The organism is Pantoea nemavictus, assembly GCF_037479095.1.
GTDB lineage: Bacteria > Pseudomonadota > Gammaproteobacteria > Enterobacterales > Enterobacteriaceae > Pantoea > Pantoea nemavictus.
The window spans coordinates 1,897,332-2,012,674 of sequence record NZ_JBBGZW010000001.1; the positions used below are offsets into that span (position 1 = coordinate 1,897,332).

The following is a 115,343-nucleotide window of genomic DNA, read 5'->3' on the forward strand; positions in this document are numbered from 1 at the left end:
TGAATCGACACGTCGAGCGCCGAGACCGCTTCATCGGCGATGATCACTTTGGGTTTCAACGCCATGGCGCGTGCGATGGCGATGCGTTGACGCTGGCCACCGGAAAACTCGTGCGGATAGCGCTGCGCATGTTCCGGCAGCAGTCCCACGCTTTTTAGCAGCGCATCGACCTGCGGCGAAGCTTCTTCCAGCGACTTCACCATGCCGTGCAGCAGCAGCGGTTCAGCAATGGTGAAACCAACCGTCAAACGTGGATTGAGCGAGGCGTAGGGATCCTGGAACACCATCTGGATTTCACGGCGCAGCGGCTGGAACTGCGCCTCTTTAAGATTGGCAATTTCATTACCCTGGAAATGGATGCTGTCGGCGTCGCTGTTGATCAGCCGCATCAGCGCACGACCGGTGGTGGATTTACCGCAGCCGCTTTCGCCGACAATCGCCAGGGTTTCGCCCGGCCACAGGCTGAAATCAATCTGCTCCACCGCGTGCACCTGGTGGGTCAGCGCCGAGAAAATCCCGCTGCGAATCGGGTAGTACACTTTCAGACCGCGCACATCCAGCAGCGGCGTTTCGTCGTAGCGCGCGGTGCGCTGCTCGCTGCGATCGTTGGCCTCGCTGCCCAACAGCGGAAAACGCTGCGGCCACGCGTGTTCGCGCATATCGCCCAGCTTCGGCACCGCGGCGAGTAGCGCTTTGGTATAAGGATGCTGCGGCGCATTGAAGATGTCGCTGACCGTGCCCTGCTCAACCACTTCGCCTCGCAGCATCACCACCACGCGATCGGCGATTTCGGCCACCACGCCCATGTCGTGGGTGATAAACAGCACCGCCATCTGCTTCTCGCGTTGCAGGTCGCGCAGGATGTGCAGAATGCGCGCCTGCACCGTAACGTCCAGCGCGGTGGTCGGCTCATCGGCAATCAACAGCTGCGGATCGCAGGCCAGCGCCTGGGCAATCATCACGCGTTGGCGCATGCCGCCCGACAGCGAATGCGGATAGCTTTTCATAACGCGATCCACATCGGCGATGCGCACCTGACGCAGTAATTCGCGCGCGCGCGCCTCGGCCTGGCTTTTGTCACAAATCTGGTGGTCACGCAGCGCTTCGGTCAGCTGATCGCCAACGCGTAATACCGGATTGAGCGAGGTCATCGGCTCCTGAAAAATCATCGCCATCTCACGGCCACGCAGGGCGCGACGTTGAGGTTCATTCAGGCTGGCCAGTTGATGGGCTTTGCCCTGACGATCGCGAAACTGCATGCTGCCGCGATCGATACGGCCAGAGGCGGCGAGTAAGCCCATCACCGCCAGCGAGGTGACCGATTTACCCGAACCACTTTCGCCCACCACGGCGACGATTTCGCCCTGATGAATATTAAAACTGATGCCCTTTAGCGCCTGATTTTCGCCGCTGCGGCCGCGAAAGCTGACGCTGAGGTCCTGAATCGCGAGCACCGGTGGTGAACCGGCAACGCTGGCGGCGTTGGGGGTAAGTAAAGTGTCCGTCATCGTTGCTCCGCGTGCGGGTTACAGCCAGATTTGGCCTTGAGCGTAAGTAAGGAACGGCGAGCTGTCAGCGGCCAACCAGATCGGGCCATCGAGGTCGACGTGTTCCGCGGCAATCGCCACCGGCAACGCCGCCTCCATCGCCAGTGATGAGCCGAGCATGCAGCCCACCATCAGCCGCATATCCAGCTTCTGCGCCTCTTCCACCATCGCCAGCGCTTCGGTTAAACCGCCGCACTTATCCAGCTTGATGTTGATCATTTCGTAGCGATTGCGCAGCGGCGCGATGTCTTCTCGCGTGTGGCAGCTCTCATCGGCACAGATTGGAATCGGGTGCGCAAAACGCTGCAGCGCCTGATCCTGACCCGCCGGCAGCGGCTGCTCGACCATCGCAATGTTAAAGCTGACCAGCGCGTTGAGCAGGCTGGGCAAATCCACGCCTGACCAGGCTTCGTTAGCATCAATGATTAACGTGGCGCGCGGCGCGGCCTGACGAATCGCGGCGACTTTCTCCAGAATTTCGTCGCGATTGAGTTTGATTTTCAGCAGGATGGCACCGCGTGATACCGCATCGGCAGCAGCGGCGGCCATGTTCGCGATGGAATCGAGGCTGAGGGTTTCGGCGGTGATCACCGAGGGCGGCTGAAGGCGTTCGCACTGTTGCCACAGCGTGTGTTTCGCCAATGCAGCATCCAGGCGCCACAGCGCACAGTCCAGCGCATTACGCGCTGAACCCGCAGACAAACGGCTTTGCAGATCGAGGCGGCTCAAACCCGCTTCAATGTCGGCGCGCAGCGCGTCCAGCTCGGCGTTGACGCTTTCCGGCGTTTCATCGTAGCGCGGCGTTGGCGTACATTCGCCACGGCCAATAAAGCCGTTTTGCTCCAGCGTTACGCGAATTACCGTAACCGCCGTACGCGTGCCACGCGAGATGGCAAACGGACGCGCCAGCGGCAGCTCCAGCACTTCAATCTGCATGCGCCGCATGTTAGCCGCGCTCCTGCAGCAGCGCGGCGATATCCGCAATGCCGAAGCGCACCGGATCGGTGGCAGGCACGCCGAATTCAGCGCTGACCTCTGCACAATAGGCGCGCGCTTCCTCTTCGCTGTAGTTCGAGGTGTTGATGGCGAAACCGGCCAGCTGCACGGCATCACTGGTGACATGCGCCGCGCGCAGGTTGGCTTCGACACAATCTTTCAGGCTGACCATCGGCTGATGCGGCAGATGGCGCATATGCGGACGGCCCATTTCGTGGCACATCACCAGCCAGTGCGGCTGCGCACCGTGAATCAGGCCCATGCTGACGCCAGCATAGGAAGGATGGAACAGCGAACCCTGACCTTCGACGATATCCCAGTGATCGGCGTCATTGGCGGGCGACAGCGCTTCAACGGCACCGGCGATGAAGTCGGCAATCACCGCATCAATCGCAATCCCTTCGCCTGCCACTAAAATGCCGGTCTGACCGGTAGCGCGGAAATCGGCTTTCATGCCGCGTTCGCGCATCGCCGCTTCCAGCGCCAGCGAGGTGTACATTTTGCCCACTGAGCAGTCAGTGCCAACAGTAAGCACTCGCTTACCTGTACGCTTTTTACCGCTGCCGACGTTCAGTTTTGGACGCATATGGCGCAGGTCGAACAGCTCCACGCCGAACTCTTTGGCCAATGCCACCAGCTCAGGCTCATCCACCAAACGATGATGTAAACCGCTGGCAACATTCATACCAGCGGAAATGGCGCTTTTTACCGTGTCGAGCCAGTGTGTTGGCAGGTAACCACCCGCATTGGCGGTACCGAGCACCAGCGTTTTGGCACCGCGCGCTTTAGCAGCGTTAATATCGAGTTCGTCGAGGCCAAGGCTGACGGCGCAGCCCGGCAATTTGATTTCGCCAACGCACTGCTCCGGTCGCCAGACCTGAATGCCGCGTGCCGTTTTAGCGGCCAGTGGATCGGTTACGTCGCCGAGGAAGAGTAAATAAGGTTGTGGGATCAGCATGATGTTTCTCGTTTCAGACGGTTTATAGGGCCTGAGCTGACTATTTCATGCAGAAGAAAGGGTGACGAATGCTTGTTTAGTAGCGGGGTATAACCTGCGGCTATAGCCAGATCGAAATGTGATGGCTGAAGGAATAAATCAACCTATTAGCGGGGAAATGGCAGGGAAAGCGGTTGGAGAGATAAGAAAACAGTTGATAACCACAGGTCGATCCCTGACCGCGATTATCGAGGGTATTCTGGGGAGATCTTAATTAAGAGCACCCGGCGGTACGTGTTTGAAGGTTTCTACATAAGAACGGAACACGTAGCGGAAAAAGCGTTTCATAAAGCACCTGATTCAAAAATTGTTGAAGAAATACGCAAAAAGTATAACGTCTGAGCGTTTTTACCGCAATTATTTTTGAAGTAGATCACAGAATAGGGATTTATTGCGGGTTTGCGGTGGTCGCCATGAAGGTACGACCAGGCACAGTGGAAGTTGTAGGGTGCGCATTTATGCACACCAGGCAGCAGTATCGTTAGTTAAACCAACCCATGTGCTGGCTTAAAATGGTGCAGCCAATACTGATCAGTACCACGCCGCCAAGCACTTCAGCCCATTTGCCCATTACCGGGCCGATAAAACGTCCAACCAGCACGCCGGTGGTCGCCATCACGGTGGTGGCGGCGCCGATGGTGACGGCGGTCATGATGATATTGACCTGCAGAAATGCCAAACCCACACCCACCGCCAGCGCATCCAGACTGGTGGCGACAGCGGTTAATGCCAGCACCATAAAACCGTGACGCTGCGGCGCTTCGCAGGGCTCATCAGCCGTTTGACGGAAGCCTTCCATGATCATACGGCCGCCCAGCACGCTTAACAGACCGAAAGCGACCCAGTGATCCCATGCCATAACATAGCGACTGGCCGCCAGGCCAATTGCCCAGCCAATCAGCGGCGTCAGCATTTCGATGACGCCAAAGATCAAGCCCGTACGCAGCGCTTCTCTGAAATTCGGGCGATGCAATGATGCGCCTTTGCCCAGTGCTGCAGCGAAAGCGTCCATCGACATACCAAAGGCCAGAATCAGGGTTGCGATAAATGTCATGGGTTTTCAATCAATGCCGCGGAACAGGCCCTGAAGCCGCTACTTCTCCGCATTTATTGTTCAGTAATGAAAAAGTGCGCGCAGTCTAACACGCAAAAACACCAAAAAAAAGACAGTAAAATCAGGGCTTTAAGTATAGCAAAGGCTATAACTCTTAACTTTCGCTATTTTTGACGCTAAGTGAATGGAATAGAAGAAATTTCTTAGCGCGATCCGGCACGGGGATTGCACCCCAGCGCCATTTTATGCGCTAATGCCCGCGCTAACTGATTTGGAAAAATGACCATGAATAACCCGTTCGAAACGCTGATTATCCCGGGTGGCATTCTGCTGCTGGGCTTTCTCTCTGCACTGCTGCTGCCCGCGCCCTCGTTTGGCATTGAGCTGGCAAAACAGCTGCAAGAAAGTTTGCACCTGATGGATGTTAATCAGCTGTATACGATTGTCTTTAGCCTGTGGTTTTTGCTGCTGGGCGCGATTGAGTTCTTCGTGATTCGCTTCCTGTGGCGACGTCGCTCGCGCTGATCGCTTTTCCTGCAAGGTGATGCATTTTTCTTCTGCATGGCATGCCTGCTCACGCCTAAATTCATCACCACAAAAATGTAACATTACTTTTACACGGCGTGGCGAAATATCACGCAACATAAATTCCGCATAAATAGTCAATTTACGTAAACCACTTAAAATTCATACAATTAAATTGTGACACACCTCACTACCTATTAACGCACCCGCCAATAACACTCACAAACCCATAACATTCACATTACTATAAGCGTCTGATTAAGAGATAAAAATCCCTTATGGCAGCGGGGTTGAGCTGATTAATTCTTATGCTGAATCATTTCCGCCTTTAAAAAATAAACAAACGTTTAATTCCGATACGAGAATGTTATATTCGAATGCATATGCATAACGTGCAGTTAACCGTTATCGTCCCCATGACTTATACCTGAGTCTTAACCTTTGAGAAGTAGCGCCACGCGCTCGAAAGAAGCGCGGCTATTTCGCCTGCGAACCTGTTGAGCTTCAGGTCAACAGAAAGAGGAGATGTCGCCTCATGAGTACTACTGCGGTAAATCTGGCGCTCGCCGCCGCTGGCAAGGAAAGCGCAAACCTTCAGGAACGAAAAGACGTCGACGTACTGCTGATTGGCGCAGGCGTGATGAGTGCGACCCTCGGCACATGGCTGCAGGATCTCGAGCCTGACTGGTCGATTGAGATGGTTGAACGCCTTGATGACGTGGCGGTTGAATCCTCGAATGGCTGGAACAACGCTGGCACCGGCCACGCCGCGCTGGCCGAGCTGAACTATACGCCGCAGAAGGCGGATGGCAGCATCGACATCGCTAAAGCGGTGGCGATTAACGAATCGTTCCAGATTTCGCGCCAGTTCTGGGCTTATCACGTTCAGAAAGGCAACCTGCGCAATCCCAAAAGCTTTATCCACAGTACGCCGCACATGAGTTTCGTCTGGGGCGACGATAACGTTGAATTCCTGCGTAAGCGCTTCAATGCGTTGCAGAAAAGTACGCTGTTCCGCGGCATGAGCTATTCAGAAGACCGCGATCAAATCACCCAGTGGATTCCGCTGGTGATGAACGGGCGTGACAGCAAGCAGAAAGTCGCCGCCACCTGGACCGAGATGGGTACCGACGTGAACTTCGGTGAAGTGACGCGTCAGCTGATTGCTGCTTTAGAGAAGAAAGCCAATTTCCGTCTGCGTCTACGCCAGGAAGTGCGTGATATCAAGCGCCTGAGCGATGGCCGCTGGCAGGTAAGCCTGCATAATCTGGTCAGCGGCGAAGATCGCGTGCTGACCACGCGCCAGCTGTTTATTGGTGCCGGCGGCGCGGCGTTGCCGCTGCTGCAGAAATCGGGCATTCCGGAAGTGAAAGGCTACGCCGGTTTCCCGGTGGGCGGCTCTTTCCTGGTGACGGAAAATCCGGAGGTGGTGAAACAGCACATGGCGAAGGTGTATGGCAAAGCCAGCGTCGGCGCCCCGCCGATGTCGGTGCCGCATGTCGATACGCGCGTGCTGGATGGCAAACAAGTGCTGCTGTTTGGCCCGTTCGCCACCTTCTCCACCAAATTCCTCAAGCAAGGTTCGCTGCTGGATATGTTCGGTGCGATGAATGGCAGCAACCTGAAACCGATGGTGCAGGTTGGCCTGAAGAGTTTCGATCTGGTGAAATATCTGGTTGATCAGGTGCTGCAAAGCGACAGCGATCGTATGGAAGCCTTACGTGCTTACGTACCGCAGGCACAGCAGGAAGATTGGCGTTTGGTGACGGCAGGCCAGCGCGTGCAGATCATCAAAAATGATGCCAAAGAGGGCGGCGTGCTGCGTCTGGGCACCGAAGTGGTGACCTCGGAAGACGGTACAATTTCGGCGCTGCTCGGCGCATCGCCTGGTGCATCAACCGCGGCACCGATTATGCTCGAGCTGATGGCGAAAGCCTTCCCAGAGCAGATGCGTTCACCGGAATGGCAGACCAAAATCCGCATGGTGATCCCATCGTGGGGCCGCAAGTTGAACGGCGATGTGGCGCTGACCGAGAAAGTGCTGGCCGATACCAGCCGCGTGCTGCAGCTCGATTACGAGCCCGTTGTTACACCTGATGCCGCCAACGATGAAGCGCGCGAAACGGCGCATGTGGTGGGGAAGTAACAAGGTAGCGTTGTTTGCTGCAAAGATGAGAGGCCGCGCAAGCAGCCTCTTTTTTTATGCCTAACGCAAGAAATGTCCCAAATTGGGATTCAGGTTTGTTATAGTCCCAAAACGGGATTAAGATGCGCTGCATGAGAATTATATCGGTAAGGTCATTAAGGGAGTTTATGACGGCGAACCCCGACTCTTCGCAGCCGTTGAGAGCCTGGATTGATGAAGCACAAAAGGCCGACTGGTCAAGCCCGGCAGACATCAAGGAACAATACCGCCACGCCAGCATTCTTAAAGGTAGCCGAGTGGTATTCAACATCAAAGGAAACGATTATCGACTGATAGCGGCCATCGCGTATCCACAGAAGCTGATATTTATAAAGTTTATCGGCACACATCGGGAATATGACGCGATTGACGCTAATACGGTGGAGCAACGCTAATGACATTAACCATTAAACCCATTCATTCCGAACAGGATTACGAAGCCGCTCTTGAGGCTATCTCGCCGCTCTTTGAAGATGTGCCTGAGCTCGGCACGCCAGAGAGCGATTATATGATCGTGATGAGCATGCTCATTGAGGCATGGGAAAAAAAGCATTATCCCATAGAGGCGGCAGATCCGATTGAAGCCATTAAATTCCGCATGGAGCAACAAGGGCTGACAGCCAAAGATTTGGAGCCTGCCATCGGTCGTCGCAATCGCGTTTATGAAGTGCTCAATGGGAAACGTTCTTTATCACTGGAAATGATCCGTAATCTGCATAAGCAGTTTGGTATTCCATTGGAGAGTTTGGTTGGGTTGTGAATGGTTGCGGTCGCCATGAATGGCGACCCTATCATTACGGTGCACCGCCATGCGCATCGTAATGGTTAACTCAACAACACTGCGTCGTACAGCATCCAACCGGTGGTGGCCACCAGCGACAATGCCATCAAACTGTTAAACGCCTGACGTTTCCACGCTACCTGCAGATGGCTGCGTAGGCGGTCGCCCAGTGCAGCCCAAATCAAGATGCACGGCAGATTCAGCGCCGCGAATCCCAGTAACACGGTTAGCACGCCGTTGCTGTTGGCGTATATCAGCGCCACATTCGTCACCATCAACCACGCTTTTGGGTTCACCGCCTGGAAACAGATGCCGCCAATTAACGTCATGGGGCGCGGGCGTTCGCGTAGCTGCGGTGCGCCGGCGCGGAATATCTTCCACGAAAGCCACAGCAGATAACTGCATCCGACCACTGTCAGCGGCAGGCGAATCGCGCCCATCCAGTGCAGCAACACATCGAGCGCCATACTCGCCAGCAGCATCTGAATCGCACAACCCAGTAGAATGCCAAATAGCATCGGCAGCGTGCGTTTGAAGCCAAAGTTGACGCCGGAAGTCGCCAGCAGCAGGTTGTTCGGGCCGGGAGTGATCGACATAACGGTGACATAGCTGAAAAACGAGGGATCGAGCATGGCGTACTTCCTTAACAATCAATGAGGCCTTCATGCTAATGCGTACGCTGCAATGGAAACAGAGACACAAAATGACTATTGTAATGGATACAGTTGTCTCAAAAATGAATTGTACCCATCGCGCGCGGAGGCTTTTGTGTCCCTTCCCCTTTCATCCGGCCAAACGCTGTATCAGCAGTTGGTCGATAGCTTTGCCGAGTCGATTCATCAGGGCACCCTGAAGCCGGGCAAGCGGCTGCCGGCGATTCGCCGCGTGGCGCAATCGCATCAGGTTAGTATCAATACGGTGCTTAATGCGTGGCAAGTGCTTGAAGATCGTGGCCTGATCGAATCACGTCCGCAATCCGGCTATTACGTGCGTGGCGTGCTGCCCGCCGTGACGCGCGCGGTAAAACCGTTACCTCCTAAAATTAACGATCCCAGTGCGCAAAAGCTGGAACTGATTGAGCAGGTGTTCGCCGCGCAAAATAATCCGGAGTACACCAATATCTCGCTGGCCTGTCCGCAGGATGGCACCTTCTATCCTGCGGCGCGTATCGGGCGCATTACCGCGTCGATTTTACGACAGAATCCCGACATTATCGGACGCTATGCGCTTCCGCCTGGTAGTGAGCGCTTACGGGAGGAGATTGCACGGCGCGCGCTGCATAATGGCATCAACCTGCCGCCACAAGCGATCACCCTTACCCACGGCTGCATGGAAGCGTTGCAGCTGGCGCTGCGTGCGGTGACCAAACCTGGCGACTGCATCGGTCTGGAATCGCCGACCTATTTTTTCCTGTTCCCGCTGCTGGCCTCGTTGGGACTGAAGGCGCTGGAAATCCCCACCGATCCGCAGCAAGGGTTGTCGCTCGATGCGCTGGAGATGCTGCTGCAGGAGAAACGTATTCAGGCAGTGATCGCCATGCCGGGCGCACAGAACCCGCTGGGCTATGTGATGCCGCTGGAGAACAAAAAGCGCCTGGCGAAGTTAGTGAACACTTACCACGTTCCGCTGCTGGAAGATGGTTTGTATGACGAATTGCAGTTTGAGTGGCCGCTGTCACCGCCGGTGAAGGCCTTTGATAGTGACGGCTGGGTGATTTACTGCACCAGCTTTACCAAAACCGTGGCGCCCGATTTTCGCGTCGGCTGGACCGCCGCCGGACGTTTTCATCACGCCATCGCTCACCTCAAAGCGGTTTCATCGATGGCGGAGTCACGTTTGCTGAGCGAAACGCTGGCCGAATTCCTGGCAAGCGGCGGTTACGATCATCATCTGCGTACGCTGCGTCGCCGCTATGCGGCGAATCTGGATGCGGCACGCGGCATTCTGGCGCGCCACTTTCCGCAGGGCACGCGCGCTACCCTGCCGCGCGGCGGGTTTGTTTTCTGGGTAGAACTGCCGGGCAAAGTCGATACCGTGGAGATGTTTCACCGTCTGCTGCAGGAGCACATTTGTGTGACGCCGGGCGCGCTCTACTCGCTGAGCGATCGCTATACGCACGCGTTGCGCCTCTCCTGCTGCTATCCGTTTGATGAGCGTTATACCTGGGCACTGCAGCGCACCGGCGCGCTGGCCTGTGAGATGACAGGCCTCGCGCCGGGACAGGATCAGGGTTTGCCGTTGCGGCCCCAGGTGGTGTAAGGCTCGCGCTCGGTCAGGCGCTCGTAATAGGTTTGCACCGCCGGGAAGTGAGGATGCTCCAGCGGTGTTTCGAACCAGCGATTCACCGCCAGCCCAACCGGAATATCCGCCAGCGAGAAATTACGGCCTGCGACGTAGCGCCCGGTTTTTTCCAAATGCTGGTTAAGAATGTTCATGGTGTGCGACCAGCCTTTGACGGCAGCGGCCAGCAAGCGCGGATCCTGGTGCGCTGGCGAGTTGCGTACCAGCGACATAAACGCGTAGCGCCAGGACGTGTTCAGTTCGGTGGCTTGCCAATCCATCCACTGATCAACCGGTGCCCGCGCGCGCGGATTTTCGGGATAGAGCCAGTCGCCGCCGTTGCTGTTCGCCAGATAGCGCAAAATGGTGTTGGATTCCCACAACACGAAATCGTCCTCGATCATCACCGGGACCATCGCGTTGGGATTGAGCGCCATAAATTCTGCTGAGTGCAGCGATTGCGGATCGTCGCCCCAGGGTTCAGATTCATACGCGATATCCAGTTCTGCGCACAGCCACAGAACTTTTCGCACGTTAATTGAAGAAGTACGGCCAAGAACTTTTAACATTGCAGACTCCGATTGCAGAATTCTTAATCTATTCATAGCCCTGATGCTGATCTTTCGCAATCGGCAGGATGTAAATCCGGATTTCAGACAACCTCAACGAGGAAGGAGTGACAATGAAGGTCGCATTTAAACAAGTGGATGTGTTTACCTCATCGGCGTTTAAAGGTAATCCGCTGGCGGTGATCATGGATGCACAGGGATTGAGTGATGCGCAGCTGGCAGCGATTGCGCGCTGGACCAACCTATCGGAAACCACCTTTGTGCTGCCGCCACAGGATCAGGCGGCGGATTACCGCGTGCGTATTTTTACCGTTGAAGGCGAACTGCCGTTTGCCGGTCATCCTACGCTCGGCACCGCGCATGCGCTGCTGGAAGCCGGTTGGCCGCTGAAAACGCCGGGCAAAATCGTGCAGGAGTGCGGCGTTGGTCTGGTGGAGGTGAAAATCAGCGATGATGGCGCGCTGGCTTTTGCTGCGCCCGCGGCCACCTTAACGCCCTTTAGCGATGCGTTGATGAGCAGTGCGTTAAATAGCGAAGCTTTCGATCTCAGCCAGGCACCGACCATCGTCGATATGGGCATTCGCTGGCTGCTGATTCCGCTGAGCAGCGCGCAGGCGGTGCTGGATGTGGTGCCGTCAGCCTCTGATTTACACCGTTTACATCAACATGCCGACGTTAACGGCACAGCGATTTTTGGCGCGCTGCCCTCGGGTGAGAATGAGCAGTATGAAGTGCGCGCGTTGCTGGTTGAGAACGGCAGTTTGACCGAAGATCCGGTAACCGGTAGCGCCAATGCCTGTCTGGCGCGCTACCTGGCGGCACAGGGCCAAACGCAAGATTACCGGGCGCGTCAGGGCAGCGCGATTCAGCGTGAAGGTCGAATTCAGGTGAGTTTTACGCATGAAGCGATTTGGATTGGTGGCCAAACCGTGACGGTGATTGACGGGACGATTACGTTGTAAGGTTGCCATTTATGGCAACCTGCTGGCGTCGCTGTTTAATGAGGTCGCCATAAATGGCGTAATGCCGATCTGTTAAGCGCTGAGCGACTTTCGTTCGCCATCGGCTGAGGCAGTTTCAGCTATGCCGTGCGGCGACCGAGCAGAGGACGCCTGGCCGCGCCCTCTGCACTCCCGGGCCCTGCGCCAGCCCATCCCGCCGCTGCGCGGTGCCTTCACTCCCTCACGATTCCTGACGGACCGGCGGCGATTCGCTCCTGCTCAGCGCCGCCTCTCGCCGCATCCCTGCGGCTCGCCCTGGAATCCCTCACTCGCTCAGCGGGCTGGGATGTCGCCTCAACACCCGCGCTGCAGCATCAATGCCTATTCCTGAATCATCATCGCTGTAGCGCCTGTCGGGTCGCCATTCATGGCGACCACATGACCCAAAATCTTCAGCCTGCAAAATTTCAAATCAGATGCGGTAATGGCAGGCGATGGTGTTGGGCGCTATCCGCAGCGCCGAGCGCAGAGTGACGGCCAGGATGAGCCGACACGACGTCGGCGAAAGCGCGGCATGAGCCAGGGATGGCGAATCCGCGCGGTCCGTCAGGCCGGAGCGATAAGCGAGGGAACAGCGAGGACGGCGCAGGCGCGGATTGCTAAGGTCCGCGCCTTCGGACCTTAGCCCGGCCGCCGGCTTCACACATTCTGAAACTGCCATATGCTTAGCGGGCGGAACCCCCGCGGAGCCAGTACGCTGCTTAACTGGCGAGCATTACGCCATGAATGGCGACCCTACCGATTACAGTGCCTGGCCGCCTGAGGCTTCAATGCGTTGTGCGGTGATCCAGCCGGTTTCATCGCTGAGAATCGCGCTAATCGCATCACCGATATCATCCGGCAAGCCGACGCGGCCCAACGCGGTAACCGAGGCGATATGATCGTTGAGATCTTTGGTATCACGCACGCGACCACCGCCAAAGTCAGTTTCAATCGCGCCAGGTGCCAGAATGTTGACGCGAATATGGCGCTCGCCCAGCTCCTTCGCCTGATAACGGGTTAACACCTCCATCGCCCCTTTGATTGCGGCGTAAGTGCCCGAACCTGGCAGCGTCAATCGGGTTAAGCCGCTGGAGATATTCAGGATGCGTCCACCATCGATGATTAGCGGCAACAGTTTTTGCGTCAGGAAGAACGGCCCTTTGAAGTGCACATTCACCAGCGCATCAAACTCATCCTCTGTGGTCTCGGCAAAGAGCTTATAGTGACCGTGGCCGGCGTTGTTCACTAAATAATCAAAATTGTCGCGTTGCCAGGTTTTTTGCAGCGCCTCTTTCACCTGCGCCACGAAGTCATCGAACTGACCGGTGTCGCCAACATCCAACTGCAGCGCCACCGCACGCGCGCCCAGCGCTTCAATCTCTTGCACCACCGCCTGTGCTTCATCCGCATGACCGCGATAGGTAAACAGGATATCGGTGCCTTTGGCGGCCAGTTTCAGCGCCCCATTCTTACCTAAACCGCGATTTCCGCCGGTAATCAATGCAATTTTATGACTCATGTTTCGCTCCAGTTGGAAAATTGAACACCGGATAAGGATATTCGCGAATAATTGATCTATAAACGCAGAGGAATACGCAGCACTGTTTCACTAACAACAACAATCGGTGCACAACATGGATAAAATTCACGCAATGCAGGTGTTTGTGCGGGTGGCCGAAATGGGCAGTTTTACCCGCGCGGCAGAAAGTCTGGGTTTACCGAAAGGCAGCGTATCGCGCCAGCTTCAGGCGCTGGAAAATCAAATGGGTACGCGCTTGCTGCATCGCACCACGCGCCGCGTGCATCTGACGCAGGATGGTTTGGTCTATTACGATCGCTGCCTCGATTTGTTGTCGATGCTCGACGACATGGACAGCCTGTTCCAGCACGATCCCGGCACCTTAAGCGGCAAGCTGCGGGTGGATATGTCGGTGGCGATGGCGACCGGCTTTGTGTTGCCGCGTCTGCCGGAGTTTTTGCAGCACTATCCTGGGCTCGAAATTGAGCTGAGCAGCAGCGACCGCCAGGTGGATGTGATTCGTGAAGGCTTTGACTGCGTGGTACGCGTGGGTGAGCTGAAAGATTCCGGCCTGATTGCGCGAAAAATTGGCTCGCACGCCTTGATTAACTGCGCCAGTGCCGACTACCTTTCCCGTTTCGGCATGCCGGTGCGGCTGGAAGATCTGTCGCAACACGCGATGGTGCATTACAGCCAGCAGCTTGGGCAGCCTTCGCAAGGTTTTGAGTATTTCGATGGCAAACAATGCCATTACATTCAAACCGGTGGCGTGGTGACGGTAAACAGTACTGAAACCTATCGCGCCGCGTGTATGGCCGGACTCGGCATTATTCAGGTGCCGGCGATTGGCGTACAGCCGCTGCTGGAATCAGGAAAGCTGGTTGAAGTGCTGCATCACTTCCCGGCTAAACCGATGCCGATCTCGCTGCTTTATCCGCATCGCCGTAACGTGGCGCGCCGCGTGCGGGTGTTTATGGAGTGGCTAAGCCATGTCTTGCAGGAGTACGTCACATAGCACGTATACCCGTCATACTTCGAGTTGCAGGTGCGTTAGCTGCGTGCGTTCACCCCAGTCACTTACCTAAGTAAGCTCCTGTGGATTCACACACTTGCCGCCTTCCTGCGTCTCGAATTATTTAGGGTATATAATTGAATTTTCGCAGTGAACAGGATGACTATCGTCTATGACGGACAAAACCCCTAAAGAGACAGCGGCTGAGGCAGAAACCAAGCCGCTGATTGATATTAAAACCGGCAATAAAACCGTGGATGGCTCAATCCAAAATGTGTCGCGCTTCGCCGCCTGGTTTCAGGCGATTCCAGCGGTGGCGCACTTTATGCGCGCGCTGGAACGCTTTAACGATCGCCTCGGCAGCCAGTTTGGTGCAGCCATCACCTACTTTTCCTTTCTCTCCCTGATACCGATTTTGATGGTCTCCTTTGCGGCGGTCGGCTTTGTGCTGGCGTCGAATCAGGATTTGCTCACCGAGTTGATCAACAAAATCGTTAACAGCATCAGCGATCCGACGCTGGCAACTACGCTGAAGAACACGGTGAATACCGCGATTCAGCAGCGTGCCACGGTGGGAATAACCGGTTTGCTGCTGGCGCTTTACTCCGGCATTAACTGGATGGGCAATCTGCGTGAAGCGGTGCGTGCCCAGTCGCGCGACGTCTGGGAACGTAAGCCAGACGATCAGGAGAAGTTTTGGAAGAAGTACGCGCGCGATCTGCTGTCGCTGCTCGGTTTGATGTTTGCGCTGGTGATTACGCTGTCGCTGACCTCGATTGCCGGTGCGGCGCAGGCGGCCATCGTTAATGCGCTGGGGCTGGAGGATATTGAGTGGCTGCGTCCGGCGATGACGGTGATTGCGCTGTCGATCTCCATCTTCGCTAACTATCTGCTGTTCCTGTGGATCTTCTGGATTTTGCCGCGCCACAAGCCACGTAAAAAAGCGCTGTTCCGCGGCACGCTGCTGGCGGCGATTGGCTTTGAGGTGATCAAGTTTGTTATGACGCTGACGCTGCCGAAGCTGGCAACCTCGCCGTCTGGCGCGGCTTTTGGTTCGGTGCTTGGCTTGATGGCGTTTTTCTACTTCTTTGCGCGTTTGACGCTGTTCTGCGCGGCGTGGATCGCTACTGCGAAATACAAAGATGATAAAGAGATGCCGCAGCCGCATCAGGTAAAATAAGCTGACGGGATTGTTACAAATGCCGTACTAGCTAAAAATGTTTCCTGCTGGCTATTTTTTCCGCAAAAACCAGCAGGAAACGCTGAAGGGTCACTTTAATTTGGCCCTTTTGCAGAGATTCCCGCCAAAAAAGTGACACTTCCCGTTCCCATCCGCCATTGATCGCGGCAACTCAGAAATTATCCACTTATTCGACGAAAAAGCCCGGTCTGACGCGGTTTTTCGCCATTGAATGCCGCAAACCAGGTGCGTAAGATTCTCTGTCTACATTTACAATTAAGAAACACTTATGCAAGCCTCCATCACAGAAACACTCGACAAAAAACACGACGAAACGCCGGTTAATTCACGTGGCAAAGTGGTTGTGGCATCGCTGGTCGGCACTGCCATTGAGTTCTTCGATTTCTATATCTATGCCACCGCCGCGGTGATTATTTTCCCGCACATCTTCTTCCCGCAGGGCGATCCTACCGTCGCCACGCTACAGTCGCTGGCGACCTTCGCTATCGCCTTTGTTGCGCGTCCAATTGGTTCTGCCGTATTTGGCCACTTTGGCGACCGCGTCGGTCGTAAAGCCACACTGGTCGCATCGCTGCTGACCATGGGCGTTTCGACGGTGCTGATTGGTTTGCTGCCGAGCTATCAAACGATTGGTGTGGCTGCTCCGCTGCTGCTGGCGCTGGCACGTTTTGGTCAGGGTCTTGGCCTGGGCGGAGAATGGGGCGGTGCAGCCCTGCTGGCTACCGAGAATGCGCCGGCGAAGAAACGCGCGCTTTATGGTTCGTTCCCACAGCTTGGCGCGCCGATTGGCTTCTTCTTCGCTAACGGTACTTTCCTACTGCTTTCATGGCTGCTGACCGATGAGCAGTTCATGAACTGGGGCTGGCGCGTGCCGTTTATTCTCTCTGCGGTGCTGGTGTTGATTGGCCTGTATGTACGCGTTTCGCTGCATGAAAGCCCCGTGTTCGCCAAAGTGCAGAAAGAGAATAAGCAGGTAAAAATGCCGATTGGCACGCTGCTGAGCAAGCATATGACGGCGACGATTCTCGGCACCTTCATCATGCTGGCCACCTATACGCTGTTCTATATTATGACTGTCTACTCAATGAGCTACGGTACCGCGCCCGCGCCGGCCGGCCTTGGCTATTCGCGTAACAGCTTCCTGTGGATGCTGATGGTGGCGGTGATTGGTTTCGGTGTGATGGTACCAATTGCCGGTCTGCTGGCCGATCGCTTTGGCCGTCGTAAAACCATGATCACCATTACGCTGATGATTATCGCCTTCGCACTGATGTTCCCAATGCTGCTGGGTTCCGGTTCTCAGGTGCTGGTGATGGGCTTCCTGATCCTGGGCTTAAGCATTATGGGGCTGACCTTTGGTCCAATGGGCGCGCTGCTGCCGGAGTTGTTCCCGACCGAAGTGCGCTATACCGGCGCGTCTTTCTCTTACAACTTGTCGTCGATTCTTGGTGCATCCGTGGCGCCGTATATCGCCACCTGGCTGAATGCGAACTACGGTTTGCAGGCGGTGGGTTTCTATTTGGCTTCAATGGCGGTGCTGACGCTGATCGCGCTGATTGCCTGTAAAGAGACGCGCAATCAGACGCTGTATGAAGCGGTATGATTGAGCGGTGCTGTACTCTGGTTCGTATGTGCTTGCTGTCCCCCTCCTCGGTCCTCCCCCATAAATGGGGGAGGAAGATGCTGCCATATGTTAGTTCTGAAGCTGCATGTGGCAGCGTCTCCTTCCCCCGCTTGCGGGGGAAGGCCGGGATGGGGGACAGCGAGTACATACATAGAGCAACAGCGAGCACTAATTAAAAAAAACCCCGGCAAGCCGGGGTTTCTTCTTTCTGCTGAAAACTGTGTCGCGCGTGGCTTAGCCAGCGACAGCGATACGTTTCATGTCGGTCATGTAGCCACGCAGTTTGCGGCCTACTGATTCGATTGGATGCTGGCGTACCGCTTCGTTGACGTCGCGCAGCTGTGCGTTATCAACCTGCGTGCCTTCAATCGCTTTGCCCAGATCGCCCGGCTGCAGCGTGGTCATGAACTCTTTCAGCAGTGGAACCGCGGCGAAGGAGAACAGGTAGTTACCGTATTCTGCGGTATCAGAGATAACCACGTTCATTTCATACAGACGCTTACGGGCGATGGTGTTGGCAATCAGCGGCAGCTCGTGCAGTGATTCGTAGTAAGCCGACTCTTCAATGATGCCCGCATCAACCATGGTTTCGAACGCCAGCTCAACGCCTGCTTTCACCATCGCAACCATCACAACACCTTTGTCGTAGTACTCTTGCTCTTCGATTTTGCCCTCAAACTGCGGCGCGTTTTCGAATGCCGTTGCGCCGGTCTCTTCACGCCAGGTCAGCAGGTTTTTGTCGTCGTTAGCCCAGTCAGCCATCATGCCTGAGGAGAATTCGCCAGAGATGATGTCATCCATGTGCTTCTGGAACAGCGGCGCCATGATGGTTTTCAGCTGCTCAGACAGCGAATAAGCACGGATTTTCGCCGGGTTAGACAGGCGATCCATCATCAGCGTGATGCCGCCGAACTTCAGTGATTCGGTGATGGTTTCCCAGCCGAACTGAATCAGTTTTTCGGTATAAGCCGCGTCGTGACCTTCAGCCACCAGCTTGTCGAAGCACAGCAGAGAACCGGCCTGCAGCATACCGCACAGGATAGTTTGCTCACCCATCAGGTCAGATTTCACTTCTGCAACGAAAGAAGATTCCAGCACGCCAGCACGGTCGCCGCCGGTGGCTGCAGCCCAGGCTTTCGCAATCGCCATGCCTTCGCCTTTTGGATCGTTCTCCGGGTGAACCGCGATTAGCGTCGGCACACCGAAACCGCGCTTGTACTCTTCACGCACTTCCGTACCTGGGCACTTCGGCGCCACCATCACTACGGTGATGTCTTTACGAATGGTTTCGCCTACTTCAACGATGTTGAAACCGTGCGAGTAACCCAGCGCAGCGCCATCTTTCATCAACGGCTGAACGGCCTGAACTACCGCTGAGTGCTGTTTGTCTGGCGTCAGGTTTACTACCAGATCGGCCTGCGGGATCAGATCTTCGTAAGTGCCGACTTTGAAACCGTTATCGGTCGCTTTGCGGAAAGAGGCACGCTTCTCAGCAATCGCTTCAGCACGCAGGGCATAGGCCACGTCGAGGCCAGAATCACGCATGTTCAGGCCCTGGTTCAGACCCTGAGCACCACAGCCAACAATGACCACTTTCTTGCCTTTCAGGAAGCTAGCGCCATCAGCGAATTCGTCGCGTGACATGAAACGACATTTGCCCAGCTGCGCTAACTGGTTGCGCAGATTCAATGTGTTGAAGTAATTAGCCATGGGTACTCCGGTTAGATGTTGTGTTTGTTTTTGTTCAGTAACGGCGATGTGAACTACGCCGCGAATGACCCCATCATATGACAGGAAATCCGTTGCTTAAATTGATATATTAGCAAGGTCACATTGCAAAATTTGCAACACAACGTTGAGGCGATACGCGCATGGATTTACGAGACCTGAAGCTCTTCCTTCATCTGGCTGAAAGCTGCCACTTTGGCCGCACCGCACGCGCCATGCACGTCAGCCCATCGACCCTTTCACGCCAGATTCAGCGCCTGGAAGAGGATGTCGGTCACGCGCTGTTCCTGCGTGATAACCGCACCGTCACGCTGACCGAAGCCGGTGAGCGCCTGCGCCAGTTTGCGCAGCAGACGTTGCTGCAATATCAGCAGCTGCGCCATGTGATGGATCTAAACGGCCCGTCACTGAGCGGCGAGCTGCGCCTGTTCTGCTCGGTGACGGCCGCATACAGCCATCTGCCGCCGATTCTCGACCGCTTCCGCGCCGAACATCCGCAGGTAGAGATCAAACTCACCACCGGTGACGCCGCCGATGCGATTGAGATGGTGCAGTCCGGTGATGCCGATCTCGCCATTGCCGGTCGTCCCGAATCGCTGCCCGCCAGCATAGATTTTACGCCACTGGGGTTGATCCCGCTGGTGCTGATTGCCCCGGCGCTGCCTTGTCCGGTGCGCAGCCAGGCAACGCAGGACGAGCCTGATTGGGCGCAAATCCCGTTTATCCTGCCGGAACAAGGCCCTGCGCGCCGCGGTATCGATTTGTGGTTCCGCCGCCAGCGCATCCCCAATCCGCAGATTTACGCCACGGTTTCGGGACACGAGGCGATTGTCTCGATGGTGGCGCTGGGTTGTGGCATTGCGCTGCTGCCGGATGTGGTGCTGGAGAACAGTCCGGAACCGGTGCGCAATCGCGTGTTAACGCTGGAGAATGTGGAATCTGTCGCGCCGCTGGAGCTTGGCGTGTGCGTACAAAAAAAGCGGCTCGGGGAGCCGCTTATCAATGCGTTCTGGCACCAGCTATGATTATTGCCCGGCGAGGAAGAAACGAAACGCCGGGTTGTTCGCTTCGTCGTGCCATTCGTAACCCAACGCGGTGAGATGGGTTTCGAAATCCGGCTCTTGCTCGTTAGCTTCAAAGGCCGCCAGTACCCGGCCGTAATCGGTGCCGTGACTGCGATAGTGGAACAGCGAGATATTCCAGTGTGCGCCGAGCGTCTGCAGGAACTTCAGCAGCGCGCCCGGTGCTTCCGGGAATTCAAAGCTAAACAGGCGTTCGTGCAGCGGCTTCGATGGACGTCCGCCCACCATGTAGCGCACGTGCAGCTTGGCCATCTCATCATCCGAGAGATCCACCACACGATAACCGGCTTCGTTCAGCTGGCTGATGATCTCACTGCGCTCCTCCAGCCCGCGCGTTAAGCGGACGCCGACGAAAATGCAGGCGTTATCCGCATCCGCGTAGCGATAGTTGAACTCGGTGATCGAACGTCCGCCGATGGTTTGGCAAAACTTGAGGAAACTGCCCTGCTGCTCTGGAATCGTCACCGCCAGCAGCGCTTCACGCTGCTCACCCAGTTCGCAACGCTCAGAGACATAGCGCAAGCCGTGGAAGTTGACGTTGGCACCTGACAACACGTGCGCCAGGCGCTCGCCTTTGATTTCATGCTGCTGGATATACTTCTTCATGCCCGCCAGCGCCAGCGCACCCGAAGGTTCCGCTACCGCGCGCACATCTTCGAACAGGTCTTTTACTGCCGCACAAATCGCATCGCTATCCACCGTGATGATGTCGTCGAGATATTCACGACACAGGCGGAAGGTTTCATCACCAATGCGTTTGACCGCCACGCCCTCGGCAAACAAGCCGACGCGCGGCAAATCTACCGGCTCACCGGCCTCCAGCGCCGCCTTTAGGCAGGCTGAATCTTCCGACTCCACGGCGATCACTTTGATTTGTGGCATCAGCTGCTTGATCAACACGGCAACGCCCGCCGCTAGACCGCCGCCGCCAACCGGCACGAAGACGCGATCGAGATGCGCATCCTGTTGCAGCAGTTCCATCGCCAACGTGCCCTGTCCAGCGATGACCGCCGGATGGTCAAACGGCGGTACGAAGGTGTAACCCTGCTGTTCAGACAGCTCGATCGCCTTGGCTTTTGCCTCGTCGAAATTGGCCCCAAACAGATAAGCCTCACCGCCAAATGCGCGTACTGCATCAACCTTGATGTCTGCCGTGGCCAACGGCATCACAATCAGTGATTTGATGCCAAGCGTGCTGGCTGAGAGCGCCACGCCCTGCGCATGGTTACCGGCCGAAGCCGTCACCACGCCGCGCGCTTTTTGCTCTTCATTCAGCCCGGCTATCATCGCGTACGCCCCGCGCAGCTTGAAGCTGTGCACCGGCTGACGATCTTCACGCTTCACCAGAATGGTGTTGCCAAGACGCGATGATATTTTTTCCATTTTCTGCAGCGGCGTCACCTGGGCAATTTCATACACCGGTGAGCGCAGCACGGCGCGCAAATATTCCGCGCCGTTTGGCGACGCGGGTAGCGGTTGAGACTCAGCCATCGGTTAGCCTCCCAGCTTGGACTTATCGCGCACCGCGCCTTTGTCAGCGCTGGTCGCCAGTGATGCATAGGCGCGCAGGGCAAAGGAGACTTCACGCACACGGCCGTGCGGCGTATAGGCCGCTTCGCCACGCGCCTGCTCTTCTTCACGACGGGCATGCAGTTCGTTATCCGCCACCGCCAGCTTGATGCCACGGTTCGGGATATCGATTTCAATCATGTCGCCATCTTTCACCAGCGCAATGGTGCCGCCGCTCGCCGCTTCCGGAGAGGCGTGACCAATCGACAAACCGGAGGTGCCACCAGAGAAACGACCATCGGTGATCAATGCACAGCTTTTGCCGAGGCCCATCGATTTGAGATAGGTGGTTGGATAGAGCATTTCCTGCATGCCCGGCCCGCCTTTCGGCCCTTCGTAGCGGATAACCACCACGTCACCGGCCACCACTTTGCCGCCAAGAATCGCTTCAACCGCATCGTCCTGGCTTTCGTACACTTTGGCCGGGCCTGTGAAGGTGAGGATCTCTTTGTCTACGCCGGCGGTTTTTACGATACAGCCATCTTCTGCAATATTGCCGTAAAGGACTGCCAGGCCGCCATCTTGTGAGTAAGCGTGCTCGCGCGTACGAATACAACCTTCGCTGCGATCGTCATCCAGCGTGTCCCAACGGCAATTCTGCGAAAATGCCTTGGTGGTACGAATACCGGCAGGACCGGCGCGGAACATATCCTTCACGGCCTGATCTTTGGTCAGCATGATGTCGTACTGATCGAGGGTTTCACGCATGCTCTGCTGCAGAATGTTGCGCGCGCTGGTGTCGATCAGACCGGCACGATCCAGCTCACCGAGAATGGCGATAACGCCACCCGCGCGGTGCACATCTTCCATATGATATTTCGGCGTACTTGGCGCCACTTTACACAGCTGAGGCACTTTACGAGACAAGCGATCGATATCAGAGATATTGAAGTCGATTTCGCCTTCCAGCGCTGCTGCCAGCAGGTGCAGAACGGTATTGGTGGAACCGCCCATGGCGATATCCAGCGTCATCGCATTCTCGAACGCCGCCTTGGTGGCGATGTTACGCGGCAGCATGTTGTCGTCATCCTGCTCGTAATAGCGTTTGGTCAGGCTAACAATGCGCTTACCGGCATTAATGAACAGCTCTTTACGATCGGCGTGGGTTGCCAACAGTGAACCGTTACCCGGCTGCGACAAGCCCAGCGCTTCAGTCAGACAGTTCATGGAGTTAGCGGTGAACATCCCGGAACAGGAACCGCAGGTTGGGCAAGCGGAACGTTCGATCTGATCGCTGTCGGCATCGCTGACGTTCGGGTTGGCACCCTGAATCATTGCGTCCACCAGATCCAGCTTGATGATTTGATCGGACAGTTTGGTTTTACCGGCTTCCATCGGGCCGCCAGAGACAAAGATCACCGGAATGTTGAGGCGCAGTGCCGCCATCAGCATGCCCGGGGTGATTTTGTCGCAGTTGGAGATACAGACCATGGCGTCAGCACAGTGCGCGTTAACCATGTACTCCACTGAATCGGCAATTAGCTCACGTGAAGGCAGTGAATACAGCATGCCGCCATGACCCATGGCGATACCATCATCCACCGCAATGGTATTGAACTCTTTAGCCACACCGCCTGCTGCTTCGATCTCCTCGGCAACCAGTTTGCCTAGATCGCGCAGGTGCACGTGGCCCGGTACGAATTGGGTGAATGAGTTGACCACGGCGATAATCGGCTTGCCGAAATCGTCGTCGGTCATTCCTGTCGCGCGCCACAGGGCACGGGCACCGGCCATGTTACGTCCATGGGTGGTGGTGGCGGAACGGTACTTAGGCATGCTCTATTTACTCCAGTAATAATAAGGTTGCGGGCGTCATCTGACACCCGCAAAAAAGCGCGTTATGCGTTAACCGGATCCAACCAGCCCCACTTGTCTTCCGTTTCGCCAGTAAACAGGCCAAAGAATGCCTTCTGGATACGACCGGTGACCGGACCACGTTTACCTTCGCCGACCTGAATGCCGTCGACGCTGCGCACCGGAGTGATCTCCGCTGCAGTACCAGACATGAACACTTCGTCTGCCAGATACAGGGATTCGCGCGACAGCACCTGCTCACGCACTTCGATACCCATGTCTTGCGCCAGCTTGATGATGGCGTCACGCGTGATGCCCGGCAGCGCTGAAGAGGTGAACGGTGGCGTGAACAGAATGCCATCTTTCACTTCGAACAAGTTTTCGCCAGCACCTTCTGAAATATAGCCGTTGGTGTCGAGGGCGATACCTTCCTGATAGCCGTGGCGACGTGCTTCGCTACCCACCAGCAGAGAGGAGAGATAGTTACCACCCGCTTTTGCGGCGGTCGGCAAGGTGTTTGGTGCCACGCGGTTCCACGAAGAAACCATCGCGTCGATGCCGTTTTCCAGCGCTTCAGCGCCCAGGTAAGCACCCCATGGGAAGGCGGCGATGATTACATCGGTGGTGTAGCCATCTGGCGGGTTCACACCCAGACCCACGTCACCCACAAAGGCCAGCGGACGGATATAAGCGCTTTTCAGTTTATTCACGCGGATCACTTCGCGGCACGCTTCCATCAGTTCATCAACGCTGGCTTTAATCGGGAAACGATAAATTTTGGCGGATTCATGCAGACGCTTCATGTGCTCACGGTGACGGAACACCACTGGGCCTTTGTGTGAGTCGTAGCAACGCACGCCTTCAAACACAGAAGTACCGTAATGCAGTGCATGAGACATCACGCTAACCTTGGCGTCTTCCCACTTAACCATCTCCCCATTGAACCAAATAAAGTCTGCTTTCTTCGTACTCATTGCTTTTTTCCTTTGGCGACTAAGCGCGGATTTGTTGTGTTGTCTGTTGTTGGATCTCGACGCAAGCGACATCCATAAGTTTGCTTAACTGCGAAGACAGTAAATCGACAGAGCGTTGGCTGGCAACGGTCATTTCGATATTAATGTTCCCGGCATTGACCGCGGAGGCCATATTCATCGCACACACCTGGAAGCCGCGGTGACGCACGACACGCAAAATGCGCTCCAATATTTCAGGACGAAAGCGGGCTTCGATAGACAATTGATGCTGATTCATGCGGTTCTCTCCATCATGTTTGCGTTGCTGGCACCCGGTGGTACCAATGGCCAGACGTTTTCATGCTCATCTATCGAAACATGCAGGAAGTAAGGACCTTCACTGTTCAGCAGAGCATCGAGGGCGGCGTCGACCTGATCTTTACGGCTAATGCGCTGGCCCGGAATATCAAAGGCGCTGGCCAGCGTGAGGAAATCGGGATTATCGGTAAGAATGGTTTCGCTATAGCGACCATCAAAGAACAATTGCTGCCACTGGCGCACCATGCCCAGACGTTGGTTATCCAACAGCAGGATTTTCACCGGTAACTTGCCGCGCTTGATGGTGCCCAGCTCCTGAATGTTCATCATGATTGAGCCATCGCCGGACACGCAGATTACCGTATCTTTAGGACGCGCCACTTGCGCACCGATCGCCGCCGGCAGACCAAAGCCCATGGTGCCGAGGCCGCTAGAGGTAATGAAGTTTTCTGGGGCGGTGAAGCTCATGTGCTGAGCGGCCCACATCTGGTGCTGGCCCACATCGGTGGTCACCACGGCGCTATCTGCTTTACGATCGGACAACTGCTTCAGCAGCAACGGCGCGTAAATCGCTTCGCCTGGATGATCATAACGCCAGTCGAATTCGCTTTTCATCGCGCTCACTTCTTTGCGCCAGCCATCAATCTGCAGCGGCATGCTGAGCGCAGGCAACACCTGATTCATATCGCCCTGCAACGAGACATGTGCACGACGCAGTTTGTTCAGCTCGGCAGGATCGATATCGATGTGAATGACGCTGGCATGAGGTGCAAAAGTATCCAGCTTGCCGGTGACGCGGTCGTCAAAGCGCGCGCCCACTGCAATCAGCAAATCACAGGATTGCACGGCGAGGTTGGCGGCTTTGGTGCCGTGCATGCCCAGCATACCCAGATAAAGATCGCTGCTGGCATCCGCGCTGCCGAGACCTTTCAGGGTGGAAACCATCGGAATACCCGTTTCCTGCGCCATGGCGCGCAGTGCTGGAACCGCCTGCGCCATTCCTACGCCACCACCGATATACAACATCGGTTTGTGGGACTGCGCCATTAAGGCTCGCGCCTCCGCGATATGCTGCGCAGAATGGCTCACTTCTTCTTCCACTGGCAGCAGGTGCGGCGTCAGTTCGCCATTGGCGACCTGAATGTCTTTCGGGATATCGACCAGCACCGGGCCAGGGCGGCCAGCCTGGGCAATGGCGAAGGCTTCGGCCATTACAGAAGGTAAATCATCAAGGGATTCAACGAGGAAACTGTGCTTGGTACAAGCTAACGACAAACCGAGAACATCGATTTCCTGGAAGGCGTCGGTACCGATGAAGGCGGAAGAGACCTGACCGGTGATCGCCACAACTGGGATTGAATCCATCATCGCATCCGCCAGCCCTGTAATCAGGTTGGTGGCACCTGGGCCCGAAGTCGCAATACATACGCCAGTCTTCCCGGTTGCGCGGGCATAACCAATTGCCGCCATCACCGCACCTTGCTCATGACGGCACAGTAGGTGTTCCACGCCGCCATCGTAGAGCGCGTCATACACTGGCATGATTGCGCCGCCAGGATAGCCAAACACTGTATCGACACTCTGCGCGCGTAAAGCCTGAACTACCCACTGTGCACCTGTCATGGTTATTCTCCTGTATTCCTTGGGGAACAACAGAATTTTATGCTACTGCTCATAATCTGTTCCTCGCTGATTCGCTGATATTTCGTCTGGTTAAAAAAAAACCCCCGGACCTTTCGGTGCGGGGGTTTTTGGAATTCCAGACTTGATTTTTAAGCCTTTCTTTCTCCAAGCGATGCCCCGCACCGTGGGATAATAATCACCACCACGCTAATCACGACTAGGCTAATCACTTGTAGAAGGGCTTTCATGTGTAATTTGTTTTTTCGATTGTTCGAAGTAATACCTACAGAGTTACCATAGTTAGCATGATGTTGACAATAATTTTCATGGGATTTTTTTATAGCGACTTTGGCGCCTGTCCGTTATCACATTGTAAGTAAAAGGTTATTTACATTTGTGATAAATATTCATTACGCACGCGGCGTAATTTTCATTTGTGGTTTGAGAGGCGGTTCCGAATTACAGCGAAACAACTGCAACTATTGCTGAACGTAAGGAGTCGAGGTCTGGAAATGTCGCGTTGGTATTTGATCGACCACATTAGGGCACAGATGATAAAGGCAACAAGGAGCTGTTATGTCTTTATCAAAAGTATTAACGCGGGCAGCGCTGGGTGTGCAGGCTCCGCTGGTGACGGTGGAAGTACATATCAGTAATGGCTTACCCGCCCTAACATTGGTTGGCCTGCCCGAAACCACGGTTAAAGAAGCCAGAGAACGGGTGCGCAGTGCGATTATCAACAGTGGATTCACCTTCCCGGCGAAACGCGTCACCATTAATCTTGCACCTGCCGATCTCCCTAAAGAAGGCGGACGCTATGACCTACCAATCGCTATCGCGATTCTGGCGGCCTCTGAGCAGCTTCCTGACGCAAAACTGGCGCAATATGAGTTCCTGGGCGAGTTAGCCCTCAACGGCGCGCTCTGTGGCGTTCAGGCTGCTATTCCGGCAGCCATGGCAGCATTGCAAGCAGGCCGACAAATGGTGTTAGCTGAACAGAATCAACAGGATGTAGGATTGATTCAGCAAGGCGAGACGTTGGTTGGCAAACATCTGGTCGAAATCTGCGCCTTTCTACATAACCAAACAACATTGACTGTCGCCCACTATCAACCCGATACGATTGAGCAGGGGAAGCAAGACCTCAGCGATATCATTGGTCAGGATCAAGGCCGGCGGGCGCTCGAGATTACAGCTGCGGGTGGGCATAATCTATTACTCATTGGACCGCCGGGCACCGGTAAGACGATGCTGGCGACGCGTCTGCCGGGAATCATGCCGCCGTTAGACGACCAGGAAGCGCTGGAGTGCGCCGCTATCGCCAGTCTGGTCAGCAGTGGCAATCTGCATCAACAGTGGCGTAAACGGCCGTTCAGAGCGCCTCACCACAGTGCTTCATTGTATGCGCTAGTGGGTGGCGGTTCACTACCACGCCCGGGAGAAATCTCTTTGGCGCACAACGGCGTGTTGTTCCTTGATGAACTGCCGGAGTTTGAGCGCAAAACGCTGGATGCGTTACGCGAACCCATTGAGTCAGGTGAGATTGCTATTTCGCGTACCCGCGCTAAAGTGACCTATCCAGCGCGCTTTCAATTAATTGGTGCAATGAATCCTAGCCCCACCGGGCATTATCAGGGCAACCACAATCGCTCTTCTCCACAACAGGTCTTGCGCTATCTCAATCGCCTTTCAGGACCTTTTCTTGACCGCTTTGATCTCTCGCTGGAAGTCCCTCTTCTCCCGAGCGGATCGTTAAGTAAGAAACATCAGGTCAGCGAAAGCAGCGCTGAGGTTTTGAGTCGCGTCCTTGTGGCCCGTGAGATCCAAACAGCGCGTAGTGGCAAGGTGAATGCTCACCTCTCTAACCCCGAGATTTTACGCTGGTGCCCGTTAAAGCAGCAGGATGCTGAATGGCTGGAAGGGGTATTGAATTCGTTGGGACTTTCAGTGCGTGCATGGCAGCGGATTCTAAAAGTGGCGAGAACAATTGCTGACTTAGCAGGAGAAGAGTCGATTCAGCGGGATCATTTGCAGGAAGCGGTGGGTTATCGCAGCATTGACCGCTTAATGATCTATCTACATAAAAATCTGGAATAAAAAACGGGGCTTATTTAAGCCCCGCTATTTTAATCATCGCTATCGCTGAAATCTTCCACGGTGTCCATCTGCGGCTTCCCGCCAGACAACGTGTGGAAACGCTTAGGGCGCTTGATACGTGCGGTATATTTCGACCATACGCGTTCAGCTTCCGTTTGCGGCTCACGAAGACCACGACATACTTCTAAAAATGAACGCTCTTCTTCTGTAGTGGGTTCACGCTTAGCGAGATCCAGTTCATTAAAGGCGTAACCGTGGCGCTCCAGAAGCTGAGCTTCTTTAATGGTGAAATCACCATGACGCGAAAAACCACGTGGGTAATGTTTGTTATCAAAGAAACGATTCGTTGTTGCGAAGCTATCCGCCATTTTACACGCTCCTGACTCTCATATGGCCGTGCTATTTATGGCGCGGAGTATTAGATAGGCTTGACAGAGTGTAAAACAAAACATTTAAATCAGTACGACAAACAATTTTTGGGAGAATGCAGTGGATACGGAATTACTGAAAACTTTCCTCGAAGTGAGCAGAACGCGTCATTTCGGGCGTGCTGCTGAAGCGCTTTACCTCACGCAATCTGCCGTTAGTTTTCGCATTCGTCAGCTGGAGAATCAGCTGGGCGTTAATCTTTTTACTCGTCACCGTAATAACATCCGGCTGACTTCGGCAGGTGAGCGTTTATTACCCTATGCCGAAAGCTTGATGAGTACGTGGTTGATGGCTAAAAAGGAAGTTTCGCACACACAGCAGCATCACGAGCTTTCAATAGGAGGCAGCGCATCCCTTTGGGAAGCCTATTTAACTCCTTGGTTACAAACACTTTATGAGAACAGAGAGAGCCTTCATCTTGAAGCACGGATTGCCCAACGACATCTATTGGTTAAGCAATTACATGAACGTCAGTTGGACTTGTTGATTACCACCGAAGCACCAAAGATGGATGAGTTAACCAGTCAGCAGATTGGCCATATCTCGCTCGCATTATTCCGAGCGCGGAAAACTGAGAAGCGTGAAAAGTATGATTACATTAAGCTGGAATGGGGCGCGGATTTTCATCAACATGAAAGTTATCTATCCAGCGATGATGTTCCAGTATTAACCACTACATCAGCACATGTTACGCGTGAATTACTGCATACTACGGGTGCGTGTGCATTTTTACCTGATTTCTGGCACGGAATTTATAGTGATTTGATGGTTATTCCAGATACACCAGTCGCTGTGCGACCGTTATATGCGGTGTGGCTGCAGAATAGCGATCAGCAGAGTCACATCCGCCAGCTGCTTAAATATCCGGTATTGGCACCATAAGATAATAAATGAGGAGAGTTTGAGTGGATCACAGTGAAACTCAAACTCATTTCACTGCTAAATTTTGGACAAAAAAAATCCTTTGCCGAAGCAAAGGATTATTTTCTGGCAGGGGCGGAGGGACTCGAACCCCCAACACCCGGTTTTGGAGACCGGTGCTCTACCAATTGAACTACGCCCCTAATTAGGGTGGCGGAACGGACGGGGCTCGAACCCGCGACCCCCTGCGTGACAGGCAGGTATTCTAACCAACTGAACTACCGCTCCACCGATTCTGTACTGACATCAGAAAATCGTTCTGATTTCAGGTGTTTCGCCCTTTCCGCGTCACCGGGAAGGTCACGATCCGATAACGGATCTTAAATTGATGCCTGGCAGTTCCCTACTCTCGCATGGGGAGACCCCACACTACCATCGGCGCTACGGCGTTTCACTTCTGAGTTCGGCATGGGGTCAGGTGGGACCACCGCGCTAAAGCCGCCAGGCAAATTCTGTTTCGTTCGCGAAGCCCTCACAGGCGCCGCAAACCAGTCCGTGAACAAGCTGAAAATCCGGTCTCTCAGACCAAAACGCCTCTGGCGTTGTAAGGTTAAGCCTCACGGGTCATTAGTACCGGTTAGCTCAACGCATCGCTGCGCTTACACACCCGGCCTATCAACGTCGTAGTCTTCAACGTCCCTTCAGGACTCTCAAGGAGTCAGGGAGAACTCATCTCGGGGCAAGTTTCGTGCTTAGATGCTTTCAGCACTTATCTTTTCCGCACTTAGCTACCGGGCAGTGCCATTGGCATGACAACCCGAACACCAGTGGTGCGTTCACTCCGGTCCTCTCGTACTAGGAGCAACCCCCCTCAATTCTCCAGCGCCCACGGCAGATAGGGACCGAACTGTCTCACGACGTTCTAAACCCAGCTCGCGTACCACGTGAAACGGCGAACAGCCGTACCCTTGGGACCTACTTCGGCCCCAGGATGTGATGAGCCGACATCGAGGTGCCAAACACCGCCGTCGATATGAACTCTTGGGCGGTATCAGCCTGTTATCCCCGGAGTACCTTTTATCCGTTGAGCGATGGCCCTTCCATTCAGAACCACCGGATCACTATGACCTGCTTTCGCACCTGCTCGAGCCGTCACTCTCGCAGTCAAGCTGGCTTATGCCATTGCACTAACCTCCTGATGTCCGACCAGGATTAGCCAACCTTCGTGCTCCTCCGTTACTCTTTGGGAGGAGACCGCCCCAGTCAAACTACCCACCAGACACTGTCCGCAGCCCGGATCACGGGCCTACGTTAGAACATCAAACATTAAAGGGTGGTATTTCAAGGTTGGCTCCACGCAGACTGGCGTCCACGCTTCAAAGCCTCCCACCTATCCTACACATCAAGGCTCAATGTTCAGTGTCAAGCTATAGTAAAGGTTCACGGGGTCTTTCCGTCTTGCCGCGGGTACACTGCATCTTCACAGCGATTTCAATTTCACTGAGTCTCGGGTGGAGACAGCCTGGCCATCATTACGCCATTCGTGCAGGTCGGAACTTACCCGACAAGGAATTTCGCTACCTTAGGACCGTTATAGTTACGGCCGCCGTTTACCGGGGCTTCGATCAAGAGCTTCTCCTTGCGGATAACCCCATCAATTAACCTTCCGGCACCGGGCAGGCGTCACACCGTATACGTCCACTTTCGTGTTTGCACAGTGCTGTGTTTTTAATAAACAGTTGCAGCCAGCTGGTATCTTCGACTGGCTTCGGCTCGGGGAGCAAGTCCCTTCACCTACGCGCCAGCGTGCCTTCTCCCGAAGTTACGGCACCATTTTGCCTAGTTCCTTCACCCGAGTTCTCTCAAGCGCCTTGGTATTCTCTACCTGACCACCTGTGTCGGTTTGGGGTACGATTTCGTGTTACCTGGAGCTTAGAGGCTTTTCCTGGAAGCAGGGCATCAGTTACTTCACCACCGTGGTGGCTCGTCGTCACGCCTCAGCCTTAAGACACCCCGGATTTACCAAAGGTGTCAGCCTACACGCTTAAACCGGGACAACCGTCGCCCGGATAACCTAGCCTTCTCCGTCCCCCCTTCGCAGTAACACCAAGTGCAGGAATATTAACCTGCTTCCCATCGACTACGCTTTTCAGCCTCGCCTTAGGGGTCGACTCACCCTGCTCCGATTAACGTTGAACAGGAACCCTTGGTCTTCCGGCGAGCGGGCTTTTCACCCGCTTTATCGTTACTTATGTCAGCATTCGCACTTCTGATACCTCCAGCATGCCTCACAGCACACCTTCGACGGCTTACAGAACGCTCCCCTACCCAACAACGCATACGCGTCGCTGCCGCAGCTTCGGTGCATGGTTTAGCCCCGTTACATCTTCCGCGCAGGCCGACTCGACCAGTGAGCTATTACGCTTTCTTTAAATGATGGCTGCTTCTAAGCCAACATCCTGGCTGTCTGTGCCTTCCCACATCGTTTCCCACTTAACCATGACTTTGGGACCTTAGCTGGCGGTCTGGGTTGTTTCCCTCTTCACGACGGACGTTAGCACCCGCCGTGTGTCTCCCGTGATAACATTCTCCGGTATTCGCAGTTTGCATCGGGTTGGTAAGCCGGGATGGCCCCCTAGCCGAAACAGTGCTCTACCCCCGGAGATGAGTTCACGAGGCGCTACCTAAATAGCTTTCGGGGAGAACCAGCTATCTCCCGGTTTGATTGGCCTTTCACCCCCAGCCACAAGTCATCCGCTAATTTTTCAACATTAGTCGGTTCGGTCCTCCAGTTAGTGTTACCCAACCTTCAACCTGCCCATGGCTAGATCACCGGGTTTCGGGTCTATACCCTGCAACTTAACGCCCAGTTAAGACTCGGTTTCCCTGCGGCTCCCCTATACGGTTAACCTTGCTACAGAATATAAGTCGCTGACCCATTATACAAAAGGTACGCAGTCACCCCATAAATGAGGCTCCCACTGCTTGTACGTACACGGTTTCAGGTTCTGTTTCACTCCCCTCGCCGGGGTTCTTTTCGCCTTTCCCTCACGGTACTGGTTCACTATCGGTCAGTCAGGAGTATTTAGCCTTGGAGGATGGTCCCCCCATATTCAGACAGGATACCACGTGTCCCGCCCTACTCTTCGAACTCACAATCTGTGCACTTTCGTGTACGGGACTATCACCCGGTGTCGTGCGACTTTCCAGACGCTTCCACTAACGCACAAACTGATTCAGGTTCTGGGCTGTTCCCCGTTCGCTCGCCGCTACTGGGGGAATCTCGGTTGATTTCTTTTCCTCTGGGTACTTAGATGTTTCAGTTCCCCAGGTTCGCCTCGCAACACTATGTATTCATGTTGCGATGATGCACTGAGTGCACCGGGTTTCCCCATTCGGACATCGTCGGCTGTAGCGGTTCATATCACCTTACCGACGCTTTACGCAGATTAGCACGTCCTTCATCGCCTCTGACTGCCAGGGCATCCACCGTGTACGCTTAGTCGCTTAACCTCACAACCCACAGGCGTTTTGCAACGCTCGGGACTGTAAGCATTTGAGAGACTCGAACGCATCGTGATTTCATTCCTATTACGGAGAATGAAAACGACGCGTCGTTTCAATTTTCAGCTTGTTCCGGATTGTTAAAGAGCAATAACTTCGCAATGCACCCGAGGATACATTCTGAAGTTAGTTATCAACGTGGGGTCGTTGATGGTGGAGCTAAGCGGGATCGAACCGCTGACCTCCTGCGTGCAAGGCAGGCGCTCTCCCAGCTGAGCTATAGCCCCATAGAGTTTTGTAAAACGCTCGCTTACCAGGAGAATTCTTTCAGGTTCAAGGCGTGACGACACGAAGCATACTGAAGTATGCGAGCTGTCGGCACAACGCAGAAACGGGAAGAATTTGGTAGGCCTGAGTGGACTTGAACCACCGACCTCACCCTTATCAGGGGTGCGCTCTAACCACCTGAGCTACAAGCCTGCAGGCGTTTTACGCTCTTCTTTAATTTCATCAGACAATCTGTGTGAGCACTTCGCGGGAAGGTATCTTCAGGTAAGGAGGTGATCCAACCGCAGGTTCCCCTACGGTTACCTTGTTACGACTTCACCCCAGTCATGAATCACAAAGTGGTAAGCGCCCTCCCGAAGGTTAAGCTACCTACTTCTTTTGCAACCCACTCCCATGGTGTGACGGGCGGTGTGTACAAGGCCCGGGAACGTATTCACCGTAGCATTCTGATCTACGATTACTAGCGATTCCGACTTCACGGAGTCGAGTTGCAGACTCCGATCCGGACTACGACGCACTTTATGAGGTCCGCTTGCTCTCGCGAGGTCGCTTCTCTTTGTATGCGCCATTGTAGCACGTGTGTAGCCCTACTCGTAAGGGCCATGATGACTTGACGTCATCCCCACCTTCCTCCAGTTTATCACTGGCAGTCTCCTTTGAGTTCCCGGCCGGACCGCTGGCAACAAAGGATAAGGGTTGCGCTCGTTGCGGGACTTAACCCAACATTTCACAACACGAGCTGACGACAGCCATGCAGCACCTGTCTCAGCGTTCCCGAAGGCACCAAAGCATCTCTGCTAAGTTCGCTGGATGTCAAGAGTAGGTAAGGTTCTTCGCGTTGCATCGAATTAAACCACATGCTCCACCGCTTGTGCGGGCCCCCGTCAATTCATTTGAGTTTTAACCTTGCGGCCGTACTCCCCAGGCGGTCGACTTAACGCGTTAGCTCCGGAAGCCACTCCTCAAGGGAACAACCTCCAAGTCGACATCGTTTACGGCGTGGACTACCAGGGTATCTAATCCTGTTTGCTCCCCACGCTTTCGCACCTGAGCGTCAGTCTTCGTCCAGGGGGCCGCCTTCGCCACCGGTATTCCTCCAGATCTCTACGCATTTCACCGCTACACCTGGAATTCTACCCCCCTCTACGAGACTCTAGCCTGCCAGTTTCGAATGCAGTTCCCAGGTTAAGCCCGGGGATTTCACATCCGACTTGACAGACCGCCTGCGTGCGCTTTACGCCCAGTAATTCCGATTAACGCTTGCACCCTCCGTATTACCGCGGCTGCTGGCACGGAGTTAGCCGGTGCTTCTTCTGCGGGTAACGTCAATCGGTGAGGTTATTAACCTCACCGCCTTCCTCCCCGCTGAAAGTACTTTACAACCCGAAGGCCTTCTTCATACACGCGGCATGGCTGCATCAGGCTTGCGCCCATTGTGCAATATTCCCCACTGCTGCCTCCCGTAGGAGTCTGGACCGTGTCTCAGTTCCAGTGTGGCTGGTCATCCTCTCAGACCAGCTAGGGATCGTCGCCTAGGTGAGCCATTACCCCACCTACTAGCTAATCCCATCTGGGCACATCCGATGGTGTGAGGCCCGAAGGTCCCCCACTTTGGTCTTGCGACGTTATGCGGTATTAGCTACCGTTTCCAGTAGTTATCCCCCTCCATCGGGCAGTTTCCCAGACATTACTCACCCGTCCGCCACTCGTCACCCAAGGAGCAAGCTCCTCTGTGCTACCGTCCGACTTGCATGTGTTAGGCCTGCCGCCAGCGTTCAATCTGAGCCATGATCAAACTCTTCAATTTAAGTTTGATTTGCTGCAACGAGTGCAGCGATGCTCATCTGTAAAACGTCATAATGAATTTCATTATGTGTTCACTCGTGAGACTTGATATTTTTTTACGTCCGGAGACGCTGATATCAATCCTGCGAGTGCCCACACAGATTGTCTGATAAATTGTTAAAGAGCAGTGCCGCAATTTCTCTAGCGGCGCGGGATGCGTATATTACGCTTTCCGCATTCTCAGTCAAGCATTTATTTTTGCTTTTCTGAAGGTTGCCTTGAAGACCACCTCCTGAACACATCGCTTCGTAAGCCGTTGTTCCGTGTCAGTGGAGGCGCAGTATAGGGATTTCTTCGGAGCTGACAAGTGCTAATTTCAAATTAATTTTCGAGTGCTGATTTTTTCGGCGAAACACGACTAAACTGCTAATTTTTCCAGCAACGGGAAGCCATAACGCTGCAAAATCGGTGATAATTTCGTCACTTCATCATCCATTCGCGTACAGAACGCTAAATTCTGCCCGGATGAAACAGCATGCGGCGCTTCATGCTCCAATAACCAGACGGTACGACGTGCAATAGCCGCGCCTGAATCCACTAAACGCGTCCCTTCCGGCAACACCAATTGCAATTCATCACGCAATAAAGGGAAATGCGTGCATCCCAGCACTACGGTATCCGGCGGTTCTTTCATACGTAGCCAGGGTTGCACAGCGCGGCGCACATCAGCTAACTCAACATCTTCGCCATGCAGCTTGGCTTCCGCCAGTTCCACCAGCTCAGCCGAACCGAGCATCTCAATTTTACAATCGCGGGCAAACTGCGCCACTAACTCATGCGTATAAGGACGTTTCACCGTGCCACGCGTGGCCAGTAATCCCACCACACCATTACGTGTCAGACGTGCAGCAGGTTTGATGGCAGGCACCACCCCGACAACTGGGAATTCGAAGCGCTCACGCAGAGCCGGTAAAGAGATGGTGCTGGCAGAGTTACACGCGATGATCACCAGCGCCAGCGGGAAACGCTGCGTGATAGCCGTCACCACAGCCACCACACGCTCGACAATAAAGTCTTCGGATTTTTCGCCGTACGGAAAACCTTCATTATCGAAGGCGTAGAGATAGTGAAGATCCGGCAATAAATGTCGGACCTCATCATAAACGGAGAGCCCACCGACGCCAGAGTCAAACACCAGCACGGTGGGACGCAGATCAGAAGCTGTAGCTGGCGCTGAGGTAATACTCCGTTCCTGGAGTTGGATAGCCATACGCTGTCTCATAATCTTTATCGAACAGGTTGGCAATTCTACCACGAACGGTGAGCTGTGATGTGACCGGATACGAGACAGCGAGATCTACCGTGCTGTAACTTGATAAGCGACGCTGCTCACTCGCATATTCGCTGGTGTTGTTATCGTAGCGCTTGCCGAAGTACTGATAGATGACGTCGATATCAAAGTCATACACCGTCATACCCAGCTGATATTTCGCTTGTTCACGCGCACGACGCGCCAGTGTTTCACCATCAGAATCACGGCGAGCATCCAGATAACCCAGAGTGATCTGGTGATGAAGGAAGCGGGTATCAAAATCAGCTGTGGCTTCAATCCCTTTCAGCGTAACGGCTTTTTCATTGTAATAGCCGCCCTCAAATGTCACGGGATCAGAAGCATAGGTAATAAGATTGCTGACTTTATTGTGATACGCCGCAACACGCCAGTTAACCGGGCCGGTTAAACCTTCCAGCGCAGCTTCCCACTGTTTTGATTTCTCCGGGTTCAGATCGGGATTTGAACTAATGCCGTAACGCTTCAAACCATATAACTGACCGAGCGTTGGTGCCTGGAAACCTGTCCCATAAGAGAGTGAAGCTTTATAGCCCGGCACAAACTCCCAACCCGCTGCCGTTTGCCAGGTGCCATGGCGACCAAAGTCTTGGTTATCATCACCGCGCGCAGAGCCTTCAAGCGTAACGTTGCCAAACTGCTGCTGAGCCGTCAGATAGGCGCCGGTGTTATCCTGCTTATAGCCATCTTCATCACGCGGGGCACCAGAATAGAGTTGTCCAATGGAGTTCAGCTTCTGCTGTTGCCAATCCAGCCCCGCGCTGACCATACCGTGCCCCACCGCCAGGGTGTTGCCCCACTGCAGGTTGCGCTGCTCCATATCATCCAAACTGTTGGAGTCCGCATAGCGACCGTCAGCACCAACGTAGTTGTAGATTTTGTACTTCTGATAACTGGCGGTCAGTTGTGAAGAGTAAGCGTCATGATTAAAGCGCAGGCCGGTATCAAACGAGTGATTATAGATTTGCTGCTCATCCTGACCACCGACATAGCCCGCATCATAATCTGAGTTCGCGGCATAGCCATAACCGCGAAAGAAGCCAGAAAACGTGTCATTAAACTTATGATCAACGCCGGCCCAGAATGCTTTATTGCGCCAGCCATCACGGTCGCGATCGGTCGCAGACGTTGAGCCGGGCTGAACGTTATAGCCGTTAGTGGCCTGATAAGAACCCGCTACCGTCAAACGCGTCTGGTCAGTGATGTTCTGATTGATGCCGCCGCTGTACTCCTGATATCCCTTCGAGCCAAAGCCCGCTGAAAGTGAATTTTGGTTATTAGGGTTTTGCGTAATGACGTTAACTACGCCGCCAATCGCATCCGCACCGTAAACGGCAGAACGCGGACCGCGAATAAACTCGACACGCTGAATAATGGAAACCGGGATTTGGTTAAAGTCAGCAACGCCGGTGATACCGGGTTTAGAAAACGGCACACCGTCAATTAAGATCAGCGTATGACGCGCTTCCGAGCCACGCACATACATAGAAGCGCTTTGACCGATACCGCCGCTTTGCGCGATATCCACACCAGGTAAGCGGCGCAGCACTTCCAGCAGGTTTTTCGATTGCCACTGATCAATCTCGTCACGCGTGACGACAGACGTTGAAGCCAGTACCGAAGAGACCGGCTGTGCGAAGCGGTTAGCCGTTACGATTTGCGTATCATCATTCTGCTGGGCATAGCCAAATTGCGCCCAGAGAGACAACGCCGTTGCACTGAAGGCAAACAGCGAAGCATGTGTGTTTTTCATTGTTATAGCATCCAAAAGACGAAGCAGGATGCCGCACGACTACAACCAATAGCTCGCGATGGTCGTATGTATTGCGACGTCACACCGGCAGGTCTTCGGGCTGAGAATCATAAATGGTGAAAAACTTCCCATCCGGCAGGACAGTGTTTATAGGTGCCATCACCACGACATTCTTTACCGCTGCGCGTCAGCTCCAGATTCACACTGGATTCCCTTTTAACTCAAGGAGGCCGGCAGGCGCAGTCTACGGCCAGGAAGGCCGGAAATCCAGACTTCCAGCCATCTTGTTTTCCACAGGGCTGGACATCAGCAGTTGAATGCCTACAATCGCCCGGCAAGCCAGCTTATTACCAGGATTAAAGATGACACCCGAACAGCTCCCGATTGAACAATACGACGCGCAACTGGCGGAAAAGGTCAGCCGCTTACAGGCGATGATGGTGCCCTTTGCCGCGCCCGACGTGGAGGTGTTCCGCTCACCGGTCAGCCACTATCGGATGCGCGCCGAATTCCGCATCTGGCATGACGGTGACGATCTCTACCACATCATCTTTGATCAAGAGACCAAACAACGTATTCGTGTCGATCAATTCCCGGCCGCCAGTGAATTGATCAACCAGCTAATGCCGAAATTGATCAATGCGATCCGGGATAACCGCGCACTGCGTTTTAAGTTATTCCAGATCGATTACCTGTCGACCATGAGCAACCAGATCGTCATCTCGCTGCTCTATCACCGCAAGCTGGAAGAGGAGTGGACTGCAGCAGCCAGCGCCCTGCGCGACAGCCTGCGCGCTGAAGGTTTTGATGTGCAGCTAATTGGTCGCGCCACCAAAACCAAAATCTGTCTCGATCGCGATTACGTCGATGAACGCTTGCCGGTCGCCGGCAAAGAGATGATTTATCGTCAGGTAGAGAACAGCTTCACCCAACCAAACGCGGCGATGAATATTCAGATGCTGGAGTGGGCACTGGACGTGACGCAGGATTCGCGTGGCGATCTGCTGGAACTCTATTGCGGGAATGGTAATTTCTCGCTGGCGCTGGCACGCAACTTCCGCCGCGTATTGGCCACGGAGATTGCCAAACCATCGGTGGCTTCTGCGCAATACAATATTGCCGCCAACCACATTGATAACGTGCAGATCATTCGCATGGCCGCCGAGGAATTTACTCAGGCGATGAACGGCGTACGCAGCTTCAATCGCTTAGATGGCATCGATCTGAAGAGCTATCAGTGCGAAACCATTTTCGTCGATCCGCCGCGCAGCGGGCTGGACGCGGAAACCGTGAAGATGGTGCAGGCGTATCCGCGCATCCTTTATATCTCCTGCAATCCGCAAACGCTGTGCGAAAACCTTGCGGTGCTGGCAGAAACCCATGATGTCACGCGGCTGGCGCTGTTTGATCAATTCCCCTACACCCATCATATGGAGTGTGGCGTGCTGCTGACGCTGAAAGCCTAAACAAAAACGGGAACCCTAAGGTTCCCGTTTTTTCTCTTACTGCCGGTTCTTCGCGCGACGGAAGCGCATGGCAATCCAGAACACCAGCGCCACCATCAGAATGGTGGGGATGAAATTGGAGCCAATGTCCGGGTATTCAGCCCGCACCAGCGCGCTATACACCAAAATCCCTAGCAGGAAGAACGCCGCCGCCAGCGACGGCATGCCGTCGGGCATATTGCGGTTGAGATAGCGCTGATGCAGACACCAGGCCGCCAGGCCCAGCGCAATCAACGGGAATATCGAAAAGGGAACAAACGTACTGAACAGCACCGAAAAGGAGCCGTTGATAGCTAAACCGGTGATAAAAGCTAATAACAGCGTTCCTTTATCGCGAGGGTTTTGCTCAATCATTTTTTTATCCTTATCACATTACTCTGCGGTTTTTTCCAGGGTAACCGACAGGCGCTCTTGCTCCCGGCGATACCAGTAATACGCACCTTTGGCGATCATACGCAGCTGCAGCACCAGTCGATCTTCGAGCTTACGACGCTGTTCGATATCGACGTCCAGAGCTTCGGCACCCGCGCTAAACACAATCGTTACCATGGCTTCAGCCTGCGCCTCAGTGAAACTGCGCGGCATGCGATTTTCCAGCTCAAGGTAATCGGCCAGTTCGGCGATAAAGTGCTGAATCTCCCGTGCCACTGCGGCACGAAACGCCGCCGACGTTCCGGAGCGTTCGCGTAGTAAGAGCCGAAAAGCGTTGGGATTGTTCCCGATGAACTCCATAAAAGTCGCCACCGAGGTTTTGATGATGCTGCCGCCCTTGGCGATGCGCTGGCGTGCTTGCCGCATCAATTGGCGCAACATCAAGCCGCTTTCATCTACCATGGTCAAACCGAGTTCGTCCACATCGCGAAAGTGACGATAAAATGAGGTCGGCGCAATCCCCGCTTCACGTGCAACTTCCCGTAAGCTCAGGCTGGCAAAACTCCTTTCTGCACTTAACTGACTGAAGGCAGCTTCAATCAGTGAACGTCGTGTACGTTCTTTTTGTAGCGCTCTGACGCCCATTTTCCCGGCCTTTTAGGTGATTTGGCAGGCACTATAACAAACTTTTCAGCGTACAGCGGTGCAAACTTTGTGAACGCCTGTGAACCTCACGCTTTGTCAAACTTCAGCAATTTACGCTGTTAGAATTCAGATGTGCGCGGCGAGATGTTAGAATCTCGTTGTAAAAATGTGATAAAAAAATAGGACGTACTGGTATGCAAAAGTCTTACGATTACGATGCCATTGTGATTGGCTCCGGTCCGGGCGGCGAAGGTGCGGCGATGGGGCTGGTGAAGCAGGGAGCGCGTATTGCAGTGATCGAACGCTACCACAACATCGGCGGCGGTTGTACTCACTGGGGAACCATCCCCTCCAAAGCCCTTCGTCACGCTGTCAGCCGTATCATCGAGTTCAATCAAAACCCACTTTACAGCGATCACACTCGACTCCTGCGCTCCTCATTCGCCGACATTCTGAACCACACCGAGAACGTTATCAGTCAGCAAACCGCAATGCGTCAGGGTTTTTATGAGCGCAACCGCTGTGAACTGTATCAAGGCGACGCGCGTTTTGTTGATGCCAACACCATCGAAGTGGAACAACCCGACGGCACGCGCGAGCGCTTAACCGCGGAGAAATTCGTTATCGCTTGTGGTTCTCGCCCGTATCATCCAACGGATGTCGATTTTACCCACCCACGCGTTTACGATTCCGACTCCATCCTCAACCTGCACCATGAACCTGGCCACGTCATCATCTACGGCGCCGGTGTGATTGGTTGTGAATATGCGTCGATTTTCCGCGGCCTGAACGTCAAGGTTGACCTGATTAACACCCGCGATCGCCTGCTGGCGTTCCTTGATCAGGAGATGTCCGATTCGCTCTCCTATCACTTCTGGAACAGCGGCGTGGTGATTCGTCACAACGAAGAGTTCGAGAAAATTGAAGGTGTTGATGACGGAGTGATTATTCACCTGAAATCGGGCAAGAAAGTGAAAGCGGATTGCCTGCTGTACGCGAATGGTCGTACTGGTAACACCGATTCACTGGCGCTGGAAAACGTGGGACTGGAAGCCGATGGTCGTGGCCTGCTGAAAGTGAATAGCATGTATCAAACCGCGCAGCCACACATCTATGCAGTCGGCGACGTGATTGGTTATCCAAGCCTGGCCTCGGCCGCTTACGATCAGGGTCGCATTGCCGCGCAGGCGATTATCAAAGGTGAAGCTACCGCTCATCTGATCGAGGATATTCCAACCGGGATTTATACCATTCCGGAGATCAGCTCAGTGGGTAAAACTGAACAGCAGCTTACTGCGATGAAAGTGCCGTATGAAGTGGGTCGTGCGCAGTTTAAACACCTGGCGCGTGCGCAGATTGTTGGCATGCATGTCGGCAGCCTGAAGATCCTGTTCCACCGCGAAACCAAAGAGATCTTAGGGATTCACTGCTTTGGTGAGCGTGCTGCGGAGATCATCCACATTGGTCAGGCCATCATGGAACAGAAGAACGGCGGCAACACGATTGAGTATTTCGTGAATACCACCTTCAACTATCCCACCATGGCCGAAGCCTATCGTGTGGCGGCGTTAAACGGCTTAAACCGCCTGTTTTAACGAAGTTTCCAGGTAACCCTGCATATGGGTTTTAATTGCTTCTGCCAACTGCTCATAGCGGTTGCGCAGAGGTGAGCCTGGACGATAGACCAACGCGATGGTGCGCTGCGGCACGGGCTTGTAGCAAGGCAGATAACAGACACCATCGCGCACGCGTTCATTCGGCACAGAGAGCGCAGGCAGCAAGGTAATACCGCTACCGGCGGCAACCATGTTGCGCAGCGTTTCCAGGCTGGTGGCGCGGAAATGCGTATCTTCATCGGCGCCGGCTTCGAAGCAGAAGCCCATCGCCTGATCGCGCAAGCAGTGCCCATCTTCCAGCATCAGCAACTTCTCACCGGCCAGATCTGACATCGGCACGCGATCGCGATCGCGCCACGGATGATCGGCATACACCGCCAGCGTCATCGGCTCATCAAACAGCGGCACCTCAATAAAGGCCTCGCTCTCTTTTACCAATGCCACAATGGCGCAATCCAGCTTGCCGCTGTCGAGCTGTGCCAGCAATTGCTGCGTCTGCGCTTCGTGCAGGTACATTTCGAGTTTGGGGAAGGTCTGATGCAGCATCGGAATGATGTGCGGCAGCAGATACGGCCCGGTGGTCGGAATCAAACCAATGTGCAGCGGTCCAGACATCGCTTCGCCCTGTTGGCTTGCCATCTCTTTCAATACTTTCACTTCGCGCAGCACGGTTCGCGCCTGATCCACCAGCAACAGCCCAGCCTGAGTGAATAACACTTTACGGCTGGTACGCTCCAGCAGCATTACACCGAGTTCATCTTCCAGCTTACGAATCTGTCCACTTAAGGTGGGTTGGCTGACATGACATGCGTCAGCTGCACGCCGGAAATGGCGATGCTCCGCAAGTGAAACCAGGTATTCGAGATCACGAATATTCATTGAAATCCTCCAAACCACGATAGCCCGTGGCGATAGATAGAATAGCAATGAACGATTGGCCCTATCAAGGCGCGAACGGGAATAATACGCCTCATCGAATTGAGTCCACTGATAATTGAGGAAAAGATATGTTCGCCAGCCAGGAAGGCAAAGCCGTACCGCAGGTCACTTTTCACACGCGTCAGAGCGATCGCTGGGTCGATCTCACCACTGACGAATTGTTTAAAGACAAAACCGTTATCGTGTTCTCGCTGCCGGGTGCGTTTACGCCCACCTGCTCATCGAGCCACCTGCCACGCTACAACGAGCTGTTCAGCACCTTTGCCCAGCACGGTGTCGACAGCATTCTGTGTGTGTCAGTGAACGATACCTTTGTCATGAATGCGTGGAAGGCCGATCAGCGCGCTGAACATATCACCTTTATCCCGGACGGCAATGGCGACTTCACCCGCGGCATGAACATGCTGGTGGAAAAAGCGGATGTCGGTTTTGGCCCGCGCTCATGGCGTTATTCCATGCTGGTGCGCAACGGCGTCATTGAGAAGATGTTTGTCGAGCCGAACAAGCCGGGCGATCCATTTGAAGTGTCGGATGCCGATACGCTGCTGCGCTATCTGGCTCCTGAATATAAGGTGCAGGAATCGGTGTCGGTGTTCACGAAACCCGGCTGTCCGTTCTGCACCAAAGCGAAACAGCTGCTGATTGATCGCAGCATCGCGTTTGAAGAAATCGTGCTGGGGCAAGATGCCACTACCGTGAGTCTGCGTGCCGTATCAGGCCGCGCCACGGTGCCTCAGGTATTTATCGGTGGTCGTCACATTGGCGGCAGCGACGATCTGGAGCAGTACCTGCAATCTGCTTAAACCTAATCACAGAGTTGGCCGGGAGTGGCCTGCCCTTGATGATGTGCCTATAACAATATGTAATTCCGAAGCTAGAGGTTGGCGGGCTACCGAAACGGTGCCCGCTTTTTTTTTATTTGTCGTAACCGTAATGAACATCAACTGAGCGCGATAAATCGCGCCGCTATAAAAATGTGCAAAAACCGTAGCTACCGTCTTGAACGTCAAGCGGTAGCTACGTAGTTTTCGTTCCACGGCTCTCGTGTTTTAAGCACACCGAAGCAGAGATGGACCAGTTTGCGCATCACCGCTCCCAGCGCCACTTTGGCTGGCTTGCCCTTCGCCATCAGCCTTTCATACAGCGCTCTTACGGGTCGATTCCACCTTGCCGCTACTATCGCGGCCATATACAGCTTCGCTCTCACGTCGGCGGGACCGGTTTTCGACATCCGGGCCAGCCCTCTCACCGAACTGCCTGACGTCTTCTCGACCGGCACCACGCCCAGCCACGCCGCTACCTGACCCGCATTGCGGAACTGGCACGTACGAAGCACCGACAGCATGGTCGTTCCCACTACGCCGCCGATACCTTTTATCGACTCCAGCAGCTTAAGATCATCTTTCAGACCATCATTCTTATCCATGTGGTCGTCAATCAGCGCGTTTATTCGCTTCAGCTCCTTTTCATGCGATTTTTTTGTTCTTTCAAGCGAGTCGGTCACCTCGCCCGCCGTCTGGGTTGAGTTCGCCTTCTCGAGCCTGTTCGTCGCGCGCTGCACATCTTCAACGATGGCGTCACGCAGACGCAGCAGATCTTTCAGCTTGCGGACTTCCGGTGGCGGCGGAACCCAGGCATCGGGCTGTTTCAGCTCGCCGTAACGGGCCAGCACCCAGGCGTCGACCGCATCATTTTTGGTCAGGATACCCATTCCGCGGGCAAACTCCCTGACCCGTTGCGGATTACCGATACAGACCGTCACGGGCGTGTTCCCGTGCAGCCCGTAAGCGACGTTTTCGTGATAGACGCTGGTCGCTTCCATCACCACCATCACCTGCTCTGGCGGGCACTTCTGCTTCTGGAGCCAGTCGCAGATGTCACGTTCTACGCCGACCTGATTTTTGATGGATTTCGTTTTCTTTTTGCCGTTGCCGGGGAACTGGCAGAGGTCGAGTTTGTGTTTGCTTACATCAATACCAAGACAGAACATCGGATATCTCCCTTTCACTTAAACCATCACGCCATCTAGCCTTGTACATACGAAGTCAGAGCTTCTGGTTACCGTTCAGAGTAGTTGCTGGCGTGAAAGGAGAAACGGAGGGCTTAAAGCTACGAAGCAAGATCGGGTCTTAAGCGGCGCAAAAAGCTGCCTCCGTTTCATGTTGCTGGTAGCTAACCAGCAACACATTCAAGATACAAGCGGCGCAATTTATTGCGCAATGCCTTTAACCCAAACGTTTCTGGGCTTCATTGATAGCAAACGCGACCTGCTGTGGCGATACGCCGCCTTGCGCATTACGCTTATCCAGGCAGGATTGCAGCGACAGAATCGGATAAACATCCTCCTCAATCACCGCACTGAACTGCTTGAGTTGCGCCAGAGTAAGCGCTTCCAGCGCTACGCCTTGCTTGATCGCTTCGACCACCGTCTCACCGACAATGTGGTGCGCTTCACGGAACGGTACACCTTTCGCCACCAGATAATCGGCCAGCTCCGTTGAGTTAGCATAACCCTGCTCAGCGGCTTCCTGACAGCGCGGACGTTTTACCTGAATGCCATCCAGCACCAGCACCGACATATGCAGGCAGTCGAGCCAGGTGTCGAGTGCATCGAACAGCCCTTCTTTGTCTTCCTGCATATCTTTGTTGTATGCCAGCGGTAGGCCTTTCAGCGTCATCATCATGCCGGTTAGCGCACCTTGCACACGACCGCATTTGCCACGGATCAGCTCCAGCGCATCCGGGTTTTTCTTCTGTGGCATGAGCGAAGAACCGGAAGTGACTTTATCCGACAGCTCAAGGAAGCCCGCTTCACCGGTGTTGAAGAAGATCAGGTCTTCCGCAAAGCGCGACAGATGAACCATACCAATCGACGCATCTGACAACAGCTCCAGCACGTGATCGCGATCGGAAACGGTATCAAGGCTGTTACGCGTGGCAGACGCAAACCCTAACCAACCCGCCAGCTGCTGACGATCGATCTCATAGGCGGTACCGGCCAGCGCACCGCAACCCAGCGGGCTGACATCCATACGCTTCAGGGCATCCTGCAGACGGCTCTCATCACGCGCCAGCATCTCAACGTACGCCAGGCACCAGTGCGCGAAGGTCACCGGCTGCGCACGCTGCAGGTGCGTGTAACCCGGCATCACCGCATCCTGATTGGCTTCGGCCGTGGTCACCAGCGCCGATTGCAGTTCGCGCGTGGCCTCTAGCAGCACCGCAACCTGCTCTTTGCACCACAGTTTCAGATCGGTCGCGACCTGATCGTTACGGCTACGCCCGGTATGCAATTTCTTGCCCAGTGCGCCGACTTTATCGATCAGCTTGCCTTCCACCCAGCTGTGAATATCTTCGGCATCGCTTTGCAGAATCTGCTCGGGATTGGCACGTACTTCAGCCAGCAGTTCATGCAACGCGCTTTCCAGCTGCTGCTGCTCTTCATGGGTCAACACGTTGACCGTGACCAGCGCTTTTGACCAGGCAATCGAACCGGTAATGTCCTGCTCGGCCAGGCGATAGTCAAAACGCAGCGAGTCGTTGAACTGTTTGAACCGTTGGTCTGCTGCCTGCGAAAAACGTCCGCCCCAAAGTGCCATCTGAATTACTCCTGAATCCGTTATAGAAAAGGCGGCCCGAAGCCGCCCTTGCAAAATGTGTCGCTTGCCGCGGTATTACTTCTTCTGCTCGTTCAGCGCGCGAATGCGTGAAGAGAGCGAGAACAGACGGATAAAGCCGCCCGCGTGACGGTGATCGTAAACTTCGTCTTCGCCAAAGGTGGCGAACTCTTCTGAGTACAGGCTGTTGGCGGAGGTTTTCTGAATCGCCGTGGCCTGGCCTTTGTACAGCTGCAGTACCACTTCGCCGTTCACCTCTGCTGCCAGTGATTCGGCAGCGGCCTGAATGGATTTACGCAGTGGCGCGAACCAGCGGCCATCGTAAACCACGTAAGACATTTCATGGCCCAGCTGCTCGCGCCATTTAAAGCTATCGCGATCCAGTACCAGCTGTTCAACCGCACGCAGCGCGTTCACCATGATGGTGCCGCCCGGGGTTTCGTAACAGCCACGAGACTTGATGCCCACCAGGCGGTTTTCCACGATGTCGATACGACCCACGCCGTGTTTCGCGCCCAGCACGTTAAGTTTTTCCAGGCACTGGAACGGGCTCAGCTTCTCGCCGTTCACCGCAACTACCCGGCCTTTCTCGACGGTAACCGTGACGTTTTCTGGCTGATCGGGCGCTTCCAGCGGATCAACGGTCCACACCCAGCAATCTTTGTTCGGTGCATTAGCCGGGCTTTCCAGCACGCCACCTTCCGTGGAGATGTGCCATGCGTTCTCATCACGGCTATAGATTTTTTCCAGCGACGCGGTGGTCGGGATATTGCGCTCTTTCAGGTAATCCAGCAGCGCTTCACGTGAACGCAGGTCCCATTCACGCCATGGCGCAACCACTTTCAGCTGTGGTGCCAACGCGGTGTAGGTGGTTTCGAAACGCACCTGGTCATTACCTTTGCCGGTCGCGCCGTGGCACAACGCATCTGCGCCCACTTTCAGTGCCAGCTCAACCTGCGCTTTGGCGATAATCGGACGCGCCATTGAGGTGCCCAGCAGATAAGTGCCTTCGTACAGGGCGCCGGTCTGCAGCACCGGATAGACGTATTCGCTGATGAACTCTTCACGCAGGTCAACCACGTGGCACTCAGAAGCGCCAGACTGCAGTGCTTTCTTCTCAACGCCTTCCAGATCGCCACGTTCCTGGCCGATATCCGCCACAAACGCCACCACTTCACAGCCGCCATAGTTCTCTTTCAGCCATGGAATGATGGCTGAAGTATCCAGACCGCCTGAGTAGGCCAGAACGATTTTTTTGATGTTTTGCGTGCTCATGTCTTAATCCTTGATTATGCGAGAATCCGGGTGCCAATCGACACGCCGTTGAAAAGGGTTGGCAGTTGTTCAGCATGACGCCAGCTGGCGATATCGACCGGGCGACCGAGGGTGCGAGCGGCATCGAGCGCCGCATTCACTTTCACGATCATGCCATCGGTGATGATGCCCTGCGCGATCAGCTGTTCCGCTTTCGCTGCAGTCATCTCTTCAATGCGCTGACCTTTGCCGTCGAGAATACCGCTGACGTCGGATAGCAGCACTAAATCGGCACCGATGGTCGCGGCCAGCGCGGTGGCGGCCTGGTCAGCATTGACGTTCATCAACTCACCGCCGTCGGTGATACCAATCGAGCTGATCACCGGCATGTAGCCTGCCGCCAGCAGCGTGTTCACCAGCGCCGGGTTACCTGGCGTGGCGTTGCCAACGTGACCGAGTTCTTCATCGAACTGTGCAACGTTGACCAAACCGGCATCGCCCAGGCACAAACCCACTGCGCCGATGCCATATTTCTTCGCCCACGCCAGCAGCGTTTTGTTGGCGGTACCGGCTAACGCACCGGTAATAATGTCAATCTGATCGGCTGGCGTCACGCGCAAACCGTTCTTCTTTTTCACCGGTAGCGCGAGCTTCTTCATCAGCTCGTCCACCACGCAACCGCCACCGTGCACAATGATCAGCGGACGCTGATGTTCATTGCGATATGCCAGCAGGGCATCAAACAGACGGGCCAGCGCTTCTTCGCTATCCAGCAGCACGCCACCCAGTTTAATGATCAATGGATTCATTGCGTTATCCGTTCGTTAAATCAGAGAGAGCGTTTCGGGGAAGCCGAAACGAATGTTCAAACACTGAACCGCCTGCGAGGAGGCGCCTTTCAGCAGGTTATCTTCAGCAGCGACCACAATCAGGTGCTCGCCTTGCATGGCGAAGCCGATGTCGCAGAATGGCAAACCGACCACCGCTTTCAGCGCCGGAACGCCTTTGTCATACACGCGCACCAGCGGCTTGTCGTGGTAAGCATTATGGAAGGCATCGGCCACATCCTGTTGCGTCACGCCCGCTTTCAGGCGGCAGGTGGTGGTCGACAAAATACCGCGCGGGAAACTGCCCAGATGTGGCGTGAAGATCACTGGCGTGCCGAGATGCGCGACGATTTCCGGATGATGACGGTGATTAAACAGGCCGTATGGCTGCAAGCTCACTTCACAGAAGCTGGTGGCAACGTTGGCTTTACGTCCTGCACCGCTCACGCCGCTGGTGGCATTAATCACCGGCCACTGTGCATCGTTAAGCAGACCGGCCTCGATTAGCGGTTTCAGCGAAAGCTGTGCTGCGGTTGGGTAGCAACCCGGCACCGCAACCAACTGCGCATCTTTGATTTTGTCGTGCTGCCATTCGGCCAGGCCATAAACCGCTTTATCCAGCCAATCCTGATGCTGATGGCTGAAACCGTAATATTGCGTATAGAAAGCGTCGTCGTTAACGCGGAACGCGCCAGAGAGATCGAACACCACGCAACCGGCTTTGAGGAATTCAGGTGCCAGATCGTGGCTGACTCCGTGCGCAGTCGCGAGGAACACCACATCCACTTTATCGGCCCATTCCGAGGCTTCGCTCAGCGGCTGCAGCGGCAAATCGACAATGCCTTTGAGCTGCGGATGCAAATCCGACAATAACTTTCCAGCATCCGGGCTTTGCGCTGAAACCGCCAAAGCGGTTATGTTCATATGCGGATGGCGATTCAGGTAGGTGGCAAGCTCTACGCCAGCGTAACCACTGGCACCAACGATCAGCGTATTCAACATCAGGCTGTATACCTTTTTACAGTCACACGTATCGGGTCGCGGCCTTGCCCCGTTGCCCAGGATGCCGTTTGCAGAAGATTTGATGCTTCACATGCAAGCGACGTTATTGTATTTTTATTCACTATTAATGCATGAATATTGATACATCCTAACCCAAGGACCGTCAACAGTGAAGACAAAATTACCACCTTTTATCGAACTCTACCGCCAGTTGATTGCCACGCCATCAATCAGCGCAACCGATAGCGCACTGGATCAGAGTAATGAAACTTTAATCAATTTGCTGGCCGGCTGGTTCCGCGATATTGGCTTCAGTGTAGAAGTGCAGCCGGTGCCTGGCACGCGGCATAAATTCAATATGCTGGCACGCAGTGGATTGGGCGCAGGCGGCCTGTTACTCGCCGGCCATACCGATACCGTACCCTACGATGATGGCCGCTGGACGCGCGATCCCTTCACGCTGACCGAACACGACAACAAGCTTTACGGCTTGGGCACCGCGGATATGAAAGGTTTCTTCGCCTTTATTTTGGATGCGCTGCGTGACGTTGACGTGACCAAACTCAGCAAGCCGCTCTACATTCTGGCGACCGCTGATGAAGAGACCACCATGGCGGGCGCAAAGTATTTCTCTGAATCGACCCAGCTGCGTCCCGATTGCGCCATCATCGGCGAGCCAACGTCGCTCAAGCCGGTGCGCGCGCATAAAGGCCATCTGTCGAATGTAATCCGTATTCAGGGGCAATCGGGCCACTCCAGCGATCCGTCGCGCGGCGTGAACGCCATCGAACTGATGCACGAATCCATTACCCAGCTGATGCAATTGCGTAACACGCTGAAAGAGCGTTACAACCACGATGGTTTTGCCATTCCTTATCCAACCATGAACTTTGGTCATATTCATGGTGGCGACGCGGCCAACCGCATCTGCGCCTGCTGTGAATTGCACATGGATATTCGCCCGCTGCCGGGCTTAACCCTGAGCGATTTGGATGGTCTGCTGAATGACGCGCTGGCGCCGGTCAGCGCGCGCTGGCCAGGACGTTTAACCGTGGGCGAGCTGCATCCGCCGATTCCAGGCTACGAATGCCCTGCCGATCACGAGCTGGTGCAGGTGGTGGAGAAGCTGCTCGGCGTGCCAACCGAGGTGGTGAACTATTGCACCGAGGCGCCCTTTATCCAGCAATTGTGCCCAACGCTGGTTTTAGGCCCGGGATCGATCAATCAAGCCCACCAGCCAGATGAGTTTATTGATACCGCATTTATCAAGCCGACTCATGCGCTTATCACCCAAGTGGTGCAGCATTTTTGTCATTGATGAACAACAGATGGGGCATTTCACTGTTAAATCAGCAAATTGCCCCGTCATTGTTCGGGATTTGATAATAAGAATAACTTATCTCGCTTCGCTCCAAGCAAATTCTTTGAATTTCCGCTATTTAGCAGCACATTTACACGGATTTAAGGCAATTGACGTGCAGGTAGATACGTGGCTAGATAAAAGACGATGTTATGCCCGTGGATAATTCCCGTGGGGATATTTAAAAAGATGATGAGGGTGTCAGGGTCCAATGAACGAACAATATTCCGCAATGCGAAGTAATGTCAGTATGCTCGGCAAACTGCTCGGGGATACGATTAAGGATGCACTAGGAGAGAACATCCTCGACCAGGTGGAGACCATCCGTAAACTCTCTAAGTCATCCCGTGCGGGAAATGACACCCATCGTCAGGAACTGCTGACCACGCTGCAAAATCTGTCGAATGACGAGCTGCTGCCGGTTGCGCGTGCGTTTAGCCAGTTCCTTAATCTCACCAACGTCGCTGAGCAGTATCAAACCATTTCCCGCAGCGGCGAGGGCGCGAATCATCCTGAGCTGCTGAAGAAGACCTTCGAGCGTCTGAAACAGCAAGGTGATATCAGCGAAGCGGCTATCCGCCAGTCGATTGAAGAGCTGTCGCTGGAGCTGGTGCTGACCGCGCACCCAACTGAAATTACCCGCCGCACGTTGATCCATATGCTGGGCGAAGTGAACAGCTGTTTACAGCAACTCGATCACAGCGATATCTCTGACTACGAGCGTACGCAGGTAATGCGTCGTCTGCGCCAGCTGGTGGCGCAAGCGTGGCACACCGACGAGATCCGTAAATATCGTCCCACGCCTATCGATGAAGCCAAATGGGGCTTTGCCGTGGTGGAAAACAGCCTGTGGCAAGGCGTACCTGCCTTCCTGCGTGAGCTGAATGAACAAGTCGAAGAGACCTTTGGCATTAAACTGCCGGTTGATTTCGTGCCGATCAAATTTACCTCGTGGATGGGCGGCGACCGTGACGGCAACCCAAACGTTACCGCGCCGATTACCCGCCACGCGATGCAGCTGAGCCGCTGGAAAGCTGCGGACCTGTTCCTGCGTGATATTGGCGTGCTGGTGTCTGAATTGTCGATGTCCGAGTGCAGCGACGAAGTGCGCGAACTGTGCGGCGATCCCGAAGCGCTGGAGCCGTATCGTATGGTTCTGAAGCGTATCCGCAGCCAGCTGATGACGACCCAGGCCTATCTGGGCCGTCGTCTGAAAGGCGAGCGCCTGCCGCGTCCGGCCGATCTGCTGGTTTCTAACGATCAGCTGTGGGATCCGCTATTTGCCATCTATCAATCTCTGCAACAGTGCGGCATGGGCATCATCGCCAATGGCCAGTTGCTGGATACGCTGCGCCGCGTGAAGTGCTTTGGCGTGCCGCTGGTGCGTATCGATATCCGTCAGGAGAGCACCCGCCATACCCAGGCGATTGCCGAAGTGACGCGTTATCTCGGCCTCGGTGACTACGAAAGCTGGTCAGAAGCCGATAAACAAGCCTTCCTGATCCGCGAACTGAATTCCAAGCGTCCGCTGTTGCCGCATCAGTGGGAACCGGGCGATGAGACGCGCGAAGTGCTCGACACCTGCAAAGTAGTGGCCGAAGCGCCGCAGGGTTCGATTGCCTCCTACGTGATCTCAATGGCGAAAACGCCGTCGGACGTGTTGGCGGTACATCTGCTGCTGAAAGAAGCCGGTATTCCTTACGCCATGCCGGTGGCGCCGCTGTTTGAAACCCTCGATGACCTAAACAACGCCAACGACGTGATGACGCAGCTGCTGAGCATCGACTGGTATCGCGGCTTTATCAATGGCAAACAGATGGTGATGATTGGCTATTCCGACTCAGCGAAAGATGCCGGTGTGATGGCTGCCAGCTGGGCGCAATATCAGGCGCAGGACGCGCTAATCAAAACCTGTGAGAGCGCCGGCATCACGCTGACGCTGTTCCACGGACGCGGTGGCTCAATTGGTCGTGGCGGCGCACCGGCACATGCCGCGCTGCTGTCACAACCACCGGGCAGCCTGAAAGGCGGTCTGCGCGTGACCGAACAGGGCGAGATGATTCGCTTCAAATACGGTTTACCAGAAGTCACTATCGCCAGCCTGTCGCTGTATACCGGTGCGATTCTGGAAGCCAACCTGCTGCCACCGCCAGAACCAAAACGCGAATGGCAGGAGATCATGAACGGTTTGTCAGCACACTCTTGCGCGATGTATCGCGGCTATGTGCGTGAGAATCCGGACTTCGTGCCGTATTTCCGTTCGGCTACGCCTGAGCAGGAACTGGGCAAACTGCCGCTGGGTTCACGTCCGGCTAAGCGTCGCCCAACCGGCGGTGTGGAGTCGCTGCGTGCCATTCCGTGGATCTTCGCCTGGACGCAGAACCGCCTGATGCTGCCGGCCTGGCTCGGTGCCGGTGCCGCGCTGCAAAAAGCGATGGATGAAGGGCATCAGGATGAGCTGGAAACCATGTGCCGCGACTGGCCGTTCTTCTCGACGCGTCTTGGCATGCTGGAGATGGTGTTCTCGAAAGCCGATCTGTGGCTGGCGGAATACTACGATCAGCGTCTGGTGGATAAGTCGCTGTGGCCGCTCGGCAAGCAGCTACGCGATCAGCTAGATGCGGATATTAAAGCGGTGCTGACCATCGCCAACGATGCGCACCTGATGGCTGACCAGCCGTGGATTGCCGAATCGATCGCGCTGCGCAACGTCTATACCGATCCGCTGAACGTGTTGCAGGCTGAATTGCTGCATCGTTCACGCGCACAGGAAGAGCGCGGTGACGAGCCTGATGCGCGCGTTGAGCAAGCGCTGATGGTGACGATTGCCGGTGTCGCGGCGGGGATGCGTAATACGGGTTAATCTCCCCACATGATGTGAAAAAGGAGCCAACCGGCTCCTTTTTTTATTGGATTTCGTAGGGTCGCCATTCATGGCGACCGCCAATTTTAACCACCAATAGCCGGACGCACGCCCAGCGTGTGACAAATGGCATAACTCAGTTCGGCGCGGTTCAACGTATAGAAGTGGAAATCCTTCACCCCTTCACGCGACAGGATTTTGACCATGTCCATGGCGACACTCGCGCCAACCATTTTGCGCGTTTCCGGATCGTTATCCAGACCTTCAAACATTGCGCTCATCCAACCCGGCACACGCACGTTAGTCATGGTGGCGAAGCGTTGCAGCTGCTTGAAGTTAGAGACCGGCAAAATGCCCGGCACGATTTCAACATCAATACCCGTTGCGACACAGCGATCGCGGAAGCGCAGATAGCTTTCAACGTCGAAGAAGAATTGGGTGATCGCGCGGTTAGCGCCGGCATCAATTTTACGCTTCAGGTTAATCAAATCGGCCTGCGCGCTTTTGGCTTCGGGGTGCACTTCCGGATAGGCCGCTACGGAGATATCGAAGTCGCCGACATCTTTTAGCAGTTCAACCAGATCGGAACCGTACATGTCCGGTTTGCCGCTGCCCGGCGGTAAATCACCGCGCAGCGCGACGATATGACGAATACCGCTATCCCAGTAATCACGCGCAATCCCGCGCAGTTCATCGCGCGTGGCATCGATACAGGTTAAATGCGGCGCCGCTTCCAGACCGGTGCGATCCTTGATGCCTTTAATGATGCTGTGCGTGCGATCGCGCTCGCCCGAGTTGGCACCGTATGTCACGGAGACGAATTTTGGCTTCAGGCTGCTCAAACGATCAATTGAGCTCCACAGGGTTTCTTCCATTTCACTGGTGCGTGGCGGGAAAAATTCGAAAGAGACATTAATTTGCCCGTTCAGCTCAGCCAGGCTCTGGTTCAACGCTTCGCGTTGATTGGCATGAAAGAAACTCATCCTGATTACCTCATCATCACATATCGATTATTTTGCGGCTCGCGAACATCCATACGTTTAGACGTCCAGATGCACAAAATGAACCATTAGCGCGTTAGCGTCAACTGAAAATTAATGAACAGGCGTGACAAATCTTCAATCAGGATGAAAGCGCTTCATGATGCGGGGAGAAGATGAAACATGCAGACGGACGATGCCGTCTGCACGCTGAGGCAGGTTACAGCAATTGCGCGAGGCGATTGATATCGGACTGCAACGCGCCGGCCGTAACATCACGACCTGCGCCCGGCCCACGAATCACCAGCGGGTTATCACGATACCAGCGGCTTTCGATGGCAAACACGTTATCGCACGGCAGCAGCGCGGCCAGCGGATGCTCAGGACGCACCGCTTCCACGCCGACGCGCGCTTTGCCATTGGCATCGAAACGCGCCACGTAACGCAGCACCAGACCAAGCTCCTGCGCCGCTTCCAGCCGCTGCAGCATCTGCTCATTCAGCTCATCGGCGTTTTCGAAGAAGTGATCAATCGACTCGCCCTCGCAAATCGACGGCACCAGCGATTCCACCCGCACCTGATCCGGCTCGATATCGTAGCCCGCTTCACGCGCCAGAATCACCAGCTTGCGCATCACGTCCTGGCCGGATAAATCCACGCGCGGATCCGGTTCGGTCAAGCCTTGCTGCCATGCCTGATCGACCAGCTCGCTAAACGGCACCGTGCCGTCAAACTGCAGGAACAGCCAGGAAAGCGTGCCAGAGAAAATGCCGCTGATAGCCAGAATGCTGTCGCCGCTTTCACGTAAATCGCGCACCGTGTGATTGACCGGCAAACCGGCACCCACGGTGGCGTTGTACAGCCAGTGGCGACCGGTTTTGGCGAAGGCATCACGCACCTGACGCCAACTCTGGCCGCTCGCGGCACCGGCGACCTTATTGGCGCTGATAACGTGGAAACCGTGGCTGGCGAAGTCGTGATACTGCTGCGCCAGCTGCTCGCTGGCGGTGACGTCCAGCACCACTAAATCATCAAACGGGTGCGCACGCATCCAAAGAAACAGCGACTCTTCATCGCGCTCTACAGCTTCGTCATCAAAGAAGGCCAACGCACGGCTGGCTTCCAGACCGTCGTAGCTCAGCAGGCTGCGGTTGCTGTCCGCCACGCCCGCCAGCACATACTCAAATCCAGTACGCGCAGACAAGGATTCCTGCTCGCGGGCAAACAGCTCAAGCCAGCGTGAACCGATGTTGCCTTTGCCGAACAGCATCAAACCGATGCGTTTCTCGGCGCGGAACAACGACTGATGCAAGCCCTGAATCAGGTGCTGAGTTGGGCCAACGCGCAACACCGCTACGATGCTGATGTGATCTTCTGATTGCCAGACAAACTCCACCGGCTGATCTTTGATCTGCTGCCAGAAGCGATGGCTGTGCAGCGGATTACGCGTCACGCCTGCACCGACTAGCGCAACCAGAGCTAAGCCGTCGCGCAGCTGCAGATGGCCCGGCAAGGCGGCATCCTGCAACAGATTAAAGGCGCTATTCACCACTTCCGAGGTGTAACACAGCTGCAGCAGACGACGATCGGGATGAATCCCCATCGCCAGCGGACGCAGCTGCGCGCGCTTCAGCAGCAGGTCGATCTCTTTCTGCTGCGTTTTGAAATCGTGATTGGCGGGGATCTCAATCTCCACCAGGCACACATCATCGTGGCTGGTGACGATGCGCGCACCGGTGCCAGATGCCAGCACGCGCTCAATGCGCGTTGAGCCCTGCTCCGGCTGATAGCTGCAACGCAGCTGCAAATCGATATCGCTATTGGCGACCGGCTGCAAAGTGCGAGTGTGCAGCACCGGCGCCGCCAGACGCGCCAATTCGCTGGCTTCATCCAGACGCAGCAGCGGCAGCAGGCACGCATCAGAGACTTTACGCGGATCGGCGCTATACACGCCCGCCACATCACTCCAGATGGTGACGCGACCCACGCCCGCCAGGGCGCCAATCTGCGTGGCCGAGTAGTCCGAGCCGTTCCGGCCCAGCAGCACGGTTTCACCCGCTTCGCTGCGGCTGATAAATCCGGTTACCACCAGGCGCTTATGCGGATGCTGCGTCAATAGCTCCTGCAGCAGCGGCCAGGATTTACCTTCATCAACCTGCGGCTGCGCGGCACGTTCGGCACGCAGGAAGTCGCGCGCATCGAGCCAGGCGGCTTCGATTTCGCGCTGGCTCAGTACGGCAGCCATTAAACGCGCCGACCAGATTTCGCCGTGACCGACCACTTCGGCATAAACCGCGTCGGTGAGGGGGCCGTCGAGCAGCGCCGCCAAACGTTCCAGATCGCGTATAAAGGTAGAGGTCAGGGTTTCGGCATATTCAGCAGGCAGCAGCGCAGCAATGAGCTCGCTGTGAAAGCGCCGTAAAGCCTGTTGCACCTGATGGGCTGATAAGCGATCGCTCTGGCTTAATTTCAGCCAGCTAATCAACTGGTTAGTGGTGCTGCCTGCGGCAGAGACCACCATTAAGTCGCCTGGCTGGCTGTAATCCGCCATGATGCTGGCCACGCGCTGATAGCAACGTGCGTCGGCCAGGCTACTGCCACCAAATTTATGCAACTGCTTGATCGGCGTTCCCGCGCCCACTGAACTCGTCATGGTTACCCCTCGGCTGCGATCCGGAATGCATTATCCAGATCGGCGATTAAATCTTCGTGATCTTCAATCCCAACAGAAATACGCAGCAGTGTGTCAGAAATTCCCGCTGCCGCGCGTGCTTCTGCAGACATGCCCGCATGCGTCATGGTCGCGGTATGCGAAATCAAACTCTCTACGCCGCCGAGTGATTCAGCCAGCGTAAACAGCTGCAGCGCTTTCAGGAAGCGGCGCAGACGAGCCTCATCGGCATCGATTTCGAAACTCAACATCGCGCCAAAACCGCGCTGCTGACGTACCGCAAACTCATGTCCGGCATTTTCCGGCAGAGACGGATGATACAGTTTTTTCACCAGCGGTTGTTGCTTCAGGTAATCAACTATCGCCAATGCATTACGTTGCGCTGCCGCGATGCGCGGTGACAGCGTGCGTAAACCGCGCAGCAGCAGGTAGCTATCAAACGCTGCGCCGGTTACACCAATATTATTCGCCCACCACGCCATTTCGCTGGCCATCTCCGCATCTTTCGAGATCACCGCACCCGCCACCACATCAGAGTGGCCGTTCAGGTATTTGGTGCAGGAGTGAACAACCAGATCGGCGCCTAGCGCCAGCGGGTTTTGCAACGCCGGGCTGAGGAAGGTGTTGTCCACCACGCTGATTGCGCCGGCTTCGCGCGCGGCAGCACAAATGCTGGCGATATCAACCACGCGCAGCAGCGGATTACTTGGGCTTTCGACCAGCACCAGCTTTGGCTTTTCAGCTAATGCAGCAGCCAACGCGGCTTTATCGCCCTGATCGACAAACTTCACGCGATAGGCACCGCGCTTGCTCAGGCTATCGAACAGGCGATAGCTGCCGCCGTAGCAATCGTGCGGTGCCACCAGCAAATCGCCCGGCTTCAGGAACACAGTGGTCACCAGATGAATCGCTGACATGCCGGTATTGGTTAATACCGCGCCTGCACCCCCTTCTAACTCCGCCAGTGCGCGCTGAACCACATCACGCGTTGGGTTGCCGCGACGTGAATAGTCGTGCGCACGCGGCTCGTTGAAGTCGAGAAAGTTATAGGTGCTGGAGAGATGAATCGGTGGGACAACGCAGCCATATTGCTCGTCATCATTCAAACCGCTGCGTACTGCGATGGTTGCCTGTTTGCGCGTCATGGTGCCTACTGTTCCTGAAGAAAAAGAAGAGCAACAGCATAACATTCAGCGCATAGACGTCAATACATCTGGACATCTAAATGTCTTTGCGTATAGATTGAGCAAATCATCAATAACCGCTAAAATTGTCCGTCATCGCCTGGTGTTCAGCGCGCTTTCCTTTTTCAGAAGCGGTGCTCAAGCATAAAACCTGCAGTTTAAGGGGTCAGGCATCGAAAAATCGGGCATAATCAACGGATTTCCCCATATTCAACTTTTATTGATTAAGGTAACCCATGGCTGAATGGAACGGCGAATATATCAGCCCTTACGCTGAACATGGCAAGAAGAGCGAGCAGGTCAAGAAAATCACAGTTTCTATCCCGCTGAAAGTGCTGAAGATTTTAACTGACGAGCGCACCCGCCGTCAGGTGAATAACCTGCGTCACGCCACCAACAGCGAACTGCTGTGTGAAGCCTTTTTGCATGCTTTCACCGGGCAGCCTCTGCCGAACGATGTCGATCTGCGTAAAGAGCGCAGCGATGAGATTCCGGAAGAAGCGAAACAGATTATGCGCGAGATGGGCATCGATCCCGATAGCTGGGAATACTGAAGCCAGAAATAAAAAAACCCAGCCGAGGCTGGGTTTTTTCTTGCATCCGAATCGCGAAGATTCGACGGCAAATAATCTTATTTCTTGCTTGCTGGCACGCTGAAACGCTTGTTGAAGCGATCTACACGGCCACCGGTGTCAGCAATACGCTGCTTACCAGTGTAGAACGGGTGGCATTTGCCGCACACGTCCAGGTTCAGACCAGAAGCCATGGTTGAACGGGTGTTGATCACGTTACCGCAAGAGCAAGTCATGGTTACTGCTTCGTACTTAGGGTGAATACCTTGTTTCATGGGAGAACCTCATAAAAGGCCGTGTCGCTCTCCGTGCCAGGCTCAGCCTGCACAGCACCACACGCGATTGAACATTAAGTGTATGCTCCGACAAGCGATCTCATCGAAGGCGGCATAGTATACAGAAATTAACCACTTTTAGCAAACCACCGTAATATATCCGCTCAGGGTATCAACGTGTACACTACTTCTTCTCCTTAATTCAGAACCGGATAGAGATTCACATGCCCGTTGTTCAGGTTGCCCTGCCCGTTCCGCTACCTCGTCTGTTTGACTATCTGCTGCCAGCCGATGCGCCGCAGCCGGTGGCGGGTGCGCGCGTGAATGTGCCGTTCGGCAATCGCAAAATGATTGGCATCGTCGTCGGCACGCGTGAGACCAGCGATCTGCCGCTGGCCCAGCTCAAGCAGATTGAAAGCGTGCTCGACGATCGCAGCCTGTTCTCGCCCGCGTTGTGGCGCATCCTGCATTGGGCCGCGAATTATTATCACTCACCGCTCGGCGAGGTGCTCAGCCATGCGCTGCCGGTGCTGCTGCGCCAGGGCAAGCCGGCCCAGGAGGCACCGCTGTGGCAATGGGTGATCAATGATGCTGGCCGGGAAGTGGCGATGGAGAGCCTGAAGCGCGCGCCGAAACAGCAGCAGGCGCTGGCGATGCTGCGTCAACGGCCGCTGTATCGTCATCAGGTCAGTGAATACGATTTTACCGATGCGGCGCTGCAGGCTTTGCGTGCAAAAGGTTTGTGCGATCTACGCGAACACGCGCCGCAGATGCACGACTGGCGCACCCACTTTGCGGTTAAAGGCGATCGCCTGCGCCTGAATACCGATCAGGCGATGGCGGTAGGCGCGATGCGCAGCGAAGACGATCACTACGCGCCGTGGCTGCTGGCCGGCATTACCGGTTCAGGTAAAACTGAGGTGTATCTCAGCGTGCTGGAAAACGTGCTGGCGCGCGGCAAGCAGGTGCTGGTGCTGGTGCCGGAAATCGGCCTGACGCCGCAAACCATCGCCCGCTTCCGCGAACGCTTTGACGCTCCGATTGATGTGCTGCACTCCGCGCTGAATGACAGCGAACGCCTTGCCGTGTGGCTGCGCGCGCGCAGTGGTGAAACCGCGATTGTCATCGGGACACGTTCAGCACTGTTCACACCGCTAGCGCGTCCGGGCGTGATCATCATTGATGAAGAGCATGACAGCTCGTACAAGCAGCAGGAAGGCTGGCGCTATCAGGCGCGCGATCTGGCGGTGTTTCGCGCGCATGAGGAAGATATTCCGATTGTGATGGGCTCGGCCACGCCGGCGCTGGAAACCTTGCACAATGTGCGCGTCGGCAAATATCGCCAGCTCAATCTCACCAAACGCGCAGGTAATGCCAAACCGGCATTACAGCAGCTGATTGATCTGAAAGGTCAGCAGCTGAAAGGGGGATTGGCACCCGCGCTGCTCGGCAAAATGCGCCAGCATCTGCAGGCCGATAATCAGGTGTTGCTGTTCCTTAACCGCCGCGGTTTCTCACCGGCGCTGATGTGTCACGATTGCGGCTGGCTGGCAGAATGTCAGCGCTGCGACAGCTACTACACGCTGCATCAGAATCATCGCCAGCTGCGCTGCCACCATTGTGACAGCCAGCGCCCGCTGCCAAATCAGTGTCCCGACTGCGGCTCAACGCATTTAATGCCGGTCGGCGTGGGTACCGAACAGCTGGAGCAGCAGCTCGGTACGCTGTTTCCTGGCGTGCCGGTGTCGCGTATCGATCGTGATACCACCAGCCGCAAAGGTGCGCTGGAGCAGCATCTGGCCGATGTGCATCGCGGCGGCGCACGCATTCTGGTGGGCACGCAAATGCTGGCGAAAGGCCATCACTTCCCGGATGTTACGCTGGTGTCGCTGCTGGATGTCGATGGCGCGCTGTTCTCCGCCGATTTTCGCGCCGCCGAGCGTTTTGCGCAGCTGTATACCCAGGTTGCGGGTCGCGCGGGTCGCGCCGGAAAACAGGGCGAAGTGTTGCTGCAAACCCACCATCCCGAACATCCGTTGCTGCAAACCTTGCTGCATCGCGGCTATTTCGCCTTTGCCGATCAAACCCTGCTGGAGCGTCAATCGGTACAACTGCCGCCGTGGACCAGCCATGCGCTGTTCCGCGCCGAAGATATGGATAACCAGCAGGCAGCGGAATTCCTCACTCAACTGCGCAATTTGCTGGAAGCCAGCCCGTTAAAAGATGAGGCGATGTGGCTGATGGGGCCGGTTCCGGCGTTGGCACCGAAACGCAGTGGACGCTGGCGCTGGCAACTGCTGTTGCAGCATCCGTCACGTAAGCGTTTGCAACAGCTGCTGAGCGGATCGCTGCCACTGATCGTAACCTTACCCGCCGCACGTAAAGTGAAGTGGACGCTGGATATCGACCCCACCGAGAGTTAAGCCGCGCCACATCTGCGAGCCAGATCGAAAAAAGTCGCACAAGTCACAATTTTTATGCAAATTAAGTAACAACCCGCCGCGACCTTCGGTTAACAATAGTGCCGACCCGGTTAAAGCCCGGCAATCTCTGTAAATCAATGCGCTGTACCGCGTCAGGAGTTATACGTTGGACCAGAAGCAACCCTCAACCGCTGCCACCATGAAAGATGTGGCCGAGAAAGCCGGCGTTTCAACCGCCACGGTTTCACGTGCGTTGATGAATCCAGAAAAAGTCTCGGCCGCCACCCGTCTCAAAGTCGAAAAAGCGGTGCTGGCCGTGGGGTATGCGCCGCACGGTTTGGCGCGCAATGCCAAACGGGGTGAAACACAAACCATTCTGGTGATTGTGCCGGATATCTGCGATCCCTTCTTCAGTGAGATTATTCGCGGCGTGGAAGTTACCGCTGCGCATGAAGGTTATCTGGTATTGATTGGCGACTGCGCGCATCAGAATAAACAGGAGAAAACCTTCCTGAATTTAATGCTGACGCGGCAGATCGACGGCATGGTGCTGTTGGGTTCGCAGCTGCCGTTTGACGCCGGAATTGAAGATCAGCGCAACCTGCCGCCAATGGTAATGGGTAACGAATTTGCGCCAGAGATGGCGTTGCCAACGGTCCATATCGATAACCTGACGGCGGCATTTGAAGCGGTGAATCATCTGCTGCAGCTCGGCCATCGCCAAATTGCCTGCATCACCGGGCCAGAGCATATTCCGCTGAGCCAGTATCGGTTGCAGGGCTACATTCAGGCGCTGCGCCGCAGCAGTATCGCCATCGATCCGACCATGATTGTGCACGGCGACTTCACCTTTGAAGCCGGTGCCAATGCGCTTAAGCAGTTGATGAGTTTACCGCAGCCGCCGAAAGCGATTTTTTGCCATAGCGATCTGATGGCGCTGGGTGCCATGAATCAGGCGCGTAAACTTGGCATGCGGATTCCGCAGGATCTGTCGGTAGTGGGGTTCGATGATATCGAGCTGGCGCAATACTACGATCCGCCGCTGACCACCGTGGCGCAGCCGCGCTTTGCGATTGGTCGTGAAGCCATGCTGTTATTACTTGATGAGCTGCAGGGCAAACGCGTGAATAACGGTTCGCGCCTGCTGGATGCGGAATTGCGCGTGCGCGGCAGCACGGCACCGGCAGCAAAACGTGAAAAATAACCGACAGACGCCTGCATTTTCAGCGGATTCTGAAGGCAGACTGTGCTGGTCAAAGTTCCAGCCCTTGCGTAACATGGCGCATTCATTGCCGGGCAATTAACAGCACATTTACATGCCCATTGGCATTTTTTTGAAGGGTATCAGAACGAAAGTGGCACAGAAAGATTATGTAGGCCGCGGGCGTTCAACAGGGACGCGTCGCAAAAAACCCGCCAGCCGCAGCAAGAAAAGCAAAGGCGGCTCAGGCACTTCAAAGCTCATGATGGTACTGGCCGCGGCCGTGCTGGTCACCTTTGCCGGTGGTTTATGGTTCATCTCGCATCATAAGAAAGAAGAGATTGAAGTCATTCCCAATCACAAAGCTAACGGTAACGGCTTGCCGCCGAAGCCGGAAGAGCGCTGGAAGTACATCAAAGAGCTGGAAAATCGCCAGATTACCGTTCCGTCGCCGACTGAGCCTTCAGCGGGTGGCGTGCAATCACAAACCCAGTTGACCGATGAACAGCGCCAGCTGCTGGAGCAGATGCAGGCCGATATGCGCCAGCAGCCTACGCAGCTGAACGAAGTGCCGTGGAACGAACAAACCCCGGCGCAGCGCCAGCAGACGCTGCAGCGTCAGCAGGTGCAGCAACAGCAGCAGGTACAACAGCAACAGCAGCAACAGTTGCAACGTCAGCAGCAGCTGCAGCGCCAGCAACAGCAACAGCAACAACAGGCCGCGCGTCAGCAGCAGCAGCAGCAGGCTGCGCCGATCACGCGCGAGCCTACGCAGCAGACTAAGCCGCAGGAAACCGCCAAAGCGAAAGCGGAAGAGAAAGCCTCTTCGCAGCGCTGGATGGTGCAGTGTGGTTCGTTCAAAGGCACCGATCAGGCGGAATCCGTGCGCGCCGGTCTGGCATTTGAAGGATTTGAGAGCCGTATTACGACCGGCGGTGGCTGGAATCGCGTGGTGATCGGGCCGTTCAAAGATCGCAGCAGCGCAGACAGCACGGTAAAACGCTTACACAGCTCCGGCCACGGAAGCTGTATTCCCCTCGCCTTACCTTAAATTCTTTAGGGGTTGAAACTCCCCAATCCTGCCCCATATCTGGTTGCATGATACTCCGCGCCGAGTGCGCGGAGTTCCTTTTCTACTGCAACAAGGGGTCTGCCCGTGACAACAATAGTAAGTGTACGACGCAACGGCCAGGTAGTGATTGGCGGTGATGGCCAGGCTACGCTCGGCAATACCGTAATGAAAGGCAATGTCAAAAAAGTCCGTCGTCTTTACAACGATAAAGTGATCGCCGGTTTTGCTGGCGGTACCGCAGATGCCTTCACCCTGTTTGAACTGTTTGAGCGCAAGCTGGAGATGCACCAGGGTCATCTGGTGAAAGCGGCGGTCGAACTGGCAAAAGATTGGCGTACCGATCGCATGCTGCGTCGCCTTGAAGCGCTGCTGGCGGTCGCTGACGAAAACGCCTCGCTGATCATCAGCGGCAACGGCGACGTTATCCAGCCGGAAAATGACCTGATTGCTATTGGTTCCGGTGGGCCTTACGCCCAGGCAGCGGCTCGCGCCCTGCTGGAGAACACGGACATTGGTGCACAAGATATTGTGGAGAAGGCGCTGAACATCGCCGGCGATATCTGTATCTACACCAACCACAACATCAACATCGAAGCATTACCGTCTAAGGCGTAAGGATCAAAATCATGTCCGAGATGACTCCACGCGAGATTGTCAGCGAGCTTAACCGCTTTATTATCGGCCAGGACGGCGCAAAAAAGGCGGTCGCGATCGCTCTGCGTAACCGCTGGCGCCGCATGCAGCTCGACGAAGAGCTGCGCCACGAAGTAACGCCAAAGAACATTCTGATGATTGGTCCTACCGGCGTCGGTAAAACCGAAATTGCCCGTCGCTTAGCCAAACTGGCTAACGCGCCGTTCATCAAAGTAGAAGCCACCAAATTCACCGAAGTCGGTTACGTCGGTAAAGAGGTTGATTCCATCATTCGCGATCTGACCGATTCTGCCATCAAGATGGTGCGCAGCCAGGCGATTGAGAAGAACAAATACCGCGCTGAAGAGATGGCGGAAGAGCGCATCCTCGATGTGCTGATCCCGCCCGCGAAAAACAACTGGGGCCAGGCTGAGCAAGCGGCTGAGCCCTCGGCAGCGCGTCAGTCATTCCGCAAGAAACTGCGCGAAGGCCAGCTGGACGACAAAGAGATTGAGATCGATCTGGCCGCTTCCTCCGCCGGCGTCGAAATCATGGCACCTCCTGGCATGGAAGAGATGACCAGCCAGCTGCAATCGATGTTCCAGAACCTCGGTGGGCAGAAGCAGAAACCGCGTAAGCTGAAAATCAAAGAAGCCATGAAGCTGCTGATTGAAGAAGAAGCGGCCAAGCTGGTGAATCCTGAAGAGCTGAAGCAGGACGCCATCGATGCGGTTGAGCAGCACGGTATCGTGTTCATCGACGAAATCGACAAAATCTGTAAGCGCGGCGGCCAGAATGCAGGCGGTCCAGACGTGTCACGCGAAGGCGTGCAGCGCGACCTGCTGCCGCTGGTTGAAGGCTGCACCGTGTCCACCAAGCACGGCATGGTGAAAACCGACCACATCCTGTTTATCGCTTCCGGCGCGTTCCAGGTGGCTAGCCCTTCCGATTTGATCCCCGAGCTGCAGGGCCGTCTGCCGATTCGCGTTGAGCTGCAGGCGCTGACCGTCAATGACTTCGAACGCATTCTGACCGAGCCAAACGCCTCGGTTACCGTGCAGTACAAAGCGCTGATGGGCACCGAAGGGGTCAACATCGACTTCACGGACGATGCGGTGCGTCGTATCGCTGAAGCCGCATGGCAGGTAAACGAAACCACCGAAAACATCGGTGCACGTCGTCTGCATACCGTGCTGGAGCGTCTGATGGAAGATATCTCCTATGACGCCAGCGATCGTAACGGTGAGTCGATCTCTATCGATGCCGAGTACGTTGGTAAGCATCTGGATGAGCTGGTGGCCGACGAAGACCTCAGCCGCTTCATTCTGTAAGCTTCGTCTGCGATATCCCCGCCCGGCCACTGCGCCGGGTTTTTTTTTTACGCAGGATATTGATGCAGCGCTTTTTTTGGCGGCTGATGATTTTGCCAACAATCGCCAGATAGCGATATACTTAGCGCTCCTGTGGCAAACAGACGAAAACCCTCATGAAATACGATACATCTGAACTCTGTGACATCTACCACGAAGCTGTGAACGTTGTTGAACCGCTTTTTTCGAACTTTGGTGGACGCAGTTCATTCGGTGGTCAAATCACCACGGTGAAATGCTTCGAAGATAACGGCTTACTTTACGATTTGCTGGAAGAGAACGGTCGGGGTCGCGTATTGCTGGTGGATGGCGGCGGTTCCGTTCGTCGCGCCCTGGTCGATGCTCAGCTGGCAAGTCTGGCGGCGCAAAATGAGTGGGAAGGCATTGTGATTTACGGTTCGGTGCGTCAGGTTGACGACCTTGAAGAGCTGGAAATCGGCATTCAGGCGATTGCAGCCATTCCGGTGGGTGCAGCGGGTGAAGGCATTGGCGAAAGTGACGTACGCGTTAACTTTGGCGGCGTGACTTTCTTCTCTGGCGACCATCTGTATGCCGACAATACCGGCATCATCCTGTCTGAAGACGCACTCGACATCGAGTAAGCCGCAACAAAAACGGGTGCCGCGGCACCCGTTGGTTCAAGCCTGTACGCTTAAACCTCTTCCATTTTTCCCAGCAGTGCCCGCAGACGATCCTGCCAGACATGCTGCTCTTCTTTCAGATGCTGATTTTCACGCACCAGCGCATCCTGGTTACCTGAAGCCTGGCTGACTTCGTTTTTCAGCGTATTGTTTTGCTCTTTCAGCTCTTCAATTTCCATCTGCAGCAGAGTGATGGTATCAATCGCCTGCTGTACTTTCGCTTCCAGTTTCTCGAACACTTCAAATGACATCTTTCTGACCTCTCCTAAATCTTGCAAGGCGTTGATGGGGCTAGTGCATGCCTTATTATGGTGCGCTCAGCCACGATGACTCGATTGTATGTAGCCAAACCCAGCAAGTCCAGCGGCACAAGGCCTGCGAGGGCAGTCTGTAACACTTTTCAGTCAATGCCTAAAAAAATGCTCATCTTCGCGCATCTGTGTGCGCGATCACTTAACCGTCCACGCGCAAAGCAGGCTGAATGGGCCGTAAAGAAACGCAAAAGACGCGAAAACGCGCATTTTTATGACGCAGTACACAGTTTTCAATTTCGCTATTTCTCGTTTATGCTCGTTAACGATAAATTCACATCAACCCTACATTAAAAGCTGGGCGACTCATGGATGAGAACAAAAACTGATAAAATTTAACCTCGCTTCAGGAATGCCATTATGAGTCAAACAACTAACACACTAACAGGTCAGTGCATCGCCGAATTTATCGGCACCGGTTTGATCATCTTTTTTGGTGCCGGCTGCGTTGCCGCACTGAAATTGGCCGGTGCTGCGTTCGGTCAGTGGGAAATTTGTATCATCTGGGGCTTAGCGGTTTCCATGGCGGTCTATCTGAGCGCCGGTGTTTCAGGCGGGCATCTTAACCCAGCGGTGACAATCGCGCTGTGCCTGTTCGCAAACTTTGAAGGCCGTAAAGTCGTACCCTATATTCTGGCGCAGGTTGCCGGCGCCTTCTGCGCTGCCGCGTTGGTTTATGGTCTCTACTACAATTTGTTCCTGGATTACGAAACAGGTCATCAGATGGTACGTGGCAGCGTTGAAAGCCTCGACCTGGCCGGCATCTTCTCTACCTATCCAAACCCGCACATCAGTGTTGGTCAGGCGTTCCTGGTTGAGATGGTGATTACCGCCGTACTGATGGGCGTCATTATGGCGCTGACCGATGACGGCAACGGCGTACCACGCGGCCCGCTGGCACCGCTTTTGATTGGTCTGCTGGTAGCCATTATCGGTGGTGCAATGGGCCCGCTGACCGGCTTCGCACTTAACCCGGCGCGTGACTTCGGTCCAAAACTGTTCGCCTTCTTCGCCGGATGGGGCAACGTCGCCTTCACCGGTGGCAAAGATATTCCTTACTTCCTGGTTCCGATTTTTGGCCCGCTGGTCGGTGCTTGCCTCGGAGCCTGGGGTTACCGTTCACTGATTGGCCGTCATCTGCCCGTTAACGTGGCGGAAGCCAGCACAACAGAAAAACCGGTTGCGCGCGCTCAGCAGCGTAAAGCGTAAGTTTCATCGATACATCATCAGGAAAGCACAATGACTACGACTGATAAAAAATATATTGTCGCGCTCGATCAGGGCACAACCAGCTCACGTGCCGTAGTGCTCGATCATGACGCGAACATCGTCGCCGTTTCACAGCGTGAATTTACCCAGATCTACCCGAAAGCGGGTTGGGTTGAGCATGACCCAATGGATATCTGGGCGTCACAAAGCTCAACGCTGGTTGAAGTGCTGGCACATGCCGACATTAACTCCGATCAAATCGCGGCGATTGGTATCACCAACCAGCGTGAAACCGCCATCGTGTGGGATAAAGAGAGCGGCAAGCCTATCTACAACGCCATCGTCTGGCAGGATCCACGTACCGCAGATTACTGTAACAAGCTGAAGAAAGAGGGACTGGAAGAGTATATCCAGCACACCACCGGTTTGGTGATTAACCCTTACTTCTCCGGCACCAAAGTGAAGTGGATTCTTGACCACGTTGAAGGCGCACGTGAACGTGCTAAACGCGGCGAACTGCTGTTTGGAACCGTTGATACCTGGCTGATTTGGAAAATGACGCAAGGGCGTGTGCACGTAACCGATCACACCAACGCCTCACGTACCATGATGTACAACATCCACAAGCTGGAGTGGGATGAGCGCATGCTGGAGATCCTCGATATTCCGCGTGAAATGCTGCCGGAAGTGAAAGGTTCTTCAGAAGTTTACGGCCAGACCAACATTGGTGGTAAAGGCGGTACGCGTATTCCCATCGCCGGTATCGCGGGTGACCAACAGGCGGCGCTCTACGGCCAGCTGTGCGTACAACCGGGTATGGCGAAAAACACCTACGGCACCGGCTGCTTTATGTTGATGAACACCGGCACCGAAGCCGTGACCTCAACGCACGGCCTGCTGACTACCATCGCCTGCGGTCCACGCGGCGAAGTGAACTATGCGCTGGAAGGTGCGGTGTTTATCGGTGGTGCGTCAATTCAGTGGCTGCGCGACGAGATGAAGCTGATCAGCGATTCCACTGACTCCGAATACTTCGCGTTGAAAGTGAAAGACAGCAACGGTGTTTACATGGTGCCTGCCTTCACCGGTTTGGGCGCGCCCTATTGGGACCCGTATGCACGCGGTGCGATCTTCGGTCTGACGCGCGGTGCAAACGCTAACCACATCATTCGTGCCACGCTGGAATCGATCGCTTATCAGACGCGCGACGTGCTGGAAGCGATGCAAAACGATGCCGGCACCCGCCTGCAATCGCTGCGCGTTGATGGCGGTGCGGTAGCCAACAACTTCCTGATGCAGTTCCAGTCCGACATTCTCGGCACGCGCGTTGAGCGTCCGGAAGTGCGTGAAGTGACTGCGTTGGGTGCGGCATATCTTGCTGGCCTGGCGGTCGGCTTCTGGGGCGATCTGGATGAAGTCCGCGAGAAAGCGGTGATTGAGCGTGAGTTCCGTCCAAGCATCGAAACCACCGAACGTAACGTCCGCTACGCAGGCTGGAAGAAAGCCGTCGCACGTGCGAAAGCATGGGAAGACGAAGAGTAAAATCCTGCTGACCCGCGGCGCCCCCTGCCGCGGGTTTTTCCCCCGTCCCCCTTCCGCGCTGTGTTAAACTGCCCGCCTGTTTTTTGTCAGGTGCAACCATGAAACGAGAACTCGCGATTGAATTTTCCCGCGTGACCGAAGCCGCCGCTCTGGCGGGCTATCACTGGTTAGGACGCGGCGATAAAAATGCGGCCGACGGCGCAGCCGTTCACGCCATGCGCATTATGCTTAACACTATCGATATCGACGGCCAGATTGTGATTGGCGAGGGCGAAATCGACGAAGCGCCAATGCTGTATATCGGTGAGAAAGTCGGTACCGGTCGCGGCGACGCGGTAGATATCGCCGTCGATCCGATTGAAGGCACGCGCATGACGGCGATGGGCCAGGCCAATGCGCTGGCGGTGCTGGCGGTCGGCGATAAGGGCAGCTTCCTGCACGCACCTGATATGTACATGGAGAAGCTGATTGTCGGGCCCGGCGCACGCGGCGCCATCGACCTTAATCTGCCACTCGATATTAATCTGAAAAACATCGCGCTGGCACTGGGCAAGCCGCTCAGCCAGCTGACGGTATCGATTCTGGCTAAACCACGCCACGATGCGGTGATTGCTCAGCTGCAACAGCTCGGCGTGCGCGTGTTCTCCTTCCCGGACGGCGATGTGGCGGCTTCAATTCTTACCTGCATGCCGGACAGCGAAGTGGATGTGATGTATGGCATCGGCGGCGCGCCGGAAGGGGTGGTATCGGCGGCGGTTATCCGGGCGATGGATGGCGACATGCAGGCACGCCTGCTGGCACGTCATCAAGTGAAAGGCGATAGCGAAGAGAATCGTCGCTTAGGTGAGAATGAGCTACAGCGCTGCGCCGAGATGGGCATTGAAGCGGGTCAGGTGCTGAAGCTGGATCAGATGGCGCGTAACGATAACGTGATCTTCGCCGCCACGGGCATCACCACCGGCGATTTACTGCAAGGCATCACGCGTAACGGCAACATCGCCACCAGCGAAACGCTGCTGGTGCGCGGCAAATCACGCACTATTCGCCGCATCCAGTCGATCCACTATCTCGATCGCAAAGACGCGGCGCTGCATCAATTTATCCTGTAATCGCCTGCTTGCCGCTCTCCGGATGACGTGAGAGCGGCCACCAGCACAGCAGCATCACCAGCGACGTCACAAACATCAACATGCCGAGGCTGGATTGGTCGTGCTGCGGCAGCAGAGCAGAAAGCCACGCTACCACGCCGGAACCCAGGTTTTGCAACCCCCCAATTAACGCCCCAGCGCTGCCCGCCAGCCATGCATACGGCTCCATCGCACCCGAGGTTGCCAGCGGGAACAGCATGCCGGCGCCAAAGAAGAACAGCGCAGCCGGCACCAACAGCGTCCAGATATTCATCACGCCAAACCAGGCGGGAACCCACATCAATAAGCCCGCCAGCAGGCAGCTATTGACGCCATACCACATTAGCGTGTGCCAGGATTTCTGCTCGCGTCCGGCAAACCAGGCGCCAAAGAACGCCGCCGGAATCGGCAGGATAAACAGGATGCTGACGGTCAAACCATCCAGACCTAAAACACCGCCCATCAGCACGCCGCAGCTGGCCTCGAATACTGCGATGCCTGCCAGCGCGCCAATCAGCAGCAGCAGGTAACGCACGAAATTGCCGTCACTCAGCAGGGTGGCATAACGCTTCAGGAATGGCGTAGCAGGTGTATCAACGGGACGGGTTTCCGGTAACCAGCGCGCCATCGACGCGGTAACGCCAACACACAGCAGCAGCAGGAAGGCGAAACAGGCGTGCCAGCCAAACAGATGCGTCAGCAGCGCGCCAATCACCGGCGCCAGCAGCGGGCTAACCAGAATGCCCATATTGAGTAAACTGTTCGCCTGGCGCAATGCGATACCAGAGTAAAGGTCACGCGGCATGGTGCGCGCCATCACGCCGGCCACGCCGGTACCTAAACCTTGCACCGCGCTGCCCAGCACCAGAATATCCAGTGAGGGCGCGAACATGGCGATCAAGGCACCAATAGCAAAGATCGTCATGCCGATAAGGATCACCGGACGTCGACCAAAGCTGTCCGAAAGCGGGCCGTAGATCAGCTGCGAGCCACCGTAGGTCATCAGATAGGCGGCCATCACCTGCTGAATGGCACCGCTGCGCACATTGAGCGTCTCTGCCATGTTGGCCATCGCTGGCACATAGATGGTTTGCGCCATCTGCCCCACCGCCACCAGCACGATCAGCATGAATAACAGAAAGCGATTTTGCGTTTTACTTATCAACATGGAACAAAATGTCTGCCTGAGAAACAAAGAATAAGCAGCACAAAACAGGCTGCCTCGGATTTATGGCGGCAAAAATATCAGGATTCAGTGACAAATCGAGAGGGACCGGCAAAGCTGTAGTGTCTTAAGCCGTCAAGGTTGACGTCCAGATTGTAAACCGGCCGCTACAGTTGCTGATCTGTGCGCTGCGTTTGTCGCTGAGAGCCCTTTGCTGGTCGTGAAGGTGGTAATCCGTGAGGTCAATAGCGATCATATACCCTAAATAATTCGAGTTGCAGGAAGGCGGCAAGTGTGTGAATCCCCGGGAGCTTACATTAGTAAGTGACTGGGGTGAGCACACGTAGCCAACGCAGCTGCAGCTTGAAGTATGACGGGTAATCAACACTAAGGAGCCAACATGGCAGAGTGGATCAATGCTGAAGTGAAAGAGGTAAAAAACTGGACCGATGCACTGTTCAGTCTGCGCGTCGAAGCGCCCATTGATAGCTTTACCGCAGGTCAGTTTGCCAAGCTGGCATTAGAAATTGACGGCGAGCGTGTGCAGCGCGCCTACTCTTACGTCAACGCGCCCAAAGATTCGCTGCTGGAGTTTTATCTGGTTACTGTGCCGGAAGGCAAACTGAGTCCACGCCTGCAGGCATTGCAGCCCGGCGAGCAGGTGATGATTACCAAAGAAGCCGCAGGGTTCTTTGTACTCGACGAAATTCCTGACTGCCAAACGCTGTGGATGCTGGCCACCGGCACGGCGATTGGCCCCTATTTATCGATTCTGCAACAGGGCGAAGATCTGGAGCGTTTCGACAATATTGTGCTGGTGCACGCTGCCCGTCTCGCGGATGACCTGAGCTTCCTGCCGTTAATGCAGCAGCTGCAGCAGCGCTATCAGGGCAAACTGCATATTCAGACCGTGGTAAGCCGCGAAGAGATCGCCGGTTCGCTGCACGGCCGCGTACCGCAGTTGATTGAGAGCGGCGAACTGGAGCGCGCGGTTGGCTTGCCGCTCACAGCTGAAACCAGCCATGTGATGCTGTGTGGTAATCCGCAAATGGTGCGCGATACCCAACAATTGCTAAAAGACACACGTGAGATGCGCAAGCATTTCAAACGTAAACCCGGGCATATGACCAGCGAGCATTATTGGTAAGAGGCGCGAGGCGAAGATTGTCAGATTTTTCCCAATGTGGGTTTTGACTTTCCCCGGTAAAAACCGTTCTAATCGTGGGCTAAGTGAATGATTTAGGGCCGAAGCAATGAAGAACCTGCCAGTCGCGCTGCTGCTTGGCCTCGCACTGACATTTCCCGCCTGGGCGGAGGACGCACCTGCACTGGATCGTAGCGATCATCTTCCTGCTGCGCCCTATCTGCTCGCGGGTGCGCCGACGTTCGATATGACCGTTGCGCAGTTCCGTGAAAAGTACAACGCCGCCAATCCCAATGAACCGCTGCAGGAATATCGCGCCATTGATAGTCGCGGCGATAAAAGTAACCTGACGCGTGCCGCCAGTAAAATCAGCGAAACGCTGTATGCTTCAACCGCGCTGGAGCAAGGCACCGGCAAAATCAAAACCCTGCAAATCACCTGGCTGCCGGTTCCCGGTCCCGATATGAAAGCGGCGCAGGCACGTGCCATGGATTACATGACTGCCCTGCTGCGTTTCTTCATCCCCGGTTTGTCGGCCGAAGATGGTCGCAAAAAGCTCGATTCTCTGCTGAGCGCCGGCAAAGGTGCGCGTTATTTTGCCCGCACCGAAGGCGCACTGCGCTTCGTGGTCGCGGACAACGGCGACAAGGGTTTAACCTTCGCCATTGAGCCGATAAAACTGGCGATCGCTACGCCCTGATCACACCGGCAAAAATGACGAAAAGCAAAGCCAGCAACCCATTTGATCTCTATACTGTCTCGCAGACATCGCTGCCCGATGGCAGCGCTATTTCATGAATCGCGTTATGCGGAGGAAAGAATGCGACATCCACTGGTTATGGGTAACTGGAAACTGAACGGTAGCAAGCAGATCACCAAAGAGCTGATTGAAGGCCTGCGCAAAGAGCTGTCTGGTGTTGATGGTTGTGGCGTCGCGATTGCACCGCCAGCCATCTATCTGGACCTGGCGAAACACGCCATTTCCGGTAGCCACATCGCTCTGGGTGCTCAGAACGTCGACGTTAACTTGTCTGGCGCATTCACTGGCGAAACTTCCGCAGACATGCTGAAAGACGTTGGCGCGAAATACATCATCATCGGCCACTCTGAGCGCCGTACCTACCATAAAGAGAGCGATGAGTTCATCGCGAAGAAATTTGCCGTCGTGAAGGAAGCGGGCCTGGTACCCGTTCTGTGCATCGGTGAAACCGACGCAGAAAACGAAGCGGGCCAAACGCAAGAAGTGTGCGCACGTCAGATCGACGCCGTGCTGGAAACGCAGGGCGCAGCAGCGTTCGAAGGCGCGGTCATCGCTTATGAGCCAGTTTGGGCCATCGGTACCGGCAAATCCGCTACGCCAGCGCAGGCTCAGGCCGTGCACAAATTTATTCGTGACCACATCGCGAAGAAAGACGCTGCCATCGCACAGCAAGTGATCATCCAGTACGGCGGTTCGGTAAACGACAAAAACGCCGCTGAGCTGTTCACCCAGCCAGATATCGATGGCGCGCTGGTTGGCGGTGCTTCACTGAAAGCCGATGCTTTCGCCGTGATCGTGAAAGCCGCAGCCGCTGCGAAAAACGCGTAAGTTTTGGATGTATGATGAGGCGGCTGATTAGCCGCCTTTTTTATGTCACCTGACATGTCGACCTTACAAAATCCCGCATTGATGATCCTGCAGCTCTTCCGCCGAACCACTGTTCAGCTTAAGCCAGTTGCGTTCTAACGCCAGCAGCGCTAAGCGACCATCCGGCAGCTGCGCCAGCGCCAGGCCATATTTCCCCATCTCGGTGCGCGCGTGAGGCACTTCGTTTGCCAGACGGATAAACGCACTCTGCTGCGCCAGTTCTGCTGTTGAAAGCGTACGTATCAGGTAACGATGCTTGCGCAGCGTTTCGCTTTGCCACTGCGCGTTAAGCCTCGGCGCCAGGGCATCAAGTTGCTGACGCACATCGGGTCGCAGACAAGAGATGTGAATATGCAGCTGATTCTGCGTACGCCCGTATTGCGCATTGATTGCCAGCGACAGCGCGCTATCTGATATCGGCGCGCCGTGCTTTTGTGCAAGTAATGTCCGTTGTTGCCAGGCGTCGGCAAACAGATTCGGCGTAGACGGCTCAAGAATGATGGGACTTTCCATGCCGCTGATTTTTTCGATCGGCATCAGTAGATACTGCAACGGACCGTTGAGATCTTTCAGCGTGACGTAACCCTGCGCACTGTTCACCTGCTGGCAAGGCGCGGGTTTGCCGCTGGCGGCCATGCCAGGCACGCATTTCTCGCTAATGATCTGCCACAAGGCGTTGGAATTTTTCTGGAAATGAATGGCGGCGGCAATCAATCCGACAATCAACAGCACCAATAGTGCGGTAAGTAACTTCAGGGTACGACGACTGCCCTGCATAGCCCGATTCCTCTGTTCATCACCTGCCAGCATCCTCGCCTGGCAGGTGATGAAAGTCACGGACTAATCCTCGGCGCCACGCAGGATGGCATCGAGTTTTTCCGGCTGCAGACGAATCTGCGCCGCACGACGATGTGCCTGCATGCCTTCGGTACGACTTTGACGCACCGCAGGCGCGGCGATGGCCGCGATACCCTGATCGTCAATCCATTGATGCGTACAGGTTTTCAGATAGGCGCCCACCCACAACCCGCCGGTATAGCGCGCCGCTGCCATGGTGGGTAACGTGTGGTTAGTACCGCAGCACTTATCAGAGAACACCACGCTGGCATTTTGACCGATAAACAGCGATCCGTAGTTGCGGATACGCGCCGCCAGCGCATGGGGATCGCGAGCATGGATTTGCAAATGTTCGGTGGCGATCTCATCGGTGTAGGCCACCATCGCATCTTCGTCGGCGCACAATACAATCTCGCCCTGTCTTTGCCATGCTTCACCAGCCGTCTTCGCCGTCGGCAGCGATGACAGCTGCGCCTCAATTTCACGCAAGGTTTCATGCGCTATGCGCTCGCTGGTGGTGGCCAGCCCTACGCGAGTGCGCACATCATGTTCCGCCTGCGCCAGCAGATCCGCCGCCAGCACGCGTGGATCGGCACTATCATCGGCCACAATAAAGATTTCGCTTGGTCCTGCCAGCGCATCAATACCCACTTTGCCAAAAACCTGACGCTTGGCCTCATTGACGAAGGCGTTACCCGGTCCAACAATTTTGTCCACTGCCGGCAGCGATGCGGTGCCATACGCCATCGCGGCAATCGCCTGCGCGCCGCCAACTTTAAAAATACGGTGTGCCCCGGCTAAATGGCAGATAGCAATCATCGCCGGATGCGCGCCCGGTGGCAGGCAGGCAATAATGTTGTCGCAGCCCGCTACGACCGCGGGCACGATGGACATCACCGGTGCGGAGAGAATCGGATAGCGTCCGCCCGGCACATAGCAGCCCACGGTTTCGATAGGAATGATGCGATGCCCCAAATGCACGCCGGGCAGCGTTTCAATCTCTAGCGGCTGTAGTGTTGCGCGCTGGGCTTCGGCGAAGCGGCGCACCTGGGCGATGGCAAATTCACTGTCGTGGCGAGTTTGAGGAGCCAGTTGTGTGAGCACCTGCTCGATCTCCGCTGCCGAAACTTCCAGCTGCTCCGGCGCTACCCCATCAAATTTCAGTGAATACGCCTGCAGCGCCGCATCACCATGCTGGCGCACATTGCTGATAATGTCGCTTACCGTGGCGATCAGGCTGGCATCGGCCTGCGCATCTTCGCCTGCGGGTTGCTTAATAAACTGCACGCGTTGCTTACTCATGCTTCCGTCTCCGCCAGTTGGCCCAATTTGATCTGCGCCAGCATCGCCAGATGATCGTAAACCACCCACTCATCCACAATTTTACCGTTTACCACGTGATAGTGGCTCATGCCCATCACCAGCAGACGCTGACCGGTCGGCTTGCCCAACTCGCCATAGCCCAGATGATGTCCTTCCATCACCCAGCGCACCGCCACTTTAGTGCCGCCTTCTTCACACGGATTGGAGCAAATATGCTGCGGCATCCACGCGCCGTCAGGGATCATGCCGATCAACGCCAGCGTCTGGTGGATCACCGATGCCTGACCATACAGCTCTTTCATCAGCGGGCCGTGCCACTGCACATTACTGGCGTAAACGTCTTTCACTTTGCCCAGCATGCGTTTGTTGTAGATCTCATGCAGCCAGCCCAGCACCTGGGCCTCGGTATCGCTGTGCGCCAGCGTATAATCCGGGTCGCTTTCCGGCGGATATTGCCCCAGCAGGCGACGGTTTTCGCCAATCTCCGTCAGGCGGAAACCTTTATCAAACTGCTCTTTCGCCATGTTGTAAGCGATCTGATCGGTATCCAGTCCCAGCTGACGCATCAGCGACATGTTGTCGCTCACCACCCATTCGCGGTAGATCTTGTTTTCCAGAATCATGCAGTCCGCGACGGTACGCGTGGTGAAGGTTCGATTGGTCGGCTTACCGTACTGGCTTGGCTGCGTGTGTCGACCGCTGCCGGTGACCAGATGCGAAGTGTAAAAACCGTCAACATCGTTGCCGTTCCAGATCACCTGCGTCGCCATGCCACGTCGCTCCGGGAAAGCCACCAAGCGCTGCAGCGTATCCAGCACCACCTGTTCACGGGTATAAATCGTGCCTAGCGCGTTATAGAGCACGCAGTTATGGGTGTAATGGCTGTAGATCAGTCCGACATCACGCTCATCCCAAATCTTGTGGGTGCAACGCACAATGTAATCAACAATATCGGTATAGCAGGGATCGAAACCGCGCATCGGCTGTACTCGCGCACGGTTTTCTGGAACCAGATCGACAAAATCCCGTCGCTCAACCTGCAAAACCGGTTCGACCTGGGTACGTGCTGAGGTTTTTTCTGCGCTCTTTTCACTGGCGGTGGCTTTATTAGCCGTGTCCGTTGTAGACATAAACACTCCTGCTTTTGACGAATTAAGGGTGAGCGCGGTCCTCGCAATCAAGCGCTGCCGATTCACCCGGCTGAATTCAGGGTGCAGAACGCCGTCGGTAATTAAGGGAATTAATTACCGTGACGTAACGCGTTATTTAAAAGTGCTGGTTATTCAGTTGAGTAGCTGCAACCAGATTGAGAGTTCATCGATACCTAAATATTCCCGCATAATTACGCCATCACGTAATTCCAAATGTGAAATTCCGGAAATACACACCGGCTTACGGGACGGTGGACCAAACTTTCCGTAGCCATCATGCCAACTCAACAGTGACCAGCGCAGGCTGATGCGCACCGGTTCGTTGGCATCACGCCGCACCACCAAATGATGTAGCTGTGTTTCGCTGTCAGCGAATGAGGCGCGATAGCCAGAAAGGAAGCTGCCAATCTCCTGCTCGCCGGTAAAGCTGCTGTGGCCCGGACCGTGCAAGGTGGCGGCGGGATGATAAACGCCTGGGACTACCCCACTGTTGCCGCCCGCCCACATGCTGAGATAGCGCTCAATCAAGCCGGCCAGCGCGCCCTCCGCATCATCACCATCCGGGCCGCCCGCCCAACGCGCTTCCAGCTCTTCGGGTGCCGGCATCTCCAGTCCTTGCTGTTGGCGCATCTGCGTTAGATGTTGAGCAAACTCCGCTACGTTGACGCCAATCTGCGCCAAAATCCCTGCGCGATCCTGTAACAGCCACTCTTGTTCCACCAGGCCATCCCGGCAAATACGATCGGCGAAGGTGCGCACCCATAGCGTTTTGCCACTCGGCGCGCCAAAGAAACCTTCACCCAGATGCTGAATGCGTGCCTGGGTGCGTTGCGAGGCGTACCAACACGTATCGCCTTCACGAGCGGCGAGAATATCTTCTGTTAGTACCTGACGCTGCGGGAAACAGTGCAGCGCTTCCAGGGTCAGGCGCATAAAATCGCTTAAGTCAGTTAACCGCTTTTCCGGCGTGTGAAAGACCACCGGTGTGGCATAGAAGTCGGCCAGCTGCCCGATGTCCTTCTGCTCCCACACCACGTGAGTTAGCGTCAGGACGAACTGCTGAATAGAATCAAACTGGGGACTGAAACCCGGCAATCGCATTACTCAACCTCCTCAGAACGAAATAGCAGCTGGCCGTTCTCTTCTACCACGCCGTGACGCGGACGCCGTGCGGAGTGGCGCACTACCAACGTGCCGGGAATAACAATTTGCTCAGGTGCCATCACCGCACTGTCGATTTGCTGCATCAGCAGGCCAATCGTACGTTGCACCATCACTTCAACCGGCTGGCAGATGGAGGTCAGCGCATATGAAGGCCAGCCCGCGGGCCCAACATCGTCATAACCCACCACTGACACATCCTGCGGAATGCGCAAGCCGAACTCGTAGCGCGCCACATCCATAACCGTCAATGCCATATGGTCGTTAACCGCAAATACCGCATCAGGTGGCGTGGTGCTGCTGAACAGTTGACGTGCCGCCTGCGCGGTGTGCTCACTGTCGTTATGGCCTGCAACGACGGTGACATCAACATCACGTGCACGTAGTGCATCGCGGAAGCCGTCCAGCCGTAGCTGATTGACCGAAGCGTTATCAGCGCCAGAGATGCAAGCAAAACGTTGATGTTCGCCCGCCAGCAGAAATTCGGCGATCTGCCGTGCGGCGGCGCGGTTATCGGTATTCACACTCGACGCCATCTCGCTTTCGGCGGTGCGATTGAATAGCACCACGGGAATACCGGCACCGTGACACTCTTCAGACAAGGCATCGGACAACGCGCCAGACGCCAGCACGATGCCATCTACGCGGTACTGCATGATCTGATCGAAAATGCGATCAACATTGCTGTCACGATCGCTAACGAACAGCAGCAAATGATAGTTAAGCGCATCCAGTTCCCGTCCCAGCGCTTCCAGCACATGCGGATAAAACGGGTTATCGAAACAGGAGATCACCACGCCAACAATGCGTGAGCGTGCGGTGTTCAGCGACCGCGCCAGCGCATTGGGTCGATAACCCAGCTCTCGGGCAGATTGCAGCACCTTTTCACGCGTGGCGGGTGAAATACTGGCTCCCGGCGTGAAGGTACGCGACACCGCAGACTGTGAAACGCCAGCATGCTGCGCAACTTGTTGTGAGGTCACTGGACCGAAGGTCTTACGTTTCATGGTGTTATCTTCCTGTTTAGCACACTGATGCGCGGGTGACTGCTGAGCATTGTAGCCAATTTCACCAGCCGGACTCACCTGCTTCGGTGTGTGTTTTTTACTCTTACACCAGTTTTGCATGCGTATGCAACACTCAATAACTTTTTTTTCACAATGCCACAGCGACACTTTACAAAGTTGTAATCATTTCGTAACTTCGGCCGTTGAATACGTATTCAAAGAGTGCAAAATTAGCGACCCGGACTCAGGATGAAACCCGCGTTTTTAGTCACTTACCTGGCTTGCAAGAGGTTCAACACCATGTTTCGAGCACTGTTTAGCCGTTCCGAGCTGTTGACGTTTTTCTTAATGAGCGTGCTGTTTTTTATCTGCATCAACGGCTTTGATGCCTTTCTGGCGCCCTACATGGTGCGGCTGGGCATTGAACCACAAACCATCGGTATGATTATGGGTGCAACCGGTTTGGCCTCACTCTGCACCCGATTCCCACTCAGCGTCGTCTCCGACGTATTGAAAAATCGTAAAGTGTTTATGCAGGTCGCGCTGCTGCTGCCGGTCATCGCCTGGCCGTTGGCGTGGCTTTTTCCAGGCGCATTGACATTCTGGCTGGCGAAGCTGGCCTGCGGTTTTACGGCCGCCAGTTGGGTGCTCTACAACATCATTTTCATTCGCTATTTTCGTCGCGATGAAGCGCCCGCCGCCGTCGCCTTGCTGGCGCTGGCAGGTCCGATCGGCGTGTTTATCAGTAATGCGATCTGTGGCGTCATCGTGCACTGGTTCGGCAGCACGCAGGCCTTTTTCGTCCCCGCCGTGGCCGGCTGCCTGGCTCTGATGCTCAGCCTGCGCATTCGTGAAGGGGAAGATATTCATAAAGCGCCGCATCTAAAAGCCTGCGTACAAAGTGCCAAACGCCAGCTGGGTGATAGCACCATCTGGTTTATCGGCCTGCTGGCAACCATAGTGATTCTGGTGCCCTTTGCCACCCGCGATACCTTGACGCCAATTTACGCCCAACAGCTTGGCGCGCAGGCCGGTACGCTGGCGGTGTTGAGCAATATCCATTTACTGTTTTATGCCATCGCCGTGGCGCTATGCAGTTCCGTGTTTTATAAGCGCCTTGGCCTGGTCAACACCGCGCTAATCGGCATTGGCCTGCAAATTGTTTCGTCGATTTTCGTGCCACTCACCAGCAGTTTATGGCTGATCTATCTCTGGCAAGGTCTCGCCGGTTTCTCCTTCGGTATGGCGTTCGCGGTGTTTATGTCGCTCAGCGTGGTGAATACCTCGGAGAATGAGCAAACCACGCGCATGGGGCTGTTTCAGACCATCTATTCGTGCGGCATGTTTTTTGGCCCGGTGTTGATGGGCGTGTTGTTGCAGCACGTTAACTTGCATGCGGGTTATTGGGTGATTGGTGGATTGTGTCTGGTCGCGGGCGTGTTGACGCCACTGGCGGCAAAACGCGTACAGCAGCGCCAGATGCCGCAGGCTGCCTCTGAAACCAGCGGCATGTTGTCACAGGATGCAGTGAAATGATTGCCGCGCGCCTGCAGCCACAGCCTCATAGCGCAGATGAGGTTGAGCGACGGCTGGCCGCCCTGCGCGCGGGCCATTCACTTAACGCCATCATTAGTGTTAATCCGCACGTGATGAATGAAGCGCAGCACTGCGATCGCTTGTGGCGCACCGGCACGCCGCTCGGCGCGCTGCACGGCATTCCACTGGTGATAAAGGACAATATTGATTGTGCGGGTCTCCCTACCACGCTCGGCTGTCGCGCACTGGCCGACGCACAGCCTCGCGAAGATGCGCGTGTTATTACGCGCCTCAAAGCTGCGGGCGCGTTAATTCTCGCTAAAACCAATCTCTCCGAGTTTGCCTTTGATGTACGCTCGCGCAGTTCGCTGGGCGGCGATGTACGCAATCCGCTCAATCCACTTCTGACCGCAGGCGGTTCCAGCGGCGGCAGCGCGGCGGCAGTGGTGGCGGGCATGGCGGATGCGGCTCTCGGCAGCGATACCGGTGGTTCTATCCGCATTCCCGCTGCCTGGACCGGTTTGGTGGGATTACGTCCGGCATTTCGTCGTCGCCAGTTGCACGGCGTCGCGCCTCTTTCGCTGAGTAAAGATACCGTTGGACCCATGACATGGTGCGTCACCGATGCGGCGCTGCTGCATCAGGTAATGCATGGGTTGCCGGTGCGTCCGCTACCGCCGCGATCCCTGCGCGGCGTGCGTTTAGGGGTTGTCAGCGATCTGCTCGGCGATGAGGCTGCGCAGCGTCAGGCGTTAGCACAGGCTTTCTGCCGGCTGCGGCGTGCTGGTGCGACGCTGGTTCCGCTGCGGTTGCCACTGGCATCGCGTGTCGCGCAGGAAACTTGCCTGAGCCTGCGCGAGTTCCATCCGGCCATTGCACGCTGGCTAACAAAAATGGCGTATGCACCCACGTCACTCTCTGCGCTGCTTGCCCGTGGCGAACATCTCGCCGAATTCGACGCTTTATTGCAATTGCATCTCACGCGCCACGCGCTGGTGTGCGAAGCGTGGCGCGAACAGCGCCGTTTTCAACGCCATCTGCGTCAGCAGTTGCAACAGCAAATGCAGGCGCTGCGGCTGGATGCACTGATCTATCCCACCAGCCAGCGCACGCCGGTTTCGCTGGAGAAAATGCCACCGGGTTGGGCGCCTGAGCTGGCGGCTATAAGCGGTTTGCCGGCCGTGACGTTGCCGTTCGGGCAAATAGCTAACGGTTTGCCGCTCGGTCTGGAACTGCTCTATCCCACCGCTGATGAAGAGGCATTACTGGCGCTGGCGCTAGCCATAGAACGCCAGCGTTAACGGCAGCATTGTCGGTATTAACCCTGTGGGAACCCTTCTCCCGCGGGGCTTTTCGGCTGCCTGATACCGCATAAAACTGCGCACATTCTCACTTTTCATCTTTTCCTGATTCGCCCCCTTTACGCCTTTTGCATACGTATGCAAACCTATTTCACGGGATGCAATCATGAGGAATTGGACATGGCAATTTGGTTAAAACAGGCGGCAGCAAAGGCTGAACGCCAACAGCAGCAGCAACAGGTACGCAGCGATGTTGAAACCGTGCTGGCGCACATTGAAGCGCGCGGTGATGACGCGGTACGTGAACTCTCCATCAAATTTGATGGCTTCGCTCGCGATGATTTCCGCTTAACGCCGCAGGAGATCAATGCCTGCCTGCAACAGCTCACAAAACAAGAAATTCGCGATATCGAATTCGCCCAGGAACAGGTGCACAACTTCGCGCAGGCACAAAAAAATTGTCTGACCGATTTAGCGATTGAAACCCGTCCAGGCGTGATTCTCGGCCATCGCAACATTCCGATTAGTCATGTCGGCTGTTACGTGCCCGGTGGTAAATATCCGCTGCTGGCTTCGGCGCATATGTCGATCATCACCGCCAAAGTGGCAGGTTGCGATCGCATTGTGAGCTGTGCGCCGCCGTTTCACGGTAAACCGGCCGCGGCGATTGTGGCGGCGCAGTCGATGGCTGGCGCAGACGAAATCTATGCGCTCGGCGGCATTCAGGCGGTAGGCGCCATGGCGATTGGCACCGAACGCATTGCGCCGGTCGACATGCTAGTCGGACCCGGTAACGCATGGGTTGCGGAAGCCAAACGCCAGCTGTTTGGTCGCGTCGGCATCGATCTGTTCGCGGGTCCCACCGAAACGCTGGTGATTGCCGATGACAGCGTCGACGGCGAACTCTGCGCTACCGATCTGCTCGGCCAGGCGGAACACGGCCCCACCTCACCCGCGATTTTGCTGACCTGCTCGCGCCAGCTCGCTGAGGATACCGAGCGCTACATCCACCAGCTGTTGCTGCAACTGCCCACCGCCGATGTGGCGCAAAAAGCCTGGCACGACTTCGGCGAAATCATTCTGTGTGCCGACCACGATGAGATGCTGGCAGAAGCTAATCGTATCGCGTCAGAACACGTGCAGGTGATGACCGATCGCGACGATTGGTATCATCAGAATATGCGCAATTACGGCGCGTTATTTCTCGGTCCACGTACCAATGTGGCCTACGGTGACAAGGTGATCGGCACCAATCACACGCTGCCAACGCTGGGCGCATCGCGCTATACCGGCGGCTTGTGGGTGGGCAAATTTATGAAAACCTGCACCTGGCAACGCATCACCAGTGATGCAGCTTCGGCGGAAATAGGCGCTTACTGCTCACGTCTGGCGCTGCTGGAAGGCTTTGCCGGCCATGCTGAACAGGCCAACATCCGCGTGCGCCGTTACGGCCAACAAGACGTACCTTACGCCACACCTGCTCCGGTGACGGTGAAATAAGGAGGCGCACATGGTTCCGATGACCCCTTCATTTCGTCTTGATGGACAGCGTGCGCTGGTAACCGGTGGATCGCGCGGTATCGGCTTCGCTGCCGCTATCGCGCTGGCCGAAGCCGGTGCAGAGGTGTGGATTGCCGCCCGCGATGCCGATCGCCTGAACAACGCCGTACAGCAGGCAGCTAACGCTGGCCTGACGCTGCATGCGCTGCCGCTCGACGTTTGCAACATACACGCGGTACGCCAGACGCTGCACGACCTGCCGAGCTTTAATGTGCTGGTTAACAGCGCTGGGCTGGCACGTCATCAACCGTTCAGCGAGGTCAGCGAAGCAAATTTCGATGCCGTCATGGATGTGAATCTGCGCGCGACGTTTTTTCTGTCGCAGCAGGTGGCGGCGGGAATGCAGGCTGCGCAACACGGCGGCAGCATTATCCATCTCTCCTCGCAGATGGCACACGTTGGCGGGCCACAGCGCAGCGTCTACTGCGCGTCTAAGGCCGCACTGGAAGGATTGACGCGCGCCATGGCGCTGGAGCTGGGACGCGACGGCATTCGCGTCAACACGCTGTGTCCCACTTTTATTGAAACCGAACTATCGCAGGCTTCGCTGGCAGATGAAGCGTTCCGTCAGCAGACGCTGCGCCGTATTCAGTTGGGCCGCCTCGGCACGCTTGAAGATGTGATGGGCCCGGTGGTGTTTCTGGCGTCCCGTGCGGCTGCACTGATCACCGGCAGCGCGCTGAAGGTGGATGGCGGCTGGACGGCTTATTGAGGAGCGGATTATGAAAGCGTTATTACGTCGCGATGTACTGCTGTTTTTCATTATTAGTCTGCTGTTTTTTATCAGCATTCACGCCTTTGATCCGTTTCTCGCGCCTTACATTACTTCACTGAATGTGGAGGCGCGCGTGATGGGAATTATCATCGGCGCCACCGGATTAGCTTCCATGTTGTTGCGTTTTCCTACCGGCATCCTGTCGGATCGCTTTCGCAGCCGTAAGCGCATCATCCAGATTGGCCTGTTGTTTACCATCGTCGCCTGGCCGGTTGTGTATCTCTGGCCAACGCCGGAAACGCTGTTTATCGCCAAGCTCGCCGATGGTGTGACCAGCGCGACGTGGGTCGTTTACAACGTGATGTTTGTTGCTTATTTTCCGCCGCTGGAGGCCGCCGCCGCGGTAGCCATGCTGAGTGTTACCTCGCCGTTAGGCACGTTTATTGGTATCTCCATTGCCGGTTTTATCGCCCGTCATTTCGGGGCCGAATCGAGCTTTTTGGTCGCTTCCACCGCTGCGCTACTGGCCTTTTTGCTGACATTTTTTATCCGTGAAAAACGCCCGGAAGCCATGCCCACGGCTCAGCGCCTCTCTGCGGTGCGCGTTCAGCTACGCGATCCCTCGGTGTGGTATCTCGGTGGGCTGTGTGCATTGGTGATGATGGTGCCGTTCGCCACGCGCGATACGCTAACGCCGTTGCTGGCAGAGGGTTTTGGTATGGCGGCCGCCTCGCTGGCCACACTCAGCGGCATTCATCTGTTCTTCTATGCGCTGGCCACTGCGCTGTGCGCGCCCTTCTTCTATCGCGTGTTGGGCTTACGTAATACCGCCATTATCGGCGGTGTCGTGCAAGGGGTGGTGGCGATCGCCATGCCATATGCACCCAATATCTGGCTGCTGTATGGCTTGCAGGCCCTGGCCGGATGCGCCTTCGGCATGATCTCTACTGTGCTGAATTCGCTGATTGTCACCCGCACGCCAGCCTGGCAGCAATCAACGCGCGTTGGCCTGTATCAAAGCATTTATTCTGCCGGGATTTTCTTTGGCCCGGTGTTGGTCGGCTACATCAAGTACTACTTTGCGATGCAGCAAGGTTTCATGGTGATTGGCATTATTTCCCTGCTGTCGCTGCTGCTGGTGCGCCATGTCATGCAGATGGTGCATGCCCGTCCTATGGCGGAGGGCTAACCATGCAACTGCCTTTGGTGTTATTAGGCGGCACATTATGTGATGGCGCACTGTGGCAACCGCTTTGTCGCCATCTGCCGCAGCAACCGGTGATCATTCCCGAGATGGGAGGGGCCGAGAGTGCTGAACAGTTGGCGGCGCAGCTGCTGGCCGATTTACCTGCACGCTTTCTACTGGCGGGGTTTTCGTTAGGCGCATTAGTGGCGCTGGAGATGCAAGCGCAAGCCGCAGCGCGCATCGCTGGCCTGGCGTTGCTGGCAGTCAATCCGCTGGCTGATGCGCCGCTAAATGCCGCGAACCGCATTGCCTTACTTTCTCATGCCGAGCAAGCCGGGATGCAGCCAATTGTTGAACAAATGTGGCCGCGTTACGTCCATGCTTCGCGGCTAGCGGATCGCGCGCTGCTGCGCACGCTGGTTGAGATGGCTGAACGCACCAGCGTTGAGCGCTTTCGCCAGCAAACGGCAATCGCTATTCAACGTCGCGACCTGCGGCACACACTACTGTCGCTACATGCTCCGTTGCTGATCCTCAACGGCGACAGCGACGCCATCTGCACACCTGAACATCATCGTCTGCTCGTCAAGGCCGCACCCGCGGCCCGACACATCACCCTTGAGCAGTGCGGACACTTTCTGCTGCTGGAGCGGCCGCAGGCCTGTGCCAGCGCGCTGCAAACCTGGATTGAGGAGAGCGAATTATGCGTATCAACCCTTTAAAACAACGACATGAGCCGATCATTAATGGCTGGCTGGCGATTCCCAGCAGCTACAGCGCTGAGATAGCCGGGCATCAGGGCTACGACGCAGTAACCGTTGACCTGCAACATGGCCTGATAGATTTTGCCGCCGCGCTCACTATGTTGCAGGCGCTTTCATCTACGCCCACTACGCCGCTGGTGCGCGTTTCGCACAACGAACCGGCACAAATCATGCGCATGCTGGATGCCGGAGCCTACGGCATTATCTGCCCGATGATTAACGATGCCGCCGAGGCGCAGCAGTTTGTCGACGCCTGTCGCTATGCGCCGCAAGGTTCGCGCTCATTTGGCCCGGCACGTGCGCTGCTATACGGCGGCAAAGATTATCCACAGCACGCCAACCAGCAAATTTTGACGCTGGCGATGATCGAAACCCACGCCGGGCTGGCCAATCTGGATGCCATTCTCGACGTTGACGGGCTGGATGGCGTGTTTATCGGTCCAAACGATCTCTCTCTGACGCTTACCGGCCAGGCCAGCGCCGAATCGCAACATCCTGAGATGCTGAATGCTATCGAACGCGTACTTAGCCGCACTCGCGCCTGCCATAAGCTGGCCGGGATTTTTTGTACCAGCGGAGAAGCCGCCGCACAGCGTATTGCGCAGGGCTTTCAACTGGTGACACCCGCTAACGATGTAATGCAACTCACCCATGCAGCACGCCATGCCGTTGCTACCGCGCGTGGTGAGGTGATGCCGGTACGTTCCGGTTCTGGTTACTAAGGAGAAGATGATGAAACAGCAAACGTTGTCTAAAGAAGCAGCACGTGCGCGCCTGATTGCGCCAGAAGATATGGTGTCGTGCAATTTGGCGTTTATCGACTGCAAACTGCCGGGATCGCATCTGAAGCAGAATTATTCGTTTATCGGGCCGGGCGTCACACAGTCGTCTGAGCAGGTTATTAATATTCCCGAAGCACACGGTTTTAATATTGGCGCCGCAGCCATGCCGAAAGGTGTTACCAACAATCTGCATCTGCATTTCACCGCCGAAGTGTTCCTGATCCATGAAGGCCGCTGGCGTTTTCGCTGGGGCAACAAAGGTGAAGAGTCACTGGAGCTTGAAGCGCCGGCGATTGTTAGCCTGCCGACTTGGATTTTCCGCGGGTTCACCAACGTTTCAGCCACCGATACCGATGGTTGGGTATTTACCGTACTCGGAGGTGATAATACCGGCGGTATTATCTGGCATCCCGATGTGATGTCGGCTGCGGCGGAATATGGACTCTATCTCAGCCCCAATAACATGCTTATCGATACCTCAACCGGCGCGGCAATTCCCGATGTCGCTGAACGTATGCCGCCGCTGCCCGATGCAGAGATGGCAAAGCTCGATCACTTCTCACCGCAGCAAATGGCGCAATTTGCCGTTACTGGCGAGCAGCGCGCGTGGAGCGAGTGCGCATTGTTGGATGCGATGTTGCCTGATCACGGCGCGCGTTTGGCACCCGTTATCGGCTACGGCATCAGCCAGGATCGTCAGGTCACTCCGCCGATAAGTTCGCCACATGGCTTCTCCGTAGAGTGGCTGGCGCTACCCAAGAAGGGCGAAATGGGCTTACACCGCTGTGAACAGGTGCAAGTGTTGATGGTGTTTAAGGGCACGCTTAGCGTCACGTTCAACCGTGATGGCGAAGAAGTCACTATTACCGCGCCAGAACGTTCGGTGGTTTCCGTGCCAGCAGGCAGCTGGCGTCGCTATCAAGCACAAAATGATGATTGCGAAGTGGTGATCACCACCGCAGGTGACGAACGGAAAAAGCTGGAGTGGGATAAAGCGATTGTCGATGCCGCAACAGAGCTGGGCTGGGGGCTCGATCCAGATGGCTATCTGGTACGTTTGGCGCTGTTACCGCTGGTGGCACAGCGGGCTGGCCGAAGACTGGCCACGCAGGAAGCATAAAAGACCAACGGCCAGCATAAGCGCTGGCCGTTTCTTGATGCCTTAAGGTTTCATCACCTGATCATAGCTGCCGCCATCGGCAAAGTGGGTTTTCTGGGCTTGCGTCCAGCCACCAAACTTGCTGTCGATCGTGAACAGTTTCACCGGCGCGAATTTATCAGCAAACTTCTTCGCCACGGCTTCATCACGCGGACGGTAGAAATTCTCGGCGGCGATGGTCTGGCCTTCCGGTGAGTAGAGATACTTGAGGTAATCTTCGGCCACTTTACGCGTGCCCTGCTCATCAACCACTTTATCCACCACCGAAACCGTTGGCTCGGCCAGAATCGATTCGCTCGGCGTAACGATTTCAAACTTGTCTTTACCCAGCTTATCGACCGCCAGATACGCTTCGTTTTCCCACGCAATCAGCACGTCACCAATGCCACGCTCAACGAAGGTATTGGTTGCGCCGCGTGCGCCTGAATCCTGTACTTCAACATTCTTAAACAGCGATTTCACGTAAGCCTGTGCTTTGGCCTGATCGCCATGGTTCTGATCCAGCGCCCAACCCCAGGCAGCCAAATAGTTCCAGCGTGCGCCGCCCGACGTTTTTGGGTTTGGTGTGATGACAGAAACACCCGGTTTGATCAGATCTGGCCAATCATGAATGCCTTTCGGGTTGCCTTTGCGTACCAGGAACACGATGGTCGAGGTGTATGGTGCAGAGTTGTCTGGCAGGCGTTTGATCCAATCTTTATTGATACGACCACGGTCAGCAATAGCATCTACATCGGATTGCAGCGCCAGCGTAACCACATCAGCACGAATGCCATTGATCACGGAAGTCGCTTGTTTACCCGATCCGCCGTGCGACTGGCGAATCACTACGTTGTCGCCGGTTTCCTGCTTGTAGTGGGCGCTAAATGCTTTGTTGTACTGCTCGTACAGCTCACGGGTGGGATCGTAAGAGACGTTTAACAGCTGAATATCCTTTGCCAGAACACTGGTTGAAGCCAGTAACAGGGTGACACCAATACTCCACTTATTCATTGCTTGCTCTCCCGAGGTCGTTATAGAACAAGACTGACACAAACTTATCCATGGATTAAAGAATTAAAAATAAGCTGTTATAACCTTACGGAATATGAACAGGCATAAAAAAGGCGCGAATCTCGTCGCGCCTTGATGATAATGATTAGTAGAGTTTTTTCGCGGTATCCAGCCAGTCGCGTTTAAATGGACGCTTCATGTTTTCAATCGCGTCGATGATGTCGTGATGCACCATCTTCTCGTTCTGAATACCGACGCAGCGGCCGCCATAACCCTGCAGCAGCAGTTCAATAGAGTATGAACCCATGCGTGACGCCAGGATGCGGTCATATGCACAAGGAGCGCCACCACGCTGAATATGGCCGAGCACGGTCGCGCGCGTTTCGCGTTTGGTTTCAGCTTCGATGAAATGCGCTAAATCGTCGATATCACAGATGTGCTCGGTGATCGCCACAATGGCGTGCTTTTTACCTTTAGCAATGCCGGCTTTGATTTCAGAAACCAGCTCTTCACGCGTATAAGGAATCTCTGGCAGAACGATGAATTCACAACCACCCGCAATCGCTGCCGCCAGCGTCAAATCACCGCAATAACGGCCCATCACTTCGACGATAGAAATACGCTGGTGTGAAGATGAGGTGTCGCGCAGACGGTCAATAGCTTCAACCACCGTTTCCAGCGCTGTGAAGTAGCCGATGGTGTAATCAGTGCCCGCTACGTCGTTATCGATGGTGCCCGGCAAGCCGATGCATGGGAAGCCCATTTCGGTCAGGCGCTTAGCACCCATATATGAACCATCCCCACCGATAACCACCAGCGCATCAATACCGCGCTTTTTCATGTTATCAATCGCAGTCTGGCGCACTTCATCGTTACGGAATTCTGGGAAGCGCGCGGAGCCGAGGAAGGTGCCGCCGCGGTTGATCATGTCTGACACGCTATAGCGGTCGAGGTTGATCATGCGATCTTCGTACAAACCCAGATAGCCGTCGTAAATACCAAAAACTTCCAGTCCTTCACTCAGCGCGGAACGTACAACTCCGCGAATGGCTGCGTTCATGCCTGGGGCGTCGCCGCCGCTGGTCAGTACTCCGATTTTTTTGATCATGACAACCTCTGGATTGTTCAAAACTAAGGATTATTCCTGCCATGTGTCTGGCGTGGAGCAGCTCGCGATCGCATGGCTTAATAGTTGCAGATAGTATATCAAAGGCTTGCTGCTGAATTGATTCAGGTCAGACAAGTTTTCGCTAATTTTTTACAGAGTTGTTAGCGTTACGTCACTTTCTTTGTGTAATTGCATGATTTTAAATCGCTAACCTTGAAAAAAGCCGTGTTGGTTACTCGGCACAACTGAACAGGGATCTTGATGGATGATCACGTCTGAGCCGGGAAACTTCTTTAGTAATGCCTGCTCAATTTGATCGGCCACCTGATGCGCCTGCACTAAAGGTAACTGATCTTCCATCTCCAGATGCAGCTGGATAAAACGCGTGGGCCCCGATTGTCGCGTGCGTAACGCATGTGCACCGCGTACGCCCGGCCAGTTGCTCACCACGTTAATAATCTCCTGCGTTTCATGCTCGGGCAGTACGCGGTCTAACAGCGCTTGTACTGCGTCATAACCCATTCGTAACGCGTTATAGAGAATATAAACACCGATGCCGAGCGCGAACAAAGCATCAGCCCGTACAAAACCATAGCTGCTTAAACCGAGTGCGACCAATATTGCACCGTTCATTACCACATCAGATTGATAGTGCAGCATGTCAGCCCGAATCGCCTGGCTGCGTGTACGACGCACCACCCAGCGCTGAAAAGCGACCAATGTCAAAGTGGAAAACAACGCAATGACCGTCACGACGATACCTACCAGCGGCGCATTTAACGTTTCAGGTGACGCCAAATGCTGAATGCCGGTAAGAAACAGAAACAGCGCCGAGCCTGAAATAAACATGCTCTGTGCCAGCGCGGCCAGTGATTCCGCTTTACCGTGCCCAAAGGTGTGATCGTCATCGGCAGGCTGCAGTGAATATCGCACCACCAGCAAGTTGGTAAGAGAAGCCGCGATATCCACCAAAGAATCCACTAGCGCCGCCAACATACTGACCGAACCGGTATGCCACCAGGCAAAAATTTTCACAATCAACAGCAATGTGGCCAGCGTGGTTGCCGCCAGCGCCGCCCGATTGACTAATTTTGCATAGGAAGAATCCATGCTATGCCTCGCCGGGTCGCACATAGCAAAGGTGCGGCCATTTAATCCTAAGATGGCTAAAGTTTATCATCGGCAGAAGTGTGCTGCGTGGTTGAATTTTAAGGCAATGATGTTAGAGAGAAATGACAGACAAAAAAAACCCCGCCATCATGGCGGGGAAGACAGGGATGGTGTCTATGGCAAGGAAAACAGGGATACTATGTTACTGGTTACTGCTGGTACTACTCACTGCTTGCAGCGGTGATGATGGCTGCAATCCTGAGAGCCGACGCACTTCAGCGAGTCGTCGCTCATAATTCTTCTGCAATGTCGCTTGCTGTGCAGGCGTTAGCAGGTGGTACATCTGATTACGAACCCGAGCCATCTCGACTTGCTGCTCTACCGCTGCGCGGGCTTGTTTCTCTGCCTGCTGTCGAATAGCCGATTCGTTAAATTTGTCTGCAATGACAAGGTCATGCATAGTTTCTATGTCTTGAACGCTGATTGTTGGGCGCTCATGGCGCGCTTGCTGCATCAGGTCTCGCATCTGTTGCCGCTGCTGTTCAGTCAGCTCAATGCCGTCGAACATGTAGCTTTGCGGATTTTGCGTCATACTGCCTGTCGTCAATCCGCTGTTCGGATGCATCTCGTCAATCGTCGTCGTGTCTGCTGCTTCGGCGCTGGCCTGACTGAGAACCATCGCTGAGGCAATGACGACGGCGGTTAAGTAGCGCATCGTTAACTCCCAGTTCGTTCCGTTTTGCGATTCAACGAGAGCCAGTGTACGGCGATGGCTGCAAACATCCGTCAGGGGGTGTAAAACTACGTAAAGCGTTGGATTGCAAGTCAAGGAACACGGTATTTTGCCTGCGGAGGGCAATAAAAAATGAATAAAATCCTGTTGGTTGATGATGACCGCGAATTAACTTCGCTGCTTAAAGAACTGCTTGAGATGGAAGGTTTTGAGGTGATTGTGGCAAGCGATGGTGAGCAGGCTCTCAACCTGTTAGACAACACCGTAGACTTGCTATTGCTTGATGTGATGATGCCGAAGAAGAACGGTATCGACACTTTGAAAGAACTACGCCAACAGCACCAAACTCCAGTCATTATGCTGACTGCACGTGGCAGCGAACTGGATCGCGTTCTCGGCCTTGAACTGGGCGCGGACGACTATCTGCCTAAACCGTTTAACGATCGCGAACTGGTGGCGCGTATCCGTGCCATTTTGCGCCGTTCAAACTGGAGCGAGCAGCAACAGCAGCACGATAACAGCTCACCGACGTTAGAAGTTGACTGCTTGCGCCTGAATCCAGGCCGTCAGGAAGCCAGCTTCGATAGCGAAACGCTGGATCTCACCGGCACCGAATTCACCCTACTCTATTTGCTGGCACAGCATCTGGGTCAGGTGGTTTCGCGTGAGCACCTAAGTCAGGAAGTGTTAGGTAAACGCTTGACACCTTTTGACCGTGCTATCGATATGCACATCTCTAACCTGCGTCGTAAATTGCCGGAACGTCGTGATGGTCACCCGTGGTTTAAAACCCTGCGCGGACGCGGCTATCTGATGGTTTCGGCATCATGATTGGAAGTTTAACCACCCGCATCTTCGCCATCTTCTGGCTCACGCTAGCGCTGGTGTTGATGCTGGTTTTAATGGTGCCCAAACTTGATTCGCGCCAGATGACCGCGTTACTGGAGAGCGAGCAGCGTCAGGGCACCATGATCGAACAACACGTTGAAGCGGAGCTGTCTCAGGACCCACCAAACGACTTGATGTGGTGGCGTCGTCTGTTCCGCTCCATCGACAAATGGGCACCGCCCGGTCAGCGTTTGCTGCTGGTAACCAGCGAAGGCCGTGTGATTGGCGCGCAGCACAATGAAATGCAGATTATCCGCAACTTTATTGGCCAGTCTGATAATGCCGATCATCCGCAGAAGAAGAAGTATGGTCGCGTTGAGATGGTAGGACCGTTCGCCGTTCGCGATGGCGAAGACAACTATCAGCTGTACCTGATTCGTCCGGCCACCAGCTCGCAGCTTGATTTCGTAAATCTGCTGTTTGACCGCCCGCTGTTGCTGCTGATTGTCACTATGTTGATCAGCTCGCCGCTGCTGCTTTGGCTAGCATGGAGTTTGGCGCGCCCAGCCCGCAAACTTAAATATGCTGCAGATGAAGTGGCAAGCGGTAATTTGCGTCAGCATCCGGAACTGGAATCAGGGCCGCAGGAGTTTCTGGCCGCGGGTTCAAGCTTCAACCAAATGGTGAGCGCACTCGAACGCATGATGACCGCTCAGCAGCGCTTGCTGTCTGACATCAGCCACGAATTGCGGACACCATTAACTCGCCTGCAGCTGGCAACCGCGCTGCTACGCCGACGTAATGGTGAGGGCAAAGAGTTGCAGCGTATTGAAACTGAAGCGCAGCGTCTTGATGGCATGATTAACGATTTGTTGGTGCTGTCACGCACGCAGCACAACAATGCGCTGGTTAGCGAAGCGATGAAAGCCAACCAGCTGTGGAACGGCGTGCTGGAAGATGCCAAATTTGAAGCCGAGCAGATGGGGAAAATGATGGATGTGCCCTATCCGCCTGGCCCATGGCCGCTGTACGGAAACCCGCACGCGTTGGAGAGTGCGTTGGAGAATATCGTGCGTAATGCTTTGCGCTATTCTAATTCGCACATCAGCGTTAGCTTTTCGGTGGATATTGAGGGTATCACTATCCATGTCGATGATGATGGTCCGGGTGTCAGCCCAGAAGATCGCGAGCAGATATTCCGTCCGTTCTATCGTACTGATGAAGCGCGCGATCGTGAATCCGGCGGTACCGGTTTAGGTCTGGCGATCGTTGAAACTGCCGTTCAGCAGCATCGCGGTTGGGTCAAAGCCGATGATAGCCCGTTAGGCGGCTTACGCCTCACGCTGTGGTTACCGCTGTACTCCGCCCGCCAATAATTTGTTATGCTTCGGCCCTCGTTTCTGGGGGCCTTATGCTAAACATTGTTTTATTTGAACCTGAAATCCCGCCAAATACCGGCAACATCATCCGCCTGTGCGCGAATACCGGTTTCCAGTTACACCTTATCGAGCCGCTTGGTTTTGCCTGGGATGATAAGCGCCTGCGCCGTGCCGGGTTGGATTATCACGAATACACCGCTTTGAAAAAACACGCTAATTACGCGGCATTTATTGCAGCTGAAACCCCACAGCGTATGTTCGCCCTCACTACCAAAGGTACGCCTGCACACAGCGCGGTGAGCTATCAAAAGGGGGATTATCTGGTGTTTGGTCCGGAGAGCCGTGGCTTACCCGCAGAGATGCTCGACGCGTTGCCAGCCGAGCAGAAAATCCGTATCCCTATGATGGCAGAAAGCCGCAGCATGAATCTGTCTAATGCAGTTTCGGTAGTGGTGTATGAAGCGTGGCGCCAACTCGATTATGCTGGCGCGCTGATTAAAGGCTAGATGCCGTCGCCGTATTCAAAGCCCGCACCATTGAAGTGCTGATCCATATCCATCGACGGTTTATCACTGGTCGGTTTGCCAACAATACGTGCAGGCACACCGGCCGCCGTAGTATGCGGCGGCACGGGTTGCAGGACGACAGAACCGGCACCAATTTTCGCACCGCGTCCCACTTCAATATTGCCCAGAATCTTGGCGCCCGCGCCAATCATCACCCCTTCACGAATTTTTGGATGGCGATCGCCGCTGGTTTTGCCGGTACCGCCGAGCGTCACCGATTGCAGTATTGAAACATCATTTTCAATGATGGCGGTTTCACCGATGACGATACCCGTAGCATGGTCGAGCATGATACCGCGTCCAATGCGCGCCGCCGGGTGAATATCCACGGCAAATGAGACGGAGATTTCATTCTGCAAATAAACAGCCAGCGCGCGGCGCCCCTCTTTCCACAACCAGTGACCGATGCGATAAGCTTGCAGTGCATGAAAGCCTTTCAGATAGAGCAGCGGCGTGGAGTACTTATCAACCGCTGGGTCACGCTGACGTACCGCCTGGATATCATAAGCCGCAGAAACAATCATTTCCGGATCTTCGCGGTAGGCTTCTTCCACGATTTCGCGAATGGCGATAGCGGGCATAATGGGATTTGCCAGCTTATTGGCAAGCATATAGCTGAGGGCGCTACCGAGGTTTTCGTGCTTGAGCAATGTCGCATGGTAAAAGCTGGCCAGCATCGGTTCACAGTCAGCCAGCGCGCGGGCTTCGGCTTTGATATGGTTCCAGACCAGTTCTAACTCTTCAGACGACATTGCTGTTTGCTCCCGATAAAAAAAGCGCCTGATAGGGCGCTACAGGTGGTGACGCTGGCGCATCCTGCTTCAGCTTTGGCTGTTTTCGTCCTTCCTTGCACGGCCAAGTAAAGTCAATGCTGCCTCTCGCGCAGATTTTCCGCAATAGAGCACCTGATAAATCTGTTCAGTAATCGGCATTTCAACGCCAACACGAGCCGCTAATGCTTTGACTTCTTTAGTATTTCTATAGCCCTCTACAACTTGTCCGATAATGCGTTGCGCATCCTCCACGCCTTCACCTTGCCCCAGCATCATGCCGAAACGACGGTTACGTGACTGGTTATCGGTACACGTCAGCACCAGATCGCCCAAGCCTGCCATGCCCATAAAGGTGGTGGCATCGGCCCCAAGCGCTGCGCCAAGCCGGCTCATTTCCGTCAGGCCACGTGTAATCAGTGCGGTTCGCGCATTGGCACCAAAGCCAATTCCGTCAGAAATCCCGGCACCAATCGCAATCACATTCTTCACCGCGCCGCCTAACTGCACGCCGATGAAATCCTGATTGTTGTAAACGCGGAAACTTTTGCCGCAATGCAGCTTTTGCTGCAGATCTTCAGCGAACTGCGCGTCGGTTGATGCCAGCGCAATAGCAGTTGGCATGCCTGCAGCCAACTCTTTGGCAAAGGTTGGCCCGGAAATCACCGCTAACGGAATCGCATCCCCGAGGATTTCACGCGCCACATCCTGCAGCAAACGACCGGTCTCTTTCTCCAGACCTTTGGTTGCCCAGACAATCCGCGAATCGGCACGCAAATGCGGCTTTAGCTGCGTTAATACATCACCAAAGACATGGCTTGGCACCACAACCAACAGATCGCGGCTGGCATTAACCACTTTCGCCAGATCGGCTTCAGGAACGAGATTATCAGGGAAAGGAACATCGGGTAGGAAAGCGGCATTGCAGCGGTCTGCTTGCAACTGCGCCACGCTTTGTGGGTTGTGGCCCCAAAGCAGAACTGGATGGCCATTGCGGGCCAGCGTGATGGCCAATGCGGTGCCGTACGAGCCGGCACCGATCACGCTAATTGAAGCGTTGAGTGTAGTCATCAGGCATCCTGATGTGGCGCTTCGCCTTCACCTTGCTGCTGCAGATAATTCATGAACAGCGCATCAAAGTTAACTGGCGCCAGGTTGAGCTGCGGGAAAGTACCACGAGACACAAGACTGGTTACGCATTCACGTGCGTACGGGAACAGAATGTTCGGGCAGTAAGCACCGAGGCAATGCGCCATCTGCGTACCTTCAATACCGCTGATAGTGAAAATACCGGCCTGCTGAACTTCGCACAGGAATGCGGTTTCTTCGCCAACGGTTGCCGTTACGGTGACACGCAGAACAACTTCAAAAACGCCGTCAGCCAACTGAGAAGAGGCGGTATCCAGATCCAGCTTAACTTCTGGTTCCCACTCTTTCTGGAAAACCTGTGGCGCGTTTGGCGCTTCGTAAGAGACATCTTTGGTATATACACGTTGAATCTGGAACTGCATTTCGCTGTTGCTTTGTTCTGACATGTGACTAAATCCTGTGAGTTAAAATTGTCTGACCGAAAAGTTATGCCTGGAGTAAAGGATCAAGTCCCTGACGCCCATCCAGCGCGTAAAGATCGTCACAGCCGCCAATGTGCTGCGCATCAATAAAAATCTGCGGCACCGTGGTTCGGCCGCTGCGTTGAATCATCTCTTCACGTTTCGCCGCGTTCCCGTCAATGGGAATCTCCTGGAACGACACGCCTTTCTGATCCAACAGCGCCTTTGCACGGTGGCAATAAGGACAAGTGACTTTGGTGTAGATCTCAACATTCGCCATACGGTTACCTCTGAGAAGTTATTTACCGCGCACCAGTGGCAGATTTTCACCACTCCAGCCGCTCACGCCATCCTTCAATACGGAGACTTTCTCGAAACCTGCAGCGCTTAATTTAGCCGCAGATTCACCCGCACTTTGACCGGTAGCGCAAACTACAATTATGGGTTGTGACTTATGCTTTTCCAGCTCGCCAAAACTCTCTTTTTTGATGTCTGCTGCCGCTACGTTGATAGCCCCAGAAATGTGTCCTTTGCGGTAGTCGTCACGTGAACGAACGTCTACCACCACCGCGTCCTCTTTATTAATCAGGTGGGTTGCTTCACCACGACTGATGGTTTTTACCTTAGAGAACATACCTTTAACGGTGGTCACAATCACGAGAACGAGTAAAGCAACCCATGCCAGACTGAGGATGGGGTGATTGCTTGCAAACTGCATAATTTCTTGCATGAGGGGTAACGACTCCAAACCGGGCTGATAAGCTAAAACAAGGGTTCTGAGTATACCTGCGCCACTTCGCATGTACAGTCGCTAAGGGGACAGAGTTACGATTTGTGCGTCATTTTCCAAAAAAAGTGTTCTAATCCCAAAATTAAGACAAAGTTTATGCTGGTAAGCTCGGTACAGACATTTTTAGCAAAGTAAAACCCGGCCGGGCTAACTGGTAAGCGGCTGTTCATCGTGGAATAATTATCGACTATGAAGGGAAAAGCGACCGTTACACACACAAGGACCCGTCACAACGGCACTGCGCATCCGTTGTCATTCCGCTGGTCCGAAATCTCCCTGAGTCTGCTTCTGGCGGGCACACTGTTAATACCTGCTGCTGCTCGCAGTGCGGATGACAGCAAAACGCAGTTGAAGTCTATTCAACAGGACATTGCCGAGAAAGAGAAAAGCGTTAAAGCGCAAAAGCTTCAGCGCAGTAAACTGTTGGACCAGCTGCAAAGTCAGGAAAAGGTGATCGCGCAAGCTAGCCGTCAACTGCGTGAAACACGCAATAGCCTGAGCACGCTTGATGGGGAAATTACCCAGATTACGTCATCAATTTCTCGTCTGGAAAAGCAGCAAGCACAGCAGGAAAAACTGCTGGCGCAGCAGCTTGATGCCGCCTTCCGTCAGGGACAACACAACGGTTTGCAGTTACTGCTTGGTGGTGAAGAAGCTCAACGCAGTGAGCGTATTCTTGCCTATTTCGGCTATCTCAACGCCGCACGTCAGAAAAACATCGACGATCTCAAGCAAACTCAGCAGCAATTGGCCGAACAGCGTCAGGCATTACAAGGTAAGCAAGACCAACAAAAATCCTTGTTAGCTCAGCAGCAAACGCAACAAGACAAACTGCAAGTGGCCAGCGCAGCGCGTAAGAAAACGCTCAGCGTGCTGGAAAGCTCGCTGGAAAAAGATCAGGCCGATTTGGTTGAGATGCGCGAGAACGAAAGCCGTCTGCAAAGCAAAATCGCCAAGGCTGAACGTGAAGCGCGTGAACGTGCCGAACGCGAAGCGCGCGAGGCCGAGAAGGTGCGCCAGCGTCAGGCGCAAGCGAAAGCCAAAGGATCCAGTTATCAGCCAACGCAGAGTGAACGCGAGCTGATGGCGCGTACCGGTGGATTAGGCAAACCCGGCGGGCAAGCGGTTTGGCCGGTACGTGGACGTATTGAACATCGCTTCGGTGAATCGATGCAGGGCGAACTGCGCTGGAAAGGCCTGGTGGTTGATGCGCCAGAAGGCACCGAAGTGAAAGCCATCGCTGATGGACGGGTATTAATGGCCGACTGGCTGCAAGGCTACGGTCTGGTTGTCGTACTGGAACACGGTAAAGGCGACATGAGCCTTTATGGTTACAACCAAAGTGCACTGGTGAGCGTAGGTGCTCAGGTGAAGGCAGGACAGCCTATCGCCCTTGTGGGCACCAGCGGCGGCCGCGGCACGCCTTCGCTCTACTTTGAAATCCGACGTCAAGGACAGGCCGTCAATCCACTACCGTGGTTAGGAAGATAAGTTTTGTTTCAACCCTTTAAGCTCTCGGCCGCCCTGTGCGGCCTGTTTATGACACTTTCCGCCCATGCGGGCAAACTCTCCATCGTGATCGATGACTTTGGTTACCGGCCGGTTGAAGAGAATAAAGTGCTGCAGATGCCTACGGCAATTTCTGTTGCGGTATTGCCCAATGCGCCACATGCGCGCGCGATGGCCACAAAGGCGCATCAGGGCGGCCGCGAAGTGCTGATCCATCTGCCAATGGCTCCACTCAGTAAACAGCCGCTGGAGAAGGACACGCTGACGCCGGAGATGAGCAGCGCCGAGATCGAGCGCATCATTCGTGAAGCCAGTAGCAAAGTGCCCTACGCGGTTGGGCTGAATAATCACATGGGCAGTAAAATGACCTCCAGCCTGCCCGGCATGCAGAAAGTGATGCAGGTGCTCAATCACTACAACTATTACTTTCTCGATAGCATGACGATTGGTAACAGCCAGTCGATTCCGGCAGCGCAAGGCACAAACGTTAAAGTGCTGAAACGTCGGGTATTCCTCGATGATAGCCAGAACGAAGCCGCCATCCGCACGCAATTCACCCGCGCAGTGAAGCTGGCACAGCGCGATGGTTATGCCATCGCCATTGGTCATCCGCATCCTACAACGGTGCGCGTACTGCAGCAGATGTTGCCGTCCTTACCCGCCGATATTACGCTGGTGCGCCCAAGTCAGCTGCTGAATGAGCCGCTGCATCACGGCTCAACCTCGTCGCCTGCTAAAAACCTACCACTACCAGATTCACGTTTCCGCGCGCCGGGCGTGTGTAAGGCTGGCAAGCCGTTGCCGCCGGTGCCACAGAGCTATGCTGTTGAGTTGGTCAGTGGAAGTATTGCGCAGAGCCAGCTGGTTAAGTCCTTAAAACTGCTCTTTTGATATCGGGACAAATGTACTCAATGAGAAAAAAGATCCTGCTACTGGATACCGGTCGCGAATGGGGCGGTGGCACCAACAGTATGCTTGAGTTGCTCAAGCGCATTGATCGTCAGAAGTTTGATATCACCTGCTGTTTTTATAACAATTATTCTCGCGGCAACAGAGAAACAATTGAGTCAATTTTAAGTTCAGTTGGCATTCCTGTTGTATTTATCACCCAATGCCGTCAGCCGAAATGGGCGAAAATCAGTAAAGAGTTACTGCGCACACTATTTATTTTCAACCGTTCCCTGAAGAAAGAGATGATAGGTCGGATTGATGAAAAATGGCGTGTGTTACCCAATGCCCATCACATATCGTCAATTTTGCAGGCCGGGCAATATGACGCGCTGTATATGAATAATCAACCCAGCACTAATGTTGAAGGCTATCGCGCCGCTCAGGGTTTACGGGTTGCACTTATTCAGCACTGCCGCATTGAGCCGCAATTGAGTTCGGGATTAGTTAAAATGGTGAATGAACGCGTTGATGCCATTATTGCCGTTTCCCATGGTGTGAATCAAACACTGCGCCAGAGTGGCGTTGATGCGCAGCGTTGTTTTACTGTCTCGAACGCTATCGATATCCATCAGGCGTTGCCGAGTCGTGAGGAAGTACGCGAGCGTTTTGCTTATCCGCCTGATACGTTCATTTTTGGTTCAATTGGTTCACTTATTACGCGCAAAGCGAACCATCATATTTTCCAGGCGCTAAGCCTATTCAAGCGCGCTCATCCTGATGCCAAATGGAAAATGGTGGTGGTAGGATCTGGACCTGAGCATGAAAACCTCATTCAACTTGCACGTAAAGAGAATATTGAGACGCATATTGTTTTTACTGGCTTTCAAAACAATCCGTTGGACTATCTTGCTGCATTCGATGCCTTTATTCTCGCCTCGCGAAGTGAAGGCTTACCACGCGTCGTACTTGAAGCAATGCTGGTAAAAACGGCTGTTATCGGCTCAAATGTGGTGGGAACCGCAGAGTTAATTAATCACGACGAGACAGGGTTAATTTTTGAATACGGCGAAATTGATCAATTAAGCGCTCACCTCACCGCCCTATGGCAAGACACAAGTTTACGTCAGCGTTTGATCAACACCGCACAGATACGCGTTCGCGAAAGCTACGCCATCGAGAACTATGTTGCAGGTGTTGAAAGGATTTTGGATGAGAGTATTGAAAAACGGTTAGCTGTTTAGGTATTCATTTCAAGATTCTCCGGCCAGATGGCCGGAGAACTGATTAATCCCAGCTCAATACCACTTTGCCGGATCGCCCCGAACGCATCTCATCAAAGCCCTGTTGGAACGCATCAATGTGATAACGATGGGTAATGATTGGCGTTAGATCGAGGCCAGACTGTACCAGTGCGGCCATTTTGTACCAGGTTTCAAACATCTCACGGCCGTAAATGCCTTTGATGAATAACCCCTTAAAGATCACCTGATTCCAGTCAATGGACATTTCGCCCGGTGGAATTCCCAGCAGCGCGATGCGGCCGCCGTGGTTCATGACGTCCAGCAAGGTACGAAACGCGGGTGGCGCACCGGACATTTCCAGTCCAACATCAAAGCCTTCGGTCATGCCAAGTTCGGCCATCACGTCACGCAGATTCTCCTGCGCCACATTAACCGCACGCGTTACGCCCATTTTACGCGCCAGCTCGAGGCGATATTCATTGATATCGGTGATCACCACATGGCGTGCGCCGACGTGCTTACACACCGCCGCCGCCATAATACCAATCGGGCCGGCACCGGAAATCAGTACATCTTCACCGACTAAATCAAACGACAGCGCGGTGTGAACCGCATTGCCAAAGGGATCGAAAATGGCCGCCAGCTCATCAGAGATATTGTCGGGAATCTTGAAAGCATTAAAAGCCGGGATCACCAGATATTCGGCGAAGCAGCCCTGACGATTGACGCCGACACCGACCGTATTGCGGCATAAATGGGTGCGTCCCGCACGGCAGTTACGGCAATGACCGCAGGTGATGTGGCCTTCACCGGAGACGCGATCGCCAATGGCAAAACCTTTCACTTCCTGCCCCATGCCCACCACTTCACCCACATATTCGTGTCCGGTGATCATCGGTACCGGAATGGTTTTGCGTGACCAGTCGTCCCAGTTATAGATGTGCACGTCGGTGCCGCAGATGGCGGTTTTGCGGATCTTAATCAGCAGGTCATTGTGGCCCGGCTCCGGAATCGGTGCGTCGTTGACCATCCAGATGCCTTCTTCAGCTTTTAATTTGGCGAGTGCTTTCATGTCCTTGCTCCTTAAGCGATAACGCCCAGCTGCTGACCAATGCGCGTAAAGGCGGCAACTGCGTGTTCCAGCTGTGCCTGTGTATGTCCGGCCGAAATTTGTGTACGGATACGCGCCTGGCCTTGCGGCACCACCGGATAGAAGAAACCGGTGACGTAAATGCTTTCCTGCTGTAACAGGCTGGCGAATTGCTGCGCCACTTTGGCATCGCCCAGCATCACGGGAATGATGGCGTGGTCGGCTCCAGCCAGTGTGAAACCGGCGGCGGTCATTTGTTCGCGGAAGAAGCGCGCGTTTTCCCAGAGTCGCTGGCGTAAACCATCGCCTTCGCTCAGTAACTCCAGCACGCGCAGCGAGGCAGCCACAATCGCCGGCGCCAGTGAGTTGGAGAACAGGTAAGGGCGCGAGCGCTGGCGTAGCCATTCCACAACCTCTTTCTTCGCTGCCACATAACCACCGGATGCGCCGCCCAGCGCTTTGCCCAGCGTGCCGGTCAGGATGTCGACGCGGTCCATCACGCCGCAATATTCGTGCGTGCCGCGCCCGGCCGAGCCGACAAAGCCCACTGCATGCGAATCATCAACCATCACCAGTGCATCGAACTCATCCGCCAGATCGCAAATCCCCTGCAGATTGGCAATCACGCCATCCATAGAAAACACGCCGTCGGTGGCGATTAGGATATGACGCGCGCCTTTGTCGCGTGCTTCCTGCAAGCGTGCGCGCAGTTCGCGCATGTCATTGTTGGCATAACGATAGCGCTGCGCTTTGCACAGACGCACGCCATCAATGATCGATGCATGATTGAGTGCATCCGAAATAATCGCGTCTTCCGCGCTGAGCAGCGTTTCAAACAGGCCGCCGTTGGCATCAAAGCAGGAGGAAAACAGAATGGCGTCTTCCATACCAAGGAATTCGGCTAACTTGTGCTCGAGCTGCTGGTGGATGTCTTGCGTGCCGCAGATAAAGCGCACTGAGGCCATGCCGAAGCCGTGTGAATCCATGCCGTCTTTTGCCGCCTGGATTAATGCCGGATGATTAGCTAAACCCAAATAGTTATTGGCGCAAAAGTTGATAACGGGCGGACTGTTAGCGACGTTAATTTCCGCCTGCTGCGCCGACGTGATGGTGCGTTCTTGTTTGAACAATCCGTCGTGACGTGTTGTCTCAAGCTGTTGACGAATTTGCGAATAAAACTGACTGGACATGATTCTGCTCCTCAGATAGCAAAATTTTGGCACATATTACTGATCGAAAAGCGAATAGACGATATTTCAGCCATCAATATCTCGGTTTTGTAGCATAGTTCACGCTGCGGACAGGATTTGTGCAGCGCTTCCGGAGTCATCTGGCTGCCTGCGTCTGGCTGAAATGTTATGATGTTAGGCATTCGTGGGTGAAACCTCCTGTTGCACCCCAACTCTTTAAAGGCAAAGCATATGATTATCGTAACCGGTGGCGCTGGCATGATTGGCAGCAACATTGTTAAAGCGCTGAACGACCGCGGTCTTACCGACATTTTGGTGGTGGATAATCTGAAGGATGGCACCAAGTTCGTGAATCTGGCCGATCTCGATATCGCTGATTACATGGATAAAGAGGAGTTCCTCAGCTACATCATGTCTGGCGAAGATCTGGGTCCAATCGAAGCGGTATTCCATGAAGGTGCTTGCTCGGCAACGACCGAATGGGATGGCAAGTACATGATGGATAACAACTATCAGTACTCGAAAGATCTGCTGCATTTCTGTCTGGAGCGTGAAATCCCGTTCCTGTACGCCTCTTCTGCCGCGACGTACGGTGGCCGCAATGAGAACTTCATCGAAGAGCGCCAGTACGAGCAGCCGCTGAACGTCTACGGCTACTCAAAAATGCTGTTCGATCACTATGTGCGCCAGATTCTGCCAGAAGCCGAATCACCGGTATGCGGATTCCGTTACTTCAACGTCTATGGTCCGCGTGAAGGTCATAAAGGTGGCATGGCCAGCGTGGCGTTCCATCTCAATACGCAGATCGGCAATGATGAAAATCCGAAGTTGTTCGAAGGCAGCGATGGCTTCCGCCGCGACTTTATCCATGTCGATGATGTGGTTGCCGTAAATCTGTGGTGCTGGGAAAACGGCGTATCCGGTATTTATAACTGCGGTACCGGCCGTGCCGAGTCTTTCCAGGAAGTGGCGGATGCGGTGCTGAACTTCCATCAGAAAGGCCAGATTGAGTACATTCCATTCCCGGATAAGCTGAAAGGTCGCTATCAGGCGTTTACTCAAGCCGATCTCACTAATCTGCGTGCAGCCGGTTACGACAAGCCATTTAAAACCGTCGCGCAAGGCGTGGGCGAATACATGGCCTGGCTAAACCGTAGCGTATAAGGAAAGCGGCTCCAGCGATGAAAATTCTGGTTATTGGCCCATCATGGGTCGGCGATATGATGATGTCGCAAAGTCTCTATCGCACGCTCAAGGCTGAGCATCCTGAGGCGGTGATCGATGTGATGGCGCCGGCCTGGTGCCGCCCGTTACTGTCGCGCATGCCGGAAGTGAACCAGGCACTGGCGATGCCGCTCGGGCATGGCGCATTAGCGCTGGGTGAGCGGCACCGTTTGGGGAAAACCCTGCAGGCGAGCGGCTATGACCGCGCCTATGTGTTGCCGAACTCCTTCAAATCAGCGCTGGTGCCGTTTTTTGCCGGAATCAAACGTCGCACCGGTTGGCGCGGCGAGATGCGTTATGGCGTATTGAATGACGTACGCGTGCTGGATAAAGCGGCGTTTCCGTTGATGGTGGAGCGCTATGTGGCGCTCAGCTACGACAAACCGCTCGCTTCAGCCCAGCAACTGCCGCAGCCGTTGCTATGGCCGCAACTGCGTGTTGATGACGATGAGAAACGCATGACGGCGGCGCAGTTTGCGCTGTCAGCCGATCGTCCGGTCATCGGTTTTTGCCCGGGCGCCGAGTTCGGACCGGCAAAACGCTGGCCGCACTACCATTACGCCGCGCTGGCAGAACAGTTGATTGGCGAAGGTTATCAGGTGGTGCTGTTCGGTTCGGCGAAAGATCGTGAAACCGGCGATACCATTATTCAAACGCTGCCGGAAGCGGCACGTGTACATTGCCGCAATCTGGCTGGCGATACGCAACTGGAGCAAGCGGTGATTCTGATGGCGAACTGCGCCGCCGTTGTCAGTAACGATTCGGGTTTAATGCACATTGCAGCTGCGCTGAATCGTCCACTGGTGGCGCTGTATGGCCCAAGCAGCCCGGATTTCACTCCGCCGTTGTCCCAGCATGCTCGCATTATTCGTTTGATCACCGGCTATCATAAAGTCCGCAAAGGCGATGCCGAGCAGGGTTATCACCAAAGCCTGATTGATATTCAGCCGGCGCGTGTTCATCAGGAATTGAGCGCGTTGCTGCATCCGGTGCAGGAGTAGAAATGCACGTTTTGATTGTTAAAACCTCCTCGATGGGAGACGTGCTGCATACGTTACCGGCGCTCACTGATGCGATGCAGGCCATTCCAGGCATTCGGTTCGATTGGGTCGTTGAAGAGAATTTCGCCCAAATCCCGAGCTGGCATCCCGCTGTGGATAAAGTGTTGCCTGTGGCGATTCGCCGCTGGCGCAAGCATTGGTTTGGCAGCCAGCAGCGTGAAGAGCGCGTGCGCTTCAAGCGGGAACTGCAATCACGTGAATATGATGTGGTGCTTGATGCGCAGGGCTTGATCAAAAGCGCCGCGCTGGTCACACGTCTGGCAAAAGGTGAGAAACACGGCCAGGACAGCCGCAGTGCACGCGAGCCTTTTGCTAGCTGGTGGTACGACAAGCGTCATGAAATCGACAAGCAACAGCATGCCGTAGAACGCACGCGTGAGCTGTTTGCTAAGAGCCTCGGCTATGCAAAGCCCGCCACCCAGGGTGACTACGCCATTGCCGATCATTTCCTGTCAACGCTGCCGCATGATGCGCAGCCCTATCTGGTGTTTCTGCACGCGACCACGCGCGACAACAAACATTGGCCGGAATCACACTGGCGCGAGTTGATCGAATTAGTGCAGCCAACGGGCCTGCGCATAAAGTTGCCGTGGGGCGCAGAGCACGAGCATCAGCGCGCGCAGCGCCTGGCGGAAGGCTTTGAACATGTTGAGGTGCTGCCGAAATTAACCCTTGAGCAGGTAGCGCAGCAATTAGCAGGCGCGCGTGCGGTGGTTTCGGTGGATACCGGTTTAAGTCATCTGACCGCAGCGCTGGACCGCCCAAATATCACGTTATTTGGGCCGACCGATCCGGGATTGATTGGCGGATATGGTAAGAACCAGCATGAACTACAGCCTGCACATGGTCACAGCATGGCGGATATTCAGGCTGCGGATGTCGCGGTGATGATGAAAAAATTAGCGGTATAAGTTTATACCGCTAATCATTTTCAGCGCTGTTGGCTTCCTCTCTTCAATAGCGCGTACTCCGTCAACGTCATACCCTGAGTACGTGATTGTAACCAGCTGAAAAGCTCCGTTAAATCAGCGTAAAGCTGCTCAATGTCAGCCTCATTTTTAAATGTAGGGCTGCCATCGGGCATGAATTCTGATGAATGCAGCATGAATTCGATATAATCATTTCCCTGGCTGAGCGTCTGCAGGGCCACCTGCTTCATCTGTGCCACATTGCCGCCCACTGGTCGTAGCCAGTTGACGGACGGACCGCGTTTTTTGCCGCGCAAGCCATTCCACACTTTTTTGAGCTGGTTAGTTAAAGCGCCATAGCGGTACTGAATGCTCATTGGCAGCTCTAACAGCGAGCTGCCGCCCTCTCGAGAAATATCATTGATATCAATATAATAAGCATGATCGGGGAAACAACTGTAATCGGTGCCGCCTTTACCTTGCGGCGCGCCAGGTGAATTGCGCCAATCCACGCGCGGTGTAACGGAGCAATCAACTAAATAGCCGTTGTCGATCAGAGCACGCGCGTAAACTTCATCAAAAGCCCAGCGTCCGGCACGATGACTGGTCATCTTCCGTTGAAAAGCGCTTTCCAGTAAATCGGTCATGTAAGCGACTTTATCGCGCAGGATATTTTCAGGAAATTCAATCAAGTAAGGCTGAAAGCGCCAGTCATCATCGGTCAGCGCATAGTGCGGTGGGCTATACCATGCGTGCAGATGCATGCCAATTTCACCCTGTCCGCGCGCCACCAAGTCACGGCCAAATTCAACATAAGCAGGATCGCTCGCCATTTCGTAATTGGTCAGCCAGGTAGGTTTAAAACCATATTTCTCACACAGCGACTGAAAACGCGGCAAGAATTGAACATTATGCGTGGTAACCTTGCCGCTGCGATTGCGCCACAGGTTATCTCCTTCTGTATCAAGAGTGATTAAAAACGCAGGCTTATCCATAACTTATCCGGTAATATGAGCACTTTCTAGCCGCTATGGTACGCAAGCCAATGAATGAGGGCAAACATTTCATCTGGCGTGTTCCAGTAGATGTTGGTAGCAGTATAAGGTCGTTTAAACTAGTCTAATTTAGACTGCATATGCCTACGGCTGCGCGAATGCTCACCTTAAGGCCAATGCGTAATGTCTGAAGCTAAAATATATCTAATAAATTGATTTATCTTATATTCAGTCCTGTTTTCTCAGGGGATGATAGTTGTTTTGTCATACAAAACAGGCTGGCGATTAGGAGCAAAGAATTTGTCGAAGCGCATTCTGATGGTGATTGATGGCCTGCCGGGCGGTGGGGCCGAAAAAGTCGTCCTCACACTGGCAGAAGGTTTTATAAGCCAGGGACATCGGGTGTCGCTCTTCTCCTTGCGCAAGGTATGTGAATACCCTATTCCTGCTGGCGTAGATTATCAGATCGTAATTGATGAAAGTTCACGTCCCTGGCGCAAGCTGACTGAAACTCATCGTCGCGCGCATTTACTTGATGAAGCTGTGCGTCAAAGCGAAGCGTTGCACGGAAAATTCGACCTGGTACTGTCTAATCTTCACAAAACCGATCGCATTGTTCGCTATGCGCGTGCACTGGATGCGAGTAAAACCTGGTATTGCCTGCACGGTGTTTTCTCAGCCTCTTATCTTGCTCGTAAATCAGGCTTCTCTTTGTGGCTCAAACGCCTGAAGATTCGCAATACTTATCATCACAAGCAGCTTATCGGTGTCTCACAATATGTGATTGATGATGTTATCCAGAACATTGGCGTGAAGCCCCGCAAAGCGCAGGTGATCTTTAACCCGTTCGATTTCGATCTTATTTCCCGTCTGGCCGCAGAACCTTGCCCTTTAGCAGAGAGTAATTTTGTCCTTCATGTAGGACGCTTTCATGAAACGAAGCGTCACGATCGTTTGCTTGCCGCCTATGCTCAGAGTGGCATCACTGCTCCACTGGTTTTATTGGGTCAGGGAAGCGAAAAAATCACGGAAAGATTACGCCAGCAGGCCTCTGATTTAGGCATAGCGGAGCGCGTACGTTTTGAAGGTTTTCATAAAAATCCTTATCCGTGGATCCGGCATGCCCGTTTGTTAGTGGTGAGTTCAGACAGCGAAGGATTTGGTAATGTGTTGATCGAAGCCTTAAGCTGCGGCACGCCTGTGGTAAGTACACGCTGCCCCGGTGCACCCTCGACGATTATGAGCGGTGACCTTGCGCGTGGGCTGGCTGATATGAATGTTGATTCATTGGCGCAGAAAATGCGCGAGATTTATGTCGCTCCGCCTGAGTTGCAACATCTTGACTTAAGCATTTATAGTCTCAACGTTATTTGTCAGCAGTATTTGCGACTGGCAGAAATGGAAGAGCCCGCATTTATAGGCACTCAGCACGTTTCAGGTTAACAGGTCCCCTTGTCGGTGTGGCCGTATCATGGGGATAGATCGTTGACGTATGTAATTCTCTTTTTACTTTTTTTTCCGGTCAAATGGGTGATGAAAATCTTCCATGGCCGAACCGGTAAAAATCTGGTAATTCAAACAGCTAAGATCGGTGATTTCATTAATATCACTCCGCTATTAACCCATCTGGGGAAAAGCGATGCGCTATTGAGCAAAAGCGTTGCTGCACTTGCAACTCGTGATAACACGTTGGAAAAAATCTGGTATATCGAAGAATATCGCTCTGGCTTAGTTAAAAAGATGAAGTTGGTGTGGCAGCTGCTCAACCGCTACGACAATATCTATCTATTACATCCTACCAATCTCAATTTGTTTATTGCCGCCTGCTGCAATGCCAGCAACAAACAGTTTCTTTCCAGCTATCGGCGCAAAGGCTATCAGGGCCTGTTTTATCTCACCACAAGCGGTGTAGTAGAGCATGAGAAACATACCCTTACGCTGGAGAACTATCTAAAACTCGCCGATCGCTCTTTCACCAAAGAGAGCTACCCGAAGCACGCGACGCAACCACTTTGGCAACCTAACTCACTGCCGGCTGAGATATTCCAGCATGATGGCATTCGCATTGGTATCAGTATCACTGCAGGCAATCAGGCAAAAACTATCCCACCGATGATTTGGCAGCGACTTTTTGACCACTTAAGCGACTTGCCTTGCCAGTTTTATGCCTTTGGCGCGCCGAATGAACAATCACGTCTGCAGGAGCTGTATAAAGTTGTCGGCGTGCGCGAGAACCTGATTAGTTTAGTCGGTAAAGTGCCACTGGAAGACGTACCGGCTGCAATTAGCGAGATGGATTTCTATATCGCCTCAGATTCTGGCAATGTCTATATTGCTGACGCGCAGAACGTCCCGATCATTTTGATTTATGGCCCATGTTGTGTCGAAGAACAGCGTCCCCTTGGCGATGTGTTGCTGATCGGGCCAAATCATATTGCGCCTTCATCGTTTGTTTTCGCGGCGCAATACAAATTTATGCACCCCACTGAACAGCTATTTGAACTGGATCAGCGGAAGTTGAAAGATATCCATGATTTTATATCCGCAAGGCAACAGCAACGCCTCGCGCGACGGACGAATACAAAAACAGCATGATCATGCAGCCAGAAAAATCATCCCCATTACTTAGCCTCATCATTCCCATGTTCAACGCAGGCAGCGATTTTGCTGCCTGTATGCAGTCGCTATTAGCACAAACATTAACCTCGCTGGAAATCATCATCGTCGATGATGGTTCCACTGACGGTTCGGGTGCCCGTGCTGACGCTTATGCGCAGCAATACCAACATGTTGAGGTCATCCACCAGGCCAATGGCGGCGTATCACGCGCCCGCAATGCCGGCTTAGCATTGGCACGTGGCAAGTATGTTTCGTTTCCGGATGCTGACGACACCATGGATCCGGCGATGTATCAAACGCTGGTTGAGATGGCAGAACGCGATAATCTCGATGCCGCACAGTGCAATGCGGAGTGGTTTTTTAAAGCCAGCCAGCAAGTGAAACCTCTGATTCCGCTCGATCGCCTGACCAGCACCGAGGTGCTGAGCGGTCCAGAGTGGCTCAACAAAGCGCTGCAAACGCATCGTTATATGCATGTGGTGTGGTTAGGAATTTACCGCCGCGAATTAATCGAACAGATAAAACTCGATTTTGAGCCAGGCCTGCACCATCAGGACATTCCCTGGACCACCGAGTTCATGCTGAACGCTAAACGGGTGCGCTATACCGACCAGGTGCTGTATTGCTATTACATGCATGATGCCTCTATCAGCAACCGTAAGCGCACCGGTCAGCGCAACGTGGAGTATCAGCGCCATTACCTGAAAATTGCGCAATTACTGGAAGAGATCAATGCACGCTATCGCCATAAAGTGAAAATCTACCCGGCGTTTCACTATCAGATTACCCATGAGGCACTCAGCGTTTGTCACTGTATTCGCCGTGAGCCCGACGAGTCCGCACGCCAGGCGATGATTGCAGACCTGTTTGCCACGCAAACGCACAAACGCATGTTGCGTAACGCGCGCGGCGTACAGCAGTGGTATCAGCTGCTGTTATGGCTGAGCCGGATTTATCGCTGGCGCAGGAAATAAGCGCTACGCCTGGCTTTCACGCCTGTGGGGTTTGCCCTACAATCAGCTGACTGAATTCTGAGATCATTTGAGTATGGCAAGTCCGATTCCAGACCCATTTGCGGCGAAAAACATTCTATTAATCAAGCTACGCCATCATGGCGATATGCTGCTGACTACGCCGGCGATCAATGCGCTTCGCCAGCGCTATCCACAGGCCAACATCGACGTTCTGCTCTATAAAGAAACCTCTCCGATGTTGGAGGCTCATCCCGCCATTCGCCAGTTACACATCATCGATCGCAACTGGAAGAAAGAGGGTGGCTGGCAGAAATTCCGTCATGAAATGGCTCTGATTTCCGCAGTGCGCGCCTGTCATTACGACATCGTGATTAACCTCGCCGACCAGTGGCGTAGCGCCATTATTACCGGGCTTTCTGGCGCACCGGTGCGCATTGGTTTTGCCTTCCGAAAACGTGATAACGTCTTTTGGCGCTGGATGCACAATCAACTTGTCAGCACGGAAGATCATAACCAGCTGCATACGGTTGAGCAGAATATGGCCGCGCTCAGGCCGCTGGGTATCAGCGCAGCCGGCGCCAAAGCCTCAATGCATTTCAGCGCGGCCGACCAACAGAAAGTGCAGGATGTGCTGGCACAGCATGCGGTACATTCCCCGTTTATTGTGCTTCAGCCCACTTCACGCTGGCTGTTCAAATGCTGGGAAGATGAAAAGGTGGCACAGTTGATTGATGCACTCGCCGCCGAAGGTCGCACTGTGGTACTGACCGCTGCGCCGGACCAGAAAGAGCGGGCGATGATCGCCAATATTCAAGCGCTGTGCCACAGCCCTAATGTGGTGTCTTTGGCCGGTGAACTCTCCTTGCCGCAGCTGGCGGCACTTATTGATGCCGCACAACTGTTTATCGGCGTGGATTCTGCGCCAATGCACATGGCTGCCGCGCTGGAGACGCCCTGCCTCGCGCTGTTTGGCCCAACCAAACTGCAGCACTGGCGACCGTGGGGCGAGAACAACCGCGTGATTTGGGCCGGTGATTATGGCCCGCTGCCGTCACCAGACGCGATCGATACCAGTACGCAACAGCGCTATCTTTCTGCCATTCCCGTTGAGGATGTGATTGTGGCCGCCCGGAGTTTTTTGCATGAGTAAGTTACGCCTGGCTATCGTCCGGCAGAAATATCGTCCAGATGGCGGTGCCGAACGTTTTATTTCACGTGCACTGGAAGCGCTGGACAGCGAGCAGCTCGATCTCAACATTATTACCCGCAGCTGGCAGGGCACGCCGAATCCGGCATGGCATCTGCATATCTGTAATCCGGCTAAATTCGGCCGCATCTCGCGTGAGCGTGGTTTTGCGCGCGCCGCACGCGCCTGCTGGGAGCGGGAAAAGTTCGATATTGTGCAGAGCCATGAGCGCATTGCCGGGTGCGATATCTTCCGCGCTGGCGATGGCGTACATCGCGTATGGCTGGAACAGCGCGCGCGCATTGTGTCGCCCTGGCAGCGTTTAAGCGCCAGCCTAAGTCCTTATCATCGCTACGTATTGCAGGCGGAAAACGAGATGTTCAACGCACCGTCGTTAAAGGCGGTGATCTGTAATTCAGAGATGGTGAAGCAGGATATCTTGCGCAACTTTACGCTCGATGCCAGCAAGATCCATGTGATTCATAACGCCATTGATAGTCAGCGCTTCCAGCCTGCCAGCGAAGCATTGCGCCATGCAGCCCGCCAGCAGCTAAAGCTGCCGCAAGAGGCGACGGTGATGATTTACGTCGGCTC

100 protein-coding genes, 4 tRNA genes, 3 rRNA genes and 1 riboswitch (2 of these 108 cut by a window edge) are annotated in these 115,343 nt (G+C 54.8%); of the genes, 52 read left to right on the plus strand and 55 right to left on the minus strand.

What is annotated here, in order from left to right; genetic code table 11:
* From WH298_RS08700 to mntP, 4 genes are all read right to left on the minus strand, one after another.
* Positions 1–1,508, minus strand: the 5' portion of a protein-coding gene (locus WH298_RS08700) for an ABC transporter ATP-binding protein (RefSeq protein ID WP_180822671.1). 355 nt of this gene lie to the left of the window's left edge; the window shows 1,508 of its 1,863 coding nt (coding positions 1–1,508); the start codon lies at positions 1,506–1,508; its stop codon lies off the left edge, out of view.
* A gap of 18 nt (positions 1,509–1,526) precedes the next feature.
* Positions 1,527–2,492 carry an N-acetyl-D-Glu racemase DgcA gene (gene dgcA / locus WH298_RS08705; protein WP_180822672.1) on the minus strand — a complete coding sequence of 322 codons (966 nt, stop codon included), beginning with the start codon at positions 2,490–2,492 and terminating at the stop codon, positions 1,527–1,529.
* A gap of 1 nt (position 2,493) precedes the next feature.
* Positions 2,494–3,501, minus strand: coding sequence for an N-acetyltransferase DgcN (dgcN, locus tag WH298_RS08710; protein WP_180822673.1), 1,008 nt, complete (start codon positions 3,499–3,501; stop codon positions 2,494–2,496).
* Between the two features lie 520 nt (positions 3,502–4,021).
* Positions 4,022–4,594: a manganese efflux pump MntP gene (gene mntP, locus WH298_RS08715; RefSeq protein WP_180822674.1), complete on the minus strand. Its 573-nt coding sequence runs from the start codon at positions 4,592–4,594 to the stop codon at positions 4,022–4,024.
* A 285-nt stretch (positions 4,595–4,879) separates the two neighbouring features.
* Between mntP and WH298_RS08720 the strand changes: the two genes are divergently transcribed.
* The 4 genes from WH298_RS08720 to WH298_RS08735 all read left to right on the plus strand — a co-directional run bounded on the left by WH298_RS08720 (position 4,880) and on the right by WH298_RS08735 (position 8,064).
* On the plus strand, positions 4,880–5,119 hold the full coding sequence (locus WH298_RS08720; RefSeq protein WP_007891898.1) for a DUF1158 domain-containing protein: 240 nt from the start codon (positions 4,880–4,882) through the stop codon (positions 5,117–5,119).
* A 535-nt stretch (positions 5,120–5,654) separates the two neighbouring features.
* On the plus strand, positions 5,655–7,265 hold the full coding sequence (mqo, locus tag WH298_RS08725) for a malate dehydrogenase (quinone) (RefSeq protein WP_007891899.1): 1,611 nt from the start codon (positions 5,655–5,657) through the stop codon (positions 7,263–7,265).
* 131 nt (positions 7,266–7,396) lie between these two features.
* Positions 7,397–7,699 carry a type II toxin-antitoxin system HigB family toxin gene (locus tag WH298_RS08730; protein ID WP_036621935.1) on the plus strand — a complete coding sequence of 101 codons (303 nt, stop codon included), beginning with the start codon at positions 7,397–7,399 and terminating at the stop codon, positions 7,697–7,699.
* A complete protein-coding gene (locus WH298_RS08735) occupies positions 7,699–8,064 on the plus strand; it encodes a helix-turn-helix domain-containing protein (RefSeq protein ID WP_180822675.1) in 366 nt (121 codons plus the stop codon). Before WH298_RS08730 ends, WH298_RS08735 begins: the two co-directional genes overlap by 1 nt.
* Before the next feature lie 65 nt (positions 8,065–8,129).
* Here the strand turns inward: WH298_RS08735 and WH298_RS08740 are convergent, their stop codons facing one another.
* Positions 8,130–8,717 (minus strand): LysE family translocator, encoded by a 588-nt coding sequence (locus WH298_RS08740; RefSeq protein ID WP_007891924.1) that lies wholly within the window; start codon positions 8,715–8,717, stop codon positions 8,130–8,132.
* 136 nt (positions 8,718–8,853) lie between these two features.
* Between WH298_RS08740 and WH298_RS08745 the strand changes: the two genes are divergently transcribed.
* A complete protein-coding gene (locus tag WH298_RS08745; RefSeq protein WP_007891925.1) occupies positions 8,854–10,344 on the plus strand; it encodes an aminotransferase-like domain-containing protein in 1,491 nt (496 codons plus the stop codon).
* On the opposite strand, the gene WH298_RS08750 is transcribed toward WH298_RS08745, so the two are convergent.
* Complete coding sequence (locus WH298_RS08750; RefSeq protein ID WP_007891926.1) at positions 10,311–10,934, minus strand: glutathione S-transferase family protein; 624 nt, start codon at positions 10,932–10,934, stop codon at positions 10,311–10,313. The two genes, WH298_RS08745 and WH298_RS08750, sit on opposite strands and share 34 nt — an antisense overlap.
* A gap of 113 nt (positions 10,935–11,047) precedes the next feature.
* On the opposite strand from WH298_RS08750, the gene WH298_RS08755 reads away from it, so the two are divergent.
* Positions 11,048–11,896 (plus strand): PhzF family phenazine biosynthesis protein, encoded by an 849-nt coding sequence (locus WH298_RS08755; RefSeq protein ID WP_180822676.1) that lies wholly within the window; start codon positions 11,048–11,050, stop codon positions 11,894–11,896.
* 781 nt (positions 11,897–12,677) lie between these two features.
* Here the strand turns inward: WH298_RS08755 and WH298_RS08760 are convergent.
* A complete protein-coding gene (locus tag WH298_RS08760; RefSeq protein WP_180822677.1) occupies positions 12,678–13,436 on the minus strand; it encodes an SDR family NAD(P)-dependent oxidoreductase in 759 nt (252 codons plus the stop codon).
* Positions 13,437–13,551: 115 nt separating this feature from the next.
* On the opposite strand from WH298_RS08760, the gene WH298_RS08765 reads away from it, so the two are divergent.
* From WH298_RS08765 to WH298_RS08775, 3 genes are all read left to right on the plus strand, one after another.
* Positions 13,552–14,451: a LysR family transcriptional regulator gene (locus tag WH298_RS08765; protein ID WP_180822678.1), complete on the plus strand. Its 900-nt coding sequence runs from the start codon at positions 13,552–13,554 to the stop codon at positions 14,449–14,451.
* A 169-nt stretch (positions 14,452–14,620) separates the two neighbouring features.
* Entirely contained in the window at positions 14,621–15,628 is a 1,008-nt protein-coding gene (gene yhjD, locus WH298_RS08770) for an inner membrane protein YhjD (protein WP_180822679.1), read from the plus strand.
* Positions 15,629–15,917: 289 nt separating this feature from the next.
* A complete protein-coding gene (locus WH298_RS08775; RefSeq protein WP_007888826.1) occupies positions 15,918–17,252 on the plus strand; it encodes an MFS transporter in 1,335 nt (444 codons plus the stop codon).
* Positions 17,253–17,507: 255 nt separating this feature from the next.
* Here the strand turns inward: WH298_RS08775 and ilvC are convergent, their stop codons facing one another.
* Positions 17,508–18,983 carry a ketol-acid reductoisomerase gene (gene ilvC / locus WH298_RS08780; RefSeq protein WP_180822680.1) on the minus strand — a complete coding sequence of 492 codons (1,476 nt, stop codon included), beginning with the start codon at positions 18,981–18,983 and terminating at the stop codon, positions 17,508–17,510.
* Positions 18,984–19,144: 161 nt separating this feature from the next.
* On the opposite strand from ilvC, the gene ilvY reads away from it, so the two are divergent.
* Positions 19,145–20,026 carry an HTH-type transcriptional activator IlvY gene (gene ilvY, locus WH298_RS08785; protein WP_007888824.1) on the plus strand — a complete coding sequence of 294 codons (882 nt, stop codon included), beginning with the start codon at positions 19,145–19,147 and terminating at the stop codon, positions 20,024–20,026.
* Here the strand turns inward: ilvY and ilvA are convergent, their stop codons facing one another.
* From ilvA to ilvL, 6 genes are all read right to left on the minus strand, one after another.
* On the minus strand, positions 20,027–21,574 hold the full coding sequence (ilvA, locus tag WH298_RS08790; RefSeq protein ID WP_180822681.1) for a threonine ammonia-lyase, biosynthetic: 1,548 nt from the start codon (positions 21,572–21,574) through the stop codon (positions 20,027–20,029).
* A 3-nt stretch (positions 21,575–21,577) separates the two neighbouring features.
* Positions 21,578–23,428, minus strand: coding sequence for a dihydroxy-acid dehydratase (gene ilvD, locus WH298_RS08795; protein ID WP_180822682.1), 1,851 nt, complete (start codon positions 23,426–23,428; stop codon positions 21,578–21,580).
* A 62-nt stretch (positions 23,429–23,490) separates the two neighbouring features.
* Positions 23,491–24,420, minus strand: a complete 930-nt coding sequence (locus tag WH298_RS08800; protein ID WP_007888821.1) for a branched-chain amino acid transaminase — start codon at positions 24,418–24,420, stop codon at positions 23,491–23,493.
* 19 nt (positions 24,421–24,439) lie between these two features.
* A complete protein-coding gene (gene ilvM, locus WH298_RS08805; RefSeq protein ID WP_007888814.1) occupies positions 24,440–24,697 on the minus strand; it encodes an acetolactate synthase 2 small subunit in 258 nt (85 codons plus the stop codon).
* Complete coding sequence (ilvG, locus tag WH298_RS08810) at positions 24,694–26,340, minus strand: acetolactate synthase 2 catalytic subunit (protein WP_180822683.1); 1,647 nt, start codon at positions 26,338–26,340, stop codon at positions 24,694–24,696. Before ilvG ends, ilvM begins: the two co-directional genes overlap by 4 nt.
* A 149-nt stretch (positions 26,341–26,489) precedes the next feature.
* Positions 26,490–26,588, minus strand: a complete 99-nt coding sequence (gene ilvL / locus WH298_RS08815) for an ilv operon leader peptide (protein WP_180822684.1) — start codon at positions 26,586–26,588, stop codon at positions 26,490–26,492.
* 328 nt (positions 26,589–26,916) lie between these two features.
* On the opposite strand from ilvL, the gene WH298_RS08820 reads away from it, so the two are divergent.
* Positions 26,917–28,437, plus strand: a complete 1,521-nt coding sequence (locus WH298_RS08820) for a YifB family Mg chelatase-like AAA ATPase (protein ID WP_007888812.1) — start codon at positions 26,917–26,919, stop codon at positions 28,435–28,437.
* Between the two features lie 29 nt (positions 28,438–28,466).
* On the opposite strand, the gene WH298_RS08825 is transcribed toward WH298_RS08820, so the two are convergent.
* A complete protein-coding gene (locus WH298_RS08825; protein WP_007888811.1) occupies positions 28,467–28,805 on the minus strand; it encodes a MaoP family protein in 339 nt (112 codons plus the stop codon).
* Between the two features lie 121 nt (positions 28,806–28,926).
* Here WH298_RS08825 and hdfR point away from each other — a divergent pair, with 121 nt between their 5' ends.
* Positions 28,927–29,748, plus strand: coding sequence for an HTH-type transcriptional regulator HdfR (gene hdfR / locus WH298_RS08830; protein WP_007888807.1), 822 nt, complete (start codon positions 28,927–28,929; stop codon positions 29,746–29,748).
* 106 nt (positions 29,749–29,854) lie between these two features.
* On the opposite strand, the gene WH298_RS08835 is transcribed toward hdfR, so the two are convergent.
* The 9 genes from WH298_RS08835 to btuB form a co-directional block, all read right to left on the minus strand.
* A tRNA-Trp gene (locus tag WH298_RS08835) sits at positions 29,855–29,930 on the minus strand.
* Between the two features lie 8 nt (positions 29,931–29,938).
* Positions 29,939–30,015 (minus strand) — tRNA-Asp (locus tag WH298_RS08840).
* 102 nt (positions 30,016–30,117) lie between these two features.
* Positions 30,118–30,233, minus strand: a 5S ribosomal RNA gene (gene rrf, locus WH298_RS08845).
* Positions 30,234–30,333: 100 nt separating this feature from the next.
* A 23S ribosomal RNA gene (locus WH298_RS08850) occupies positions 30,334–33,240 on the minus strand.
* A gap of 202 nt (positions 33,241–33,442) precedes the next feature.
* Positions 33,443–33,518: transfer RNA gene (locus WH298_RS08855), tRNA-Ala, on the minus strand.
* A gap of 116 nt (positions 33,519–33,634) precedes the next feature.
* Positions 33,635–33,711: transfer RNA gene (locus WH298_RS08860), tRNA-Ile, on the minus strand.
* Between the two features lie 73 nt (positions 33,712–33,784).
* Positions 33,785–35,326 (minus strand): 16S ribosomal RNA (locus WH298_RS08865).
* Together the 16S, 23S and 5S rRNA genes with 4 tRNA genes alongside form the textbook arrangement of a ribosomal RNA operon.
* A gap of 396 nt (positions 35,327–35,722) precedes the next feature.
* Positions 35,723–36,574, minus strand: a complete 852-nt coding sequence (gene murI / locus WH298_RS08870; RefSeq protein ID WP_007886469.1) for a glutamate racemase — start codon at positions 36,572–36,574, stop codon at positions 35,723–35,725.
* Entirely contained in the window at positions 36,519–38,405 is a 1,887-nt protein-coding gene (gene btuB, locus WH298_RS08875; protein WP_180822685.1) for a TonB-dependent vitamin B12 receptor BtuB, read from the minus strand. The genes murI and btuB overlap by 56 nt, the downstream gene beginning before the upstream one ends.
* Positions 38,406–38,473: 68 nt before the next feature.
* Positions 38,474–38,655: riboswitch (cobalamin riboswitch) on the minus strand.
* A gap of 112 nt (positions 38,656–38,767) precedes the next feature.
* Here btuB and trmA point away from each other — a divergent pair.
* On the plus strand, positions 38,768–39,871 hold the full coding sequence (gene trmA / locus WH298_RS08880; RefSeq protein ID WP_180822686.1) for a tRNA (uridine(54)-C5)-methyltransferase TrmA: 1,104 nt from the start codon (positions 38,768–38,770) through the stop codon (positions 39,869–39,871).
* 36 nt (positions 39,872–39,907) lie between these two features.
* Here the strand turns inward: trmA and WH298_RS08885 are convergent, their stop codons facing one another.
* Together WH298_RS08885 and fabR are read right to left on the minus strand one after the other, a co-directional pair.
* Positions 39,908–40,264: a YijD family membrane protein gene (locus WH298_RS08885; RefSeq protein WP_007885419.1), complete on the minus strand. Its 357-nt coding sequence runs from the start codon at positions 40,262–40,264 to the stop codon at positions 39,908–39,910.
* 18 nt (positions 40,265–40,282) lie between these two features.
* Positions 40,283–40,927, minus strand: coding sequence for an HTH-type transcriptional repressor FabR (gene fabR, locus WH298_RS08890; RefSeq protein WP_049851609.1), 645 nt, complete (start codon positions 40,925–40,927; stop codon positions 40,283–40,285).
* Between the two features lie 194 nt (positions 40,928–41,121).
* Between fabR and sthA the strand changes: the two genes are divergently transcribed.
* Positions 41,122–42,522 (plus strand): Si-specific NAD(P)(+) transhydrogenase, encoded by a 1,401-nt coding sequence (sthA, locus tag WH298_RS08895; RefSeq protein WP_007885417.1) that lies wholly within the window; start codon positions 41,122–41,124, stop codon positions 42,520–42,522.
* Here the strand turns inward: sthA and oxyR are convergent.
* Positions 42,505–43,422, minus strand: a complete 918-nt coding sequence (gene oxyR / locus WH298_RS08900; protein WP_007885416.1) for a DNA-binding transcriptional regulator OxyR — start codon at positions 43,420–43,422, stop codon at positions 42,505–42,507. The genes sthA and oxyR overlap by 18 nt on opposite strands.
* A 128-nt stretch (positions 43,423–43,550) precedes the next feature.
* On the opposite strand from oxyR, the gene WH298_RS08905 reads away from it, so the two are divergent.
* Positions 43,551–44,285 carry a glutathione peroxidase gene (locus WH298_RS08905; protein WP_049851608.1) on the plus strand — a complete coding sequence of 245 codons (735 nt, stop codon included), beginning with the start codon at positions 43,551–43,553 and terminating at the stop codon, positions 44,283–44,285.
* Between the two features lie 203 nt (positions 44,286–44,488).
* Here the strand turns inward: WH298_RS08905 and WH298_RS08910 are convergent, their stop codons facing one another.
* The 5 genes from WH298_RS08910 to argC all read right to left on the minus strand — a co-directional run bounded on the left by WH298_RS08910 (position 44,489) and on the right by argC (position 50,182).
* The gene (locus WH298_RS08910) at positions 44,489–45,472 is read right to left on the minus strand and encodes an IS110 family RNA-guided transposase (RefSeq protein ID WP_180822687.1); all 984 of its coding nucleotides are present in this window, start codon (positions 45,470–45,472) and stop codon (positions 44,489–44,491) included.
* 235 nt (positions 45,473–45,707) lie between these two features.
* On the minus strand, positions 45,708–47,081 hold the full coding sequence (gene argH / locus WH298_RS08915) for an argininosuccinate lyase (RefSeq protein WP_180822688.1): 1,374 nt from the start codon (positions 47,079–47,081) through the stop codon (positions 45,708–45,710).
* A gap of 75 nt (positions 47,082–47,156) precedes the next feature.
* Positions 47,157–48,374: an argininosuccinate synthase gene (locus tag WH298_RS08920; RefSeq protein WP_007885413.1), complete on the minus strand. Its 1,218-nt coding sequence runs from the start codon at positions 48,372–48,374 to the stop codon at positions 47,157–47,159.
* Positions 48,375–48,388: 14 nt separating this feature from the next.
* The gene (gene argB, locus WH298_RS08925; protein WP_007885411.1) at positions 48,389–49,162 is read right to left on the minus strand and encodes an acetylglutamate kinase; all 774 of its coding nucleotides are present in this window, start codon (positions 49,160–49,162) and stop codon (positions 48,389–48,391) included.
* 15 nt (positions 49,163–49,177) lie between these two features.
* Positions 49,178–50,182, minus strand: a complete 1,005-nt coding sequence (argC, locus tag WH298_RS08930; protein ID WP_180822689.1) for an N-acetyl-gamma-glutamyl-phosphate reductase — start codon at positions 50,180–50,182, stop codon at positions 49,178–49,180.
* A gap of 169 nt (positions 50,183–50,351) precedes the next feature.
* Between argC and argE the strand changes: the two genes are divergently transcribed.
* Positions 50,352–51,500: an acetylornithine deacetylase gene (gene argE, locus WH298_RS08935; RefSeq protein WP_007885409.1), complete on the plus strand. Its 1,149-nt coding sequence runs from the start codon at positions 50,352–50,354 to the stop codon at positions 51,498–51,500.
* Between the two features lie 253 nt (positions 51,501–51,753).
* A complete protein-coding gene (ppc, locus tag WH298_RS08940; protein WP_007885408.1) occupies positions 51,754–54,405 on the plus strand; it encodes a phosphoenolpyruvate carboxylase in 2,652 nt (883 codons plus the stop codon).
* 86 nt (positions 54,406–54,491) lie between these two features.
* Here ppc and metF read toward each other — a convergent pair whose 3' ends face one another.
* From metF to metB, 3 genes are all read right to left on the minus strand, one after another.
* Positions 54,492–55,388 carry a methylenetetrahydrofolate reductase gene (gene metF / locus WH298_RS08945; RefSeq protein WP_049851603.1) on the minus strand — a complete coding sequence of 299 codons (897 nt, stop codon included), beginning with the start codon at positions 55,386–55,388 and terminating at the stop codon, positions 54,492–54,494.
* A gap of 217 nt (positions 55,389–55,605) precedes the next feature.
* Positions 55,606–58,038, minus strand: a complete 2,433-nt coding sequence (locus tag WH298_RS08950) for a bifunctional aspartate kinase/homoserine dehydrogenase II (protein WP_007885405.1) — start codon at positions 58,036–58,038, stop codon at positions 55,606–55,608.
* Positions 58,039–58,040: 2 nt separating this feature from the next.
* Positions 58,041–59,201, minus strand: coding sequence for a cystathionine gamma-synthase (gene metB / locus WH298_RS08955; RefSeq protein WP_049851602.1), 1,161 nt, complete (start codon positions 59,199–59,201; stop codon positions 58,041–58,043).
* 275 nt (positions 59,202–59,476) lie between these two features.
* On the opposite strand from metB, the gene metJ reads away from it, so the two are divergent.
* Entirely contained in the window at positions 59,477–59,794 is a 318-nt protein-coding gene (gene metJ / locus WH298_RS08960; protein ID WP_007885403.1) for a met regulon transcriptional regulator MetJ, read from the plus strand.
* 77 nt (positions 59,795–59,871) lie between these two features.
* Here the strand turns inward: metJ and rpmE are convergent, their stop codons facing one another.
* Complete coding sequence (rpmE, locus tag WH298_RS08965; protein ID WP_007885402.1) at positions 59,872–60,087, minus strand: 50S ribosomal protein L31; 216 nt, start codon at positions 60,085–60,087, stop codon at positions 59,872–59,874.
* Positions 60,088–60,311: 224 nt separating this feature from the next.
* Between rpmE and priA the strand changes: the two genes are divergently transcribed.
* The 6 genes from priA (at position 60,312) to rraA (ending at position 67,388) form a co-directional block, all read left to right on the plus strand.
* A complete protein-coding gene (priA, locus tag WH298_RS08970) occupies positions 60,312–62,510 on the plus strand; it encodes a primosomal protein N' (RefSeq protein WP_180822690.1) in 2,199 nt (732 codons plus the stop codon).
* 166 nt (positions 62,511–62,676) lie between these two features.
* Positions 62,677–63,714 carry a DNA-binding transcriptional regulator CytR gene (gene cytR / locus WH298_RS08975; RefSeq protein ID WP_007885396.1) on the plus strand — a complete coding sequence of 346 codons (1,038 nt, stop codon included), beginning with the start codon at positions 62,677–62,679 and terminating at the stop codon, positions 63,712–63,714.
* Positions 63,715–63,865: 151 nt separating this feature from the next.
* The gene (gene ftsN / locus WH298_RS08980) at positions 63,866–64,762 is read left to right on the plus strand and encodes a cell division protein FtsN (protein WP_180822691.1); all 897 of its coding nucleotides are present in this window, start codon (positions 63,866–63,868) and stop codon (positions 64,760–64,762) included.
* Positions 64,763–64,867: 105 nt separating this feature from the next.
* On the plus strand, positions 64,868–65,398 hold the full coding sequence (gene hslV / locus WH298_RS08985; RefSeq protein WP_007885391.1) for an ATP-dependent protease subunit HslV: 531 nt from the start codon (positions 64,868–64,870) through the stop codon (positions 65,396–65,398).
* 11 nt (positions 65,399–65,409) lie between these two features.
* Positions 65,410–66,747 carry an HslU--HslV peptidase ATPase subunit gene (gene hslU / locus WH298_RS08990; protein ID WP_180822692.1) on the plus strand — a complete coding sequence of 446 codons (1,338 nt, stop codon included), beginning with the start codon at positions 65,410–65,412 and terminating at the stop codon, positions 66,745–66,747.
* 155 nt (positions 66,748–66,902) lie between these two features.
* Entirely contained in the window at positions 66,903–67,388 is a 486-nt protein-coding gene (gene rraA, locus WH298_RS08995; RefSeq protein WP_007885386.1) for a ribonuclease E activity regulator RraA, read from the plus strand.
* Positions 67,389–67,438: 50 nt separating this feature from the next.
* On the opposite strand, the gene zapB is transcribed toward rraA, so the two are convergent.
* The gene (zapB, locus tag WH298_RS09000; protein ID WP_007885384.1) at positions 67,439–67,678 is read right to left on the minus strand and encodes a cell division protein ZapB; all 240 of its coding nucleotides are present in this window, start codon (positions 67,676–67,678) and stop codon (positions 67,439–67,441) included.
* A gap of 420 nt (positions 67,679–68,098) precedes the next feature.
* Between zapB and WH298_RS09005 the strand changes: the two genes are divergently transcribed.
* From WH298_RS09005 to glpX, 3 genes are all read left to right on the plus strand, one after another.
* On the plus strand, positions 68,099–68,947 hold the full coding sequence (locus WH298_RS09005) for an MIP/aquaporin family protein (RefSeq protein ID WP_007885383.1): 849 nt from the start codon (positions 68,099–68,101) through the stop codon (positions 68,945–68,947).
* A 30-nt stretch (positions 68,948–68,977) separates the two neighbouring features.
* A complete protein-coding gene (glpK, locus tag WH298_RS09010; RefSeq protein ID WP_007885381.1) occupies positions 68,978–70,489 on the plus strand; it encodes a glycerol kinase GlpK in 1,512 nt (503 codons plus the stop codon).
* Positions 70,490–70,587: 98 nt separating this feature from the next.
* Entirely contained in the window at positions 70,588–71,598 is a 1,011-nt protein-coding gene (gene glpX, locus WH298_RS09015; RefSeq protein ID WP_007885375.1) for a class II fructose-bisphosphatase, read from the plus strand.
* On the opposite strand, the gene emrD is transcribed toward glpX, so the two are convergent.
* Positions 71,588–72,784 (minus strand): multidrug efflux MFS transporter EmrD, encoded by a 1,197-nt coding sequence (gene emrD, locus WH298_RS09020; protein ID WP_007885374.1) that lies wholly within the window; start codon positions 72,782–72,784, stop codon positions 71,588–71,590. The two genes, glpX and emrD, sit on opposite strands and share 11 nt — an antisense overlap.
* A 397-nt stretch (positions 72,785–73,181) precedes the next feature.
* Between emrD and fpr the strand changes: the two genes are divergently transcribed.
* The 3 genes from fpr to tpiA all read left to right on the plus strand — a co-directional run bounded on the left by fpr (position 73,182) and on the right by tpiA (position 75,513).
* Positions 73,182–73,928 (plus strand): ferredoxin--NADP(+) reductase, encoded by a 747-nt coding sequence (fpr, locus tag WH298_RS09025; protein WP_007885373.1) that lies wholly within the window; start codon positions 73,182–73,184, stop codon positions 73,926–73,928.
* Positions 73,929–74,034: 106 nt separating this feature from the next.
* The gene (locus WH298_RS09030; protein ID WP_180822693.1) at positions 74,035–74,625 is read left to right on the plus strand and encodes a YiiQ family protein; all 591 of its coding nucleotides are present in this window, start codon (positions 74,035–74,037) and stop codon (positions 74,623–74,625) included.
* A gap of 120 nt (positions 74,626–74,745) precedes the next feature.
* Complete coding sequence (gene tpiA, locus WH298_RS09035) at positions 74,746–75,513, plus strand: triose-phosphate isomerase (RefSeq protein WP_007885371.1); 768 nt, start codon at positions 74,746–74,748, stop codon at positions 75,511–75,513.
* A gap of 63 nt (positions 75,514–75,576) precedes the next feature.
* On the opposite strand, the gene WH298_RS09040 is transcribed toward tpiA, so the two are convergent.
* From WH298_RS09040 to WH298_RS09060, 5 genes are all read right to left on the minus strand, one after another.
* Positions 75,577–76,329: a CDP-diacylglycerol diphosphatase gene (locus WH298_RS09040; RefSeq protein WP_049851597.1), complete on the minus strand. Its 753-nt coding sequence runs from the start codon at positions 76,327–76,329 to the stop codon at positions 75,577–75,579.
* Between the two features lie 63 nt (positions 76,330–76,392).
* Positions 76,393–77,691 (minus strand): histidinol dehydrogenase, encoded by a 1,299-nt coding sequence (hisD, locus tag WH298_RS09045; RefSeq protein ID WP_180822694.1) that lies wholly within the window; start codon positions 77,689–77,691, stop codon positions 76,393–76,395.
* Entirely contained in the window at positions 77,688–78,842 is a 1,155-nt protein-coding gene (locus WH298_RS09050; RefSeq protein WP_007885360.1) for a nuclear transport factor 2 family protein, read from the minus strand. The genes hisD (WH298_RS09045) and WH298_RS09050 overlap by 4 nt, the downstream gene beginning before the upstream one ends.
* A 153-nt stretch (positions 78,843–78,995) precedes the next feature.
* Entirely contained in the window at positions 78,996–79,964 is a 969-nt protein-coding gene (locus WH298_RS09055) for a nuclear transport factor 2 family protein (protein WP_007885358.1), read from the minus strand.
* Positions 79,964–81,031: a LacI family DNA-binding transcriptional regulator gene (locus WH298_RS09060; protein ID WP_180822695.1), complete on the minus strand. Its 1,068-nt coding sequence runs from the start codon at positions 81,029–81,031 to the stop codon at positions 79,964–79,966. Before WH298_RS09060 ends, WH298_RS09055 begins: the two co-directional genes overlap by 1 nt.
* Positions 81,032–81,331: 300 nt before the next feature.
* On the opposite strand from WH298_RS09060, the gene WH298_RS09065 reads away from it, so the two are divergent.
* From WH298_RS09065 to WH298_RS09100, 8 genes are all read left to right on the plus strand, one after another.
* A complete protein-coding gene (locus WH298_RS09065; RefSeq protein WP_007885354.1) occupies positions 81,332–82,567 on the plus strand; it encodes an MFS transporter in 1,236 nt (411 codons plus the stop codon).
* Positions 82,564–83,868, plus strand: a complete 1,305-nt coding sequence (locus WH298_RS09070) for an amidase (protein WP_180822696.1) — start codon at positions 82,564–82,566, stop codon at positions 83,866–83,868. The genes WH298_RS09065 and WH298_RS09070 overlap by 4 nt, the downstream gene beginning before the upstream one ends.
* 180 nt (positions 83,869–84,048) lie before the next feature.
* Complete coding sequence (hisD, locus tag WH298_RS09075; protein WP_180822697.1) at positions 84,049–85,368, plus strand: histidinol dehydrogenase; 1,320 nt, start codon at positions 84,049–84,051, stop codon at positions 85,366–85,368.
* A gap of 10 nt (positions 85,369–85,378) precedes the next feature.
* Positions 85,379–86,140: an SDR family NAD(P)-dependent oxidoreductase gene (locus WH298_RS09080; protein ID WP_180822698.1), complete on the plus strand. Its 762-nt coding sequence runs from the start codon at positions 85,379–85,381 to the stop codon at positions 86,138–86,140.
* 10 nt (positions 86,141–86,150) lie between these two features.
* Positions 86,151–87,332, plus strand: a complete 1,182-nt coding sequence (locus WH298_RS09085; RefSeq protein WP_007885348.1) for an MFS transporter — start codon at positions 86,151–86,153, stop codon at positions 87,330–87,332.
* Between the two features lie 2 nt (positions 87,333–87,334).
* Complete coding sequence (locus tag WH298_RS09090) at positions 87,335–88,051, plus strand: alpha/beta fold hydrolase (protein WP_180822699.1); 717 nt, start codon at positions 87,335–87,337, stop codon at positions 88,049–88,051.
* A complete protein-coding gene (locus WH298_RS09095) occupies positions 88,033–88,815 on the plus strand; it encodes an HpcH/HpaI aldolase family protein (protein ID WP_180822700.1) in 783 nt (260 codons plus the stop codon). Before WH298_RS09090 ends, WH298_RS09095 begins: the two co-directional genes overlap by 19 nt.
* A gap of 10 nt (positions 88,816–88,825) precedes the next feature.
* Positions 88,826–89,995 carry a cupin domain-containing protein gene (locus WH298_RS09100; RefSeq protein ID WP_180822701.1) on the plus strand — a complete coding sequence of 390 codons (1,170 nt, stop codon included), beginning with the start codon at positions 88,826–88,828 and terminating at the stop codon, positions 89,993–89,995.
* A gap of 42 nt (positions 89,996–90,037) precedes the next feature.
* Here the strand turns inward: WH298_RS09100 and WH298_RS09105 are convergent, their stop codons facing one another.
* The 4 genes from WH298_RS09105 to cpxP form a co-directional block, all read right to left on the minus strand.
* A complete protein-coding gene (locus WH298_RS09105; RefSeq protein ID WP_180822702.1) occupies positions 90,038–91,027 on the minus strand; it encodes a sulfate ABC transporter substrate-binding protein in 990 nt (329 codons plus the stop codon).
* Positions 91,028–91,172: 145 nt separating this feature from the next.
* Positions 91,173–92,135, minus strand: a complete 963-nt coding sequence (pfkA, locus tag WH298_RS09110) for a 6-phosphofructokinase (RefSeq protein ID WP_007885343.1) — start codon at positions 92,133–92,135, stop codon at positions 91,173–91,175.
* A gap of 207 nt (positions 92,136–92,342) precedes the next feature.
* Positions 92,343–93,245, minus strand: a complete 903-nt coding sequence (gene fieF, locus WH298_RS09115; protein ID WP_007885341.1) for a CDF family cation-efflux transporter FieF — start codon at positions 93,243–93,245, stop codon at positions 92,343–92,345.
* A gap of 202 nt (positions 93,246–93,447) precedes the next feature.
* The gene (gene cpxP, locus WH298_RS09120; protein ID WP_007885340.1) at positions 93,448–93,960 is read right to left on the minus strand and encodes a cell-envelope stress modulator CpxP; all 513 of its coding nucleotides are present in this window, start codon (positions 93,958–93,960) and stop codon (positions 93,448–93,450) included.
* A 150-nt stretch (positions 93,961–94,110) separates the two neighbouring features.
* Between cpxP and cpxR the strand changes: the two genes are divergently transcribed.
* From cpxR to trmL, 3 genes are read left to right on the plus strand one after another with little or no spacing between them, the layout of a single operon-like run.
* The gene (gene cpxR, locus WH298_RS09125) at positions 94,111–94,809 is read left to right on the plus strand and encodes an envelope stress response regulator transcription factor CpxR (RefSeq protein ID WP_007885339.1); all 699 of its coding nucleotides are present in this window, start codon (positions 94,111–94,113) and stop codon (positions 94,807–94,809) included.
* Positions 94,806–96,182, plus strand: a complete 1,377-nt coding sequence (cpxA, locus tag WH298_RS09130; protein ID WP_007885338.1) for an envelope stress sensor histidine kinase CpxA — start codon at positions 94,806–94,808, stop codon at positions 96,180–96,182. Before cpxR ends, cpxA begins: the two co-directional genes overlap by 4 nt.
* A gap of 35 nt (positions 96,183–96,217) precedes the next feature.
* Positions 96,218–96,691, plus strand: a complete 474-nt coding sequence (trmL, locus tag WH298_RS09135) for a tRNA (uridine(34)/cytosine(34)/5-carboxymethylaminomethyluridine(34)-2'-O)-methyltransferase TrmL (RefSeq protein WP_180822703.1) — start codon at positions 96,218–96,220, stop codon at positions 96,689–96,691.
* Here trmL and cysE read toward each other — a convergent pair.
* The 5 genes from cysE to WH298_RS09160 all read right to left on the minus strand — a co-directional run bounded on the left by cysE (position 96,688) and on the right by WH298_RS09160 (position 99,801).
* On the minus strand, positions 96,688–97,503 hold the full coding sequence (gene cysE / locus WH298_RS09140) for a serine O-acetyltransferase (RefSeq protein WP_007885334.1): 816 nt from the start codon (positions 97,501–97,503) through the stop codon (positions 96,688–96,690). The two genes, trmL and cysE, sit on opposite strands and share 4 nt — an antisense overlap.
* Before the next feature lie 69 nt (positions 97,504–97,572).
* On the minus strand, positions 97,573–98,592 hold the full coding sequence (gene gpsA / locus WH298_RS09145) for an NAD(P)H-dependent glycerol-3-phosphate dehydrogenase (RefSeq protein WP_007885332.1): 1,020 nt from the start codon (positions 98,590–98,592) through the stop codon (positions 97,573–97,575).
* Positions 98,592–99,056 carry a protein-export chaperone SecB gene (gene secB / locus WH298_RS09150; RefSeq protein ID WP_007885330.1) on the minus strand — a complete coding sequence of 155 codons (465 nt, stop codon included), beginning with the start codon at positions 99,054–99,056 and terminating at the stop codon, positions 98,592–98,594. The genes gpsA and secB overlap by 1 nt, the downstream gene beginning before the upstream one ends.
* Positions 99,057–99,096: 40 nt before the next feature.
* Complete coding sequence (gene grxC / locus WH298_RS09155; RefSeq protein WP_007885328.1) at positions 99,097–99,351, minus strand: glutaredoxin 3; 255 nt, start codon at positions 99,349–99,351, stop codon at positions 99,097–99,099.
* Positions 99,352–99,369: 18 nt separating this feature from the next.
* Positions 99,370–99,801 (minus strand): rhodanese-like domain-containing protein, encoded by a 432-nt coding sequence (locus WH298_RS09160; RefSeq protein ID WP_007885326.1) that lies wholly within the window; start codon positions 99,799–99,801, stop codon positions 99,370–99,372.
* A gap of 249 nt (positions 99,802–100,050) precedes the next feature.
* Between WH298_RS09160 and envC the strand changes: the two genes are divergently transcribed.
* The 3 genes from envC to WH298_RS09175 are packed head-to-tail and all read left to right on the plus strand — an operon-like array spanning position 100,051 to position 103,502.
* Positions 100,051–101,352 (plus strand): murein hydrolase activator EnvC, encoded by a 1,302-nt coding sequence (gene envC, locus WH298_RS09165; RefSeq protein ID WP_180822704.1) that lies wholly within the window; start codon positions 100,051–100,053, stop codon positions 101,350–101,352.
* A 3-nt stretch (positions 101,353–101,355) separates the two neighbouring features.
* Positions 101,356–102,261, plus strand: coding sequence for a divergent polysaccharide deacetylase family protein (locus WH298_RS09170; protein ID WP_422616027.1), 906 nt, complete (start codon positions 101,356–101,358; stop codon positions 102,259–102,261).
* Between the two features lie 20 nt (positions 102,262–102,281).
* Complete coding sequence (locus WH298_RS09175) at positions 102,282–103,502, plus strand: glycosyltransferase (protein ID WP_422616028.1); 1,221 nt, start codon at positions 102,282–102,284, stop codon at positions 103,500–103,502.
* A 43-nt stretch (positions 103,503–103,545) separates the two neighbouring features.
* Here WH298_RS09175 and tdh read toward each other — a convergent pair whose 3' ends face one another.
* Entirely contained in the window at positions 103,546–104,574 is a 1,029-nt protein-coding gene (gene tdh, locus WH298_RS09180) for an L-threonine 3-dehydrogenase (protein ID WP_007885311.1), read from the minus strand.
* Between the two features lie 11 nt (positions 104,575–104,585).
* Positions 104,586–105,782, minus strand: coding sequence for a glycine C-acetyltransferase (locus tag WH298_RS09185; protein WP_180822706.1), 1,197 nt, complete (start codon positions 105,780–105,782; stop codon positions 104,586–104,588).
* Between the two features lie 231 nt (positions 105,783–106,013).
* Here WH298_RS09185 and rfaD point away from each other — a divergent pair, with 231 nt between their 5' ends.
* Genes rfaD through rfaC form a run of 3 tightly spaced genes read left to right on the plus strand, consistent with a single transcriptional unit; the run spans position 106,014 to position 108,978 of the window.
* Positions 106,014–106,946: an ADP-glyceromanno-heptose 6-epimerase gene (gene rfaD / locus WH298_RS09190; RefSeq protein ID WP_007885313.1), complete on the plus strand. Its 933-nt coding sequence runs from the start codon at positions 106,014–106,016 to the stop codon at positions 106,944–106,946.
* 17 nt (positions 106,947–106,963) lie between these two features.
* Entirely contained in the window at positions 106,964–108,007 is a 1,044-nt protein-coding gene (rfaF, locus tag WH298_RS09195; RefSeq protein ID WP_180822707.1) for an ADP-heptose--LPS heptosyltransferase RfaF, read from the plus strand.
* Between the two features lie 2 nt (positions 108,008–108,009).
* Positions 108,010–108,978 carry a lipopolysaccharide heptosyltransferase RfaC gene (rfaC, locus tag WH298_RS09200; protein ID WP_180822708.1) on the plus strand — a complete coding sequence of 323 codons (969 nt, stop codon included), beginning with the start codon at positions 108,010–108,012 and terminating at the stop codon, positions 108,976–108,978.
* A gap of 20 nt (positions 108,979–108,998) precedes the next feature.
* Here rfaC and WH298_RS09205 read toward each other — a convergent pair whose 3' ends face one another.
* Positions 108,999–109,970 carry a polysaccharide deacetylase family protein gene (locus WH298_RS09205; RefSeq protein ID WP_180822709.1) on the minus strand — a complete coding sequence of 324 codons (972 nt, stop codon included), beginning with the start codon at positions 109,968–109,970 and terminating at the stop codon, positions 108,999–109,001.
* Positions 109,971–110,288: 318 nt separating this feature from the next.
* Between WH298_RS09205 and WH298_RS09210 the strand changes: the two genes are divergently transcribed.
* The 5 genes from WH298_RS09210 to WH298_RS09230 all read left to right on the plus strand — a co-directional run.
* On the plus strand, positions 110,289–111,413 hold the full coding sequence (locus WH298_RS09210; RefSeq protein WP_180823710.1) for a glycosyltransferase: 1,125 nt from the start codon (positions 110,289–110,291) through the stop codon (positions 111,411–111,413).
* A gap of 42 nt (positions 111,414–111,455) precedes the next feature.
* On the plus strand, positions 111,456–112,565 hold the full coding sequence (locus tag WH298_RS09215) for a glycosyltransferase family 9 protein (RefSeq protein ID WP_180822710.1): 1,110 nt from the start codon (positions 111,456–111,458) through the stop codon (positions 112,563–112,565).
* The gene (locus WH298_RS09220) at positions 112,562–113,563 is read left to right on the plus strand and encodes a glycosyltransferase (protein WP_180822711.1); all 1,002 of its coding nucleotides are present in this window, start codon (positions 112,562–112,564) and stop codon (positions 113,561–113,563) included. Before WH298_RS09215 ends, WH298_RS09220 begins: the two co-directional genes overlap by 4 nt.
* 73 nt (positions 113,564–113,636) lie before the next feature.
* Entirely contained in the window at positions 113,637–114,713 is a 1,077-nt protein-coding gene (gene rfaQ / locus WH298_RS09225) for a putative lipopolysaccharide heptosyltransferase III (RefSeq protein WP_180822712.1), read from the plus strand.
* Positions 114,706–115,343, plus strand: partial view of a glycosyltransferase family 4 protein gene (locus tag WH298_RS09230; protein ID WP_007885305.1) — the 5' portion only. Its footprint extends 496 nt past the window's final position; only the first 638 of its 1,134 coding nucleotides appear in the window; it begins with the start codon at positions 114,706–114,708; the stop codon falls past the right edge of the window. Before rfaQ ends, WH298_RS09230 begins: the two co-directional genes overlap by 8 nt.

Bases quoted from the DNA above. Each gene is read 5' to 3' on its own strand.
- tdh (WP_007885311.1), bottom strand. From the start codon at position 104,574: ATGAAAGCACTCGCCAAATTAAAAGCTGAAGAAGGCATCTGGATGGTC.
- ilvC (WP_180822680.1), bottom strand. From the start codon at position 18,983: ATGGCTAATTACTTCAACACATTGAATCTGCGCAACCAGTTAGCGCAG.
- hisD (WP_180822697.1), top strand. From the start codon at position 84,049: ATGGCAATTTGGTTAAAACAGGCGGCAGCAAAGGCTGAACGCCAACAG.
- metF (WP_049851603.1), bottom strand. From the start codon at position 55,388: ATGAGTTTCTTTCATGCCAATCAACGCGAAGCGTTGAACCAGAGCCTG.
- WH298_RS09185 (WP_180822706.1), bottom strand. From the start codon at position 105,782: ATGTCCAGTCAGTTTTATTCGCAAATTCGTCAACAGCTTGAGACAACA.
- rfaC (WP_180822708.1), top strand. From the start codon at position 108,010: ATGCACGTTTTGATTGTTAAAACCTCCTCGATGGGAGACGTGCTGCAT.
- rfaD (WP_007885313.1), top strand. From the start codon at position 106,014: ATGATTATCGTAACCGGTGGCGCTGGCATGATTGGCAGCAACATTGTT.
- ilvA (WP_180822681.1), bottom strand. From the start codon at position 21,574: ATGGCTGAGTCTCAACCGCTACCCGCGTCGCCAAACGGCGCGGAATAT.
- WH298_RS09210 (WP_180823710.1), top strand. From the start codon at position 110,289: ATGGTGATTGATGGCCTGCCGGGCGGTGGGGCCGAAAAAGTCGTCCTC.
- WH298_RS09070 (WP_180822696.1), top strand. From the start codon at position 82,564: ATGATTGCCGCGCGCCTGCAGCCACAGCCTCATAGCGCAGATGAGGTT.
- dgcA (WP_180822672.1), bottom strand. From the start codon at position 2,492: ATGCGGCGCATGCAGATTGAAGTGCTGGAGCTGCCGCTGGCGCGTCCG.
- WH298_RS08885 (WP_007885419.1), bottom strand. From the start codon at position 40,264: ATGATTGAGCAAAACCCTCGCGATAAAGGAACGCTGTTATTAGCTTTT.
- ilvM (WP_007888814.1), bottom strand. From the start codon at position 24,697: ATGAATCAGCATCAATTGTCTATCGAAGCCCGCTTTCGTCCTGAAATA.
- WH298_RS08820 (WP_007888812.1), top strand. From the start codon at position 26,917: ATGTCTTTATCAAAAGTATTAACGCGGGCAGCGCTGGGTGTGCAGGCT.
- btuB (WP_180822685.1), bottom strand. From the start codon at position 38,405: ATGAAAAACACACATGCTTCGCTGTTTGCCTTCAGTGCAACGGCGTTG.
- ilvD (WP_180822682.1), bottom strand. From the start codon at position 23,428: ATGCCTAAGTACCGTTCCGCCACCACCACCCATGGACGTAACATGGCC.
- tpiA (WP_007885371.1), top strand. From the start codon at position 74,746: ATGCGACATCCACTGGTTATGGGTAACTGGAAACTGAACGGTAGCAAG.
- fieF (WP_007885341.1), bottom strand. From the start codon at position 93,245: ATGGATTCTTCCTATGCAAAATTAGTCAATCGGGCGGCGCTGGCGGCA.
- glpX (WP_007885375.1), top strand. From the start codon at position 70,588: ATGAAACGAGAACTCGCGATTGAATTTTCCCGCGTGACCGAAGCCGCC.
- WH298_RS09085 (WP_007885348.1), top strand. From the start codon at position 86,151: ATGAAAGCGTTATTACGTCGCGATGTACTGCTGTTTTTCATTATTAGT.
- WH298_RS08730 (WP_036621935.1), top strand. From the start codon at position 7,397: ATGAGAATTATATCGGTAAGGTCATTAAGGGAGTTTATGACGGCGAAC.
- emrD (WP_007885374.1), bottom strand. From the start codon at position 72,784: ATGTTGATAAGTAAAACGCAAAATCGCTTTCTGTTATTCATGCTGATC.
- cpxP (WP_007885340.1), bottom strand. From the start codon at position 93,960: ATGCGCTACTTAACCGCCGTCGTCATTGCCTCAGCGATGGTTCTCAGT.
- ppc (WP_007885408.1), top strand. From the start codon at position 51,754: ATGAACGAACAATATTCCGCAATGCGAAGTAATGTCAGTATGCTCGGC.
- rpmE (WP_007885402.1), bottom strand. From the start codon at position 60,087: ATGAAACAAGGTATTCACCCTAAGTACGAAGCAGTAACCATGACTTGC.
- WH298_RS09205 (WP_180822709.1), bottom strand. From the start codon at position 109,970: ATGGATAAGCCTGCGTTTTTAATCACTCTTGATACAGAAGGAGATAAC.
- mntP (WP_180822674.1), bottom strand. From the start codon at position 4,594: ATGACATTTATCGCAACCCTGATTCTGGCCTTTGGTATGTCGATGGAC.
- WH298_RS09065 (WP_007885354.1), top strand. From the start codon at position 81,332: ATGTTTCGAGCACTGTTTAGCCGTTCCGAGCTGTTGACGTTTTTCTTA.
- ilvY (WP_007888824.1), top strand. From the start codon at position 19,145: ATGGATTTACGAGACCTGAAGCTCTTCCTTCATCTGGCTGAAAGCTGC.
- rfaF (WP_180822707.1), top strand. From the start codon at position 106,964: ATGAAAATTCTGGTTATTGGCCCATCATGGGTCGGCGATATGATGATG.
- WH298_RS09175 (WP_422616028.1), top strand. From the start codon at position 102,282: ATGAGAAAAAAGATCCTGCTACTGGATACCGGTCGCGAATGGGGCGGT.
- ilvL (WP_180822684.1), bottom strand. From the start codon at position 26,588: ATGAAAGCCCTTCTACAAGTGATTAGCCTAGTCGTGATTAGCGTGGTG.
- WH298_RS08750 (WP_007891926.1), bottom strand. From the start codon at position 10,934: ATGTTAAAAGTTCTTGGCCGTACTTCTTCAATTAACGTGCGAAAAGTT.
- argH (WP_180822688.1), bottom strand. From the start codon at position 47,081: ATGGCACTTTGGGGCGGACGTTTTTCGCAGGCAGCAGACCAACGGTTC.
- WH298_RS09095 (WP_180822700.1), top strand. From the start codon at position 88,033: ATGCGTATCAACCCTTTAAAACAACGACATGAGCCGATCATTAATGGC.
- WH298_RS08905 (WP_049851608.1), top strand. From the start codon at position 43,551: ATGTTCGCCAGCCAGGAAGGCAAAGCCGTACCGCAGGTCACTTTTCAC.
- cpxR (WP_007885339.1), top strand. From the start codon at position 94,111: ATGAATAAAATCCTGTTGGTTGATGATGACCGCGAATTAACTTCGCTG.
- WH298_RS09055 (WP_007885358.1), bottom strand. From the start codon at position 79,964: ATGCGATTGCCGGGTTTCAGTCCCCAGTTTGATTCTATTCAGCAGTTC.
- argC (WP_180822689.1), bottom strand. From the start codon at position 50,182: ATGTTGAATACGCTGATCGTTGGTGCCAGTGGTTACGCTGGCGTAGAG.
- metB (WP_049851602.1), bottom strand. From the start codon at position 59,201: ATGACGCGCAAACAGGCAACCATCGCAGTACGCAGCGGTTTGAATGAT.
- WH298_RS09060 (WP_180822695.1), bottom strand. From the start codon at position 81,031: ATGAAACGTAAGACCTTCGGTCCAGTGACCTCACAACAAGTTGCGCAG.
- WH298_RS09090 (WP_180822699.1), top strand. From the start codon at position 87,335: ATGCAACTGCCTTTGGTGTTATTAGGCGGCACATTATGTGATGGCGCA.
- WH298_RS09105 (WP_180822702.1), bottom strand. From the start codon at position 91,027: ATGAATAAGTGGAGTATTGGTGTCACCCTGTTACTGGCTTCAACCAGT.
- WH298_RS08755 (WP_180822676.1), top strand. From the start codon at position 11,048: ATGAAGGTCGCATTTAAACAAGTGGATGTGTTTACCTCATCGGCGTTT.
- rraA (WP_007885386.1), top strand. From the start codon at position 66,903: ATGAAATACGATACATCTGAACTCTGTGACATCTACCACGAAGCTGTG.
- cpxA (WP_007885338.1), top strand. From the start codon at position 94,806: ATGATTGGAAGTTTAACCACCCGCATCTTCGCCATCTTCTGGCTCACG.
- WH298_RS08825 (WP_007888811.1), bottom strand. From the start codon at position 28,805: ATGGCGGATAGCTTCGCAACAACGAATCGTTTCTTTGATAACAAACAT.
- priA (WP_180822690.1), top strand. From the start codon at position 60,312: ATGCCCGTTGTTCAGGTTGCCCTGCCCGTTCCGCTACCTCGTCTGTTT.
- WH298_RS08760 (WP_180822677.1), bottom strand. From the start codon at position 13,436: ATGAGTCATAAAATTGCATTGATTACCGGCGGAAATCGCGGTTTAGGT.
- WH298_RS09030 (WP_180822693.1), top strand. From the start codon at position 74,035: ATGAAGAACCTGCCAGTCGCGCTGCTGCTTGGCCTCGCACTGACATTT.
- gpsA (WP_007885332.1), bottom strand. From the start codon at position 98,592: ATGACTACACTCAACGCTTCAATTAGCGTGATCGGTGCCGGCTCGTAC.
- yhjD (WP_180822679.1), top strand. From the start codon at position 14,621: ATGACGGACAAAACCCCTAAAGAGACAGCGGCTGAGGCAGAAACCAAG.
- grxC (WP_007885328.1), bottom strand. From the start codon at position 99,351: ATGGCGAATGTTGAGATCTACACCAAAGTCACTTGTCCTTATTGCCAC.
- WH298_RS08920 (WP_007885413.1), bottom strand. From the start codon at position 48,374: ATGAGCACGCAAAACATCAAAAAAATCGTTCTGGCCTACTCAGGCGGT.
- trmA (WP_180822686.1), top strand. From the start codon at position 38,768: ATGACACCCGAACAGCTCCCGATTGAACAATACGACGCGCAACTGGCG.
- zapB (WP_007885384.1), bottom strand. From the start codon at position 67,678: ATGTCATTTGAAGTGTTCGAGAAACTGGAAGCGAAAGTACAGCAGGCG.
- oxyR (WP_007885416.1), bottom strand. From the start codon at position 43,422: ATGAATATTCGTGATCTCGAATACCTGGTTTCACTTGCGGAGCATCGC.
- fpr (WP_007885373.1), top strand. From the start codon at position 73,182: ATGGCAGAGTGGATCAATGCTGAAGTGAAAGAGGTAAAAAACTGGACC.
- hisD (WP_180822694.1), bottom strand. From the start codon at position 77,691: ATGAGTAAGCAACGCGTGCAGTTTATTAAGCAACCCGCAGGCGAAGAT.
- WH298_RS09050 (WP_007885360.1), bottom strand. From the start codon at position 78,842: ATGTCTACAACGGACACGGCTAATAAAGCCACCGCCAGTGAAAAGAGC.
- WH298_RS08950 (WP_007885405.1), bottom strand. From the start codon at position 58,038: ATGACGAGTTCAGTGGGCGCGGGAACGCCGATCAAGCAGTTGCATAAA.
- sthA (WP_007885417.1), top strand. From the start codon at position 41,122: ATGCAAAAGTCTTACGATTACGATGCCATTGTGATTGGCTCCGGTCCG.
- WH298_RS08720 (WP_007891898.1), top strand. From the start codon at position 4,880: ATGAATAACCCGTTCGAAACGCTGATTATCCCGGGTGGCATTCTGCTG.
- mqo (WP_007891899.1), top strand. From the start codon at position 5,655: ATGAGTACTACTGCGGTAAATCTGGCGCTCGCCGCCGCTGGCAAGGAA.
- WH298_RS09005 (WP_007885383.1), top strand. From the start codon at position 68,099: ATGAGTCAAACAACTAACACACTAACAGGTCAGTGCATCGCCGAATTT.
- trmL (WP_180822703.1), top strand. From the start codon at position 96,218: ATGCTAAACATTGTTTTATTTGAACCTGAAATCCCGCCAAATACCGGC.
- rfaQ (WP_180822712.1), top strand. From the start codon at position 113,637: ATGGCAAGTCCGATTCCAGACCCATTTGCGGCGAAAAACATTCTATTA.
- glpK (WP_007885381.1), top strand. From the start codon at position 68,978: ATGACTACGACTGATAAAAAATATATTGTCGCGCTCGATCAGGGCACA.
- WH298_RS09040 (WP_049851597.1), bottom strand. From the start codon at position 76,329: ATGCAGGGCAGTCGTCGTACCCTGAAGTTACTTACCGCACTATTGGTG.
- murI (WP_007886469.1), bottom strand. From the start codon at position 36,574: ATGGCTATCCAACTCCAGGAACGGAGTATTACCTCAGCGCCAGCTACA.
- argB (WP_007885411.1), bottom strand. From the start codon at position 49,162: ATGAATCCATTGATCATTAAACTGGGTGGCGTGCTGCTGGATAGCGAA.
- WH298_RS08775 (WP_007888826.1), top strand. From the start codon at position 15,918: ATGCAAGCCTCCATCACAGAAACACTCGACAAAAAACACGACGAAACG.
- WH298_RS09100 (WP_180822701.1), top strand. From the start codon at position 88,826: ATGAAACAGCAAACGTTGTCTAAAGAAGCAGCACGTGCGCGCCTGATT.
- cysE (WP_007885334.1), bottom strand. From the start codon at position 97,503: ATGTCGTCTGAAGAGTTAGAACTGGTCTGGAACCATATCAAAGCCGAA.
- WH298_RS08740 (WP_007891924.1), bottom strand. From the start codon at position 8,717: ATGCTCGATCCCTCGTTTTTCAGCTATGTCACCGTTATGTCGATCACT.
- WH298_RS08910 (WP_180822687.1), bottom strand. From the start codon at position 45,472: ATGTTCTGTCTTGGTATTGATGTAAGCAAACACAAACTCGACCTCTGC.
- secB (WP_007885330.1), bottom strand. From the start codon at position 99,056: ATGTCAGAACAAAGCAACAGCGAAATGCAGTTCCAGATTCAACGTGTA.
- metJ (WP_007885403.1), top strand. From the start codon at position 59,477: ATGGCTGAATGGAACGGCGAATATATCAGCCCTTACGCTGAACATGGC.
- WH298_RS08800 (WP_007888821.1), bottom strand. From the start codon at position 24,420: ATGAGTACGAAGAAAGCAGACTTTATTTGGTTCAATGGGGAGATGGTT.
- fabR (WP_049851609.1), bottom strand. From the start codon at position 40,927: ATGGGCGTCAGAGCGCTACAAAAAGAACGTACACGACGTTCACTGATT.
- WH298_RS09220 (WP_180822711.1), top strand. From the start codon at position 112,562: ATGATCATGCAGCCAGAAAAATCATCCCCATTACTTAGCCTCATCATT.
- envC (WP_180822704.1), top strand. From the start codon at position 100,051: ATGAAGGGAAAAGCGACCGTTACACACACAAGGACCCGTCACAACGGC.
- pfkA (WP_007885343.1), bottom strand. From the start codon at position 92,135: ATGATCAAAAAAATCGGAGTACTGACCAGCGGCGGCGACGCCCCAGGC.
- WH298_RS08765 (WP_180822678.1), top strand. From the start codon at position 13,552: ATGGATAAAATTCACGCAATGCAGGTGTTTGTGCGGGTGGCCGAAATG.
- WH298_RS09080 (WP_180822698.1), top strand. From the start codon at position 85,379: ATGGTTCCGATGACCCCTTCATTTCGTCTTGATGGACAGCGTGCGCTG.
- hslU (WP_180822692.1), top strand. From the start codon at position 65,410: ATGTCCGAGATGACTCCACGCGAGATTGTCAGCGAGCTTAACCGCTTT.
- dgcN (WP_180822673.1), bottom strand. From the start codon at position 3,501: ATGCTGATCCCACAACCTTATTTACTCTTCCTCGGCGACGTAACCGAT.
- ilvG (WP_180822683.1), bottom strand. From the start codon at position 26,340: ATGACAGGTGCACAGTGGGTAGTTCAGGCTTTACGCGCGCAGAGTGTC.
- WH298_RS08735 (WP_180822675.1), top strand. From the start codon at position 7,699: ATGACATTAACCATTAAACCCATTCATTCCGAACAGGATTACGAAGCC.
- WH298_RS09160 (WP_007885326.1), bottom strand. From the start codon at position 99,801: ATGCAAGAAATTATGCAGTTTGCAAGCAATCACCCCATCCTCAGTCTG.